104 protein-coding genes and 4 tRNA genes (2 of these 108 cut by a window edge) are annotated in these 112,670 nt (G+C 58.5%); 54 read left to right on the top strand and 54 right to left on the bottom strand.

The genetic code is table 11. From position 1 onward, the window contains the following. Both ACR0MV_RS03050 and ACR0MV_RS03045 read right to left on the bottom strand, forming a co-directional pair. Positions 1–758, bottom strand: the 5' portion of a protein-coding gene (locus ACR0MV_RS03050; RefSeq protein WP_480700933.1) for a Hint domain-containing protein. 277 nt of this gene lie to the left of the window's left edge; only the first 758 of its 1,035 coding nucleotides appear in the window; it begins with the start codon at positions 756–758; the stop codon falls past the left edge of the window. A 145-nt stretch (positions 759–903) separates the two neighbouring features. After that, on the bottom strand, positions 904–1,602 hold the full coding sequence (locus ACR0MV_RS03045) for a corrinoid protein (RefSeq protein ID WP_480700932.1): 699 nt from the start codon (positions 1,600–1,602) through the stop codon (positions 904–906). A 290-nt stretch (positions 1,603–1,892) separates the two neighbouring features. Here ACR0MV_RS03045 and ACR0MV_RS03040 point away from each other — a divergent pair, with 290 nt between their 5' ends. Beyond that, positions 1,893–2,957, top strand: coding sequence for a PA0069 family radical SAM protein (locus ACR0MV_RS03040; protein ID WP_480700931.1), 1,065 nt, complete (start codon positions 1,893–1,895; stop codon positions 2,955–2,957). A gap of 53 nt (positions 2,958–3,010) precedes the next feature. On the opposite strand, the gene gltA is transcribed toward ACR0MV_RS03040, so the two are convergent. Continuing rightward, positions 3,011–4,306 carry a citrate synthase gene (gene gltA, locus ACR0MV_RS03035; protein ID WP_170424534.1) on the bottom strand — a complete coding sequence of 432 codons (1,296 nt, stop codon included), beginning with the start codon at positions 4,304–4,306 and terminating at the stop codon, positions 3,011–3,013. 121 nt (positions 4,307–4,427) lie between these two features. Beyond that, positions 4,428–5,828 (bottom strand): glutamate--tRNA ligase, encoded by a 1,401-nt coding sequence (gltX, locus tag ACR0MV_RS03030; RefSeq protein WP_170424536.1) that lies wholly within the window; start codon positions 5,826–5,828, stop codon positions 4,428–4,430. A 78-nt stretch (positions 5,829–5,906) separates the two neighbouring features. Here gltX and ACR0MV_RS03025 point away from each other — a divergent pair, with 78 nt between their 5' ends. Further along, complete coding sequence (locus ACR0MV_RS03025; RefSeq protein ID WP_480700930.1) at positions 5,907–7,952, top strand: ComEC/Rec2 family competence protein; 2,046 nt, start codon at positions 5,907–5,909, stop codon at positions 7,950–7,952. Here ACR0MV_RS03025 and lexA read toward each other — a convergent pair. The 6 genes from lexA to ACR0MV_RS02995 form a co-directional block, all read right to left on the bottom strand. Then, on the bottom strand, positions 7,946–8,644 hold the full coding sequence (lexA, locus tag ACR0MV_RS03020; protein ID WP_170424540.1) for a transcriptional repressor LexA: 699 nt from the start codon (positions 8,642–8,644) through the stop codon (positions 7,946–7,948). The genes ACR0MV_RS03025 and lexA overlap by 7 nt on opposite strands. A gap of 78 nt (positions 8,645–8,722) precedes the next feature. After that, positions 8,723–9,895: a molybdopterin molybdotransferase MoeA gene (locus ACR0MV_RS03015; protein WP_480700929.1), complete on the bottom strand. Its 1,173-nt coding sequence runs from the start codon at positions 9,893–9,895 to the stop codon at positions 8,723–8,725. Beyond that, the gene (gene moaC / locus ACR0MV_RS03010; protein ID WP_480700928.1) at positions 9,892–10,365 is read right to left on the bottom strand and encodes a cyclic pyranopterin monophosphate synthase MoaC; all 474 of its coding nucleotides are present in this window, start codon (positions 10,363–10,365) and stop codon (positions 9,892–9,894) included. The genes ACR0MV_RS03015 and moaC overlap by 4 nt, the downstream gene beginning before the upstream one ends. Continuing rightward, positions 10,365–11,177 carry an indole-3-glycerol phosphate synthase TrpC gene (gene trpC / locus ACR0MV_RS03005; RefSeq protein ID WP_170424546.1) on the bottom strand — a complete coding sequence of 271 codons (813 nt, stop codon included), beginning with the start codon at positions 11,175–11,177 and terminating at the stop codon, positions 10,365–10,367. The genes moaC and trpC overlap by 1 nt, the downstream gene beginning before the upstream one ends. Then, positions 11,174–12,193, bottom strand: coding sequence for an anthranilate phosphoribosyltransferase (gene trpD / locus ACR0MV_RS03000; RefSeq protein ID WP_480700927.1), 1,020 nt, complete (start codon positions 12,191–12,193; stop codon positions 11,174–11,176). The genes trpC and trpD overlap by 4 nt, the downstream gene beginning before the upstream one ends. After that, positions 12,190–12,771 carry an anthranilate synthase component II gene (locus ACR0MV_RS02995; RefSeq protein ID WP_170424550.1) on the bottom strand — a complete coding sequence of 194 codons (582 nt, stop codon included), beginning with the start codon at positions 12,769–12,771 and terminating at the stop codon, positions 12,190–12,192. The genes trpD and ACR0MV_RS02995 overlap by 4 nt, the downstream gene beginning before the upstream one ends. Before the next feature lie 48 nt (positions 12,772–12,819). On the opposite strand from ACR0MV_RS02995, the gene ACR0MV_RS02990 reads away from it, so the two are divergent. Together ACR0MV_RS02990 and ACR0MV_RS02985 are read left to right on the top strand one after the other, a co-directional pair. After that, positions 12,820–12,948: a hypothetical protein gene (locus tag ACR0MV_RS02990; RefSeq protein ID WP_480700926.1), complete on the top strand. Its 129-nt coding sequence runs from the start codon at positions 12,820–12,822 to the stop codon at positions 12,946–12,948. An 18-nt stretch (positions 12,949–12,966) separates the two neighbouring features. Beyond that, positions 12,967–14,541, top strand: coding sequence for a divergent polysaccharide deacetylase family protein (locus tag ACR0MV_RS02985; protein ID WP_480700925.1), 1,575 nt, complete (start codon positions 12,967–12,969; stop codon positions 14,539–14,541). Between the two features lie 45 nt (positions 14,542–14,586). Here the strand turns inward: ACR0MV_RS02985 and trpE are convergent, their stop codons facing one another. The 5 genes from trpE to fabI form a co-directional block, all read right to left on the bottom strand. Then, a complete protein-coding gene (trpE, locus tag ACR0MV_RS02980) occupies positions 14,587–16,098 on the bottom strand; it encodes an anthranilate synthase component I (RefSeq protein ID WP_480700924.1) in 1,512 nt (503 codons plus the stop codon). 12 nt (positions 16,099–16,110) lie between these two features. Then, positions 16,111–17,952, bottom strand: coding sequence for a peptidyl-prolyl cis-trans isomerase (locus ACR0MV_RS02975; RefSeq protein ID WP_480700923.1), 1,842 nt, complete (start codon positions 17,950–17,952; stop codon positions 16,111–16,113). Between the two features lie 83 nt (positions 17,953–18,035). Further along, complete coding sequence (locus ACR0MV_RS02970) at positions 18,036–19,211, bottom strand: aminotransferase (RefSeq protein WP_480700922.1); 1,176 nt, start codon at positions 19,209–19,211, stop codon at positions 18,036–18,038. 30 nt (positions 19,212–19,241) lie between these two features. Beyond that, positions 19,242–19,751, bottom strand: a complete 510-nt coding sequence (gpt, locus tag ACR0MV_RS02965) for a xanthine phosphoribosyltransferase (protein ID WP_170463506.1) — start codon at positions 19,749–19,751, stop codon at positions 19,242–19,244. A 5-nt stretch (positions 19,752–19,756) separates the two neighbouring features. Continuing rightward, positions 19,757–20,563, bottom strand: a complete 807-nt coding sequence (gene fabI / locus ACR0MV_RS02960) for an enoyl-ACP reductase FabI (RefSeq protein WP_170424562.1) — start codon at positions 20,561–20,563, stop codon at positions 19,757–19,759. Positions 20,564–20,698: 135 nt separating this feature from the next. Between fabI and pdxH the strand changes: the two genes are divergently transcribed. The 4 genes from pdxH to ACR0MV_RS02940 all read left to right on the top strand — a co-directional run bounded on the left by pdxH (position 20,699) and on the right by ACR0MV_RS02940 (position 22,548). Continuing rightward, positions 20,699–21,304, top strand: a complete 606-nt coding sequence (pdxH, locus tag ACR0MV_RS02955) for a pyridoxamine 5'-phosphate oxidase (protein WP_480700921.1) — start codon at positions 20,699–20,701, stop codon at positions 21,302–21,304. Positions 21,305–21,446: 142 nt separating this feature from the next. Continuing rightward, positions 21,447–21,953 (top strand): cold-shock protein, encoded by a 507-nt coding sequence (locus tag ACR0MV_RS02950; RefSeq protein WP_174823325.1) that lies wholly within the window; start codon positions 21,447–21,449, stop codon positions 21,951–21,953. 7 nt (positions 21,954–21,960) lie between these two features. After that, positions 21,961–22,428: a DUF192 domain-containing protein gene (locus ACR0MV_RS02945; RefSeq protein WP_170424568.1), complete on the top strand. Its 468-nt coding sequence runs from the start codon at positions 21,961–21,963 to the stop codon at positions 22,426–22,428. A 43-nt stretch (positions 22,429–22,471) separates the two neighbouring features. Then, positions 22,472–22,548, top strand: a tRNA-Pro gene (locus ACR0MV_RS02940). A 10-nt stretch (positions 22,549–22,558) separates the two neighbouring features. Here the strand turns inward: ACR0MV_RS02940 and ACR0MV_RS02935 are convergent. Beyond that, positions 22,559–22,993 (bottom strand): hypothetical protein, encoded by a 435-nt coding sequence (locus tag ACR0MV_RS02935; RefSeq protein WP_170424569.1) that lies wholly within the window; start codon positions 22,991–22,993, stop codon positions 22,559–22,561. A gap of 529 nt (positions 22,994–23,522) precedes the next feature. Here ACR0MV_RS02935 and ACR0MV_RS02930 point away from each other — a divergent pair. Both ACR0MV_RS02930 and ACR0MV_RS02925 read left to right on the top strand, forming a co-directional pair. Next, a complete protein-coding gene (locus ACR0MV_RS02930) occupies positions 23,523–27,143 on the top strand; it encodes a vitamin B12-dependent ribonucleotide reductase (RefSeq protein WP_480700920.1) in 3,621 nt (1,206 codons plus the stop codon). Positions 27,144–27,689: 546 nt separating this feature from the next. Continuing rightward, positions 27,690–27,935, top strand: coding sequence for an EF-hand domain-containing protein (locus ACR0MV_RS02925; protein WP_170424573.1), 246 nt, complete (start codon positions 27,690–27,692; stop codon positions 27,933–27,935). Positions 27,936–27,991: 56 nt separating this feature from the next. Here ACR0MV_RS02925 and ACR0MV_RS02920 read toward each other — a convergent pair whose 3' ends face one another. Continuing rightward, positions 27,992–29,536 (bottom strand): trimethylamine methyltransferase family protein, encoded by a 1,545-nt coding sequence (locus ACR0MV_RS02920; RefSeq protein WP_170424575.1) that lies wholly within the window; start codon positions 29,534–29,536, stop codon positions 27,992–27,994. 416 nt (positions 29,537–29,952) lie between these two features. Between ACR0MV_RS02920 and ACR0MV_RS02915 the strand changes: the two genes are divergently transcribed. Then, a complete protein-coding gene (locus ACR0MV_RS02915) occupies positions 29,953–30,471 on the top strand; it encodes an outer membrane protein (RefSeq protein WP_170424578.1) in 519 nt (172 codons plus the stop codon). A gap of 6 nt (positions 30,472–30,477) precedes the next feature. Here ACR0MV_RS02915 and ACR0MV_RS02910 read toward each other — a convergent pair whose 3' ends face one another. Both ACR0MV_RS02910 and ACR0MV_RS02905 read right to left on the bottom strand, forming a co-directional pair. Then, positions 30,478–31,665, bottom strand: coding sequence for a pyridoxal phosphate-dependent aminotransferase (locus ACR0MV_RS02910; RefSeq protein ID WP_170424584.1), 1,188 nt, complete (start codon positions 31,663–31,665; stop codon positions 30,478–30,480). A 57-nt stretch (positions 31,666–31,722) separates the two neighbouring features. Next, positions 31,723–32,067, bottom strand: coding sequence for an MmcQ/YjbR family DNA-binding protein (locus ACR0MV_RS02905; RefSeq protein WP_480700919.1), 345 nt, complete (start codon positions 32,065–32,067; stop codon positions 31,723–31,725). Between the two features lie 217 nt (positions 32,068–32,284). Here ACR0MV_RS02905 and cysS point away from each other — a divergent pair, with 217 nt between their 5' ends. Genes cysS through ACR0MV_RS02890 form a run of 3 tightly spaced genes read left to right on the top strand, consistent with a single transcriptional unit; the run spans position 32,285 to position 36,095 of the window. Then, the gene (gene cysS / locus ACR0MV_RS02900; RefSeq protein WP_170424589.1) at positions 32,285–33,682 is read left to right on the top strand and encodes a cysteine--tRNA ligase; all 1,398 of its coding nucleotides are present in this window, start codon (positions 32,285–32,287) and stop codon (positions 33,680–33,682) included. Continuing rightward, complete coding sequence (cimA, locus tag ACR0MV_RS02895; protein WP_170424591.1) at positions 33,682–35,316, top strand: citramalate synthase; 1,635 nt, start codon at positions 33,682–33,684, stop codon at positions 35,314–35,316. The genes cysS and cimA overlap by 1 nt, the downstream gene beginning before the upstream one ends. Further along, a complete protein-coding gene (locus ACR0MV_RS02890; RefSeq protein WP_480700918.1) occupies positions 35,313–36,095 on the top strand; it encodes a squalene/phytoene synthase family protein in 783 nt (260 codons plus the stop codon). Before cimA ends, ACR0MV_RS02890 begins: the two co-directional genes overlap by 4 nt. A gap of 5 nt (positions 36,096–36,100) precedes the next feature. Here the strand turns inward: ACR0MV_RS02890 and ACR0MV_RS02885 are convergent, their stop codons facing one another. Then, a complete protein-coding gene (locus tag ACR0MV_RS02885; protein ID WP_480700917.1) occupies positions 36,101–37,318 on the bottom strand; it encodes an MFS transporter in 1,218 nt (405 codons plus the stop codon). 99 nt (positions 37,319–37,417) lie between these two features. Here ACR0MV_RS02885 and ACR0MV_RS02880 point away from each other — a divergent pair, with 99 nt between their 5' ends. The 4 genes from ACR0MV_RS02880 to ACR0MV_RS02865 are packed head-to-tail and all read left to right on the top strand — an operon-like array spanning position 37,418 to position 39,511. Next, complete coding sequence (locus ACR0MV_RS02880) at positions 37,418–38,050, top strand: DNA-3-methyladenine glycosylase family protein (RefSeq protein WP_480700916.1); 633 nt, start codon at positions 37,418–37,420, stop codon at positions 38,048–38,050. Further along, a complete protein-coding gene (locus ACR0MV_RS02875) occupies positions 38,047–38,712 on the top strand; it encodes an alpha/beta hydrolase (RefSeq protein ID WP_480700915.1) in 666 nt (221 codons plus the stop codon). The genes ACR0MV_RS02880 and ACR0MV_RS02875 overlap by 4 nt, the downstream gene beginning before the upstream one ends. 2 nt (positions 38,713–38,714) lie before the next feature. Continuing rightward, positions 38,715–39,218, top strand: a complete 504-nt coding sequence (locus tag ACR0MV_RS02870; RefSeq protein ID WP_480700914.1) for an N-acetyltransferase family protein — start codon at positions 38,715–38,717, stop codon at positions 39,216–39,218. After that, positions 39,212–39,511: a putative quinol monooxygenase gene (locus tag ACR0MV_RS02865; protein ID WP_480700913.1), complete on the top strand. Its 300-nt coding sequence runs from the start codon at positions 39,212–39,214 to the stop codon at positions 39,509–39,511. The genes ACR0MV_RS02870 and ACR0MV_RS02865 overlap by 7 nt, the downstream gene beginning before the upstream one ends. A 7-nt stretch (positions 39,512–39,518) precedes the next feature. On the opposite strand, the gene ACR0MV_RS02860 is transcribed toward ACR0MV_RS02865, so the two are convergent. Together ACR0MV_RS02860 and ACR0MV_RS02855 are read right to left on the bottom strand one after the other, a co-directional pair. Next, positions 39,519–39,944, bottom strand: a complete 426-nt coding sequence (locus ACR0MV_RS02860) for a VOC family protein (protein WP_480700912.1) — start codon at positions 39,942–39,944, stop codon at positions 39,519–39,521. Between the two features lie 31 nt (positions 39,945–39,975). Next, positions 39,976–40,581 (bottom strand): rRNA large subunit pseudouridine synthase E, encoded by a 606-nt coding sequence (locus ACR0MV_RS02855; RefSeq protein ID WP_480700911.1) that lies wholly within the window; start codon positions 40,579–40,581, stop codon positions 39,976–39,978. A 212-nt stretch (positions 40,582–40,793) separates the two neighbouring features. On the opposite strand from ACR0MV_RS02855, the gene ACR0MV_RS02850 reads away from it, so the two are divergent. After that, positions 40,794–41,381, top strand: coding sequence for an HNH endonuclease (locus tag ACR0MV_RS02850; protein WP_170424606.1), 588 nt, complete (start codon positions 40,794–40,796; stop codon positions 41,379–41,381). Positions 41,382–41,384: 3 nt separating this feature from the next. Here the strand turns inward: ACR0MV_RS02850 and ACR0MV_RS02845 are convergent, their stop codons facing one another. After that, a complete protein-coding gene (locus ACR0MV_RS02845; protein ID WP_480700910.1) occupies positions 41,385–41,849 on the bottom strand; it encodes a disulfide bond formation protein B in 465 nt (154 codons plus the stop codon). Continuing rightward, complete coding sequence (locus tag ACR0MV_RS02840) at positions 41,846–42,424, bottom strand: YqaA family protein (protein ID WP_480700909.1); 579 nt, start codon at positions 42,422–42,424, stop codon at positions 41,846–41,848. Before ACR0MV_RS02840 ends, ACR0MV_RS02845 begins: the two co-directional genes overlap by 4 nt. Before the next feature lie 146 nt (positions 42,425–42,570). On the opposite strand from ACR0MV_RS02840, the gene ACR0MV_RS02835 reads away from it, so the two are divergent. Next, positions 42,571–42,656 (top strand) — tRNA-Leu (locus tag ACR0MV_RS02835). 136 nt (positions 42,657–42,792) lie between these two features. Here the strand turns inward: ACR0MV_RS02835 and ACR0MV_RS02830 are convergent. Further along, entirely contained in the window at positions 42,793–44,262 is a 1,470-nt protein-coding gene (locus ACR0MV_RS02830) for a BCCT family transporter (RefSeq protein ID WP_480700908.1), read from the bottom strand. 414 nt (positions 44,263–44,676) lie between these two features. Between ACR0MV_RS02830 and ACR0MV_RS02825 the strand changes: the two genes are divergently transcribed. The 3 genes from ACR0MV_RS02825 (at position 44,677) to ACR0MV_RS02815 (ending at position 48,786) form a co-directional block, all read left to right on the top strand. Continuing rightward, complete coding sequence (locus ACR0MV_RS02825; protein ID WP_170424614.1) at positions 44,677–45,645, top strand: TAXI family TRAP transporter solute-binding subunit; 969 nt, start codon at positions 44,677–44,679, stop codon at positions 45,643–45,645. A gap of 100 nt (positions 45,646–45,745) precedes the next feature. Beyond that, the gene (locus tag ACR0MV_RS02820) at positions 45,746–48,358 is read left to right on the top strand and encodes a TRAP transporter permease (protein ID WP_480700907.1); all 2,613 of its coding nucleotides are present in this window, start codon (positions 45,746–45,748) and stop codon (positions 48,356–48,358) included. Then, complete coding sequence (locus ACR0MV_RS02815; protein ID WP_170424618.1) at positions 48,355–48,786, top strand: universal stress protein; 432 nt, start codon at positions 48,355–48,357, stop codon at positions 48,784–48,786. The genes ACR0MV_RS02820 and ACR0MV_RS02815 overlap by 4 nt, the downstream gene beginning before the upstream one ends. A gap of 2 nt (positions 48,787–48,788) precedes the next feature. On the opposite strand, the gene ACR0MV_RS02810 is transcribed toward ACR0MV_RS02815, so the two are convergent. The 4 genes from ACR0MV_RS02810 to ACR0MV_RS02795 form a co-directional block, all read right to left on the bottom strand. After that, the gene (locus tag ACR0MV_RS02810) at positions 48,789–49,604 is read right to left on the bottom strand and encodes a sugar phosphate isomerase/epimerase family protein (protein ID WP_480700906.1); all 816 of its coding nucleotides are present in this window, start codon (positions 49,602–49,604) and stop codon (positions 48,789–48,791) included. A gap of 67 nt (positions 49,605–49,671) precedes the next feature. After that, complete coding sequence (locus tag ACR0MV_RS02805; protein WP_480700905.1) at positions 49,672–50,712, bottom strand: lipocalin-like domain-containing protein; 1,041 nt, start codon at positions 50,710–50,712, stop codon at positions 49,672–49,674. Further along, positions 50,702–53,116: an ABC transporter permease gene (locus ACR0MV_RS02800; RefSeq protein WP_480700904.1), complete on the bottom strand. Its 2,415-nt coding sequence runs from the start codon at positions 53,114–53,116 to the stop codon at positions 50,702–50,704. The genes ACR0MV_RS02805 and ACR0MV_RS02800 overlap by 11 nt, the downstream gene beginning before the upstream one ends. Then, a complete protein-coding gene (locus ACR0MV_RS02795; RefSeq protein WP_170463565.1) occupies positions 53,113–53,760 on the bottom strand; it encodes an ABC transporter ATP-binding protein in 648 nt (215 codons plus the stop codon). Before ACR0MV_RS02795 ends, ACR0MV_RS02800 begins: the two co-directional genes overlap by 4 nt. 170 nt (positions 53,761–53,930) lie before the next feature. Here ACR0MV_RS02795 and ACR0MV_RS02790 point away from each other — a divergent pair, with 170 nt between their 5' ends. Further along, positions 53,931–54,365, top strand: coding sequence for an ion channel (locus tag ACR0MV_RS02790; protein ID WP_170424628.1), 435 nt, complete (start codon positions 53,931–53,933; stop codon positions 54,363–54,365). Here the strand turns inward: ACR0MV_RS02790 and cls are convergent. The 3 genes from cls to ACR0MV_RS02775 form a co-directional block, all read right to left on the bottom strand. Continuing rightward, a complete protein-coding gene (cls, locus tag ACR0MV_RS02785; RefSeq protein WP_480700903.1) occupies positions 54,362–55,774 on the bottom strand; it encodes a cardiolipin synthase in 1,413 nt (470 codons plus the stop codon). The two genes, ACR0MV_RS02790 and cls, sit on opposite strands and share 4 nt — an antisense overlap. A gap of 25 nt (positions 55,775–55,799) precedes the next feature. Continuing rightward, complete coding sequence (locus tag ACR0MV_RS02780; protein ID WP_480700902.1) at positions 55,800–56,774, bottom strand: HAD family hydrolase; 975 nt, start codon at positions 56,772–56,774, stop codon at positions 55,800–55,802. Between the two features lie 73 nt (positions 56,775–56,847). Next, entirely contained in the window at positions 56,848–58,458 is a 1,611-nt protein-coding gene (locus ACR0MV_RS02775) for an arylsulfatase (protein WP_480700901.1), read from the bottom strand. Between the two features lie 199 nt (positions 58,459–58,657). Between ACR0MV_RS02775 and ACR0MV_RS02770 the strand changes: the two genes are divergently transcribed. After that, positions 58,658–59,338: a Crp/Fnr family transcriptional regulator gene (locus ACR0MV_RS02770; RefSeq protein WP_170424635.1), complete on the top strand. Its 681-nt coding sequence runs from the start codon at positions 58,658–58,660 to the stop codon at positions 59,336–59,338. A 2-nt stretch (positions 59,339–59,340) separates the two neighbouring features. On the opposite strand, the gene ACR0MV_RS02765 is transcribed toward ACR0MV_RS02770, so the two are convergent. The 8 genes from ACR0MV_RS02765 to ACR0MV_RS02730 all read right to left on the bottom strand — a co-directional run bounded on the left by ACR0MV_RS02765 (position 59,341) and on the right by ACR0MV_RS02730 (position 67,776). Next, positions 59,341–60,564 (bottom strand): hypothetical protein, encoded by a 1,224-nt coding sequence (locus ACR0MV_RS02765; protein ID WP_480700900.1) that lies wholly within the window; start codon positions 60,562–60,564, stop codon positions 59,341–59,343. Beyond that, positions 60,561–61,982: a VWA domain-containing protein gene (locus ACR0MV_RS02760; RefSeq protein ID WP_480700899.1), complete on the bottom strand. Its 1,422-nt coding sequence runs from the start codon at positions 61,980–61,982 to the stop codon at positions 60,561–60,563. The genes ACR0MV_RS02765 and ACR0MV_RS02760 overlap by 4 nt, the downstream gene beginning before the upstream one ends. A gap of 80 nt (positions 61,983–62,062) precedes the next feature. Then, positions 62,063–63,046 (bottom strand): vWA domain-containing protein, encoded by a 984-nt coding sequence (locus ACR0MV_RS02755; RefSeq protein ID WP_480700898.1) that lies wholly within the window; start codon positions 63,044–63,046, stop codon positions 62,063–62,065. Continuing rightward, the gene (locus ACR0MV_RS02750; RefSeq protein ID WP_480700897.1) at positions 63,046–63,519 is read right to left on the bottom strand and encodes a DUF4381 domain-containing protein; all 474 of its coding nucleotides are present in this window, start codon (positions 63,517–63,519) and stop codon (positions 63,046–63,048) included. The genes ACR0MV_RS02755 and ACR0MV_RS02750 overlap by 1 nt, the downstream gene beginning before the upstream one ends. Further along, a complete protein-coding gene (locus tag ACR0MV_RS02745; RefSeq protein WP_480700896.1) occupies positions 63,516–64,463 on the bottom strand; it encodes a DUF58 domain-containing protein in 948 nt (315 codons plus the stop codon). Before ACR0MV_RS02745 ends, ACR0MV_RS02750 begins: the two co-directional genes overlap by 4 nt. Positions 64,464–64,480: 17 nt before the next feature. Beyond that, a complete protein-coding gene (locus tag ACR0MV_RS02740) occupies positions 64,481–65,458 on the bottom strand; it encodes an AAA family ATPase (RefSeq protein ID WP_480700895.1) in 978 nt (325 codons plus the stop codon). Between the two features lie 116 nt (positions 65,459–65,574). After that, complete coding sequence (locus ACR0MV_RS02735) at positions 65,575–66,687, bottom strand: acetoin utilization protein AcuC (RefSeq protein ID WP_480700894.1); 1,113 nt, start codon at positions 66,685–66,687, stop codon at positions 65,575–65,577. Positions 66,688–66,690: 3 nt separating this feature from the next. Continuing rightward, entirely contained in the window at positions 66,691–67,776 is a 1,086-nt protein-coding gene (locus ACR0MV_RS02730; protein ID WP_480700893.1) for an AI-2E family transporter, read from the bottom strand. A gap of 179 nt (positions 67,777–67,955) precedes the next feature. On the opposite strand from ACR0MV_RS02730, the gene ACR0MV_RS02725 reads away from it, so the two are divergent. From ACR0MV_RS02725 to ACR0MV_RS02715, 3 genes are all read left to right on the top strand, one after another. Continuing rightward, complete coding sequence (locus ACR0MV_RS02725; RefSeq protein WP_480700892.1) at positions 67,956–68,822, top strand: YihY/virulence factor BrkB family protein; 867 nt, start codon at positions 67,956–67,958, stop codon at positions 68,820–68,822. Next, entirely contained in the window at positions 68,819–70,720 is a 1,902-nt protein-coding gene (locus ACR0MV_RS02720; RefSeq protein ID WP_480700891.1) for a cytochrome c3 family protein, read from the top strand. The genes ACR0MV_RS02725 and ACR0MV_RS02720 overlap by 4 nt, the downstream gene beginning before the upstream one ends. Positions 70,721–70,817: 97 nt before the next feature. Further along, positions 70,818–71,006, top strand: coding sequence for a hypothetical protein (locus tag ACR0MV_RS02715; protein WP_170424658.1), 189 nt, complete (start codon positions 70,818–70,820; stop codon positions 71,004–71,006). A gap of 1 nt (position 71,007) precedes the next feature. Here the strand turns inward: ACR0MV_RS02715 and ACR0MV_RS02710 are convergent, their stop codons facing one another. Beyond that, positions 71,008–71,724 (bottom strand): RlmE family RNA methyltransferase, encoded by a 717-nt coding sequence (locus ACR0MV_RS02710; RefSeq protein WP_170424660.1) that lies wholly within the window; start codon positions 71,722–71,724, stop codon positions 71,008–71,010. Next, the gene (locus tag ACR0MV_RS02705) at positions 71,724–72,836 is read right to left on the bottom strand and encodes a Ppx/GppA phosphatase family protein (protein WP_170424662.1); all 1,113 of its coding nucleotides are present in this window, start codon (positions 72,834–72,836) and stop codon (positions 71,724–71,726) included. Before ACR0MV_RS02705 ends, ACR0MV_RS02710 begins: the two co-directional genes overlap by 1 nt. 241 nt (positions 72,837–73,077) lie before the next feature. Between ACR0MV_RS02705 and ACR0MV_RS02700 the strand changes: the two genes are divergently transcribed. The 5 genes from ACR0MV_RS02700 (at position 73,078) to ACR0MV_RS02680 (ending at position 76,496) form a co-directional block, all read left to right on the top strand. After that, the gene (locus ACR0MV_RS02700; protein ID WP_170424664.1) at positions 73,078–73,374 is read left to right on the top strand and encodes a virulence factor; all 297 of its coding nucleotides are present in this window, start codon (positions 73,078–73,080) and stop codon (positions 73,372–73,374) included. Between the two features lie 26 nt (positions 73,375–73,400). After that, a complete protein-coding gene (locus ACR0MV_RS02695; RefSeq protein ID WP_170424666.1) occupies positions 73,401–74,327 on the top strand; it encodes a methylenetetrahydrofolate reductase in 927 nt (308 codons plus the stop codon). Between the two features lie 9 nt (positions 74,328–74,336). Beyond that, positions 74,337–75,398, top strand: coding sequence for a methyltetrahydrofolate cobalamin methyltransferase (locus ACR0MV_RS02690; protein ID WP_475202989.1), 1,062 nt, complete (start codon positions 74,337–74,339; stop codon positions 75,396–75,398). Positions 75,399–75,528: 130 nt separating this feature from the next. Then, positions 75,529–76,356 (top strand): polyphosphate kinase 2 family protein, encoded by an 828-nt coding sequence (locus tag ACR0MV_RS02685; protein ID WP_480700890.1) that lies wholly within the window; start codon positions 75,529–75,531, stop codon positions 76,354–76,356. Positions 76,357–76,422: 66 nt separating this feature from the next. Beyond that, a tRNA-Gly gene (locus tag ACR0MV_RS02680) sits at positions 76,423–76,496 on the top strand. 30 nt (positions 76,497–76,526) lie between these two features. Here ACR0MV_RS02680 and ACR0MV_RS02675 read toward each other — a convergent pair. Both ACR0MV_RS02675 and ACR0MV_RS02670 read right to left on the bottom strand, forming a co-directional pair. Continuing rightward, a complete protein-coding gene (locus ACR0MV_RS02675; protein ID WP_480700889.1) occupies positions 76,527–77,384 on the bottom strand; it encodes a class I SAM-dependent methyltransferase in 858 nt (285 codons plus the stop codon). Positions 77,385–77,408: 24 nt separating this feature from the next. Further along, positions 77,409–79,451, bottom strand: coding sequence for an ASKHA domain-containing protein (locus ACR0MV_RS02670; RefSeq protein ID WP_480700888.1), 2,043 nt, complete (start codon positions 79,449–79,451; stop codon positions 77,409–77,411). Positions 79,452–79,667: 216 nt separating this feature from the next. Between ACR0MV_RS02670 and guaB the strand changes: the two genes are divergently transcribed. From guaB to ACR0MV_RS02655, 3 genes are all read left to right on the top strand, one after another. Beyond that, positions 79,668–81,116, top strand: a complete 1,449-nt coding sequence (gene guaB / locus ACR0MV_RS02665) for an IMP dehydrogenase (RefSeq protein WP_480700887.1) — start codon at positions 79,668–79,670, stop codon at positions 81,114–81,116. An 87-nt stretch (positions 81,117–81,203) separates the two neighbouring features. Beyond that, positions 81,204–82,361, top strand: coding sequence for an RsmB/NOP family class I SAM-dependent RNA methyltransferase (locus ACR0MV_RS02660; protein ID WP_480700886.1), 1,158 nt, complete (start codon positions 81,204–81,206; stop codon positions 82,359–82,361). Positions 82,362–82,465: 104 nt separating this feature from the next. Then, the gene (locus ACR0MV_RS02655; protein WP_480700885.1) at positions 82,466–84,757 is read left to right on the top strand and encodes an ATP-binding protein; all 2,292 of its coding nucleotides are present in this window, start codon (positions 82,466–82,468) and stop codon (positions 84,755–84,757) included. Here ACR0MV_RS02655 and ACR0MV_RS02650 read toward each other — a convergent pair. Further along, a complete protein-coding gene (locus ACR0MV_RS02650) occupies positions 84,754–85,347 on the bottom strand; it encodes a sulfotransferase family 2 domain-containing protein (RefSeq protein ID WP_480700884.1) in 594 nt (197 codons plus the stop codon). The two genes, ACR0MV_RS02655 and ACR0MV_RS02650, sit on opposite strands and share 4 nt — an antisense overlap. 192 nt (positions 85,348–85,539) lie before the next feature. Between ACR0MV_RS02650 and recA the strand changes: the two genes are divergently transcribed. From recA to ACR0MV_RS02630, 4 genes are all read left to right on the top strand, one after another. Continuing rightward, entirely contained in the window at positions 85,540–86,607 is a 1,068-nt protein-coding gene (recA, locus tag ACR0MV_RS02645; protein ID WP_170424687.1) for a recombinase RecA, read from the top strand. A 138-nt stretch (positions 86,608–86,745) separates the two neighbouring features. After that, positions 86,746–89,439, top strand: coding sequence for an alanine--tRNA ligase (alaS, locus tag ACR0MV_RS02640; protein ID WP_480700883.1), 2,694 nt, complete (start codon positions 86,746–86,748; stop codon positions 89,437–89,439). Between the two features lies 1 nt (position 89,440). Further along, positions 89,441–89,728 (top strand): DUF1330 domain-containing protein, encoded by a 288-nt coding sequence (locus ACR0MV_RS02635; protein ID WP_480700882.1) that lies wholly within the window; start codon positions 89,441–89,443, stop codon positions 89,726–89,728. 367 nt (positions 89,729–90,095) lie between these two features. Beyond that, the gene (locus ACR0MV_RS02630) at positions 90,096–90,719 is read left to right on the top strand and encodes a transglutaminase-like cysteine peptidase (protein ID WP_170424696.1); all 624 of its coding nucleotides are present in this window, start codon (positions 90,096–90,098) and stop codon (positions 90,717–90,719) included. A gap of 149 nt (positions 90,720–90,868) precedes the next feature. On the opposite strand, the gene ACR0MV_RS02625 is transcribed toward ACR0MV_RS02630, so the two are convergent. The 6 genes from ACR0MV_RS02625 to ACR0MV_RS02600 all read right to left on the bottom strand — a co-directional run bounded on the left by ACR0MV_RS02625 (position 90,869) and on the right by ACR0MV_RS02600 (position 96,718). Beyond that, complete coding sequence (locus ACR0MV_RS02625) at positions 90,869–91,807, bottom strand: hypothetical protein (RefSeq protein WP_480700881.1); 939 nt, start codon at positions 91,805–91,807, stop codon at positions 90,869–90,871. Between the two features lie 274 nt (positions 91,808–92,081). Continuing rightward, positions 92,082–93,899 (bottom strand): translational GTPase TypA, encoded by a 1,818-nt coding sequence (gene typA / locus ACR0MV_RS02620; RefSeq protein ID WP_480700880.1) that lies wholly within the window; start codon positions 93,897–93,899, stop codon positions 92,082–92,084. Between the two features lie 76 nt (positions 93,900–93,975). After that, complete coding sequence (locus tag ACR0MV_RS02615) at positions 93,976–94,311, bottom strand: DMT family transporter (protein ID WP_170424705.1); 336 nt, start codon at positions 94,309–94,311, stop codon at positions 93,976–93,978. A gap of 354 nt (positions 94,312–94,665) precedes the next feature. After that, positions 94,666–95,823 carry an HD domain-containing protein gene (locus ACR0MV_RS02610; RefSeq protein WP_170424708.1) on the bottom strand — a complete coding sequence of 386 codons (1,158 nt, stop codon included), beginning with the start codon at positions 95,821–95,823 and terminating at the stop codon, positions 94,666–94,668. Further along, the gene (locus ACR0MV_RS02605) at positions 95,820–96,065 is read right to left on the bottom strand and encodes a hypothetical protein (protein ID WP_170424711.1); all 246 of its coding nucleotides are present in this window, start codon (positions 96,063–96,065) and stop codon (positions 95,820–95,822) included. The genes ACR0MV_RS02610 and ACR0MV_RS02605 overlap by 4 nt, the downstream gene beginning before the upstream one ends. After that, the gene (locus ACR0MV_RS02600; protein ID WP_170424714.1) at positions 96,065–96,718 is read right to left on the bottom strand and encodes an alpha/beta hydrolase; all 654 of its coding nucleotides are present in this window, start codon (positions 96,716–96,718) and stop codon (positions 96,065–96,067) included. The genes ACR0MV_RS02605 and ACR0MV_RS02600 overlap by 1 nt, the downstream gene beginning before the upstream one ends. 177 nt (positions 96,719–96,895) lie before the next feature. On the opposite strand from ACR0MV_RS02600, the gene iscR reads away from it, so the two are divergent. The 9 genes from iscR (at position 96,896) to ACR0MV_RS02555 (ending at position 104,518) form a co-directional block, all read left to right on the top strand. Beyond that, positions 96,896–97,354: a Fe-S cluster assembly transcriptional regulator IscR gene (gene iscR, locus ACR0MV_RS02595; RefSeq protein ID WP_480700879.1), complete on the top strand. Its 459-nt coding sequence runs from the start codon at positions 96,896–96,898 to the stop codon at positions 97,352–97,354. Positions 97,355–97,405: 51 nt separating this feature from the next. Next, on the top strand, positions 97,406–98,449 hold the full coding sequence (locus ACR0MV_RS02590) for a cysteine desulfurase family protein (protein ID WP_480700878.1): 1,044 nt from the start codon (positions 97,406–97,408) through the stop codon (positions 98,447–98,449). A gap of 18 nt (positions 98,450–98,467) precedes the next feature. Next, entirely contained in the window at positions 98,468–99,988 is a 1,521-nt protein-coding gene (sufB, locus tag ACR0MV_RS02585; RefSeq protein WP_480700877.1) for a Fe-S cluster assembly protein SufB, read from the top strand. A 71-nt stretch (positions 99,989–100,059) separates the two neighbouring features. Continuing rightward, a complete protein-coding gene (gene sufC / locus ACR0MV_RS02580; RefSeq protein WP_170424726.1) occupies positions 100,060–100,815 on the top strand; it encodes a Fe-S cluster assembly ATPase SufC in 756 nt (251 codons plus the stop codon). Then, entirely contained in the window at positions 100,815–102,095 is a 1,281-nt protein-coding gene (gene sufD / locus ACR0MV_RS02575) for a Fe-S cluster assembly protein SufD (RefSeq protein WP_170463633.1), read from the top strand. Before sufC ends, sufD begins: the two co-directional genes overlap by 1 nt. Further along, positions 102,095–102,580 (top strand): YIP1 family protein, encoded by a 486-nt coding sequence (locus ACR0MV_RS02570; protein WP_170463635.1) that lies wholly within the window; start codon positions 102,095–102,097, stop codon positions 102,578–102,580. The genes sufD and ACR0MV_RS02570 overlap by 1 nt, the downstream gene beginning before the upstream one ends. Continuing rightward, complete coding sequence (locus ACR0MV_RS02565; protein ID WP_170463637.1) at positions 102,577–103,143, top strand: YIP1 family protein; 567 nt, start codon at positions 102,577–102,579, stop codon at positions 103,141–103,143. The genes ACR0MV_RS02570 and ACR0MV_RS02565 overlap by 4 nt, the downstream gene beginning before the upstream one ends. 11 nt (positions 103,144–103,154) lie before the next feature. Then, positions 103,155–104,375: a cysteine desulfurase gene (locus ACR0MV_RS02560; protein WP_475203064.1), complete on the top strand. Its 1,221-nt coding sequence runs from the start codon at positions 103,155–103,157 to the stop codon at positions 104,373–104,375. A gap of 66 nt (positions 104,376–104,441) precedes the next feature. Continuing rightward, positions 104,442–104,518 (top strand) — tRNA-Arg (locus ACR0MV_RS02555). A 154-nt stretch (positions 104,519–104,672) separates the two neighbouring features. Here ACR0MV_RS02555 and ACR0MV_RS02550 read toward each other — a convergent pair. The 3 genes from ACR0MV_RS02550 to ACR0MV_RS02540 form a co-directional block, all read right to left on the bottom strand. Then, positions 104,673–104,849 (bottom strand): hypothetical protein, encoded by a 177-nt coding sequence (locus ACR0MV_RS02550; protein ID WP_480700876.1) that lies wholly within the window; start codon positions 104,847–104,849, stop codon positions 104,673–104,675. 554 nt (positions 104,850–105,403) lie between these two features. After that, positions 105,404–107,473, bottom strand: coding sequence for an oxidoreductase (locus ACR0MV_RS02545; protein ID WP_480700875.1), 2,070 nt, complete (start codon positions 107,471–107,473; stop codon positions 105,404–105,406). Between the two features lie 60 nt (positions 107,474–107,533). After that, positions 107,534–108,886, bottom strand: coding sequence for an aminotransferase class III-fold pyridoxal phosphate-dependent enzyme (locus ACR0MV_RS02540; protein ID WP_480700874.1), 1,353 nt, complete (start codon positions 108,884–108,886; stop codon positions 107,534–107,536). A 153-nt stretch (positions 108,887–109,039) separates the two neighbouring features. Between ACR0MV_RS02540 and ACR0MV_RS02535 the strand changes: the two genes are divergently transcribed. The 5 genes from ACR0MV_RS02535 to ACR0MV_RS02515 form a co-directional block, all read left to right on the top strand. Further along, complete coding sequence (locus ACR0MV_RS02535; protein ID WP_480700873.1) at positions 109,040–109,867, top strand: helix-turn-helix transcriptional regulator; 828 nt, start codon at positions 109,040–109,042, stop codon at positions 109,865–109,867. Between the two features lie 255 nt (positions 109,868–110,122). Continuing rightward, the gene (locus ACR0MV_RS02530) at positions 110,123–111,403 is read left to right on the top strand and encodes a flavin-containing monooxygenase (protein ID WP_480700872.1); all 1,281 of its coding nucleotides are present in this window, start codon (positions 110,123–110,125) and stop codon (positions 111,401–111,403) included. Between the two features lie 17 nt (positions 111,404–111,420). Beyond that, entirely contained in the window at positions 111,421–111,837 is a 417-nt protein-coding gene (locus ACR0MV_RS02525) for a RidA family protein (protein ID WP_170424752.1), read from the top strand. Positions 111,838–111,924: 87 nt separating this feature from the next. Further along, on the top strand, positions 111,925–112,599 hold the full coding sequence (locus ACR0MV_RS02520; RefSeq protein ID WP_170424755.1) for a DUF1028 domain-containing protein: 675 nt from the start codon (positions 111,925–111,927) through the stop codon (positions 112,597–112,599). A gap of 15 nt (positions 112,600–112,614) precedes the next feature. Next, positions 112,615–112,670 carry the 5' end (the start) of an aldehyde dehydrogenase gene (locus tag ACR0MV_RS02515; protein WP_170424758.1) on the top strand. 1,441 nt of this gene lie beyond the right edge of the window, so only the first 56 of its 1,497 coding nucleotides appear in the window; the start codon lies at positions 112,615–112,617; its stop codon lies beyond the right edge, outside the window.

The raw sequence follows: 112,670 nt of genomic DNA, 5'->3' as shown, positions 1-112,670 counted from the left end.
GCCGGAGCAAGCGCTTCGGGGTGGCCGGTATGCAGCTCGACCCGCCAATCGCTGATCAGCATTCTGTGCTGTTGCGAGACGATAAGATCACGGTCATTACCGAGCGCGCCCTTTTTGATCAGGACCGGGGCAAACGCTCCGGTTGCGTTAACCGTACGTTGTCCGACCCAACGCAGCGTTTGCATCCCGCGATCCAGTGTTCGGATTTTATCGCCTGCGCGGAGATCTTGCACGGCAATGGGGCCTTTGGCCGTTTCAATCAGAGTTCCGGTTGTGAAGCAGGTAACAAGATCCCAAGTCTCACGGTCCGCCGTGAGGCCGGAAAAAGAATTACCTTGGACACTGTTAAAGGTGATGGATTGAATTGGTCCAGCTTCCAGTGCCGTTTGATCGGCGTTGTCGGAAAACTCGGGCATCAGATACGTGTTGCCGTCTATGTCCTGAGCCACGACCGCCGAAATGTTGGCCGTCGTCCCGTCGATGTAAGTGATTGTCGCGTTGTAGATGGAGGTGCCATCAAACGTCTGTGCGGGGCCGCCGTTGATCGAAAACTGTTCTGTTGGTGAGCCATCCATGTCGTAGACGCCGCCAAATACTTGGACGGGGCTCCATGTGACAGCATCGGCCAGAAGGGCGTCACCGGTCCCGCCGAAAGTTAGTCCGACAAGCGCCGAAGCATTTTCGGCAACGTTGTTGCCTTCAGTGGTGTCAATATCTGGAAGAACGCCAAGTGAAATGGCCGTAAAGGTGGTTGGCACGGGAACCTCGAAACTTGTTTAACATCGTGTAGTAAGAACACTATTGAAAATTTGTAAAGGCTGTTGTCTCCAACGGTCATTGGCTCTCAGGAAAGTGAAAGGGCCGTCCAACATGGACGGCCCACCCGGAAAGTATATAGGGGCGTCACACAGCCAATTGGTTGTGCTTGCGCGAGACAAACTCTTTGGCAGTTTCCACAGCAACCGCAGCGTCGCGGCAATATGCGTCGGCGCCGATGGCTTTGCCGAATTCCTCGTTCAGGGGCGCACCGCCTACGAGCACGATATAGTCTTCGCGCAGGCCCTGTTCGACCAGCGTGTCGATGACCACTTTCATGTAGGGCATCGTTGTGGTCAGCAGGGCGGACATGCCCAGAATGTCAGGCTGTTCGGTTTCCAGCGCTTCCAGATAGTTTTCGACCGGGTTGTTGATGCCGATGTCCACAACCTCGAAGCCGGCGCCTTCCATCATCATCGATACAAGGTTCTTGCCGATGTCGTGGATGTCGCCCTTCACCGTACCGATCACCATCTTGCCCACGCGCGGCGCGCCGGTTTCGGCCAGCAGCGGCTTGAGGATTGCCATACCGCCCTTCATCGCGTTTGCGGCCAGTAGAACTTCGGGAACAAACAGGATGCCGTCTCGGAAGTCGTGGCCCACGATGGTCATGCCACCGACCAGAGCCTTGGTCAGGATGTCATAGGGGGTCCATCCGCGTTCCAGCAGGATGTTCACACCTTCTTCGATCTCTTCTTTCAGGCCGTCATAAAGATCGTCGAACATCTGTTCGACAAGTTCGTCGTCATTCAGTTCGGACAGGACGATGTCTTCTTCATCGGACATGGGGTATTTCCCTGTGCTGAGCGGACCGTTGGCCCGTGGTGGCATTTTTTCCGTTTTGGCCATTTCGTCGCAGTTAGACTGTGACGATTGCGACCTCGGCGGCTCCGGGACCGACCTATACGTCAAATTGTTTGCGATCACGATGGAATTTTCTGCAACAACATCCTGCAATCCGTTCACATCCGGGCAAAAACCTCGGGCAGATGTCGGGGGCGGGGTAGCTAGTTTTGCTTGTTGCAAGCGCGTTCCGTGTATAAGACTAAAATGGTGAGAACGTAACGGGAACAAATATGCCTGCGCACGAGATTAAGGCCCGCGGTGTGGCCAGTAATGAAACAGGTAGATTCGAACGGTTAGCGACGGTCGCCTGCGACGACGGGTGGGCACCTGACGAAGAGCTGCCTCCGCTCAGAACTGAAGTGCGCGAAGAGGTTGCCCGCAGCGTGATCACCTATAACCGTTCGCCCGACTTGCCGTTTGATCGCTCGATCAATCCGTATCGTGGCTGCGAACATGGGTGTGTTTACTGCTTCGCTCGTCCCAGCCATGCCTATCTGGGGCTTTCGCCGGGATTGGATTTCGAAACCCGGCTGATTGCCCGGCCGAACGCGGCAGAGGTTTTGCGGAAGGAATTGTCAGCCCCGCGATACAAAGTGGCGACGCTTGCGATGGGGACCAATACCGATCCCTATCAGCCGGTCGAGAAACGCCTTGCGATTACTCGGGCGTGCTTGCAGGTTCTTCAAGCGTTTCAACACCCTGTTGCAATCGTAACCAAAGGAACCCTGGTCGAAAGAGACTTGGACATTCTGGCCCCGATGGCGCAGCTGGGTCTTGTGCGGGTGGGTATTTCGTTGACGACGCTGGACCCGGATCTATCACGGCGTATGGAGCCGCGAGCGCCTTCACCCGCACGCCGGTTGGCGGCGATCAGGCGGTTGACCGAAGCGGGCGTGCCGGTCCGTGTTATGACTTCGCCCCTCATCCCGGGGCTTACCGATCACGAGTTGGAAAACCTTCTGGAAGCTGGTCGTGAGGCCGGGGCCGATGCTGCCAGTTGGATCATGCTGCGCTTACCGCGAGAGGTTTCTGACCTTTGGCAGGCGTGGCTGGTCGAACATGAACCCGCACGGGCCGAAATAGTCATGTCCAAGCTGCGGGAAATGCACGGCGGTCGGGACTACGACCCGCGCTGGGGTCACCGTATGCGCGGGGAAGGAGAATACGCAGAACTGGTGGCCAAACGGTTCAGGCTTGCGGTGAAACGTCTGGGGTTGATGACAAAAACAGCGCCTCTGCGCAGCGACCTGTTTGCCAAACCCGCGCAGGCGGGTGACCAGTTGAGCCTGTTTTGAAACGAAAAACACCCCGGCGCGAGGCCGAGGCGTTTTCAGGGATTTACCGGTGATCAGCGGTTTTCGATATCCACGTAGTCGCGCATGGTTTCGCCCAGATAAAGCTGACGCGGGCGGCCAATCTTGTTCTGAGGATCCGCAATCATCTCTTTCCACTGGCTGACCCAGCCGACGGTGCGCGACAGCGCAAAGATCGGAGTGAACATCGAGGTCGGGAAGCCCATCGCCTCGAGGATGATGCCCGAATAGAAGTCGACGTTGGGGAACAACTTTTTCTCCGCGAAATACGGATCTTCCAGAGCCTGCTTTTCCAGCGCCTTGGCGACTTGCAGTTTCGGATTATCCTCGATGCCCAGCAGATCCAGCACTTCGTCCGCCGACTGCTTCATGACTTTCGCGCGCGGGTCAAAGTTCTTGTAGACACGGTGACCAAAGCCCATCAGGCGGAACGGGTCATTCTTGTCCTTGGCACGTTCGATGAATTCGGGGATGCGATCTACCGAACCGATCTCTTCCAGCATCTCCAGGCACGCTTGGTTTGCGCCGCCGTGGGCAGGACCCCACAAACAGGCGATACCGGCTGCGATACAGGCGAACGGGTTCGCACCCGAAGACGACGCCAGACGCACGGTCGAGGTCGAGGCGTTCTGCTCGTGATCCGCGTGCAGGGTAAAGATGCGGTCCATTGCACGGCTGAGGATCGGGTTGACCTCATACTCTTCCGCCGGAACGCTGAAGCACATGCGCAGGAAGTTGGACGCATAGTCCAGATCATTACGGGGGTACACGAAAGGCTGACCGGTGTGGTACTTGAAGGCCCATGCGGCAATGGTCGGCATCTTGGCGATCAGGCGGTGCGAGGCAACCTCACGCTGATGCGGGTCCGAGATATCGGTCGAGTCGTGATAGAAGGCCGACATTGCGCCAACCACACCAACCATGATTGCCATCGGGTGCGCGTCCCGGCGGAAACCGCGATAGAAATACTGCATCTGCTCGTGCAGCATGGTGTGGCGGGTGATGGTGGTTTCGAACTGCTCAAGATCCTTGGCGACCGGCAGCTCTCCGTACAACAGCAGGTAGCACACTTCGAGGAAGTGCGATTTACTCGCCAGTTGATCGATCGGATAACCACGATGCAGCAGCTCACCTTTTTCGCCATCGATATAAGTGATGGTGCTGTCACAGCTTGCGGTCGACGTAAATCCGGGGTCGTAGGTGAACACGCCAGCATCACCGTACAGTTTGCGGATATCGATTACGTCAGGACCAGCGGTCGGAGAATGAACCGGCAACTCGTACGTTTCACCATGGACTGTCAGAGTGGCTGATTTATTGCTGTCGGTCATAGTGTCCCTTCCTCATTCTTGCGCATGTCGGATCGCTGTCCGACACTGCGGGCAACGGCTGCGCGCGGGCGCGCAGTCCGGGTGTTAGCGGAGCAGCGTTACCCAAATGTGAAGCTTGGGTTTATGTCGCTGCGTCAGAAAGCCGTGCCAGGGTTTCTTCCTGCCCCAGCACAAGCATCATGTCAAAAACCGAAGGCGTTACTGCCCGACCTGCCAACGCGGCCCGCAATGGACCGGCCAGTTTGCCGAACTTAACCCCTTTCGCTTCTGCAAACGAATTAAGGGTTTGCTCCAGTTCGTTTCGCGTCCAGCTAGCATTTTGCACGTGCGGCGTCAATTCTTTCAGTATACCATCGGATACTGACGCCAGCGCCTTCGCCGCCTTCTCGTCGGGTTCAATGGGGCGGGATGTCAGGACAAAGTGCGCCTTTTCAAGCAGTTCCGGGAATGTGCGTGCCCGATCCTTGAGGCAATACATCGCACGTTCCAGATCACTGGATTGTGTTTCCGTGAGGTCAGGCAAATTCGCCGCGGCCAAATAGGCCTCGATCTCTTGCCGCAGTGCAGCATCATCGGCAACCGCAATGTGCTGCCCGCACAGGTTTTCCAGCTTTTTCAAATCGAACCGGGCAGGGCTTTTGCCGATTCCATCCAGATCGAACCATTCCTTGGCTTGCGCGTCGGTAAAGAACTCATCGTCACCGTGGCTCCAGCCCAGGCGAGCCAGATAGTTGCGCATCCCGGCGGCAGGATAGCCCATTGCCTGATACTCTTGCGCACCCAATGCTCCGTGGCGTTTCGACAGTTTCTTGCCGTCCGGCCCGTGGATCAGAGGTATGTGTGCCCAGACCGGCACGTCCCAGCCCATCGCCTCATAGATCATCATCTGACGCGCGGCGTTGTTCAGGTGGTCGTCACCGCGGATCACGTGGGTCACGCCCATGTCGTGGTCATCCACAACAACCGCAAGCATATAGACCGGAGTGCCGTCTGAGCGCAGCAGAATCATGTCATCCAATTGGTCGTTTCGGATGGTCACATCACCCTGCACCTCGTCGCGGATCACAGTTGTACCGTCTTGCGGGGCCTTGATGCGGATCACGTAAGGCGCGTCTGGGTGCGTGGACGGATCTGCGTCGCGCCACGGGCTGCGGAACAAAGTCGATTTGCCCTCGGCGCGGGCTTGTTCGCGGAAGGCGGCGATTTCTTCCTGGGTTGAGAAACACTTATACGCTTTGCCTTCGGCCAACAGCTGACGCGCCACCTCTGCGTGTCGCTCGGCACCTTCGAATTGGCTGATCACGTCGCCATCGTGATCCAGACCCAGCCACTCCATCCCCTGCAGAATTGCAGCGGTGGCTTCGGGCGTGGAACGCTCGCGATCCGTGTCTTCGATCCGCAGCAGGAACTTACCCCCCCGACCACGGGCATACAGCCAGTTGAACAGCGCGGTGCGCGCGCCGCCGATATGCAGAAAACCGGTAGGAGACGGAGCGAAACGAGTGACGACCTGATCGGACATTGTTTGGATTAACCTTTTGGTAACCGTGTCGGGCATAGATTGGCGCCTGTCTAACGAGCCCGAAGGACGGGGGCAACCATGCGTGTTCTGGCACGGGTAGAGACCGCATTGCTGAACCAGACAGGGTATTTGTTTCAGTGGTCTCCGGTGTGTCTGGCGATTGGTATCGGTCTGTATTTCAGCCTCCGGTTTGAACCGGATTGGCTGATTTACGCAAGCCTTTCGGGTGCGGCGGCCATTTGCCTGGGGATGGCGCGCAAGCTGCCGACTGGCTGGGCTGCGTTGGCAACAGGGGGGGCGTTAATCGCGGCTGGGTTCATCCTGGCCGGCGCACGCGCCCATACGGTGGCAGAGCCGGTCCTGTCATGGCGCTATTACGGCCCGGTCGAGGGGCGGGTCGTGGCCATGGATCGCTCTGCGTCGGATGCGCTGCGGGTAACGCTGGATCGGGTGCGCATAGGGGATGTGCCCGAAGACCGGCGGCCGCAGCGCGTCCGGCTTTCCCTGCACGGTGGCGCAGGATCACTGTTCCCCGGTCAAAGGATCATGACAACGGCCCATCTGTCCCCACCACAAGGACCGGTCGAGCCCGGCGGTTTTGACTTCAGACGACATGCCTGGTTTCAACGGCTTGGCGCTGTGGGATACACACGCGTTCCTGTTTTGATAGCAGCACCCCCAAGACCCGAGGGTGTCAGGATCACTGCCTGGCGGATGGCCATTTCCACCCATGTCCAGACGATCCTGCCTGGCGAGGTCGGAGGGTTCGCCGCCGCAGTCACAACGGGCGATCGCAGTGGCATGGGGCAGGAAACACTGAAGTCATTACGTGCGTCGAACCTTGCGCATTTGCTGGCGATTTCGGGTTTGCATATGGGCTTGTTGACCGGGTTTGTATATCTGATGTGCCGGGTGTCGTTCTCGACGATACCGGTGTTGGCCCTGCGGTTTCCAATTCGTAAGCTGGCAGCAGTCTGCGCGATCATCGCGGGAACGATCTATCTATTGCTCTCCGGTGGAAACGTCGCAACAGAGCGTGCGTTTGTCATGGCCAGCGTGATGCTGGGTGCGATCCTGATCGACCGGCGCGCGATTTCCCTGCGGGCGGTCGCCGTCGCCGCGCTTATTGTTCTTGTGTTACGCCCCGAGTCTGTCCTGAGTCCCGGTTTCCAGATGTCATTTGCCGCCACAACCGCACTTGTGGCCGTTTTCGGAGCCTTACGAGATTTTGGGCCGATGCCTGGGCCTAACTGGTTGAAACCTGTTGCCGGGTTGCTGATGTCCTCGGCCATCGCAGGGCTGGCGACAGCACCGATCGGTGCCGCGCATTTCAACACGATGTCGCATTATGGTCTTTTGGCCAACATGCTATCCGTGCCCGTGATGGGCACGGTTGTGGTGCCATCCGCCGTGGTCGCTGCTCTCTTGGCCCCGTTTGGGCTTGAGGCATTGCCTCTGATGGCCATGGGACTGGGGTTAGAGTGGATCCTGACGATCTCGGAATGGGTGTCGGGGCTGGGCGGGGCGCAGGGCTATGTGGTCAGCCCGCCGCGTTACGTTTTACCGATGATCGCGCTTGGTGGGCTGTGGATGGCACTGTGGCAGGGTCGCGTGAAATGGGCCGGGATCATACCAGTTGCCGCCGCAATGCTGCTGTGGGGGAAGGGGCAGCGTCCCGATATCCTGATTGCGGATTCGGGCGGGCTTGTCGGGATCATGACGGATCAGGGGCGAGCTCTCAGCAAGAAAAAAGGGAGCGGCTTTGTCGCCACCGTTTGGTTGGAGAATGACGGCGACGGCGCGGGGCAGCCGCAGGCCGCCAACCGTTGGCCACAAGGAGCGGGCGGCGTTCAGCGCGTGGAGTGGCTGGGCAAAGAGGTGTTGCACATCACAGGAAAACGCGCCGCGCAGGGGATTAGCGATTGCAAGAACAATCAGATCGTCATCTCAGCGGTGGCGTTGGACCTGAATGGAGGCTGCGAAGTGTTTGACCCCAAGCGCCTGCTGAAAACGGGCAGCCTGGCACTGATAGATGGCAAGATCACAACGAGCGCCGAAGTAGCTGGGGACAGGCTCTGGTCCCCGCGTACCCGCGAGGACCGGACGTTCAAACCAGGTCAGTAACTGCGGATCAGGCCGACGAGCCGCCCCTGCACCTTGACCTTTTCTTCGGGCAGAACGCGGGTTTCATAGGCTGGGTTCGCGGCCTCAAGCGCGATGGCCTGACCGCGGCGGAAGAATCTTTTCAGCGTGGCTTCTTGATCCTCGACCAGTGCAACAACGATGTCACCATTATCCGCGACCGAGGTTTCGCGGATCACAACCACGTCGCCGTCATTGATCCCCGCATCAATCATCGAATCCCCACGCACCTCCAATGCGTAGTGTTCGCCCTTGCCCGACACCATTGTGCCCGGGACAGCGACGCGGTGGGAAACGTGGCTGATCGCCTCAATCGGTACACCGGCAGCAATGCGGCCCATCACGGGCAGCTCCATCGCGTCCACGGTCACGGGTTCAAAATTCGCAGGGCGGGGGCCAGAGGGCCGGTCGCCCTCAATCACGCGCGGCTTGAAGGCCGCAGTAGGCTCGCCACCCAGGCTTTCGGGCAGCTTTACGATTTCAATGGCGCGCGCACGGTGCGCGAGGCGCCGGATAAACCCGCGTTCTTCAAGCGCCGTGATCAATCTGTGGATGCCAGATTTTGAGCGCAAGTCCAGCGCGGCCTTCATTTCGTCGAAACTGGGCGGAACACCATCCGCCTGAACGCGTTTGTGGATGAATTCCAACAAATCCAACTGCTTCTTGGTCAGCATTGCTCACACCTCGTCGGTCATGCGTTTTCTTTTGTTCTACGCATGTTCACGTTTTGTGTCAACGGATTTGAGCGCACCTCAGATCGGCAGGTACTGAACCTCGTCTCCGCCAGGTCGGGCCGGATCGTGAGGTGGGCGGACCAGCAGGGCGTTCGCTTGCGCCAAAACGCTGAGCAGCGAACTGTCCTGATCAGAACAGGCGCGGATGCCGGTCTCGTCGCGGATCGCTCGCATGTAATGCTCACGTGGGCCATTCTTATCGAGTGGCTCAGTCAGGCGTGCGGTTTTGAACGGCGTCAGAACCTGTTCGACACCCAGCATTCGGCGCACCATTGGCAATAAGAAGAGATACCCGCAAACCATTGCACTCACAGGATTTCCTGGTAGTCCGACCATTGCCGCCTGACCAAGCCGACCCGCCATCAGAGGTTTCCCTGGGCGCATACGGATTTTGTAGAACGACTGTTCCATTCCCAGACCGGCCGAAACATCGGACACCAGATCGTAATCACCAACTGACGCGCCGCCGATGGTAACCACCAGATCGGCCCCTTCGGCCAATTCGAACGCGGTGCGCAGAGACGAGACGGTGTCTTGGGCGATTGGGAGGATGCGCACATGGGCACCGGCCTCTTCCAGCAACGCCTTTAGGCCAAAAGTATTCGACGCGATGATTTGGTCAGGTCCCGGAACCTCGCCGGGCATCACTAGCTCATCGCCGGTGGAAATCAGAGCGATCACGGGCTTCCGAGCAACAGGCACGGCGGCGATATTCATGGCGGCCATCAGGGCGACATCTTCCGCGCGCAAGCGGCGTGGGGCCGAGATTTTGGTTCCAACGGTGAAATCAACACCCGCCGGGCGGATATTGGTTTTGGGACCGGGCAGGTCAGAGATCGTGATCAGATCTCCGCGACGCTCAGTATCTTCTTGAATAACAACGAAATCAGCACCTTCGGGGATCGGTGCACCGGTGAAAATGCGCAAGGCCTGGCCGGGTCCGACAGAGCCCTGAAATCGCTTTCCGGCAGCCGACTCACCGATCACTTTGAACATCGCATGCAGCTCAACTTCGGTGGATTTCACGGCATAGCCGTCCATGGAAGAGGCTGCAAACGGCGGCTGGTCGCGCGTGGCCTCGACGTCCTGTGCCAGGACTCGCCCGGCGGCGTCGGAAAGCGGAACCGTCTCGCCGGGCAACGGCGAGACTAGATCAAACAGCAGCGCGCGGGCTTCTTCGACGGTTATCATGTCGCCTCGTAACGCCCTGACTTACCGCCATCTTTCAGAAGAACGCGAATGCCGCCAATCTCCATTGCTTTGTCCACTGCTTTGGTCATGTCATAGACCGTCAGCGCAGCTGTCGACACCGCGGTCAACGCTTCCATCTCGACGCCGGTCTGGCCGGACGTCTTGACCGTCGCCTGAACCTGAACGCCCGGCAAATCGGGGTCCAATGTCAGTTCGACCGAAACCTTTGTGACCGGAAGTGGGTGACACAGGGGGATCAGATCGGGTGTTTTCTTCGCCCCCATGATGCCCGCAAGACGCGCGACACCCAGAACATCGCCTTTTTTGGCGCGACCTTCGGAAATCAGGTCAAACGTGTCTTGCGCCATTTTGATATGACCAGCCGCGACGGCGACCCTATCGGTGACCTCTTTGTCCGAGACGTCAACCATATGGGCCTGTCCCTGAGCGTCGAAATGGGTCAGCGGCATCACATCACTCCGGGTATCAGCGGATTGGCCAGCAGGTGGCGGGTTGCGGTCGCCACGTCATCCTGACGCATCAGGCTTTCGCCAATCAGGAAACAACGCGCGCCGTAGCGGGCGATGTCGGCCAGGTCCTCGGGCGTACTCAGACCGCTTTCGCAGACGATTGTCCGGTCTGCGGGCACCAGCTTTGACAGGTGCCGGGTCGTATCAAGAGACGTCTCGAAGGTCTTGAGATTGCGGTTATTTATCCCGATCAGACTGCTTTTTAGCTCAGCGGCGCGCTCAAGTTCTTCCTGATCGTGAACCTCAATCAGAACGTCCATGCCCCAGTCAAAAGCGGTCTGTTCCAATTCCGCAGCCTGTTCGTCTTCGACCGAGGCCATGATGATCAGAATGCAATCGGCCCCCAAGGCACGCGCTTCGACCACCTGATACGGGTCGTACATAAAGTCTTTGCGCAACGCGGGCAGCGAGGTCGCCGCACGGGCGGCGGTCAGATACTCTTTGGCACCCTGAAAGCTGGGTGTGTCGGTCAACACAGACAGGCATGCAGCCCCGCCTTCTTCATAGGCTTGGGCCAGGGCAGGTGGATCGAAATCCGGGCGGATCAAGCCTTTGGACGGGCTGGCTTTCTTGACCTCGGCAATCAAGCCGTAACCCCGGCGCGCAGCGGTGCGCAGGGCGTCAGCAAATCCGCGGACCTCGGGGGCGCTGCGGGCTTCGCCCTCCAGTATCGCAAGCGGTTTCGCGGCCTTGTCGGCTTCGATTTCTTCCAGCTTGTAGGCTTTGATCTTGTCCAGAACCGTCTCGGTCATGCGGCCTCCTGCGTTATTCGGGCTAGTGCCGCGATTTTGTCTTTAGCTTTTCCGCTGTCGATACTGTCTTTTGCCTTGGCGACGCCGTCTTTCAGGTCATCGGCCGCATCCGCGACGACCAATGCCGCAGCAGAGTTCAACAGAACCGCATCGCGATAGGCCGACGGCGCGCCGTCCAACAACGCGCGGAAGGCGACGGCGTTTTCTTCGGGCGTTCCGCCCAGAATATCCTCGAACGGATGCACCGGCAGGCCTGCGTCTTCGGGGTGCAGTTCGACCTCTTTGACCACGCCATCTTCGAGGGAGGCGACCCAGCTGACGCCTGTGATGGTCAACTCGTCCGTCCCATCAGATCCGTGCACCAACCAGGCATGTTCGGCCCCCAAAAGCCCCAGCGTTTCTGCCATGGGCCGGATCAGGTCGCGGCTGAACGCGCCAGTTAACTGGCGCTTCACCCCGGCCGGGTTCGTGAGTGGGCCAAGGATGTTGAAAATCGTGCGCGTCCCAAGCTCTTGCCGACTGGGCATGACATGGGCAATCGCAGGATGGTGCATAGGTGCCATCATAAAGCCGATGCCAGCCTCTTGCAGAGCCTTTTCAACGGTTTGCGGGCCGACCATCACGTTGATGCCCATCTGTCCCAGAGCATCTGCGGCACCAGACTTCGAACTCAGATTTCGGTTCCCGTGCTTTGCAACGGTGACACCCGCACCTGCCACGACAAAGGCCGTCGCGGTCGAGATGTTCAACGTGCCTTTACCGTCGCCACCCGTACCGACGATGTCCATCGCCCCGGCTGGTGCCTTTACTGCATTGCACTTTGCGCGCATTACGGCGGCGGCCGCTGCGTATTCGTCAACGGTTTCGCCACGGGTGCGCATCGCCATCAGTAGCCCGCCGATCTGGCTGGGCGTTGCTTCACCGTCGAACAAAATGCCAAAGGCCTGTTCGGCCTCGGCGCGGGTCAGAGGCCGGTCGGCAGCGGCACCGATCAGCGGTTTCAGAGCGTCGCTCATGCGGGAACTTTCATCTCGGACAGGAAATTCTTGAGCAGGGCGTGGCCGTGCTCGGAAGCGATGGATTCAGGGTGGAACTGCACACCGTGGATGGGCAACTCTTTGTGCTGCAGGCCCATGATTGTGCCGTCCTCAAGCTCTGCCGTGATCTCAAGGCAGTCGGGCAGTGTGGCACGGTCAACGATCAGAGAGTGATAGCGCGTGGCTTCAAACGGGGACGGCAGCCCGGCAAACACGCCTTTTCCGGTGTGGTGCATGGTGCCCATCTTGCCATGAACGATTTCATGACAACGGACCACGTCGCCACCAAAGGCCTGACCGATCGTCTGATGCCCAAGGCACACGCCCATCAAAGGGGTTTTGGTCTCGGCGGCGGCTTCGGTCAGGGCGAGGCAAATCCCGGCTTGATCCGGATCGCAGGGGCCCGGGCTTAGCAGGATGCCAGCCGGGTTCATGGCCATCGCTTCCTGCACGTCTAAAGCGTCATTTCGCCGAATGACCATTTCGGCGCCAAGTTCGCCTAAATAGTGTACGAGGTTGTAAGTAAACGAGTCGTAGTTGTCGATCAGCAGCAGCATTTGGGCACTTGTCTCGGCTTCGGCATTTCAGACTGGCGATGCAGCCCTTTGCCACGGTATAATGTCGGGACATACATGCTCAGGCTTGCGGGGCAGCGTCAAGAGGACATCCTGTTCCCGGCGCAATCGCAGGCCAAAGGCGCGGTAAACGGCGTTGAGGCGATCGAAGCAGGATGAAGGCGAGAGGCAGTTAAGATGGGCGGATTTTTAGGCGGGATGATCGCGGGGGCGGTCGTTGTGGTGCTGCTTGGCGCAGTACTGTCCCTGAACACCCCTTTGACCCGAAAACCGGTTGTGACCGCTGAGGCGCCCGAGCCTGCTCCGGCTGAGGCGCCTGAGGTCAATACAGACGTGGCTGAAACCGTAGCGGATGCCGATCTGGTGACCGTTCCGCCGATTTCTCCGGACGTGAGCGGAGAGCAGACGGACACGCTGAGCGGCCTTGACGAGTTGGAAGCCGCGCCAGAGGCCCAGCCTCAGATCAACGAGTCTGTGACTCAGGTCGAAGGGGTCGATGTTCCCGAAACAACGGATGTTACAGTGTCGGCCGAGGCCCCGGTTGTGCCGCAAGCACCGGCCCCTATTCAGCCATCGCCCAGTTCCGACGGTGAACCAGTCGTTGCCGAGACCGCCCCGGAACCGCCTGCAGTGGCCGATGAGGAAGAAACCGTGGCCGAGGTTGAACCACAGCCAGCCCCCGAGGTTATTGAGGTTCTGCCAGAACCTCAAACTACTGAGGTTGTACCAGAGCCCGAAGTCGCTGAGCCCGAGACCGTCGAACCCGAGGTCGCCGAGACCGAGGTCACTCCTGAACCGCAGCCCGAGATTGCTGCAGTTCAGCCCGAGGAGCAACCGGGACCCGTGGCCGTTGAACCGCAAGAGTCCGAGGCTGAACCGCTTGCGGAAAACCCGATTGCGGTCGAAGGGGAAGAAGATCCGCAACTGCGGAAACTACCGCGTATCGCGGCCGTTCCGCAAATCGGTGGCGAAGAAACTGAAACCGCGGGCCTTACCGTGGGCACGCGCGTGGTTCCTCTAACCGAGCGCGATGATGCGCCAACGGCAGAGGCCGAGCAGACTGTTGTAATCCAATCTGGCAAACCCATAGACGCCTATGCGGCCAAGTTCGAAAATCCCGAATCCAAGCCGCTTATGTCCATCATCCTGATCGACGATGAAGGCGCGTTTGGGGCTGAGGCGCTCAAGGACTTCCCGTATCCGCTCAGCTTTGCGGTCAGCCCGTCTGATCCTGAGGCGGCAGAGAAAATGGCCCGTCATCGGGAGGCCGGGTTTGAAGTTCTGGCTCTTGCTGATCTGCCCAAAGCGGCCAGCGCGCAGGACGCCGAAGTATCAATGGCCGTTTGGCTGGAAACTCTGCCTGAAACCGTTGGCATCCTGGAAGGTGTCGACACGGGGATACAGGGCAACCGCAAACTGGCCGATCAGGTTGCTGCCATTGCCGGGGACACCGGTCGGGGTCTGATTACACAGGACAATGGTTTGAACACTGTCCAGAAATTGGCCGCGCGCAACGGAGTGCCTTCGGGTGTCATCTTCCGTGACATTGACGGCGCGCGTCAGGATCCCAAGATCATGCGGCGTTTTCTGGATCAGGCCGCGTTCCGTGCGGGTCAGCAAGGCACTGTGGTGATGCTGGGTCGTCTGCGCCCAGACACGATCTCAGCCCTGTTGCTGTGGGGTCTGGAAGACCGTGGCAGCCGAGTGGCGATGGCTCCGATTTCCGCGGTCATGATGAAAGAAGTTCAGTAACACCCACAAAGCAAAACGGCTGATCGTGTTGATCAGCCGTTTCTTTTAGGAATTGCCCGAACCGGTAAACCGCGCTGCATCCGCAGCAGCCCGCCGAATGGCGTTTGACTTGTGAACGGTTTCCATGAACTCGGCCTCGGGATCGCTGTCATAGACCACGCCGCCACCGGCTTGGATATAAAGTTTCTGGTCCTTCACGATGGCTGTCCGCAGGGCGATACACATATCCATATCACCGCCCGCGCTGAAATAGCCGACGCCACCGCCGTAGACACCGCGCTTTTCCGGCTCTAGCTCATCGATAATCTCCATCGCGCGCACTTTGGGTGCACCCGATACGGTGCCCGCGGGCATACCCGCAAAGAAGGCGTCCAGCGCGTCTTTGTCCTCGGCCAGTTCACCGACAACGTTCGAGACGATGTGCATGACGTGGCTGTAGCGCTCGATGATGAATTCTTCGGTCGGGCGAACGGTGCCGATCTTGGCTACGCGGCCCGTGTCGTTGCGGCCCAGATCCAGCAGCATCAGATGCTCTGCCAGTTCCTTTTTGTCGGCCAGCAGATCGACCTCATTCGCCTTGTCTTCTTCCGGCGTTGCGCCACGCGGACGGGTACCCGCGATGGGGCGGATCGTCACCTCATTCCCGAAGACGCGGACCAGAATCTCGGGGCTGGCCCCCACGACCTGAAAACCACCGAAGTTGAAATAGAACATGAAGGGCGACGGGTTGGTGCGCCGCAGCGAGCGGTACAGGGCAAAGGGCGGCAGGGGGAAGTCCTGCGTCCAGCGCTGCGCTGGAACGACCTGAAAGATGTCGCCAGCGCGGATGTATTCCTTGGCCTTTTCAACCGCTTCCATGTAGCCGGACTTGCTAAAGTTCGACACTGGCGCGGCCACCTCTGAGGCATCGCCCAGATCGCGGGTCTCGGCAGGCATGGCGCGTTCCAGGTCGCGCACAGCATCCATCACACGTTCTGCCGCTTGCGCATAGGCCGCCTTGGCCGATTGTCCTTCGCTGACCCATGCGGGGGACACGACTGTGACCTCACCTTTCACGCCGTCCAGCACCGCCACGACGGAGGGGCGCAGCATGACCGCGTCCGGCAGGCCCAACGGGTCGGGGTTCACATCGGGCAGGTATTCCACCAGACGCACCATGTCATAGCCCAGATAACCAAACAGGCCAGCAGCCGCTTGCGGCAGATCATCCGGCAGGTCGATCTTGCTTTCGGCCAGCAGCGCCCGGAGGTTGTCCATCGGGTTACCGTCCTGAGGCTCGAAAGCCTCGGGGTCGAAACGGGCCGAGCGGTTCAGGGCTGAGGTCTCACCATGGCAGCGCCAGATCAGGTCTGGTTTCATTCCGATGATCGAGTATCGGCCGCGCACCTCGCCGCCGGTGACCGATTCCAGCATGAAGGCATCTTTTTGCGTCCCCGTCAGCTTGAGCATCAGCGACACCGGAGTGTCCAGATCAGCTGCGAGGCGCGTATAGACAACCTGGTTCTCGCCGGCCTCGTAGGCGCGGGCGAAACTGTCGAATTCTGGGGTCAGTGCCATATGCGGTCTCGTTTAATAGCTCGCCTGAACGGCGTTCAGGGCCTGCTGATCAACCACGGGGCGGGCACGGACCTGCGCGTCGCGGACGAAGGCATCAAAGATGTTCTGGGCCAAAGCCTGATCCAACTGAACGGCGAGGGCGTCTTTGACCTGACGCAGTTCGTCGGTTTCGTCGGGCGGCAGAAGCTCTTCCAGACGCACGACAAACGCGGTGCCAGAGCCCGGAATGACGCGCAGATCGCCTTGCTCCATTTCAAATACCTGAGTCATGAAGTCGGCAGGCACATCCTCAAGAAACGCGGTGCGGGTCAGGGCGTTTTCGACGCGGAACGGCAATCCAGTGGCAGTGAAATCACCATCGGTTTGTACCTGTTCCAGCACGGCATTTGCCTGCTCTTCCAATGCTTTGTTGGTTTCCGCCTGCGTCCACGCAGCAACCACACGATCCCGCGCGGTTTCCAGAGGTTCGGGCCGGGGTTCCAGCACTTCGTTCAAGCGCAGGGCGAAGATCGAACCGTCCTCAAGGAACGCAACCTCGGGGAAGTCACCATCCTGAACGGCCTCGGCTGCGCTGCGGAACCCGTCATAGGCCGCGACGCCTTCGCCGTTTTGCGCGGTCCAGTCAATCTGGCCCAGTTCCATCTCGGTTTCCGAAACCAGCTCTTCCAGCGTCGCACCTCCGGCCAACAGGTCATTGATGTCCTCGGCCTGCGCCTCGATCAAGCGGCGGGCGCGGTCGGCGGCCAGTTCTTCACGCAGTTCGGGGGCCGCGTCTTCCAGCGAGGTATTGTTGGCCGCGAGCGATCCGTTGATGCGGAACAGCGCGGGGCCAAATGTCGAGGGCAACGGGCCAACGACGGTGTCCAGCTCCGCGGCAAAGACACCCTCGGCAGCTTCGCCCAGGTCTTCGCGGGTCACATCGCCGAGGTCGATGTCGCTTAGCTCAAGCTGACGATCGCGGACCAGTTGTTCGAATGTTGTGCCACCGACCTCAAGCTGGGCCATGGCGCTTTGGGCGGCTTCTTCGTCCGGGAAGGTTAGGCGTTCGACCAAACGACGCTCGGGCTGCTGATACTGAGCGGCGCGGTTGTCGTACAGACGCTGAACCGCGTCCTCGTCGATTTCGACCTGATCCAGCAGCATTTCCGGCGACAGGATGGCATAGGTGATCTTCTTGGTACGGGGCAGGGTGAACAGCTGGGTGTTTTCGTCATAGAACTCCTGCACCTGCGCGTCGGACGGTGCCCCGATGGGCGTGGTCAGAGCCTCAGGAGTCACGGTCGCGACGGTAAAGCTGCGCCGCGCGCCTACGTAGTCGGTCAGCACCTGGGTCAGGGTTTCCGGCATCCGAACGCCGCTGACTACCGCGTTTTGCACGATAGTACGGGATGTTTCCTTGCGCAGGTCCGATTCGAACTCGGAGTCGGACATGCCGATCTGATCCAGCTGGAACTGATAAGCCTCGCGGTCGAAGGTGCCGTTGACGCCCTGGAAGGCCGGGATCGCGACGATTTCCTTTTGCAGGTTTTCGTCACCGATCGAGATGCCCAGCTCGCCGACCTCATTGTCCAACGCGGCCAGAGCGGTCAGGCGAGACAGCGCTAAACGGTCCAGGCCGAACTCGACCGCCTGCGACATCTGCAAAGGCTGGCCAGTTTGCTGTTCAACCGCGCGGATTTCGCGCTGCAGTTCGCGCACATATTCGTCGACCGATACATCCTCGTTCCCGACCTGTGCGACCGTGCGAACAGTGCCGGTCAGGCTTGTTGCGCCGAACCCTGCGAGGCCAAGCATCAAAAGGCCCATGAGAATCCAGACAAAGGTCTTCGATAGGTTTTTCATGCCTGCGGCCATCGTGCCCTCTTTGTGCTTTGTCGGCAGGTATCTGCCCTGTCGGTTGCGGCCCTGAATACGACGCGTGCGGTCGGGGGGCAAGCTTAGAAGGACAGAGCGGCCAGCCGGTCGAACAATTGCTGTATTCCCGCGCGATCCAGATTGGCAAACGCGATGCGCACCTGACGTTTTCCGGCCGGGTCATCCTGTGGCATGAACATGGTGCCGGGCAAAAGCAGGACGCCCGCATCGGGCACCAGCCGCCGGGCTAGTTCATCAGACGGAATGTCGAAAGGATGTTCGAAATAAGCGAAATACGCGCCCAGCCCCAAAAGCCGCCAGCCCTTGTCCGTCAGGATGGGCAAAAGCTCGGTGATTGCGGCGCGGCGGTCGAGGATTTCGTCCCGCTCTCCGGCCAGCCACTGAGCCAGGTTTTGCATCCCCCACAACGCAGCGTGCTGACCGAGCTGGCCGGGGCATATGGCGACGGTATCCAGAAACTTCTCGATCTCGGACAAAAGGGACGGGTTCGTTGCGATCGCCCCGACACGGTGGCCGGTCAGTCTGTACGCCTTGGAAAAGGAATACAGGTGGATCAAGGTCTTATCCCAGTCGGGTTGAGAAAACAGATCATGCGGAGGACCGCTGCGGCTGTCGAAATCCCGATAGGTCTCATCTACGATCAGACGAATGCCGTGCTCCTGTGCCAGCTCAAAGAAGGCGCGGACAAGTGCGGCAGGGTATTCCACACCCCCGGGATTATTTGGGGTGACCAGAACAATGGCGCGGGTTTTGTCGGTGATCAGGAACCGGGCCATCGCCGGATCGGGCAGCAAAGTTTCATCGGTCTGCAAATCAACAGACCGCACCCCGGCCATATCCAGCCACATTTTGTGATTAAAGTACCACGGCGTCGGTACGATCACCTCATCGTCCTGATCGGTGATCGCGGTGATTGCCGCGGCAAATGCCTGATTGCAGCCCGAGGTGATCGCCACCTGTTCGCTGACAACTTGGGCGTCGTAGTGCAGCCCGATCTGACGGGCCAGCTCGGACCGCAGAACGGGGTTGCCCAGAACCGGCCCATATAAATGAGCGCTGTCTTCGCTCACTGCAAATCGGGCGATCTCTTCGCGCAGTGCCACAGGCGGCGGATCAACCGGAGCTGCCTGACTGACGTTGATCAGAGGTTGGTCGTCGGAAAAATCGACGCCCTCAAGCCAGCGCCGCGCCTCCATCACCGGAGGGGCGAAGGTGGCGGCGGTGCGTGTCCGTGTCATACGAAGTCTCTGATCTGAGGATTGGGCGCGTCAGTCCGTGCCGCGATAAGGCTCGACATATTGAAGGGCCATATCCCACGGGAAGAAGATCCAGGTGTCCTGGCTGACCTCGGTGATGAAGGTGTCCACCATAGGGCGGCCTTTTGGCTTGGCGTAAACCGTGGCGAAATGCGCCTTGGGGTAGAGATCGCGTACCAGTTCCAGCGTTTTGCCGCTGTCGACCAGATCGTCGATGATCAGTACACCTTCGCCGTCACCCATCAGGTCGGCATCCGGGGCCTTGAGAACCTCGGCTTCGCCCTGTTCCTGATGGTGATATGAACGCACGCTGATCGTGTCGACGGTGCGAATGTCCAACTCACGGCTGACGATCATCGCGGGGGCCATGCCGCCACGGGTGATGGCCACAACCGCGCGCCATGCGCCGTCATCTGGGCCTTGCCCGTCCAGACGCCACGCCAAAGCGCGGGAATCACGGTGAATCTGATCCCAGCTGATGTGAAACCCTTTTTCGTGGGGCAGACGATCTTTCGCGCTCATGATGCTTAGCCCTTTTCCACGTCGGGGGCGTCGACGGCTTTCATGCCGACGATATGATACCCCGAATCCACGTGCAGGTTTTCACCGGTCACGCCGCTGCTGAGATCAGACAACAGATACAGTGCCGATTTGCCGACATCGTCGATGGTCACGTTGCGACGCAGGGGCGAGTTATACTCGTTCCACTTCATAATGTACCGGAAGTCGCCGATTCCGCTGGCGGCCAGGGTCTTGATCGGACCCGCCGAGATCGAGTTCACGCGGATACCGTCCTTGCCCAGATCCTCAGCCAGATATTTGACGGACGCTTCAAGCGCGGCTTTGGCAACACCCATCACATTATAATGAGGCATCACCTGCTCGGCACCGTAATACGTGAGCGTAATTGCGCTGCCACCCTCGGACATCATCTTTTCGGCGCGCTGCATCACTGCCGTAAAGGAATAGACTGACACATCCATGGTCAGTTTAAAATTCGCGCGCGAGGTGTCGACATAGCGGCCCCGCAATTCGTTCTTGTCGGAAAAGCCGATGGCGTGGACGATAAAGTCCAGCTTGCCCCATTTCTCTTCCAGCGAGGTGAACAGAGCGTCAATAGACGCTTCGTCGCTGACGTCGCATGGCAGCACAATTTCGCTGCCCAATTGCGCGGCCAACGGATCCACGCGTTTCTTAAGTGCGTCCCCTTGGTAGGAAAATGCCAGCTCTGCTCCGGATTCGGACAAGGCGCGGGCTATTCCCCATGCGATTGATTTATCATTGGCCAGTCCCATGATGAGGCCGCGTTTGCCGGCCATCAACTGATTTGCCATGTTCGGTTCTCCGCCTGTCTTCGCGTCATGTTGGGATGGTTTATGCCATTGGGTGCGCTGCTTCAAGGCCGCGCGCTCTTGCCCGTGGCAGGTTCTCGCCCTAGGGTATCGGTAATTGGTTTCCAGGGGATGGGAATGAGCGAACGAGACGGCATTTTTGCCGGCGCCGATCCGTTTGTCATAGCGGAGCGGTGGCTGGCCGAGGCCCAAGACAAAGAACCGAATGATCCGAACGCGATTGCTCTGGCAACCGTTGACCCGGACGGCATGCCGAATGTGCGTATGGTTCTGTTGAAAGAAATCGAACCAGCAGCGTTTGTGTTCTACACCAACTATGAAAGCGCCAAGGCGGCCGAGTTGGACAGCGCCGGGAAGGCTGCTTTCGTGATGCACTGGAAATCTCTGCGGCGGCAAATCCGGGTTCGTGGTACAATCACCAAAGAAAGTGGGCCGCAGGCGGATGAGTACTATGCCTCACGCTCGCTCAAAAGCCGACTGGGGGCCTGGGCGTCCAAGCAGTCTCAGCCTCTCAGCAGTCGGGCGGCCCTGATGGCCGAAGTGGCCAAGGTGACGGCCAAGCTTGGACCGAATCCGCCGCGTCCTCCGTTTTGGGGGGGATACCGACTAGTGCCAACTGAAATTGAATTTTGGGCCGATGGGGCCTTTCGGTTGCATGATAGGTTCCGTTGGCAGCGGGATAACGAGGGTTCCGACTGGCAGATACAGAGGTTGAATCCATGACATTCGCGTATCGTGAAATGCAAGCGACCGAAATGAAAAGATTTTTTCAGCTTGAATTTGCGTGTCATTCCCATACACATCGGACCCTTAACGAAATGGTAATTTTCGCGATGGGAACACCGTGCCAGAAGACCTGAACAATATGTACCGCGTCCGTGGACACGTGAAATGGTTCGACCCTGCAAAGGGATACGGATTTGTTGTGTCTGACGAAGGCGGTCCTGATATTTTGTTGCATGTCAACGTGTTGCGCAATTTCGGCCAAAGCTCGGTCGCGGATGGCGCAGGCATTGAGATCATGACTCATCGCACAGACCGCGGCGTCCAGGCGGTCGAAGTCATCAGTGTCGATCCCCCAGCGCGCACCGATACCATGATGCTGGCCGACTTCGCCGAACTCGACCCGGTCGAGATTGCGGCGGCCCCGCTGGAGGCCGCGCGGGTCAAGTGGTTCGACAAAGGCAAGGGCTTTGGCTTTGCCAATGTGTTCGGCCGTGGCGAAGACGTATTCTTGCACATCGAGGTTCTGCGCCGCTCGGGCCTGTCTGATTTACAGCCGGGCGAGGCGTTGGCGATGCGGGTCATCGACGGCAAGCGTGGACGTATGGCAGCGCAGGTTCTGGCCTGGGAAGCTGCCTTGGATGACTGAGTGATTGATGTCTAAGCTTTTCCCGGGTCTTGTTGCATCTTTGTTGCTTTGGTCCGGAATGGCTTGGGCGGCTTGCCAGCAAGACCGGATCGACATCAAAAACGACTCGGCCCAGATCCGTTTCAACATCGAATTGGCGATCACGCCGCAGGAACGCTCTCGGGGCCTGATGTTCCGTGAGTCGCTTCCGAACCGTTCAGGCATGTTGTTCGTGTTCGATCCACCGCAACCTGTGGTGTTTTGGATGAAGAACACGCTGATTCCCCTCGACATCATTTTCCTGGATCGGGCAGGGGTGGTCACACGCGTGCACCAAGGGGCGATTCCCGGCGATCTGACCCCGATCGAAGGCGGCGATTCCGTGTTTGCAGTGCTGGAAATCAACGCCGGTTTGGCTGCGCGCTATGCGATCCAACCCGGAACCGTTATGCGGCACGAAATTTTTTCCTCTGGCCCGGCAATTTGGTCCTGTTAGGGCTTTTCAAATCAGATCGGCATCGTTAGGTAGGCGCACGGTCCGGGGCGTGGCGCAGTCTGGTAGCGCACCTGTTTTGGGTACAGGGGGTCGTAGGTTCGAATCCTGCCGCCCCGACCACTTCTCTCACTTACGTTGGTGAACCACCCATCGCTTGGTAAAGCGCGCCAAGCGCCTTATCCAGCGTTTCGCTTTCTACTGGTACCTGGACGGCTGGACCCGTACGGCGCGGCACGTTGAAAAACAGGTCTGCATCCACGCGATAACCCTGCGCGTTTTTTGTAGACGTCAGTCGCATCACGCTTTTGGGCAGATCCTGCGGATAGCCGTCATAATTTAGAATCAGGAAGGCCGTAGTGTCCGGCGGCAGGAGCTCTGAGCATTCAAATATTCGATTCCCCTTATTTTTAAACTGTTCGCCGGGGCCGCCGCAGCTGATTTCGAAGGTTTCGAACAGTTTTTTTGGGTAGATTTCGAATTGCGCGCTTCGCGTCGGAGGGGGCACATCTTGTGGTGTGCACGCCACGATCAGGGCAAATACCGGTAGTAAACGTAAGATTACCATATGTCCTGTTCCCCTCAATCCACCACGGCTGAACCTTTACGTCGCGTTTGATCTGAAAATAGCCGCGTCGTGATTCTTATCCACCGCATTCACCTTAACCGTAGTTTACCAAATGCCGATAACTGTGCCGGGAAAAACAGTTAATTCGGTTGAAGGTTGCCCGCGAGGCGGGTGGCTAGCAGGGGATGAACCTGTGGAGGAATCGGAGCATTGCCGTTCGCTAGGCAACTCCGAAAACGGGTCAACACAAAAGATATCAAAAATGGCTTAAAAATGACGTTGACGATCTATGGGTGGATACGCCAAGTTGTATGGGCCGGAAGGGTGGCCACTAAATCTGGTAGCAAAACCAGAGCAGGGCACAGGGCGAGGGTCGGAAAGCACATCATACTCACGTGCACCGTTGAGTCGGTTTTGCGCTGCAGAACGCAGTGACCGGCTGTTTGCGCCCGATTTTACGGCATGGCGATCGGTTCGTATCCCCGGACCAGACGTCCTTGGACAAGTGAATTGAATATAGGCGGCGGACATGAAGATTGACAGGAAGTTTACGAAACCGGGGCAGGATGCTTACGCAGAGCTGGATTTTGTCTCGGCAACGTCCGAAATCCGAAACCCGGATGGAACCATCGTTTTCCGACTGGACAATATTGAAGTCCCTTCAAGCTGGAGCCAGGTGGCCAGCGACGTCATTGCGCAGAAGTATTTCCGCAAAGCAGGCGTGCCCTCCAAGCTGAAGAAAGTAAAAGAAAAAGACGTTCCTGAATTCCTGTGGCGCTCGGTCCCTGCCGATGGCGCAGAATTCGATGGTGAGACGTCTTCGAAGCAGGTTTTCGATCGTCTGGCAGGTGCCTGGGCGTATTGGGGCTGGAAAGGCGGCTATTTCTCGACCGAGGAAGACGCGCGCGCTTACTTTGACGAGATGCGCTATATGCTGGCGACCCAGCGCGCCGCACCGAACAGCCCGCAGTGGTTTAACACCGGTCTGCATTGGGCATACGGAATCGATGGCCCGGCGCAGGGGCACCACTATGTCGACTATAAAACCGGCAAGCTGACCAAGTCGAAATCCGCTTACGAACATCCACAGCCGCACGCATGCTTCATCCAGTCCGTCGATGATGATCTGGTGAACGAAGGCGGCATTATGGATCTGTGGGTGCGCGAGGCGCGCCTGTTCAAATACGGCTCGGGTACCGGGACCAACTTCAGCCATCTGCGTGCAGAAGGCGAAGCGCTGTCGGGTGGCGGCAAGTCCTCGGGCCTCATGGGCTTTCTCAAGATCGGCGACCGCGCCGCTGGCGCGATCAAATCAGGCGGGACAACCCGTCGAGCAGCAAAGATGGTGATCGTCGATGCAGATCACCCGGACATCGAGCAGTTTATCGAATGGAAGGTGATCGAAGAGCAGAAGGTGGCCTCGATCGTTGCCGGATCGAAGATGCACGAGAAGATGCTGAACGGCATTTTCGAGGCCATCCGCTCTTGGGACGGCGCGCAGGACGACGCATATGACCCCAACAAGAACGACAGCCTGAAGAAAGCAGTTCGTGAAGCCAAGAAGGTCGCAATCCCAGAGACTTACATCAAACGCGTGCTGGACTATGCGCGGCAGGGCCACGACAGCATCGAGTTCCCGACATACGACACAGACTGGGATTCGGAAGCCTATAGCTCGGTCTCGGGCCAGAACTCGAACAACTCGATCCGCGTAACCAATGCATTCCTGACCGCCGTCGAAAAAGACGCGGATTGGGAGTTGATCAACCGCACGGATGGCAAGGTGGCCAAGACGGTCAAGGCGCGCGATCTGTGGGAAAAGGTCGGTCACGCTGCCTGGGCCTGCGCCGATCCGGGCATCCAGTTCCACGACACCGTCAATGAATGGCACACATGCCCCGAAGATGGCGAGATTCGCGGCTCGAACCCTTGCTCTGAATACATGTTCCTCGATGACACCGCCTGTAACCTGGCGTCGATGAACCTGCTGACCTTCCTCAAGGATGGTGAGTTCCAGGCGGCGGATTACATGCACGCTTCGCGTCTTTGGACCCTGACGTTGGAAATTTCGGTGACGATGGCGCAGTTCCCGTCGAAGGAAATCGCCCAACTGTCCTATGATTTCCGTACTTTGGGTCTGGGTTATGCGAATATCGGCGGGCTTCTGATGAACATGGGCTACAGCTATGACTCGGATGAGGGTCGAGCGATCTGTGGTGCGCTGACTGCGATCATGACCGGTGTGGCTTATGCAACCTCGGCTGAGATTGCCGGTGAGCTTGGTCCGTTTGAAGGCTATGAGCGCAACGCGGACCACATGCTGCGCGTCATCCGTAACCACCGCCGCGCGTCACAAGGTGTGACCGAAGGTTATGAGAAACTGGCTGTGAAGCCGGTGCCGTTGGATCATGGCAATTGCCCGGATAAGCGTCTGGTCGATCTGGCCATGTCGGCTTGGGATGAGGCACTGAGCCTCGGTGAGAAAAACGGCTACCGCAACGCGCAGGCCACTGTGATTGCGCCCACCGGCACCATCGGTCTGGTGATGGACTGTGATACCACCGGGATCGAGCCGGACTTTGCGCTGGTCAAGTTCAAGAAGCTTGCGGGAGGCGGCTACTTCAAGATCATCAACCGTTCGGTGCCGTCGGCGCTGGAAAAGCTGGGCTATTCCTCTTCTCAGATCGAAGAGATCGTGGGTTATGCGGTTGGTCACGGCACCATCGGCAACGCGCCGGGGATCAATCACACTTCGCTGACCGGCCATGGCTTTGGTCCCAATGAACTAGCCAAAGTGGATGCCGCGCTGGAAAGCGCGTTCGACATCCGGTTTGTCTTTAACCAATGGACGCTGGGCGAGGATTTCTGCACCGGAGTGTTGGGCATCCCGGCGACCAAGCTGAATGACCCGACCTTCGACCTGCTGCGCCATCTGGGTTTTACCAAGGCAGATATCGACGCCGCAAACGACCACGTCTGCGGAACCATGACGCTGGAAGGCGCGCCGCATCTGAAGGAAGAGCACTATTCGATCTTCGACTGCGCTAACCCGTGCGGCAAGAAAGGCAAGCGTTTCCTTGGGGTTGATAGCCACATCACTATGATGGCTGCAGCGCAGAGCTTCATCTCGGGCGCGATCTCGAAAACGATCAACATGCCGAATGACGCGACCATCGAGGATTGTCAGAAAGCCTATGAACTCAGCTGGTCGCTGGGTGTGAAGGCCAACGCGCTCTATCGCGACGGTTCGAAACTGTCGCAACCCCTGGCCGCGGCGCTGGTCGAAGATGACGATGAAGCGGCGGAAGTGCTGGAAAGCGGATCGACGCAGGAAAAAGCCGTCGTTCTGGCCGAGAAGGTGATCGAGAAGGTTGTGGTCAAGGAAATGATCCGCAGCCATCGCGAGAAACTGCCGCATCGCCGCAAAGGCTATACCCAGAAGGCAATCGTGGGCGGCCACAAGGTCTATCTGCGCACCGGTGAGTTCGAAGACGGTAAACTGGGCGAAATCTTCATCGACATGCACAAGGAAGGCGCTGGCTTCCGGGCGATGATGAATAACTTTGCCATCGCGGTCTCGGTTGGTCTGCAATACGGTGTGCCGCTGGAAGAGTTCGTCGATGCCTTTACGTTCACCAAGTTCGAACCGGCGGGGATGGTGCAGGGCAACGACTCGATCAAGAATGCGACGTCGATCCTGGATTACATCTTCCGCGAACTGGCCGTGTCCTATCTGGACCGCACCGATCTGGCCCATGTGAAACCCGAAGGCGCGACCTTTGATGATCTGGGCCGGGGCGAGGAAGAGGGCGTCTCGAACGTTTCGGAAATCAGTGACAGCGCGGCGTCCAAGTCTCTGGAAGTACTGAAACAAATCAGTTCGACCGGCTACCTGCGCAAGCGTCTGCCGCAAGACCTGGTCGTGTTTAACGGCGGTCAGGCCGAAGTGAACGGCATGGCGGAACCCGCTGCGCAGTTCGAGGCACCGGTCGCAGAAACTGCGGTAGCAACCAGCATGGATGCCCGCACCAAAGCCAAGATGCAGGGCTACGAGGGCGACCCCTGCGGTGAATGCGGAAACTACACTCTAGTACGGAACGGAACCTGCATGAAATGCAACACCTGCGGGGCAACCAGCGGGTGTAGCTAAGGCAAACGCCCCGCCAGGCGGGGTGTAGGGATCAGGATCTCCCCCCGGATTTCCGATCCCGACGAACACGGAGCAAGGCGCCAAGACTTACCTAGGTCGGCTTGCTCCACTCGGTCGACATGCCCGTGTCGATCGGGAACAGGGTGGGGCGGAATATTAGCTCCCTCCCACTCTTTCACGGGGCGGGTGCGCTCGTCCCATGCGCAGTCCAGGCCGCAGGCAAAAAAACACCGGGCGGTCAACGAAATGAGCCTGGAAGGCGAAACTGACAGGGGGCTTCGGCCCCCTTTCTTTTTTTCAAGCTTTGAGCGGCGGTTTGGGCATAGTTCTGCCGGATCGCACATCTACCGTCGGGCGAGTCCCGCCGACGCGGGATGGGGGAATTTTGCCGAGCGACTCGCCGCAGACGCGACTCGGCTAAACACGCGGAGATTGGCGTGAAATCGTCTGTTACCCTCAATGCGAGTGACAGTGTGCGGGATGCGGTGTTTTTGGTTCCTGTCCGGACGCAAAACACACACTGAAAATCACTCAGGAGGCATCACAATGAAACCGCAAAACTTGGCAATCCTTTCCGCATTCGCACTCAGCCTGCCAGCGCTGGCGACGGCCCAGTCCTCGGCGGATACCAATGGCGACGGAGTTCTGACCATAGAAGAGGTACAGGCCGTTCTGCCCGAGGTCGACGCAGACGGTTTCTCGGCGATGGACGCCAATGGCGACGGGTCGCTGGACGCAGATGAAATTGCCGTCGCGCAGGAAGCAGGTTTGCTGCCGCCCAGCAACGGCTGATCCCGCGAAGGCATCGGCGGCCCGCTACCCCACGCGGGCCGCTTATTTTCAATGGGTTACGCCGGTAAGTAAATGTTAAATTTACTGCGTAGCTCAGCATCCAAAAGCGGATCGAACCGGGCCGCAGACGGGGTGGCCAGAATCTCTTCTTTCCGTTTGACTGCCTTTTCGATCAGGTTCGGCTTGCCGAGTTCTACCCACTCTTTTGGCGAGGACCGGTCCCCGAAGGTTGGATAGACATAATCAGCCTGCATCCGGCTGAGCGTTGCGTCCGTACCAAGATAGTGACCGGGTCCACCCAGACACACCTCAGCCATCTGATCCAGCGCGAGAGTTTCGTCCGTCACCTCGATCCCCCGTACACAGCGCTGCGCCTGACCGATCAGATCATCGCTGAGGATCAGGCTTTCGTGACAGAACCCGAGCAGCGAGGCATGCATCCCGGCCGCCTCATACACCATGTTCAGGCCGGAGAGGCCCGCCATGACGTTTGAGCACATTTGCTCCCATCCGGCCTGCATATCGGGCAGTTTCGCGTCCGAGGCGCCAGCAGCGGCACCGCCGGGCAAGTCGTAGAACTGGTGCATCTGGGCGCAACCTGCGGTCAGCAGCGCTTGCTCTCCCGAACCAATGGACATCGCGCCCGTGCGCAGGTCCAGACCGAATGGCCAAGTGCCAAAAATCGCTGGAGCACCGGGGCTTACGGCGTTTACATAAACCAGGCCGGCCAGACATTCGGCAGTCGCTTGCGTGATCGCGCCAGCGACTGTCGAGGGTGCCGTGGCCCCGGCCATGCCGGCGGACAGAAGCAATACCGGCATCCCGGCCTTGATGCACTCTTCCATCACTTCGCAGCTTTCGGTCGCGAATTTCATCGGCGGAACCACAAAGCAGTTCGAGTTGGACATGAAAGGCCGTTCCCGCCACTTGTCCTCTCCGCCCGCGATCATGTGCAGCATCTCAATTGCCGGTGCCACATGGCTGGGCTCGGTAAATGATGTTCCGATGTGTTTGAACGTGCCGCATGTCGTCGCGTAGACGGTGTTCAGGTCCATCTCGAGGTTGTCCGCGATGTCGCGGCACACCATGGGGCGCTGGACAAAGTGAATGTTTTCAAGCTGTTCGCAGATACGCGACGCGTCATGCAGGTCCTGAAGGGTCGAGTCGCGGTACTCTTGCCCATGCACGTCGACCATGCTGACAGCGGCCCCGGCGGTGCCATAGTGGACGCGCTTGCCAGACAGCTCCAGATCGTTTTTTCCGTCACGGCTGTAGAGGGTGATAGAGCGATTGGCCTTGGCGATGGTGTCTTCGACCAAAGCGCGGGGAAAGCGGATGCGTCCATCGTCGCCCAGTGTGCAGCCTGCTGCCACGAGATAGTCGATACCGCTTTGCGGTGCGTCTGCCAGACCGATGGTTTCCAGCGCGGTCAGGGCGGCCTCGTGAATACGTTCGATCTGAGCCTGCGTGAGAACCTTCAGCGTTCCGCCTTCCATACCGGGGCGGATAGGGCGCAGATGTTCCGGCAGAGCCGTGGCACGGGCAGCACGACGCGCGGCACGGCCGCCGCTACGCGATGAATTTCGGGTTTGGTCATTCATAGTTTAAAGTCCGGTCGAATAAGTACGTTCAGGGTGAGTGTACTCAGACCGCAACTGGCCGCCCCCGCGCGGCACGCCCACGATCCGCACCAATGGTACGGCTGATCAGGCGAATCTTCCAAACGTCACTTTGCATGCGGGTCCTCAACTGGTGAGGCGCACTCTTCCAATACCACGGCATACAATCTGTCCTGTTTGCGACCTGACAGTCCAAAAGCGAAGTGTTGTGCCCTGGGCGCATCAGTTCTTGCCGCTAGGTAAAGTTTTTTCCCGAATGCCGGAAAATCTGTTATGCTTCTATCACTTATTTAAGAGTGCGCCGTGATCGCAATGGAATTTTAACGATTGCAAGCCAGTTATTGTGTGACGACCCCCGATCCCGATCGGGCTAGCTGCAAGCAATTTTGGAGAGGTTGATGAAAGCCCTAAAGGCCCTCGTGACAACCTGCCTGGCAATTGGCGCTGCTCCGGCTATGGCTGAGGATTGGACCGGTGCATTCGCAGGGTTCAGCTTTGGCTACGCAGATGTCGATGGCCCGAATGGCTCGGGCGGTGACGACACAACCTTTGGCCCTCATGTCGGATATGACTACGACTTCGGCAACTTTGTTCTGGGCGGTGAGCTGGAGTACAACCGGCTCTCGCTGGATCTGGGGCAGGGTGAAGGCAGCGTCGACAGTCTGACCCGTCTGAAACTGCGGGGCGGCTACGATTTCGGACCGGCGCTTGGCTATGTGGTCGTAGGTGCGGCACGACTGGATGCGTCACCTGAAAGTGACACGGCCGCCGTTTATGGTATCGGGCTTGCTTATCCGATCGGCGACAGTTTTGTCATCAGCGGTGAGGCGCTGCGCCAAAACTTTGATGACGTCACACGCAGCCAAGGCGGCGTTGACACCAACGTGTTCAACCTGCGCACGACCTTCCGGTTCTAAACGCTGTTACTCGGCAGCTGCGCTTTCGGCCAAACTTGTCGCGAAATCGCAAATAGTTTTCAGCGCCGTGGCAAAGCGTTCATCCTCGATCGTCATCGCAACACGGATATGGCCTGCGGCGGCTTTGCCAAAGCTCTCGCCCGGCATCACCGCAATCTCGTGCGTGTCCAGCAGCGCGTTGGCAAAGGCTTCACCGCTGAGCCCGGTCGCACGGATGTCCAGCATCAGGTACATCGCGCCCTGAGCAGGCACCAAACCGATCGTGTTTTGCGCAGAGAGAATCTCGACCGCCAACGCGCGGCGTCGGCGGAAGGGGGCCGCGATCTCTTCTTCGAAATCAGTGCCAGCGTTCAGGGCAAAGCTGGCGGCGTCCTGGATAAATCCGGGCACCCCATACGTGGTATGCGTCGCGAGGTTGATCAGATGTGCAATCACCTCTTCCGGTCCAACGACCCAACCACAGCGCGATCCGGTCATGGCGTGCGACTTGGACATCGAACCAACGACAAGCGTGCGATCAGCCATTTCGGGCAGCGTGCGCGGTGAGATATGTTCTCCGTCCCAGACCTGCGTGTCATAGACCTCATCCGAGATCAGCCAGAGGTCCCGCTTGCGGCAAACCTCGGCGATTCCTTCCAGAGTTTGAAGGGAATAGACCACGCCGGTTGGGTTGTTCGGGGTGTTGATCAACAGAGACACGGCACCGTCCGCTGCTGCGTCGATGTCTTCGGCCCGGGGTTGAAACGCATCCGCGGCCGACGTCTGAATCGCCCGAGCCGTTGCACCCGCACCGCGAATGGTGCCGGGGTAGGTGGCGTAATAAGGATCAAGGTACAGGCCAACATCGCCCGGATCGCAAACAGCCACATGCGCGGCGAACAGCGCAGACTGACCACCCGGAGTGATCAGCACATTGTTGCGGCTGGTGGGAACTCCGGTCCGGGCCTGAACGCGCGCTGCCACGGTGTCGCGCAGAAGATCGTTGCCCGGAACAACAGCGTAGCCTGTGTTGCCTTGCCGTGCCGAAAGATCCATAGCTTCGAGGATGGTTTGATCCGTGCGAATGTCATGCTCGCCAATCGTCAACTCGGTGACTGGATGCCCTTCGCTGATCATACGGCGCGCGCGGTAGAATACATCCCACCCATCGCTGCCGCCCCCGGTCAGTTGAGTAATACGCTGCGACAGTTTCATGGCCCGCTCCGCTCGTGTCTTTCGGCCGACAGGGCCAGAGCCGTCGGAAAAAGTCAATCAGTCTCGGAGCGGTAACGTGGCTTGTAGTTTTTTGGTCAGCGAGGCCCGCACCAAATCATACGACGCGGTCAGCCGGTGGCGCATCTCATCCTCGTCACAATCAAAGGGCAGGCGAATCCAGCTGTGGTGAAAATAGGGGGCTTTGACGCCAACACCGGCATCGATCAGCATCTGGGCGGTCTCGATATCCGCGGTTTTGACCGACACGCCATCATTCGCCGTACCGATACAGGCAAACATCTTGCCTCCGACCTTCCAGGCATCATGACCGCCACCCCAGGGATCCGACAGGTCGGCGCCCGGAAAGGTGCGGCAGATCGAATTGACCAATTCTCGGCTCATGGGCGCTAGGGTGCGCCGTGCGGCATTGAAACTCAAGCCTTGGCTCAATCGGCCCTGCGTGCTATGCGAGACGTCATGAACCGTATGACCTGCATCATTATCTGCTGCATTTCCTGCTGATTTATCAAGCGGGCCGGTTTCTTTCGTTTTCATCTCTGAGACAAGTTGCTAAGCCCGCGCCAACGCGAAAAGCTTTGCCGTTCTTAGGAGCTGACCGATGACGACGATCAAACTGCACAACACCCGGACGCGGACGAAAGAGGATTTCGTTCCGATCGATCCTGAAAACGTGCGGATGTATGTCTGTGGCCCCACGGTTTATGACCGCGCCCACCTCGGTAACGCGCGTCCCGTTGTCGTGTTCGATGTCCTCTATCGGTTGCTGCGACATGTCTATGGCGCGGATCATGTGACCTATGTGCGAAACTTCACCGACGTGGATGACAAGATCAACGCGACTGCTCTGGCGCGACAGAAAGCGGGTGCCGCGGGCACGTTGGAACAGCTGGTACAGGAACGCTCGGATGAGACAATCGGCTGGTATCTGCATGACATGGGCGCTTTGGGCGCGCTTGAGCCTAACGAGATGCCGCGTGCGACGCAGTATATCGACCAGATGATCGCCATGATCGAGGACTTGATCGCCAAAGGCCACGCCTATGCAGCCGAGGGGCATGTTCTGTTCGCTGTGGACAGTTGGAAAAACAAATACGGCGCGCTGTCCGGTCGTTCGGTCGATGACATGATCGCCGGGGCACGGGTCGAGGTGGCGCCATACAAGAAGAACCCGATGGATTTTGTACTTTGGAAACCGTCGACCGATGAGTTGCCGGGGTGGGACAGCCCTTGGGGCCGGGGCCGCCCGGGCTGGCACATCGAATGCTCTGCCATGAGCTATGAGTTGCTGGGCGCTAGCTTTGACATCCATGGCGGTGGCAATGACCTGATGTTCCCGCACCATGAGAACGAGATCGCCCAGAGCTGCTGCGCGCATCCCGAAGGGGGCTTCGCGCGGTACTGGCTGCACAATGAGATGCTGCAGGTCGAGGGCAAGAAAATGTCCAAATCGCTGGGCAATTTCTTTACCGTGCATGACCTGCTGGAACAGGGTGTGCCAGGCGAGGTGATCCGGTTTGTTTTCCTGCAGACCCATTATCGCAAGCCGATGGACTGGACCGAGAAAAAGGCCCGCGAGGCAGAAGCGACGCTGCGCAAGTGGCGGGCGCTGACAGCGGGCATCGAGCCCTCTGCCAGCGCGGCCCCTGCGGTTGTTGCGGCTCTGGGGGATGACCTTAACACGGCAGGGGCCTTGACCGAGCTTCACCGCCTGGCGGCAGAGGGCGATGCGGCAGGGCTGTTGGCCAGTGCGAATGTTCTTGGTCTTTTGTCTGCGGAAATGGGCGCTTGGGCGGACACGGATTCTGTTGATCTGACGTCCCATGCGGACCGTCTGGCCGATGCCCGCGCGGTCGCTATGCAGAGCAAGGATTTCTCGGAAGTTGATCGACTGAAGGCCGCCTATCTTGCGGCCGGTCTGGAAGTTCGCATGAGCAAGGACGGCGTCGAGTTGGTGCCCGGCACCGGGTTCGATGCGGCCAAGTTGGAGGGGGTGTGATGACCAAGACCCGCCTGTATCTCTACGACACCACTCTGCGCGACGGACAGCAGACGCAGGGGGTGCAGTTTTCGACGGCCGAGAAAGTGCAGATTGCGCAGGCTCTGGATGAGTTGGGTGTCGACTACATCGAAGGTGGCTGGCCCGGGGCAAACCCGACGGACAGTGCGTTCTTCGATGCGGCACCAAAGACTTCGGCCAGCCTGACGGCCTTTGGGATGACCAAACGGTCCGGTCGTTCAGCCGAGAATGACGACGTGCTGGCCGCCGTGATGAACGCGGGCACGCAGGCGGTTTGTCTTGTCGGTAAATCGCATGACTATCACGTGACCCACGCGCTTGGGATCTCGTTGGAAGAGAATGTTGAGAACGTGCGGGCCTCGGTCGCGCATATCGTGGCGCAGGGGCGCGAGGCGCTGTTTGATGCCGAGCATTTCTTTGACGGCTATAAGGACAATCCGGCCTATGCGCTGGACGTTTGCCGCGCCGCATTGGAGGCTGGTGCCCGCTGGGTTGTGCTGTGTGACACCAATGGTGGCGCGCTGCCCGCTGAGGTGTCGCGGATCGTCTCCGAGGTGATCGCAGCGGGTTTGCCGGGCGATCGGCTGGGTATCCATACCCATAACGACACCGAAAACGCGGTGGCTTGCTCGCTGGCGGCGGTCGACGCGGGCGCGCGACAGATTCAGGGGACATTGAATGGGTTGGGAGAGCGTTGTGGAAACGCGAACCTGACCGCTTTGATCCCGACACTGGTTCTGAAAGAACCCTATGCTTCGACCTTTGACATTGGCGTCAACGCACAGGCTCTGGCGAGCCTCACACGTGTCAGCCGGATGCTGGACGACATCCTGAACCGGGTGCCCAGCAAACAGTCGGCCTATGTCGGCGCGTCGGCCTTTGCACATAAGGCCGGGCTGCATGCCAGTGCGATCCTCAAGGACCCTACGACTTATGAACATGTAGACCCGGCATCGGTCGGCAACGCACGGGTCATTCCGATGTCGAACCAGGCGGGGCAATCGAACCTGCGTAAACGGTTGACCGAGGCCGGGTTGGCCGTCGAAGCCGGCGATCCCGCCCTTGGCCGAATCCTCGAGCGGATCAAGCTGCGTGAAGCGGATGGATATTCCTACGACACCGCTCAGGCCAGTTTTGAACTGCTGGCGCGGGACGAGTTGGGGCAACTGCCCGAGTTTTTTGAGGTAAAGCGCTACAAGGTCACCGTCGAGCGGCGCAAGAACAAGTACAACAAGATGGTCAGCCTGTCCGAGGCGGTCGTCGTGGTGAAGGTCGATGGTGAGAAAAAGCTGTCGGTCAGCGAGTCGCTGGATGGCGATGGCAGTGACCGGGGGCCGGTGAACGCGCTGGCCAAGGCGCTGGCCAAGGATCTGGGGCAATATTCACGGATACTGGACGACATGCACCTTGTGGACTTCAAGGTGCGCATTACTCAAGGCGGTACCGAGGCCGTGACCCGTGTCATCATCGACAGCGAGGACGGGCAGGGGCGGCGTTGGTCGACCGTGGGCGTCAGCGCGAACATAGTCGATGCCTCGTTCGAGGCGCTTCTGGACGCAATCCACTGGAAGCTGGTGCGCGATTGCGGCCCTCAGGCCGTGGTGGCCGAGTGAGCGGCCCGTTTGATGACGACGTAAAGGCCTGTGCCGCGCTGTTGCACCGGTCCGATCCCGACCGGTTTATGGCGGCGATGGCGGCACCGGTTTCAGTGCGGTCGGTTCTGTTTCCCATCTATGCACTCAATATCGAAATTGCGCGCGCACCTTGGGTCACGCAAGAGCCGATGATCGCTGAAATGCGCCTGCAATGGTGGCGCGACGCGCTGCAAGAGATTGCCGAGGGGCCGACTGTCCGACGGCACGAGGTTGTGACCCCATTGTCGCGCGTGTTGTCACCGCATCTTGCGGCGATGATGGATGAATATGTGGCCGTAAGGCGTTGGGACATCTACCGCGACCCGTTCGAAGATCAGGATCACTTTGACGCCTATATCAACCACAGCGCAGGGACACTGATGGTGGTTTCAGCGCAGGCTTTGGGAACGGCAGACGAAGATGTCCTGCGTGATTTTGGTTATGGGGTTGGTGTCGCCAATTGGCTGCGTGCAATCCCAGACCTTGAGGCGCGCGGGCGTATTCCGTTGCTGGATGGTACGCCCGAGGGCGTGCGGCAGCTGGCCCAAAACGCCTTGGATCGGTTGAACCGGGCCCGGTCGAACCGTATTGCGGTCTCGCCCCAGGCAAGTCCGGCGTTGCATGCGGGGTGGCAGGCCGGAGTGATCCTGAAACAGGCCGTGGCGCGCCCGGATCGAGTGGCGGCTGGGGCGCTTGGCTGTGGCGAGATGCGCCGCAGGCTGTCTTTGATGGCTCAGGTTGTGACGGGGCGCTGGTGACCGTGTCAGGCCGTGCGGGGGCGCATCGTCAGCCACAGCAACGCGCCACCTGCAAGGGTTAGCAGCGGCACCATCGCGACGTTCACCGCAGTCCAGCCATCGACCGGCGAGCCGCCTGAGCAGTTCATCAACCCGCCCGAAGCCAGCGACGCGAAGGTTACGCCGCCGAATACCAAAAGGTCGTTCAAGCCCTGCATCCGACCCCGCTCGCTCACGTCATGGCTGTCGGCCAGCATCGTGGTTGCTCCGATAAAGCCAAAGTTCCACCCGATCCCTAGAAGGATCAGCGCGACAAAGAAGTTGCCCAGTTCGACACCTTGCAAGGCGACGACCCCTGCGGCAGCTAGTATGGCCAGCCCTAGGGCCACGATTTTCTCTACGCCGAAACGTGCGATCAGCTGTCCGGTGAAAAAGCTGGGGATGTACATGGCCAGAACGTGGCTGGTGACCACATCTGCAGCGTCATTGGCGCTGAAACCGCAGCCTACAACCGCCAGAGGGGTCGAGGTCATCACGAGGTTCATCAGCGCATAGGATACCATCGCGCAGATGATGGCGACAGCGATGCGCGGGGTCTTCAGCATCTCAAGGCGCGACCGGCCTTTGGGTGCATCTTCTGCAGGTTTAGGCGGCGTGGGAATATCGAGAAAGAAGAATAGGACCGAACCGATGACGTTTACGGCGATGACGGCCAGATAAGTGCCCAGGAATGGGATCACATAGGCGGTCGAGGTCATCTTGACGATCTGAGGACCGATAATGGCTGCCGCCAGTCCGCCTGCCATGACATAGGAAATCGCCTTTGGCCGGAACGCGTCTGACGCTGTATCGGCGGCGGCGAAACGATAGAACCCGTGCGCGCTCATGTAGATGCCGGTCAACAGACTGCCCAGCAGAAACACCGGGAACGACCCCAAGAATAGTCCGTAGGCCCCAACTACACCGCCGCAAGCGCCGGCGGTGGCTCCGACCAGAAACCCGGCCCGGCGACCCCAGCGCTGCATGATGGCTGAAATCGGGGTTGCCGCCAGCATTGATCCCAGAACGATCAGCGAGATGGGTAGCGTCGCAAGACAGGCATTCGTGGCGAAGGACTGACCGGCCAGCCCTCCGACGATGAAGATCATCGGCATCTGCGCCCCAAGCACGGCTTGGGCGGCCACCAGAACAGTGACGTTTCGTTTGGCCTGGCGGTCGTCCGGGGTGGCGGTGATCATTGTCATGGGGACATGCGTATCGGCGAAAACGATTGTGCACAAGCGGGTTGCATCTGCGGCAAAGCGGCCTAACGTGCCGGTGCGTATTCTGGCCCCGGAGGGCACATGTCCGTTGGACGGATCATCGAAACACCCGACTGCGTTGCGGAAGGGGCCGCATGGTTGGCTGAAACTTGTCCGCGCATGGCTAATGCGATGGATCTGACCGGGCCATTGCCACTGCGCCGCCGCCCGGATGGGTTTGCGCAACTGCTCAGTGCGATTGTCAGTCAGCAGGTGAGTGTGGCGTCGGCCAACGCGATCTGGAAAAGGTTGCAAGAGGCCAAGCTGACCGGCCCGCGCAAAATCATGTGGGCGACTGACGACGATTTGCGCGCAGTCGGGCTGAGCCGGCAGAAGATCCGCTATGCCCGCGCCTTGGCCGAAGCGCGCATTGATTACAAGGCGTTGCGCGTCGCTTCTAATGAAGATGTTGTTGCCATCCTGACCGAGGTGCCGGGTATTGGCGTCTGGACGGCTGAGATCTACGCGATGTTTTCACTGGGCCGTGCAGACGTGATCGCGCCCGGTGATTTGGCCCTGCAAGAGGCCGCGCGCATCCTCTACGACCTGCCGGAACGGCCGACCGACAAACAACTGCGTCAAATGGCTGAGGATTGGTCACCTTGGCGGTCGGTTGCGGCGCGAGTGCTGTGGGCCTATTACCGGGTTGCAAAAGAACGAGAAGGGATCAGATGACACGGGTATTGAATGCGCTCAGAAAAGAGCCGGTTTCGGGCGACACACGCTCGGTCGTGGTGTTCGTGCACGGCTATGGGGCCAATGGTGCCGATTTGCTGGGGCTGGCCGATCCGCTGGGCGAGCATTTGCCGGACACACTGTTTGTCGCGCCGGACGCGCCCGAGCAGATCCCCGGAATGCCGAACGGGTTTCAGTGGTTCCCGATCCCATGGATCGATGGATCGTCCGAGGAAGAGGCGCGCCGCGGCATGGAAATGGCGGTCGAGGATTTCAACGCATTTCTTGATGCGCTGATGGTCGATGAGGATGTGCTGCCCGAACAGGTTGTTCTTTTCGGTTTCAGTCAGGGTACAATGATGAGCCTGCATGTTGCTCCGCGCCGCGAGGACCCGATTGCGGGGATCGTTGCCTTCTCGGGCCGCCTGTTGGAACCAGACCTGCTGCCGGATGAAACCGTAAGCCGGATGCCAGTTCTTCTGGTGCATGGTGACATGGACGACGTGGTGCCGCCGCAGTCACTGCCCGCAGCGGCAGAAGCCTTGCAGGCCGCCAAGTTTCAGGAAGTCTATGCCCATGTCATGAAGGGCACCGGCCATGGTATTGCCCCGGACGGCCTGAGCGTCGCGCTCGCTTTCATGCGCGACAAGTTGAGCCTGTAACGATGATCGCGGTCCGCCCCATGATGCCAGAGGATGTGGCAGTCGCCTGCCAGATCCTCAACGATATCATAGCGATCGGCGGGACAACCGCGTTTGAAACTCCGTTCTCTGAGGCGTTGTTTGCTCAGGTCTATCTGAGCGGAGCAGACAAGATTTGTTGCCACGTCGCCCTGGACGATCAGGGCGAGGTGGCCGGTTTTCAATGGCTGGGCACCCATGACGACCTGCCCGAGGACTGCGCCGATATTGCTACGTTCACGCGACGTGCGCCGTTGTTGAAGGGGGCAGGGCGCGCTTTGTTTGCAGAGACTGCGACTCGTGCGGCAGCCCTTGGGTTTGCTGCGATCAATGCCACCATTCGGGCCGATAATCGGATGGGGCTGAGCTACTATGACAAGATGGGTTTTCGCGATTACTCGGTCGCGTACGGCGTCGCCTTGCGCGACGGGACACCCGTCGACAGAATTTCCAAACGGTTCGAGTTGAAAAAGGGCAGGTCATGCTGATTGTCACAGGAACAGTCGAAGTGTCGCCGGATGGCGTAGAAAAAGCTGTGGCAGCGGCGAAGCGCATGGTTGCGGAAACTTTGAAAGAGCCCGGCTGTCTGATCTATGAGTTCAGCCAGATCCTCGGACACGCAAACCGGTTCCGCGTGTATGATGAGTGGCAGGACCAAACCGCGCTTGAGGCACATTTCATCACCCCGCATATGGCCGAGTTTCAGGCTGTTTTGGGTGAAGTCGGCGTCACCTCCAGCGAGATTTACCGCGTTGTGGGCGGTGAGAAGCTGCCGCTGTGATAGGACGTCAGTCCCACAAGTGGCCTTCGGCGAACTCGACCGAATTTCCAGAGGGGTCTCGGATATACAGTGATCGCGCGCCATTTGGCCAATCGAACTCGGCCTCGACAGGTACGTTCCATTCAAGCAGGTGTTTGCGCATCTCTTCGATCTGATTTCTCGACAGGGTCATACAAACGTGCCCCGGTCCGCGCGCGCCATGCGGCGGAACCGGCAGGTCCGGGTTCCCCGGCGGCTGTTCTGTTTCGTCGGCATTGAAGAGCAACAACACTGCTGCTCCAACCCGATAAAACACATGCCGGTTTGCGACGCGCTGGATTCGCTCAAGGGCGAGGATGTCCCCATAGAACTTCTCGGCCGCGTCCAGATCATCCACATAAAGCGCGGCTTCCAGGATGCCCTCGGGCGGCGGTATGGTCCGGGTGACCTTCATGCCTTAACCCTATCACAATCCGGCGTTTTCGTCACCTGCGCGGGCGGCGATCCCGTTTGCGTTGCGGCGCGGAATTGAGTGCGGGTGCGGGCAAGCTGTCCCATTGGCCGGGTTCCAGCCCGTCCAGTGTCCAATCGCCGATGCGCGCTCGGATCAGACGCAGGGTTGGATGGCCGACAGCTGCAGTCATGCGCCGAACCTGCCGATTGCGGCCTTCGCGCAGCGTAAGCTCAATCCAGCAATCAGGCACCGTCTGCCGTACTCGGATCGGAGGGTTACGCGGCCACAGCCCCTCGGGTTCGTCGATCAAGCGGGCCTTGGCTGGACGCGTCACCCCATCCTTCAGCTCGACCCCGTCGCGCAATGCTTTGAGAGAGGCTGCGTCGGGCAGGCCTTCGACCTGAACCCAATAGGTTTTCGCCATCTTGTGCTTGGGGTCAGAGATCTGTGCCTGAAGCTTCCCGTTGTCGGTCAACAGCATCAGTCCTTCGCTGTCGCGATCCAACCGCCCGGCGGGATACACACCGGGCAGGTCAATGAAATCCGACAAAGTGCTGCGCGGCGAATCCGCGTTTGCGCGGTCGGTGAACTGCGGCAGCACGTCGAAGGGTTTGTTGAATCGAATGAACCAGCTCATGACCTCGCCATAGCCCGCGGGCCACACTGGTGCAACCTGTGGATAACTGTCACGTGCCTGTTACGGATTCGGCTTACCCAGTCTGCGACATATTGTGGAAACTCAGGGCTTGTCAGAGTTTTAACACGATATATAGTTATCTTAAGGCCGGGGCGGGTGTTCCCCGCTCTGATGTCAAAAACGGGCAGAGCAGAGCGAGGAGCGATTCTGATATGGATGGAGACTTCAGGACCGAATTTGTCAGGGAACCCGGTGCGCTAAAGCATCATCCGGCATTGGTTTTGAACGCCGATTATCGCCCCTTGTCTTATTACCCACTGTCCCTGTGGCCCTGGCAAGAAGCGATCAAGGCGGCCTGGTTGGATAGGGTGGACATTGTGGCTGAGTACGACGAGGTCGTCCGAAGCCCGAGTACCGAGATCCGAATACCGTCGGTCGTTGTTCTCAAAGACTATGTAAAACCCAGAAAGCGCGTGGCCTTCACGCGCTTTAATTTATTTCTGAGGGACGAATTCCGCTGTCAGTACTGCGGAAGCCGTGGAGATCTGACCTTTGACCACGTGGTTCCCCGTGCCGCGGGTGGCGTGACCAGTTGGCAGAATGTGGTTGCGGCTTGCAGCCCCTGCAACCTCAAGAAAGGTTCTAAATCGCTGCGTCAGGCGGGGATGACCCTGCGCAAGCCTCCGCGTCAGCCCGATGCCGAGGCGTTGCGGAATATCGGCCGCAAGTTCCCGCCGAACCACCTGCACGACAGCTGGATCGACTTTCTTTACTGGGATGCGGAACTGGACGAGCTTTAATCTCTATTTGGCGCGGAATGCGGCCAGCCAGACCAGAACCAGACCAGCCGAGATGAGGGCGTTCCACCCGGCCATGGAAAGGCCGAACATCTCCCAAGGGATCTCGTCGCAGCGGACCAGTGGCGCGGACATAATCTGATCCATCAGTTCTTGTGTCGAAAGACCACCGATATCGCCCGACGTGCAACTGCTGGGGCCTTCCCACCATTTCTGCTCGACCCCAGCGTGGAACACGCCAATCCCGGCTGTGACCATGGCTGCCATTGCGCCCAAAAGGGGCAGGGGGCGAATCCCAGGGAAGGCAAAAGCCAGCACGCCAATCACGACTGCCGCGCCGTGTGGATAGCGTTGCCAGATGCACATTTTGCACGGGGCCATGCCACCCAGATGCTGGAAGCCCCAAGCCCCCAGCAATAGTGCAGCCGAGCCACCGGCAGCGATCAGGATCAGGAATCTCTTCCGTGTCATAGGTACCTCACCGCCAAGAACCCGCCGAACAGCAGGATGACAAACAGAGTAAACATAAGACCCAGACGCTTTTCGATGAAGACGCGAATGGGCTCGCCAAAGCCCCAAAGCAGGCCTGCGACGATAAAGAACCGAAGCGCGCGCGCCAGAATCGACGTGGCGATGAACGTGCCCAAGGGCATGCCCGTCCAGCCTGACATGATGGTGACAACCTTGTACGGGAAAGGCGTGACTCCAGCGCCCAGCACTGCCCAAAAGCCAAAATCGTTGAACTTGGTGTTGAACTGCTCCATGGCTTCCGCTTTGCCCATGGATTCAAGGATGGGCTGGCCGATGCTCTCATAGAAGAACGCACCGATGGCGTATCCCAGCAGTCCACCCAGAACCGAAGCGACCAGTGCAACCGATGCAATCAACCACGCGCGCGAGGGGCGTGCAATGATCATGGGAATCATCAGAACATCTGGGGGGATCGGAAAGAACGAGCTTTCGATGAATGCCACGATGGCCAAAGCCCAAAGGGCATGCGGGTGTTCGGCCAGACGAATGGTCCAGTCATAGAGTGATCGCAACATCCGGTGCTAAAATCCCAGTCTCGTGTTGAGCCAGCCAAACCATGTGGCTGACAGGCCGTCAACAGGACGGAGGTAAAACAAACTGAATATCGGTTGTTTTTTGCCTCTGGACCTTCCTGAACTTGGACGCTAATCCAGTGTTCGTGGCCCAAGTGGCGGAATGGTAGACGCAGGGGATTCAAAATCCCCCGCCTTCACGGGCGTGAGAGTTCGAGTCTCTCCTTGGGCACCACATCGCATCTATCGACTAGTGTGATCGGCAGTTTCAGTGTGGTGCGGTCACGGATCAGGTCGCATGGCAAGCCAGACCAAAAAGCCGATATAGGCGAAAACGCTGAGGTTGAGCGCGGTGTCAATGAATTGGCCGCTCATGTTCTACCCTCCCGCCTGAGGCTCTTGAACAAGCAGATCACCAGGATCGGTACGATAAAGACGAAGGCGATCGCTGACAGTGCGATGATGGACCTGACCAATGATATGTCACCGACCAAAATCATCGCCAGACCCAATGCCCCAAGGATGATGCCCCAGATCGTTCTAAGCCTGGGCGAAGGGTTGTCATCCCCGTCAGCGCCTATCATTGCAAGGGTGAAGCCTGCGCTGACGACGCTGGTGACCACGAACAGGAACGCCGCCACGATAGTTGCGGTTCGCGTTATCGGATCCAGCGGAAATCGTTCAAGCAGGGCAAATGTGGTGGCGTCCAGGTTTTCAGCGTTGACGGCGGACAATGCTCCGTCCTGCCGCAGCGCATCGAAAAAGCCCAGACCTCCGAACACGCCGAACCACAGGATGGAAAACAGGGTAGGCGTGACGACGACTCCGATCAGGAATTCGCGGATCGTGCGCCCGCGTGAAATCCGGGCGATGAAGATGCCGACAAAGGGTGACCAGGCCAACCACCAGATCATGTAATTCAGCGTCCAGCCCTGAAACCAGCCGACCAGAATGTCGTCAAAAAACTCGGCTGTCGAAAATCCTGCAGGCAGGACGCCGAACAGGTAACGTCCAAATCCGGTGACGATGCCGTCCATCAAGTAGGACGTTGGGCCTAGCACCAAAAGATAGACCATCATCCCAACTGCGATCAGCATCGCGGCATTCGAGAGCCGGGCCATCCCGTCGCTCAGGTCGCGTCGCAGGGGGATGATGAATGCGATGCACAGCAAAACGAAGACAGGCAGGGTCAGAACGCTAGGGGAGTCGACGCCGATCAGCCCTGCCAATCCGGTCTGGATCTGAAAGACGCCCATTGCCAAAGACCCTGCCAGCCCGACGGCGATGGCCACGATCGAGAGCAGGTCGAAAAGCCAGCCCATTGCTCTGGTCCAGCGGGCCTCGCCCAATGCGTCCAGAACCGGGGCGCTTAGCAATAAGGTGCGGCCGCGGCGATAGGCGAAATAGGCGATGACCAGACCGACAATTCCGTAGATGGCCCAAGCGTGGAAACCCCAGTTCAGATAGGTCACGAACATGGCCTGGCTGGCTGCCCTGGCGTCTGGGCTGTATTGGCGGAGAACTTCGTAATGGGTCAGGGGTTCCGCCGCCCCGTAAAACAGCAGCCCGACGCCCATTCCAGCGGCAAACAGCATTGCGATCCATGCAGGGGTCGAGAATTCGGGCTCTGCGGTGTCGGGGCCAAGGCGAATGTCTCCGAACCGCGACAGGGCAAGGTATAGGGACACAAACAACAGCGCGCTAACCTCGAGCATGATGAACCAGCCACGACTGCTGAACTGTGTCGCCACGGCCGCGGCCGCGATACGGCCCAGCCCGTGTGGGTCGGCGATACCCCAGGCCGCGATGGCCGCGCTGATCGCCAGGGCGATCACAAGCATCGGGCTGGGAGATTTTCCGTCCACGGTCCAGAGCCCTTTCGTTCGGTCCTTTGAAGCACTTGGTCGTGGCACTGAGCCTAGATTGTGACTTTTAAAGTTTCAAAGTGTTTATGCGTGGTTAGCGAACGTGAACCGGCTCGGTCCAAGCCTGTCGCACCGATTGGTGCCAAAACCCGTGTTTAAAGGGGGGAAAGTTTCGGAAACGTCTTCACATCTGCCGATCCGCGCTGTCTGGCCCGGTGCGGGGGTTGACAAGCGGAGTGTCTGAATGAAACGTCAAATATGTTGGGAGACTTTTGATTTTCAGATGCTTGACCCGTTGCAAGACGGGCGCGCTTGCCGTACCGGCAAGGTCCCTGGACGGGGGCCGCTGATCGGTTTCTCATCCACAATAAGAATTGGGAGTTCTCAAAAATGAAAAACAGCAGCAAGCTTAGCCTGGGCGCGGTCGTAACTGCCGCACTTATGGCTCCGGCCGCTTATGCAGAAGAATTCATCACCATCGGTACCGGCGGCGTGACCGGCGTTTACTATCCGACTGGTGGCGCGATCTGCCGTCTGGTGAACAAAGGCCGCAAAGAGCACGGCGTGCGTTGCTCGGTCGAGTCGACCGGTGGTTCGGTCTACAACATCAACACCATTCGCGAAGGCGAGCTGGAGTTCGGTGTTGCGCAGTCCGACTGGCAGTACCACGCCTATAACGGCAGCTCGAAATTTGAAGAGGCTGGCCCCTTCGAAAACCTGCGCGCCGTTTTCTCGGTACATCCTGAGCCGTTCACCGTTGTTGCGCGTGCCGACTCCGGCATCACCAACTTCGAAGACCTGAAGGGCAAGCGCGTCAATATCGGCAACCCCGGTTCCGGTCAGCGCGGCACCATGGAGGTTCTGCTGGGCGAAATGGGTTGGTCCACCGATGATTTCGAACTGGCGACCGAGCTGAAGGCGGCTGAACAGTCGGCGGCTTTGTGCGACAACCAGATCGACGCAATGGTCTACACCGTTGGTCACCCGTCGGGTTCGATCCAGGAAGCCACCACCGCATGTGACTCGGTTCTGGTGAACGTCAGCGGCGAAGCCGTAGACAAGCTAGTCAACGACAACTCGTTCTACCGCACCGCAACCATCCCCGGTGGCATGTATCGCGGTTCGGATGGCGACACCTCGACCTTTGGTGTTGGCGCGACCTTCGTGACTTCGGCAGACGTGTCGGAAGATGCGGTTTATGCAGTTGTCAGCTCGGTCTTCGAGAACTTCGATGACTTCAAAAAGCTGCACCCGGCATTTGCCAACCTCAAGCCCGAAGAAATGATTGCAGACGGCCTGTCGGCTCCGCTGCATCCGGGCGCCGAGAAGTACTACAAAGAAAAAGGCTGGATTCAGTAAGCCAGACCTGACGCAGGGTGCCTACGGGCGCCCTGCAACCCAAGCCCGAATAAATCGGGTGGATTAGAAGGCCGAAAAGGCCGCGACGGGGAGACATTTCATGAGTTCCGACACACAATCCAATCGTCCGCTATCCGAAGAAGAACTACAGGACCTTGTAGCCTCGTCCGATGCGGGTGGACGCAATCCGGTCGGCAATGTCGGAGTATTTCTGGCCGTCGTCGCCGCAATCTGGTCGATTTTTCAGGTCGTGTTGGCCTCACCCCTTGCGAATTACGTGCTGCCCGGCAGCATCGTGAACAACGCGCGACAGTTCCATCTGGCCTTTGCGATGTTCTTGGCCTTTGCGGCCTATCCGGCGTTGAAGTCAAGCCCACGCGATCACATCCCGATTCAGGATTGGATCATGGGCCTTCTGGGCGCGTTTGTCGCGCTGTACGGCTATTTCTTCTACCAAAAGATCGTCGATGCGGGTGGTCTTGCGGATGACACAGACAAATGGGTCGCATTGCTTGGCCTGCTATTGCTGTTCGAGGCCGCGCGGCGCGCGCTTGGCCCGGCAATGGCGATCATTGCGACGATCTTCCTGGCTTATGTTTTCTTCGGCTCATCCGATTGGGTGCCCGAGGTGATCCGCTGGAAAGGCGCGAGCCTGAAAAAGGCGATGAGCCATATGTGGATCACGTCCGAGGGCGTGTTTGGTATCGCGCTTGGCGTATCCACGAAATTCGTGTTCCTGTTCGTGCTGTTCGGAGCCTTGCTCGATAAGGCCGGAGCAGGGAACTACTTTATCAAAATGGCATTTGGCGCACTGGGCCACCTGCGCGGTGGTCCGGCCAAAGCGGCCGTTGTGGGCTCGGCGGCGACCGGCCTGATCTCGGGCTCGTCCATCGCCAACGTTGTCACCACCGGCACATTCACCATCCCGCTGATGAAGCGCGTTGGGTTCAGCAGTGAGCAGGCGGGATCGGTTGAGGTTGCCAGTTCGGTGAACGGCCAGATCATGCCCCCCGTTATGGGTGCTGCTGCCTTCCTGATGGTGGAATATGTGGGCATCTCCTATGTCGAGGTGATCACCCACGCCTTCCTGCCGGCGGCGATCTCTTACATCGCGCTGGTCTACATCGTGCACCTTGAGGCGGTTAAGCGGAACATGCCCACGCTGGGCGACCGCGACGTGCATCTGGCACGGACCGTTGTGGGGATGCTGTCCTTCTTCCTGGTTTTTGCTGGCCTCTGTTACGGCTCGCAATTCCCGGTCGAAGCAGTGACCAATTGGGTGCCGTCCATGGCCGGTCTGATCCTCAGCCTGATCGTCTGCGCTGTTTACGTGGTGCTGCTGAAGCTGGCCGCAACCGTGCCGGACCTTGAGCCGGACGATCCAAACGCGAAAGAGGTGCAACTGCCCGTCATCGCGGAGATCTATAAAGCCGGTCTACACTATCTGCTGCCGATCATCGTGCTGGTCTACTTCCTGATGATCGAACAGAAATCGCCCGGCCTGTCCGCCTTCTGGGCGACGGCACTGTTGTTCGTGATCCTGCTGACGCAGAAACCGCTCAAGGCGATCTTCCGCGGGCAAAGCAACGTCTACAACACCTTCATCGATGGCGTTGCCGACCTGTGGCAGGGCCTGATTGACGGCGCGCGCAACATGATCGGGATCGCTCTGGCCACGGCCACGGCCGGCGTGATCGTGGGCACCGTGACCCTGACCGGTGTGGGGCAGGTAATGGCCGATCTGGTCGAGTTCCTGTCGGGCGGCAATCTGATCCTGATGCTGGTGATGGTCGGCCTGCTCAGCTTGATCCTTGGCATGGGCCTGCCGACCACCGCGAATTACATCGTGGTCAGCTCGCTGATGGCGGGTGTGGTTGTCGAACTGGGCGCGCAGAGCGGGTTGATCGTGCCGCTGATCGCGGTGCACCTGTTCGTGTTCTATTTCGGGATCATGGCGGACGTGACTCCGCCGGTTGGGCTCGCCAGTTTTGCAGCGGCCGCTGTATCGGGTGGCGATGCGATCAAGACGGGCTTTACGGCGTTCTTCTACTCGCTGCGCACCGTTGCCTTGCCGTTCGTGTTCATCTTCAACACCGACCTGCTGCTGATCGATGTAACCTGGATCGAGGGGATAACAGTGGCGATATTTGCCACCATTGCCATCCTGGTCTTTACCGCAGGTACAATGGGTTACTTCCTGACCCATAGCCGTATCTACGAAAGCGTCGCGCTGATCTTTGTGGCCTTTGCCCTGTTCAGGCCGGATTTCTTCATGGACCGGATTTCTCCACCCTTCACCTCGGTCGAGCCGTCTGCCTTTGTCGAGACGATAGGGCAAACACCACCGGGCACCGAAGTGCGGATGGTGATCAGCGGGCCGGACTTCGACACGCTGGAAATGACGGACACCACAGTCGTCGTGCCTGTTGGCAGCGAAGAAGGTGGCCAAGCGCGCGTTGATGCGATGGGTCTGTTGCTGATCGAAGAAGACGGGTTGGTCAAACTTGAAGAACCGATGTTTGGATCCCCGGTTGCCGACGATCTGGACATCTTTGACTACTATGGGGATGAGGCCGTGCGCCTGACCTCGGTCAGCCTGCCGTCCAGCCAGCCGCCGAAGCAGCTGATCTACATTCCGGCAATGCTGTTGCTGGGTCTGATCGCTTTCCTGCAACGCAGCCGTGCCGCCAGAAAAGAAGAGGTGCCCGCATGACAAACGCTGTTCTTTGTGCTGTCGACATCAGCAATGGTGATCTTGATTCACCGGTTCTGAAAAAGGCGGCTGCGCTGGCAGATCAAGAGAACGCACAGCTGGATGTGGTGACCGTCCTGCCGGATTTCGGAGAAAGCTGGGTGTCCGGCTTTTTCGAAAGCGATTTCCACGACAAGGCGATGGAAGAGGCGCATTCTAAGCTGGCCGAGATGTGTGTCGCAACCGTCGGGGCCGAGCGGAACCAAAAGATCCGACATGTGGTCGCAACGGGCACTGCCTATCAGGAAATCCTAAAAACCGCAGAAAGCGCAGGCAGCGATCTGATTGTGATCGGGGCGCACAAACCGGACTTCAAGGATTACTTGCTGGGCCCGAATGCCGCGCGTGTGGTGCGGCATTCGAACGTCTCGGTCTACGTGGTGCGCTGAGGTTACTCGGCCAGGCCAAGGGCGCACAGGTGCTCAAAGCCCGGCAAAACGTCTTTGCTGTCACGCAATTCCAGCACCAGCCGTGCTTGGGGCGCACAGTCAACCAGCGCCTCAAAAACCGGCTGCCAATTGACGCTGCCCTGACCGGGGCGCCAATGGCGGTCGGCATAGCCGTCTGCGTCCTGCAGGTGCACATGGGCAAGTTTATCGGCAGCGGCCCGAACGTAGTAGTCGACCGGCGGCGCGCCGTTTGAGCCATGCGCATAGTGCGCATGTCCGGTGTCCAGCGAAACGCGCACATATTTCGAACCGAAGCTTTCGGCTAAATCGACGCGATAGGTCGGGTCAATGTCTTCGATGTTTTCGATCACCAACTCGACACCGTGCGTCTGGGCGCGCTCGACAATCGGGTTCATGGTTTCATGCACCCGTAACATTTGGTTTTGCCGAGCGTTGAGGGTCATGTTCAGGTTGTTGTGGTCCCATGTGGTGTAAGGGGAATGCACAACCATTTGCGTCGCCCCCAAGCGCGTTGCGACGTCCAACCCCTGGTTAATTCGTTTCTGGATAACAGCGCGGATTTCTGGGTCACGGCAATCTAAGGGCAGGTCATAAAACGGCCCGTGGATGCCAAGTCGCCCGGTATATCCCGTGAGGGCGGATTTCGCCATTTCTATCAGAGGGTCAGCCGCGTCTCCGAGATTATCAGGGAGCAGAAAATCCTGAATCTCCAGGTCGCGCTGCCCGTCGATCAACCAGTCCCGATGCGCTGCCAGATCAGCAACCATCAGCGCCGCGCCTACTTTCAGTTTGGTCATGAAATCTTTGCCCTTTCTTGGTCGCCGCCTTGATAGAGCCGGCGTGTGACAGAAGGGCGACAGGGGATCAGTAACCGGTCATTTCAAGGTATCCCCGGCCTGAATGGCTGCCGCTGATCTGGACCGGGCCTTCCCAGTACTCGAATCGAGTGGCCATCCACGCGTCGGGCACCAGCGCCGAGACTTCGACGTCCAGATTGCGGTAGGGCAGAGTGACGCGCCACGTTATGGGGACGTCGCGGCCAGCGACCGGGGCAGTGGCAAGGGGTTCGAAAGCGACCGAGCCGTCAGGGATTGCAGTTGTTGTGCCATCGGCAGCGATCCACGTGGCTGCCGTGAAGTCTCCGCGGTCTCCGCGCAGACGAAAGGCCATCATCTTGTCACCCTCATCAAAGCTGAGCGAAAACCAATCCCACCCGCTTTGATCCGCGGCCAAAGGCTGCGAGGACCATTCGCGATCCAACCAGCCTTGCCCGGTGACCTCGACTTCGCCATCTGGAAGACGCAGAACGCCTTCGACCTGATAGAACGGCTGGGAATAGTAATAGCTGGCCTGACCATCTGCGGATTTAACCGAGTAGCCATCCTGACCGTGAAACACCAGCGGCCCCTGGGCGTCGAGCTTGAGGTCATAGCCAAAATCAGCGCCATTCGCCGACAGGATGACGTTGTTCGGGTCCGGGCCGCGCATATGCCATTCATCAATCCATGCTTCAAAAGGCGCAGCCGTTACCCCGGCCTGACCGATCCCACCACGCGAGAGACGTTCTGCAAAATAGTGCTTGTCCGGCGTGGTTACAGCCGCGTGCCCCATCCAGATCTGGGGGCTTTGCCAACCGCCTGTCTCCTCTGGCTTCAACGCCGACCGAAATAACGTCCACTGAATGCCATAATCGCGCCCGTCCTCGCCCTTGAGGTTTGCGGTCAGGTACCACCACTCGATCCGATAGGCTGGATGGGGGCCGTGATCCTGAGGGAACTGAAACTGATAGCCGGCCTGCGGCACCGCGAACCCTTCGGCAGAGCCGCCAAGACCGGCGTAACCTTGAGCGCGGGCAAATCCGGGCAGGGCGAGCACGAGGATGAGAAACCAGACCTTAACGTTCATTGGCGAAAACCCTCAATAAATCCGCTGGCGGCAGGCGCAGCAGGCGGGCGGCGGGCAGGGCGGCTGCGACGGCAGCGGCCAGCAGGGTCAGACCGAAAAGATAGATCCAATCAGCCGGGAACAGGAACATGGGCAGGCGCCAGCCAAAGGCCTCAACATTGATGACGGCCAGCAGGGTCCAGGCCAACGCCAGACCCAGCGGCAATGCCAAAACCGCGGTCATCGCGGCCAGCAAAACACTGCGCAACAGCTCAAGCCGGGCTAGTTCGGCACGCGTAAGCCCCAGCGCCCAGACAGGCGCAATTTGCGGCAAGCGTTGGGTCCACAAGGTAAGCAGACTGGTCAGGATGGCAAACCCTGCAACACCCAGCGTCAGGATATTCAGGGCCGAGGTTACCACAAATGTCTTTTCAAATACGGCCATCGACTGTGCCTTTAGCGCCGCCTGTTGGATGACGGCGCGCGGCGGCAGGTCGAATTGCTCACGCAGCCTCTGCGTCTTTTCGGTCGCGCGATCCGGGTCCATACGAATACCAAACCGCCGCGTTTCAGCGCCCGGAGCGATCGCATCCAGTTGCGGCATCGACACGATGGCTTGGCCTGTCGGGTTGCCATAGTCGGAATAGACCCCGGCGATGGGCAATGTGACGGACTGGGTCAGCGCCAGGGTATCGCCGGGCCAAAGGTTCTCGCGACGCGCGAGCTGTTCGTTGATCAACACGGCAGATCCGTCAAGGACTTGATCCCAAACGCCGTCCACCGAGGCGATCAGAGGCCATTTCTCGCGATAGGTCTCGTCGTCGATAATGCCATAGAGGAACAGCGGTCCTGATGAATGCGCCAGCTCGACATTGCGGATCGGAAGAACTGCATTCACCTGCGGGGCCAACCATTCTGCGATCCGCAGCCCTTGCTGGTCATCGTTTGCGGTCACATAGACTTCGGACGTCAGGCGTTGGTCCAGCCAACCTGTAAAGGTCAACCGAAAGCTGGAAACCATTGTGCCTACACCGATATTCGCGGCCAGAGCCAGCAGCAAGGCCATCAAGGCCAGCGACAGTCCGGGCAATTGCGCGCGCATGTCTGACCAGACCCATTGCGCAACGGGCCCCTTTGCGACGCGTTGCATCAGGATCAGTACACGCGACAACAGATAGGGCAGCACCAGCGCGGCCCCGACCAGCAGCCCACCGACCATGATGAAACCTGCAACCAATCCTCCTATCAGCAGCAGGGCCAGTACTCCGCCCGCAATAGCAGCTAAGCCTGCAAGTGCGACAAGCCAGTTGCCCGAGGCCGCGCTGCGCCAGGCCTGCAGCCCCGCTCCGCTGAGGATTGGCATCCGGGACAGGCGATACAAGGCATGCCCACTGGCCAGAAAGGTGCCGCCCAAGGCCATGGCTAGCCCGGCCAATGCCCATTGCGGTTGCAGGGTAATCTGACCGCTCACCGGCGCGCCGTAGAGCCCGCGCAGCGTTGCCGCGACATCCGGCAGCAGCGCGCCTGCCAGAAAGAAGCCCAGCACCAGACCCAATACCCCGCCGATGATAGCAAGGATCGAAAGTTCGGCCATGATCAGCCAGACCAGTCGCCGCATCGAGACCCCCAGCGCGCGCAAGGTACGGATCATCCCCCGTCGTTGGGCAAAGGCCAGCCCGACTGTGCCATGCACGATGAAGAGGCCGACCGCGAATGAGAGTAAGCCAAAGGCGGATAGGTTGAGGTGGAAACTGTCTGTCAACTGGGCTGTATCCAGCTGTGATGCTGCGGCGACGCGCTGTAAGCCCGGTGCGATCTCGGACAGCGGAGGAACAGAGCCCGGTTGTCCAGGTAAAATGATCAGGCGCGAGATCTCTCCGGGCCGGTCCAGCAGAACCTCTGCTACGCCAATATCGGTGAGGATCAGGTCGGGCGGTAAGGAATTGCTAATCAGGACTGGCGGTAAGCCCGGTTGGGTGGACAGCAGGGGCTGCACTTCCGGAGTGGTCAGCAATCGGCCCGGCGCGGTCAGCAGATCGGCAGGGTCCGGGGGCGTCTCGCTTTGTTCAACCTCGGCGACCGCGGGCAGCGCGGGATAGGCGACAAAGTCGACACCCAAAAGTCGTAGGGTACGCCCATTGACCCGCAAGGGACCTTCCAACACCGCCGCGACCTGCCAGCCCGCCCGCCGCAACGCGACGTATTGCGACAGGGGGATTGCGCCACTTGCGTTGTGCAACTCGTCATATTGGCCCAGAGCCAACTGATCGGCGGCGCGCTCGTAGCTGGCGCGCGCCTCTGCGTTGATGGCCTGCACCGCCGACCAAAGCCCGGTCGCCAAAGCAAGGCCAATCAACAGCGTCGCCAGTTGCAGCCGATGCGCCCGCCAATGCGACGCCAGCGCCTGAATGACGGCCAGTGTCATGCGATGTGCCCACCCGACAGGTGCACGCGGCGATCAAGACGCCCCGCAATCTCGGCAGAGTGCGTGACCAACAGCAAAGCGGCGCCAGTGTCCGCGACCAAAGACAGCATCAGGTCCAGCACCGTTGCACTGGCGGTTTCATCCAGGTTCCCTGTTGGCTCATCCGCCAACAGCAGTTTCGGTCGGGCGGCCATGGCGCGACCGATGGCGACGCGTTGCTGCTGACCACCCGAGAGATTCTCGGGGTAGCGTTGCAGCAAGTCGGACAGACCCAGCCGCTGGGCCAGATGCGCGCTCCATTCGGGGTCGTGGCATCCCGCAAGCCGGGCATGAAAGGACAGGTTCTGATCTACGGTCAAAGACGGGATCAGGTTGAACTGCTGAAACACCAAGGATAGCGCGCTTCGGCGCAATGCCGCGCGCCCCGGATCATCCAATTGCGACAGGGCTGTGCCATCCAGAGTGATTTCTCCGCCATCCACGGTGTCGAGGGCCGCCGCCAGGTTCAGCAGAGTGCTTTTGCCGCTGCCACTTTCGCCGGTCAGGGCCAGCGTCTGCCCACGATCCAATGTCAACGACACGTCGCGCAATACCGGGCGTCCGCCGGGATAGGATTTCTGAACCCTGTCAAATGTCAGAAGCATGTTGGTCCCCATTTTCAGTAGGATTTGCAACAGTTTCGCCGACTGTCCAGTGGTGACAATGGATCGGTTCCTTTCGCCGCACTCTGCCCGGATCGGGGCGGGTTGTGTCACAGGCCTGCGCGGGTCATTGTGGCACTGTTTGTGGTCATTAGAAATCAGGATGAAAAAACATGACCTTGTCGCAGCAAATCCTTTGGGGCAGCTTGTTTCTGGGGCTGTGCTTTCTGGTCGAGATCATCCTGCTGACCCTGTGCACCGTCATGATAAACAAGCTGATCGAACGATGGGAGAACAAGGGCGTCATCTTGGCGACAGCGGGTCCGATTGCGACCGCGCTGGCCTTCATCGTTCTGACCCACACCATTCAGGTCTGGATCTGGGCGATCGTCTGGGTCATGTACGACGTTCTGCCGGATTGGAACACGGCGCTGTATTTCTCATTGGTGTCGTTCACAACGCTCGGCTACGGCGACATCGTACTGGGCGAGGATTTGCGGATATTCGGCACCTTCGCGGCGGTCACGGGTCTGTTGGCGTTTGGTTTGTCTACCGCCTACATGGTCGCCCTGATGACCCGCGTGTTTCAGGAACGGTTCATGTCCTAAAGGATCGGCGCGAACAGCCGCGCTAGCGGTGCACCGAGGCGGATATGGACCGGTTGCTGCGCAAGCGTGCGTGATAACTCATAGCTGTTTGCAAAATCGTCCTCCAGCATCGCGGCAAGGGCGGCCGCGGCCTGCGCATCAAAGAACAGCGCCATAGCCTCGAAATTCAAACGAAAAGATCGATTGTCCAGGTTGGTAGTCCCGACAGCCGCCAGTGCGTCATCAACCAGGAATACTTTCTGGTGCAAGAAGCCGTCAGTATAGCGCAAGACCTGCGCGCCGCAGGCTCGGATTTCATCGAAATAGGCAAAGGCAGCCAACCAGGGCAAGCGGTGGTCGATAGTATCTGGCACAAGGATACGCACATCAACGCCGCGCATGGCGGCATGTTTCAGGGCCGTCATAATGTCGATATCAGGCACGAAGTAGGGCGATGCGATCCAGATTCTGTGCTGCGCCTCGGTGATGGCGGCAAAGAACATCATCGCCCCGGTTTCGGTCTCGTCCCCCGGTCCGGTCGCCACCAGCAAAGCGTTCATGTCCTGATCGGATACCGTACCGGCCCAGTCCAACTGGTCGATCAGATCTTCTTCATGTGCCCAGTGCCAATCCTCGATGAAAATGAGCTGCAATTGCCGAACGATATGGCCGGTCATCTTGATATGTGTGTCGCGCCAGCGCCCGAAATGCGGGTCTTGGCCCAGATACTCGACCCCCACATTATGCCCACCGATAAAGCCCGTCTCACCGTCGATGATGACCGTCTTGCGGTGATTTCGGTAATTCAGCTGAAACCGGAATTTCGGCCCGCGCTGCTCGCTGGGGTCCACGACCGCGATACCGGCGTCACGCATTTCCTCGATATATTCGGTGGTCAGGGCATAGCTGCCTACTGCGTCCATCATGAACCGGACGCTGACACCACGTTTGGCTGCTGCGATCAGTTTGTCTTTAAGCTGCTGACCCAGCGCATCGTCCCGCACGATGTAGAACTGAATGAGAACGTAAACCTGTGCCGCGTCGATGGCCTCGAAAATCGCGTCGAATGTGGCCTGCCCATCGACCAGCAACTCGGCCCCGTTCCCGCGCGAGACGGGCATGTGTGCCAGTGCCTCGAAGGGGCGCGGGTTGATCAGCATCTTATCTGCGTTCGGTTTCGAGTAGTCAGCGAAGGTTTTGATCCCTTCGACCACGCGCTGGCTTTCCTTCCGAGCGATCCGATAGCCGCGGAACCGGTGGTGCCCCAGAAACAGATATAGCGGCACGCCGAACACCGGAGCAGCGATCAGAAAGACCACCCAACCGACCGCACCCTGAGGGGTTCGCGCGGTTTGGGCCGCGCGAACCGCGAAGACAATTGCCGTGGCATAAAGCGCAAAGACGGATACGGAAACAAGCAATGTCCACATGGGGTTATCGGACTCCGAAGACGGTTCAGTTCGCCCCAGTGTAGATGCGTGACCAGTCTTGCGCCATATCTACGATCACCCACCCCATTTCGGGACCTTTGTCCAGACCATCGACCAACTTGCCAATCGGGCTTTCGCGGTCATAGGCCCATTCACGCTCGGCATCTGTATGATGCACCAGAACGCCCAACCGCGGTCCGTCGCCCGCCGTGGTCCACTCCATCATCGCAAAATCACCGTCCGAGTTGCCACCCGCCAAGATCGGGCGCCTGCCGATGGTGCGTTCGATATTAATCGGTTTGCCCTCTTTGTCGTCCACAAAGGCGATATCAGGGGTTTTGGTGATGACCGGAGTGCCGTCAGCGCTGTCATAGGCAGTACCGGTGTATGTGCCCAGAACCTGTTCGGGTGGGATGCCATAGGCCTCTTCGGCGAAAACGCGCATGAAGTGCAGTCCGCCGCCAGAAACAATGTATGTCTTGAAGCCTTCGTCGCGCAGATAACGCAGCAGCTCGACCATCGGTTGATAGGTCATCTGATCATAGGGCATATCGGTTTCGGGGTGGCGGGCGGTCTCCAGCCAGTCGGCGACTGCGTCCTGAAATTCGTCCACCGAAACGCCCGAGTGCGAAGCATTTACAACCTCAATCAGGGCATCATGGCCGCCTTGCAGCACGGTGTTCAGGTCCCCGTCAGCTGCGGCCTGCAATGTCGGAGAGGTCAGGATCGATGGATCGTCTGCGGCCAATTCAGCCAGCCGGTCCATGGCAAAAAACAGTTGGAAATACACGGGTTGTTCGGCCCAGAGCGTGCCATCATTGTCGAAAACGGCGATCCGTTCGGCAGGCGTCACGTATTCAGGCCGTTCTGGGTCGGTGACGGCCGCGACAAAGTCGATGATCCGGTCTTTGTTGTCGGTGTCGTTCCAACTGGGCAGCGGGTCGGCAAGCAGGGATAGCGGGGCGCAGGCAAGCACAGCGGTGAGAAGTAGATGTCGCATTGGAAGCTCATTCACATTCAAGAAAAAAAGGGCCGCCAAAGAAGTGGCGGCCCGGTTTGGATTTACACGCGACTTAGTTGTTTGTCGGTGTTTCCAGTTTCTGCATCACCTGATCCAGGTTGAAGCTTGCCGCTTTCTGGCGCGGTGGGAATTCCTCGAAGGTTGCGAGGAAGCTACCTACGTATTGCTGGGCCGGAACCAGGAAATACGCGCGATCCAGCAGCCAGTCATAGTAGGTGTTGGACGTGCGATAGGCGCGCTCATACGGGTCGCGACGCAGGTTCACGATCAGCGGGATGCGCAGCTCGGTCCAGGGTTCGATCCATGCGCGCAGCGTCGCCCAGGCTTTCTGCTCAAGGAAGATCAGCTTCCAGTCGTCATAGCGCAGCGCTGTCAGGTCGCCGTCATCCGAGAAATAGAAGATCTCAGAGCGCGGGCTTTCTGTGGTTTCGCCGGTCAACAGGGGCAGGATGTTGTAGCCATCCAGATGCACCTTGTAATCGCGGCCCATACCTGACGAGCTATAGCCAGCTTTCAGCTTTTCCTTGATGTCGGGATCGCCAGCAACCGCCAGATAGGTCGGCAGCCAGTCCATGTGGTGCACGATCTCGTTGGTGACCGATCCGGCTTCGATCTGACCGGGCCAGCGAACCATCGACGGAACGCGCCAGCCGCCTTCCCAGTTGGTGTTCTTTTCACCCCAGAACGGCGTTGCCGCGGCATCCGGCCATGTGTTCATGTGCGGGCCGTTATCGGTCGAGTAGTGAACGATGGTATTATCGGCAATGCCCAGTTCGTCCAACAGATCAAGCAGTTGTCCGACATGCATGTCGTGCTCGATCATGCCGGCGGTGTACTCGTCCGCAACGCCACCAAAGATCTCGTTGGCCTGTTGGCGCATTTCATCTTTGACGTGGGTGCGGAAGTGCATGCGCGTACCGTTCCACCAGACATAGAAGGGCTGACCCTGTTCATGTGCGCGTTTGATGAAGTCGATTGCAGCAGCAACGGTTTCATCGTCCACCGTTTCCATGCGCTTACGAGTCAGCGGGCCGGTGTCTTCGATTGTGCCGTCCGCCTTGGACTTGATCACACCGCGCGGGCCATAGGCCTCGCGGAAGGTGCGGCCATCAGCCAGAACCATGTCGCCGGGATAGTCTTCGTTTTCCGGCTCTTCTTCCGCATTCAGGTGATACAAGTTCCCGAAAAACTCATCAAATCCGTGGTTTGTCGGCAGGTGCTCATCCTTGTCGCCAAGGTGGTTCTTGCCAAACTGACCGGTCACGTAACCGTGGTCTTTCAGCAGGCCTGCGATGGTCGGATCTTCGACCTGCATCCCCAGATCGGCACCGGGTAAGCCAACTTTCGACAGACCCGTGCGGAATACCGACTGACCCATGATGTACGAAGACCGGCCGGCGGTGCAGGACTGCTCGCCATAATAGTCGGTGAAGATCATGCCCTCTTTCGCAACGCGGTCGATGTTCGGCGTCTGATAGCCCATCAGGCCCATTGTGTAGGCCGAGATGTTCGACTGACCGATATCATCACCCCAGATAACCAGGATGTTGGGCTTTTGATCCTGTGCCCATGCGGGCAGGGCCAGTGCAACAGCGACCGAAGCTACAGCGAATTTGCGTATCGTGCTGCGCCAACTTTCTGTAATCGAACGAGGTGGTGACATAGTTTGCTCCTGAACTGACCGGGTCTTAATGACCCGTTGAAGTAAAAGTAATTGAAGGCGATCATTATCTTTTGAGATCGGCCAACAAGGTATTGATTCCCGGCAGGAAAAATTCGCATTACGTCGAGAATCGAATAGCCTTACCTTAGGCTATGACAATGTCTCGAAACCTATCATATGATGAGATTGAAGAATACTAATGTTTGATAATCCGCATGATCGAAAGCGATTGTTGGGCTCTGGCTGGTTTGGTGCGCGCGGGGCGCGGTTTCAGACGGACCTGTTGGCCTGCGGGATAGGAAAAACCTTCAAGGCCGACGAAGCGCTCTACCTGTATGGTGATTTGGCCAATGGCGTTTATGCGGTTCTGGAAGGCGCGGTTCAGATCACGGCCCCCGCTGATGATGGTCAGGAATTCGTTGTGCACAGGCAAGGCGGTGGGTTCTGGATCGGTGATCTGGCCCTGTTTGCCGAAGCAAGCAGGCTGGTGAGCGTTGTTGCCACCCAAACCACGCGAACGCTGTTTTTCCCATCGTCGCGGTTGGACAGGCTGGTCGACGACAATCCCGACTACATCCGTGATTTTTACGCATTGTCGCATGAAAACATGCAAACCGCTTTGCGTATCATGGCCAATCTTGCCGTGACGGGAACAGAAAAGCGTCTTGTTCTGCGCCTGTTGCACTTGGACGAGGGGACCGCGAAATCCGATGGGTGGATCGTGATATCCCAGGATGAGCTAGCCGCAATGGTGGCCGTGTCCCAACCGACATTGCATCGCAATTTGCATCGTCTCGTGGATTTGGGACTGATCGAGCTTGGATACGGACGTGTGCGCTTGAAGGACCGAAGGCAGTTGATTGCCTCGTGTCAGTGCTGAGTTCAAGGGTTGAGCGGCGGTAGCGGGTTCACTGGCGTTTGCGCGGATTGCTTCAGTGACGCAAGCGCTGATAACGCCGCGGCCCAATCCTCGGTCTTTGCGTCGGGGTGCGCCGAGTATCTGGCGGCTCCAATCTGGGCGAGGTGCTGGTCCAAACTGGTGATCTGGCCAGCCACGCCGCTGCGGGACTTCCACATCTCCAAAGCTGCGTAAGCCGCTGCGATATCATGATCTTGCAATGCTCTCTTCAGTTCACCCAACGCATAGTCGGGCGAAGCTAGGAACGCTTCCCGCCGAAGCTGGCGCCACCGGTTGACACGCGGGCGCAGGAAACGGATGGCAAGCCATATGAACAGTGCGCAAGCCACTAACCATACAGCGAACCTAATAATGGTTTCCGCGTCCGGCGGTTGCCATTTCGGTCGAGCCAGTGTCAGGTCGACTGGGGCAATGTCGATGGTTTCGACCTGATCGCTGTCCAGATTGTACCAGCGGATCGAGATAGGCGACAGCTGGGTCTGGCCGCCGTCTTGCGCCAGGTAAACGACCTCATCCACCCGCTGCCCGGATAGAACGCCCCGGTCCTCATTTTCGGTAAAGCGTGGTTCTTTGGGATAGGCTCGCAGCAGAGGGTCCGGGGTGTCCGGGATCAATTCGGGCACCAAAAAAGGTGTTGTTCCAGAGATCTTGGCAGTTAGGCGGCGTGTGATAGATCCACCATTCTCCATATTTGTATCCCCGTCGATCTGCTGATCGACCGTAAGTCCGGTTGCGATGATAAGCGGATCCAGATCGCGTGCGCCCTCTGGAACCACTGCGTTCAGGGTCAAGTTCGGCAAGGGCACGCTGACCTGAACAGGCGCATTCGTTTCAGGGTCGGCAAAGGTAACCACGACGTCTTGCGCACCAAAGGCAACTTTTCCGGCGCGTAGAGGATAGAGGCGATAACTACGCTGAACGCCAGACCAGCTTTCACCTTCGACGGTCTCACTCACTGGTCCCGAGGCACGTTCCGGCAGGCGAACCAACAGGTTCTCTTGCTCAAGCGACGGGAATATCGGAGGCGAGGGCATGAAGGTTGGCACTAGCACCTTGATGCGCAAAATTGCGGGCTGGCCCACGATGACGGGATCCGTGGGTGTCTCGGCGGTGACCTGTGGCTGGACTCTGGTCTGGGCGAACAGTTGAATTGGGATCAACAACATGAGAAGGGCGAGGTATCTCATTGCTGCTGCTCCTGATTTTCCAACAGGAACCGGTTGCGCAGAAAGTCCTGCATGTCGGTATCAATTGTGCTGATCCATTGGTCGGCGGACATGGCCTGTGATCCGTCCGTCGGGGCCTGAATGGTCGTCTGTTCCCCACGCCCGGCGTCGTTGTCAAAGACCGTGTCATCGGCCCCGATACCTGCTTCTTCGCCGGTATCAGACTGTTCTCGCGTGGTTTCAACATAGTCGAGGATCGCTTTCGAGACCTCGAGGTTATGCTGCGCTTCTGGCCAATCCGGCCGGCGTTCCAAGGCGGTCTCAAAGGACGCAATGGCCGGACGATACTCGCGGTTACGTATGCGCGCCATGCCTTCGGAAAATGCGGCTTCGGGCGTGTCCAACTCGGCAAAGATCGCGGCAGCTTCGGGATATTGCCCGGCCTTTAGCCGCGCATACCCTTCCTGATAGGGGTCTTGAAACAACTCCGCCGCTTCAGCATAGCGTTTCTGGTTCATTGCGATCTGGCCCTGCTGGTCCGGCGTCAGGAACCAATCCCGCCAGCCTTCGGCATAAACAGGGCCTGACGGGGACCCAAAGCAAAAGGCCAGCAGTATCAGCCGGATCACCCAACCTCTGCGAAACCAAAGCAATGACAGAAAGGCGGCTGGCCAGGCCAGCAGCCATCCTTTGTCCTGCCAGTCCAGGCGGTCATCATCATCCAGGGCGGCTGTGTAAGCTGATTGAATTTGACGCTGTAAGCGATTGATATCCCAATCATCGCTTGTGAACGGAACCACTGTCGCCCCTTTCAAACCATCGAGCTGCGTGACGTTTTGACCATTGGGCAGCATGGTCAGAAAGAAAACCGGCACAGTTGCGTTCTCAAACCCTGCCAATTGCGAGGGGTCGAGGTCGTCTAAAACGAACAGGACAGCGCCGGGCGTTTCGCTATCGTTCAGGATCGTCTCGGCTAGCGTCAGCGCATTCGCGGCCGCGTCCCCCTGTTTTGGCATGACCGCAGGGGTGAGGCCTTCCAGCAGCGGGCGCAGGATGTTGGCGTCTTCGGTCAAGGGTGCGACGCGATGCGGGGTACCGGCATATGCGATCAAGGCAGTCCGGGCCCCCACACGCGCGTTGATCAGATCGGTGACTTTAAACTTGGCGCGATCCAGGCGGGACGGGGCCAAGTCGGACTCTTCCATGCTGTCGGTCACCTTCAGAGCGATCACCAATGGGGCAGTGTCGGCGACCAGCGGATTGGGTGCCCGCGACCAAGTTGGCCCTGCGGCAGCCAGTGAGACCAGAACAGCCGCGATCATGGCAACATCAATCGGATAGAGGCGTTTCGCGTTGTCAGCCCCCAACTCAAGCGCAGCAGCGAGGTGCGGTGCAATGCCGGCCATCGTCTGAGTACGGGCTTGTGACTTGGGACGCATCAGCCACCACAGTGCCGCAATCGGTATGAGGAGAAGGAGCCATCCCGCTCGAATAAAATGGAAATCTACCAAAGCGCCAATCATGCCGCACCTCTGCGTCGTTGGGCGACGTGTTGGACAGCCAATGTCATCAGCATCAATAGTACGGCCAGTCCAAGTGGATAGTGCGCAAGGCTTTCACGTGGTCGGTAGCTTTGCGTTTCCACAATTCTCGGGTTGAGCTCATCAATGCGGGCATATGTTTCGGCCAGCGCTTCTTGATCATTGGCAAAGAAATACGCTCCACCTGTTCTGTCCGCGATGTCCTTCAGCGCATCCAGATCGACGCGATCCTCGCCCGACGCGTCTGGGTCGCCAACGCCGACCGTATAGATGACAACGCCTTTTTCCGCCGCGATAGCTGCGGCATTGACCGGAGTCATGCGGCTTGAGGTGTCAGCGCCGTCACTCAGGACGATCATCAAACGTTGGTCAACCTCGCTGGATTCAAAGGTGCGGATACCCAGTCCGATAGCATCCCCAAGGGCTGTGTTCGGACCGGCCATACCGACTTGAGCTTGGTCCAGGAAGCCATTCAAACTATTGAGGTCTTCGGTAAACGGGGCCTGCACAAAGGCGCGGGTGCCAAAGATGATCAGCGCCATCCGATCGCCTTGTCGCTCCGCAATGAACTGGCGCAATACATCCTTGACCGCAGCGAGACGTTGGGTCAGCGTGCCGTCTAACGCGGTGAAATCCCTCTGGTCCATTGAACCGGAGATATCCAGGGCCAGAACCACGTCTCGGGCAGACTTTTCAATCACGATCGGTTCTCCCAGCTTTTCGGGCCGGGCCATCGCGATGATAAGAAGGCACCAGATCACAATGACGGTCACAGTCTGGAAGGTTGCACGGCGTGGGATGACGGACCCTGATCGGGGCTCGACGCCAGCGGCCTTTGCTACATGACGGAAGAAAGGAATACGGATCGAGCCGCTTTTCTCGCGGTGAGGCGGGGTAAGCCAGTACACCAAAGCAGGAAGCGGAAGCAGGACGAACACCCAAGGCGCGGCAAAGGAAAACATCACGTATTCCTTTCGCGTTTGTGGGATGTGATCCATTGCTGCGCCAGTTTCGTCAATTCGGGATTGTCGGGAATGGTCGTGTAAGGCGCTGCCGTAAGAGTGCGAGCATCCGTAACAGAAAAATGAGTTTGGTCAGAGGTTTGCGTCAGAAAGCTGATCCACTCGTCTCCATGCAGGCCCGCAACCTGACTGCGTGGAAAGGCAACAAGCGCCGCACGACGCAGGATCTCGGCGATCTTTGCGGGATTGTCTTTCGCAGCCGCCAGTTCAATCAACGCCTCGCGCCGATAGGCGTTCATCCGTCGATGGCGTAGATATGCATGAACACCAAATGCGATCAGCCCAGCAACAAGAATGCCAAGGACGACCCATCCCCAAGTCTGCGGCACCATGGAAACCGGGTCCGGTGGCGGAGCGGGTTCGAGCATGTCCAGCAGGTCAACAAGTGATTTGCCTTCGACGTCAACACTCATCTGCGGCCTCCGGTATGGCCAAACAGCCTGAGCAACTGGTCGAGGGTTGGTTCCGCCGTCGTCAAAGGCACGATGGGAAAGCCATAGCGGCGCGACCAAGTTTGCAACTGAGCCAGCCGATCTTCCATCGCTTGACGGATGCGGTCCGACAAACCCGTGTCCGCGCTGTCCAGTTCAATCTGGTTATCTCCGTCCGACACAGTCAGCCTGAGGTTGGGAACCAATTCACGAGAGCTTGGGTCTGAAATGTTGAATAAAATCAAATTATTTGAAGCGGCAAGTTCACGTATGAGAACCTCGGAGCTGTCATCCAATCCGTCGAAATCCGAAAAGACGCAGATCAGTGTGTTGGTATGCGCAATGCGGGCGGCCTGTTTCAGCACGGCGTTCAAAGTCACGGTCGCTTCGGATCGCTGCGAGGCGCGCAAACTGCAGTTCAGCGCGCCCACGGATGCCAGAAAACGCGTCAGCGCGGCCGGGCGTCGTTGCGGGCGATGTTCGGCCAGATCGGTGTCGCCAAAGACGAGCCCTCCGACCCGGTCGCCTTGGCCCAGCACTCTGTGGGCGGAAATCGCCGCAGCCTCGGCCGCGATCACAGACTTCATGTAAACTTGCGTGCCAAAGAACATCGAAACACGCTGGTCGACCAGCAAAAGGGCCGGGCGGTCGCGTTCTTCGGTATAGACCCTAACGTGGGGCTTTCCTGTGCGGGCCGTGACTTTCCAATCGATGGTGCGGATGTCGTCGCCGGGCAGATAGTTGCGCAGCTCTTCAAAGTTCAAACCGCGCCCACGCAAACGCGATGCGTGCCGTCCGTTCAGGATGGAACGGGCGGGTTGGCGTGGTAAAAGGCTGATCGCACGCGACTTTGGTCCCAACCTTAGAAGGTGGTTCGCATCCACATATATGCGCGGGTCGTCGGGATATGCGGCGGTCTGGGACACGCGGCGTTCCTTAGCTATCAGGGCAGCGCAACAAGCTGCAGGATTTCCGAGATCACATCATCTGCCGATTTCCCGCTGCCTTGCGCCTCGAAGCTCAGGGTGATGCGATGGCGGAACACGTCATGGGCGATGGCGCGAACATCAGCAGGGTCTACATAGTCACGCTGGTTCATCCACGCATGGGCGCGTCCGCATTTGTCCAGCGCCAGAGAGGCACGTGGGCTAGCGCCGATGTCGATCCAACTGGCCAGTTCCTCGCTCAGCGCGCCCGGGGTTCGCGTCGCTTGCACCAGATCGGCCATGTAGCGGTCCATTGCATCGGAAACGTGGATCTGCCCGATCTCGGCGCGTGCAGCAAACACGGCGTCCTGAGGGATCGTCGGCGGCGTATCCTTGGACCCGCCTTGGCCCGCCGCAACCTCTTCTCCGCGCACCAGGCGGATCACTTCAACTTCGTCTTCGACTGGAGGGTAAGTGATCTGGACATGCATCAGGAACCGGTCCATCTGAGCCTCGGGCAAAGGGTAGGTACCCTCCTGTTCAATCGGGTTCTGCGTTGCCATCACGATGAACAAAGGTTCCATTTTATGTGTTGTGCCTGAAACGGTTACCTGCCGTTCTTCCATCGCCTCAAGCAGCGCCGCCTGAACCTTGGCGGGTGCGCGGTTGATCTCGTCAGCGAGGACGATATTGGCAAAGATCGGACCAGGCTCGAACCGGAAGGTTCCGCCATCGTCGGTCTGTTGAAAAACCTCGGTGCCGGTGACGTCCGAGGGCAAAAGATCGGGCGTGAACTGGATGCGGCTGAAACTGGCATCCAGATTGCGGGCCATCGCCTTGACCGCGCGGGTTTTGGCCAGGCCGGGCAACCCTTCAATCAGTAGATTGCCGTTGGCCAACATCCCGATCAACAAGCGGTCGATGACGTCTGTTTGGCCGATGATGGATTGCCCCATGCGGGCCTTGAGATCATTTATCTGATTAAGTGCATTCATTTGGCGGGTCCAATCGGCGTCCACATTCGACGTTAGCAGTGTGGTTGTTCAGAAAAAGGCTGAGAGCAGAAAATCTGTCGTGGCGCCCGTATGTTAGCAGTGTTCGTTCGGACGATCTACCGCGAAATCCGCGCGGCCAATCGGCACAAGTCCTGTCTTAATTCCTCTCGGACTGGGCCGTGGTTAGGAGCGTCCCGCAATGTGTCCAACCAGTGCGCCGGAGGGTTGCGGCCTGCCGACCGGTTCCAGGTCAACGCGCGCAGAATGGCTTGGGTGTCTATGTCGAGCCTGTCGGGAATGTCGAACCCGTTCAGGGTGGCCCATACTCCGGTCCACAACCGCCCAACGGACCAAGGATTATAGCCGCCGCCGCCCAGAACCAGAAATCGCGGCGCAAGTTCCTTGAGCGCGGCGACCGCGTTCCAGTGCGAAGAGTTGGATAAGGTCAGCCGCGACAGAGGATCTTCGGCCACCGCGTCAGCGCCGCATTGCAGGACAATAGCCTGTGGCGAAAAGGCTTGGGCCGCGGGCAAAATCAACTGGTCGAGGATGGCCGCAAACTCATCGTCATTCAGATTTCTGGCCACTGGCAAATTGAACGCAGCACCGTCAGCCTCATCCTCAAGACGTCCGGTAAATGGCCAGCGTCGGGTTTCATGGACCGAGACCATACGAACCTTGTCCGAGCCGTGGAACGCGACCTCGACCCCGTCGCAGTGATGCGCGTCGATATCCACATAGACGATCCGGTCCAAACCCATCTGCAGCAGGGTCATGATCGCAAGAACCGGATCGTTCAGATAGCAAAACCCATTGGCGCGGTCGGGCAGGCCGTGATGCGTGCCGCCCGCAGGGTTGTAGACGATACCGCCGTCACGGATCAGCTCAGCGCCCAGCATCGACCCTCCGGCTGCGGTAGCGGGGCGGCGGTACATCTCGGGGAAGACGGGGTTGGACAAGGTGCCCAGCGCATAGGTTGAGCGGACATCGTCAGAAACGGACTGCTCAGTCTCGGCCGCTTGCAGCGCGTCGATGTACTCGGGCCTATGAAACCGGTGTAGAGCGCTTGGTTTCGCGCAAGGGCTGACACGATAGTTGCCCGCATCCAACCAGCCCAGCGCACGGCTCAGGTCAATTACGGTGGAAACACGCGGAATGGCCAAAGGGTGTTTTGAGCCATAGGTGGAATGGCGATAGATTTCTGACCCTATGAAAATGGGGCTGTTCACAGGCTAGTGGGCCCGCGCCGGTGGCGTGTCATCGCCTAGGCGACCGTCAAGCGACATCAGGATCGCCACCGGGCGCAGCGCGGGTATGTGGCTGAAGATGATCAGAATGCAGACGGTCAGGGGCACGCTGAGGAACGCTCCGATCAGTCCCCAGACGGTGGTCCAAAAGGTCAGCGCCAAGATCACCAGAAACGTGGACATGTTCAGCGATCGCCCCAACATGGCAGGGTCCAGAAAGTTGCCGATCATAAACTGGATCGTGCCGCAACCAAGAACGATGATCAGGAACGGTCCGATCGTTTCGAACTGCACCAAAGCAATCATTGCCGGGAAGATCACGGCGATGATCGACCCGATCGACGGGATGAAGTTCAGCGCAAAGGTCAGCACTGCCCATGTCTCTGCATATTCCAGTCCAAGCACCTTGAAGACGGTATAGCTGATGCCTGCCGTGACAAGGCTGATGAAGGTTTTGACGCCGACATAGCGCTGCAGGCTATAGGTGATAGCGTCCAGAATGGCTGTGAACTCGGCCCCGGTTTCAGGACTGCCTGCGGCCAGCCGGATCTTTTTTCGAAAGGCCAAACGCTCGGCCATCAGGAAGGCGACGTACAGGCTGATCAGAAAGAACTGGTTCAGCAAGGATGTCGCACTGCTCAGCAATAAACGGGCCACATAGGACATGTCGATGCTGACCAGGTTGTCGCGGATGAAAGTCGTGACATCATTCCCAACCAGCCCTGTAATGCGATGCACGGCACCGTCGAACTGGCTCTCATAGGTGCTGATAGAGCGGGCGAACTGCGTGGCCTGACTGCCAAGGATGTACATGATCACGAACAAACCGGCCAATACGACCGTGACAGCGGCGACATTGGCCAGCCAGATGGGAACGCGCGTCAGGGCAATCACGCGATCACTGAGGGCGATGATCAGAACGTTGATCAACAGCGCCATCGTCAGCGGGATCAAAAAGGCCGACCCGGCATAGAGGCCCAGCACGATCAGCGTGGCCACGATGGTCGTGTCGCGTACGACCGACAGTTTCAACCGTGGGCCGCTCGTGTTCTGATCAGGTTCCAAAGTCATCGTTCAGCCCGCCTGTGATGCCGCGTGGCACGTTATACCGATTGGTGGTCGGTCTGAAAGTCGATCCTGCATAGCCGGGCGGGATTTTGCAATGCGAGCAAATGTTTGGCCGGGATAATTTACGTCGCAACCGGGATTTGCCGTTTCAGTGGAATAGCCCCACGGGTTAGGCTTTGCCAATGAGCGCACAAGTGATTCCCTCTTTAAGCCGGCCCATCAGGGCGCTGTGGCTTGCCATAGTTCGGTTCAGCAACAAAAACGGCTTTGTCATGAGCAGCCACGTCGCCATGTCGCTGATGCTGGCCTTGTTTCCCTTTGTGCTGTTTACCGTGGCTTTGGCCGGGTCATTGTCGCAAGGCTATGTGACCGACGAATTGATTGAGTTGGTGTTCGGAGCCTGGCCCAAAGACGTGGCGGGCCCGATCGTTTCCGAACTGCGAGCGGTTTTGCAGGAGTCGGGCTCTGGCGTCATTACCTTGGGTGGTCTTCTTGCGATCTTTTTTGCCTCGAATGGGGTGATGGCGGTACGTGCCGCGATGAACCAGGCCTATCACGACCGGGACGTCTGGCCGTTCTGGAAAACCCGGCTGCTATGTCTGGGGCTTGTGATAGTAGGCGGTGTCGCCATTCTGGGCATCGCCGCGGTCGAGGTTGTCTTGCCTGTCTACACGCAGTTGGTCAGCGAAAAGACGGATGTGGACCTGTCGGACTGGTTGTCGGTCGAACGTTTGCGCTGGACCTTCACCGTCGCGGTTCCGGCAGGCACCGTTCTTTTGGCACATCTGATCCTTCCAACGCGGCGGCATAAGATCATGCAAATTCTTCCCGGAGTCATTCTGACACTGGCCCTGTGGGCCGCAGGCGGGTGGGGGTTCTCGATCTACATCGCCCAGTTTGCAACTTACAGCGCCACATATGCGGGTCTGGCAGGTGTGATGGCGGCGTTGATCTTTCTGTATCTGTGCGCGGCCATTCTGATCTTTGGCGCCGAATACAACGGCGCTTTGATGGATCTGGAGAACGATCATGGTCAGGGGGCGGCATGAAGGCTTTGGTTCTGGCATTCGGGCTGCTACTGCCCGCAGCTGCTTTGGGTCAGTCAGCGACCTACGTCGGGTCCGATCAGTGTGTCGAGTGCCACAAGGACGAGGCCGCTGAATGGTCCTCATCCCACCATGCGCTGGCCTGGACCGAGGTTGGGAAAGGGGCCGTTGTCGCGGATTTTGACGGCACACGGTTCGAACATGACGGCATGTGGGTGGAGTTCTCGGACAAGGACGGAACCGCAAGCGCAGAAGTCACTGAAAAGGATGGGTTCACCAGCGTATATGGTGTGCATTCCGTGGTCGGTATCGAGCCGCTGCAACAGTACCTGTTTGAGACTGAACCGGGTCGGTTGCAAAGCTTTGACGTGGTCTGGGACACCGAAAACAAAGAGTGGTTCCATCTTTACCCCGATCAGGATTTGCCGCCAGATGACGGGTTGCACTGGACCGGGCCATACAAGAACTGGAACGCGCGATGTGCCGAATGCCACGCCACGGGGTTTGAAAAGAAGTACAATGCGGAAACCCGAACCTACAGTTCGACCCAGTCCGAAATCGGTGTCGGGTGCGAGGCCTGCCACGGCCCCGGCTCGGCGCATATCGACTGGGTCGGGGGGCAGAGCCTGCCCGAGGGCTTTGGAAATAGCGGTTTCCTGATTGATTGGGGGCGGGGCCAGACCGAGGTTGAGATCCAGCAATGCGCTGGCTGCCATTCCCGGCGCGAGGCTCATGGAGACGGCAACCCGCTGCCGGGTACCCCGTTTCACGACGCGTATAACCTGGCAGTGCTGCGTCCGGGGCTCTATCACCCTGACGGGCAGATTTTGGACGAGGTCTACGTGTATGGCTCGTTCCTGCAATCCAAGATGTATGATCGCGGAGTAGGGTGCATGGATTGCCACAATCCGCACAGCGCATCCCTTAAGGCCGATGGAAACGGGGTGTGCACGCAATGCCACTCTCCGGCTGCCAACCCGCGGTTCCCGACGCTGAGTGCGAAAGAGTACGACTCGCCCGCGCATCATCACCACCCTGATAGCAGTGAAGGTGCGCAGTGCAAATCCTGCCATATGATCGAGCGTGTCTACATGGGGGTGGACGGCCGTCGCGACCACAGTTTCCGCATCCCGCGTCCCGACATGGGGCTTGGACAGGATGCCTGTACGGATTGCCATCAGGATCAGGACCAGGATTGGGCTGCGCAGCAGATCGAAGGCTGGTTCCCGGACAGCACGCACAGAGAACCGCATTTCGGATCGATCTTTCAGGCCGCCACGCTGGGCCTTGCCGAAGGACCTGAGGACCTTCTGGGGATTGCGACTGACCCGGATCAACCCGGTATCATCCGCGCAACGGCGGCTTATCTCTTGCAGCCCTTTGGCTCCGCAGATGTGGCAGCTCGGACTGCCGCGTTGTTGACGGACGAAGACCCGCTAGTGCGCGCCAATGCAGCGCCCTTGCAGCGTCAGGCCAGCTTGCCCGATCAAGTCCAGCGTCTTGAGCCTTTGTTGTCGGACCCATTGCGAAACGTCCGTATCTCTGCCGCGAAAGAGTTCCTGAACATTCCGCCTCAAGCGTTATCGCGCCCGCAGCAGCAAGCCTCTGGGCAGGCTATGTCCGAGTGGCAGTCGGCGATTTCGAACCGTCTGGATTTCCCGGAAACCCATCTTGTTCTGGGGGGCATGGCCCTGACATTCCGCAACGCCAGAGCCGCCGAACAAGCGTTCCAAGAGGTCGTGACACTTGATCCGCAAAGGGCCGAGGCCTGGCCCATGCTGGTCCAGTTGGCGCAGATCAATCGCGGGCCTCAGGCAGCGCGCGAGATGCTGCAACAGGGGCTGGAGATCATTCCCGAAGACCCGAACCTTCTGCAATTGCAGGACCAGATGGGCCGCTGAAACGGCAAGGCTTGGCCCGGTTTCGGCCACGTTCCCGGCAAAATTCGCAATTACCAGTGACACTGAGGCAAGAACTGCCCCAGCGTAAAGGTGAGTGATGTTTCTGAAACCGGTCCACACGTCCCAACTGAAACGACCATTGGCCGTGTCTCAGCGGGTCGAAGAGTTACGCGCCCGACCGCCGCAATACATCAACCACGGCGAAGCGCTCTTGTTACAGGGCATTGCGGTTGCGTCGCTGCGCGAACAAGTGCTGACCGAAGATCGAATTTCGCTGGACGACTGATTTAGCCGCGGAACCCGGTTGCGACCACAAATTTCTCGGAACTGTCCGAGCGCGACGCGGGTGGTTTCACATTCGCAACCTTGTCGAATTTCTGTTTCAACAGCTTCTGCAGATCGCCTTCGGCACCGCCCGCCAGCACCTTGGCCACGAAAGTGCCGCCTTCGTCCAGTACGTCAAACGCGAAATAGGCCGCCGTTTCGCACAGGGCCATAATGCGCAGGTGGTCGGTTTGTTTGTGCCCAGATGAGGCCGCAGCCATATCGGACATCACCACATCTGCCTTGCCACCCAGCCAGTCTTTGACCTTCACGTCGGCGTCGTCTTCCATGAAGTCCAGCACATGGGCCTCGGCACCGGCGACGGGTTCAACCTCTTGCAGGTCCACACCCAGAACCGTGCCGATCCGCTTGCCGGACTTTTCGCCCAACGCATTGACGCGTTTCACGGCCACTTGCAACCAGCCGCCCGGGGCGCAGCCCAGATCGACCACGCGCGCACCGGGGACGAGAAAGCGGAATTTATCGTCCAATTCCAGAATCTTATAGGCCGCGCGCCCACGATAGCCTTCGGCCTGCGCGCGTTTCACATACGGGTCGTTCAGCTGCCGCTCGAGCCAACGGGTCGAGCTGAGCTTGCGCCCGCGTGCCGTCTTAACCTTGACCTTCAGGTCGCGCTGCCCGCGGCCCGAGGTGTTTTTGCCACTTGGTGTTTTCGCCATCAGAACGGTCCGTCTTCCAATACACCGTCCGCGCTCATCTGCGCATAAAGCAGGCCTTCGCGCAGCCCTCGATCCGCCACGGAAAGGCGGTCGGTGGGCCAGCATCTTAACAGCGCCTGCAAAATGGCCGAGCCGGACATGATCAGGGCCTGCCGGTCATCGCCGATACGCGGATCCCGGCGCCGACCCTGAGGGCCGAGTTCTAGATACCCACGTATCACTTTGTCAATCTGATCGCTGGTCATGCGCAAACCGTCCACCTTTGTGCGGTCATAGCGCTTGAGGCCCAGGTGCGAAGCGGCGACAGTCGTGACCGTGCCGCTGGTGCCGACGATCTGGAACCCCTCGCGGGCCTGTTCATCTTTATAGGGCGCAAAATCGGCCAGATTTTCCTCGAAAAACCAGCTCATTAGGGCAAACCGGGCCGAGTCATCCTCGACATCATGAAACTGGTCGCGCAGCGTGGCCACACCCAAAGGAACGCTGATCCAGTCAACGACTTTGGCCGCAGGAAAGGGGCTTTCGCTGGTGTGAAACCCGTTATGCAAGCGCATGATCGCCGCTGGCCGGTCGCGGCGCGGCACGGATGAGATGTCAATCCACACCAGTTCGGTCGAACCGCCTCCGATATCGACGACCAGTAACTGCTCGGTCTTGGTCGACACCAGCGGGGCGCAAGAGATTACGGCCAGACGCGCTTCTTCCTCGGGTTGGATAATCTCAAGCGTCAGGCCGGTTTCGCGTTTGACCTGCCGTATGAAGTCGCGGGCGTTTTTCGCGCGGCGGCACGCCTCGGTCGCGACTAGACGCATGCGCCGAACCTTGTTGCGTTTTAGCTTTTGCTGACAGATGCGCAGAGCCTGAATGGTGCGCGCCATCGAAGACCGAGACAACCGTCCGGTCCGTTCCAGTCCCGCACCCAATTGTACGGACTTGGAAAAGCTGTCTACCACATGGAACCCGCTGCCTTTGGGCTGGGCTATCAACATGCGGCAACTATTTGTTCCCAAATCCAGCGCCGCATACAACGCATCTGGATCGGGTCTTGCTGGCGCGGGGCTTTCGACCGCCTTCGGGAACGCGCCCGCACCTTTGGGACGCTTGGGCGCCATATTAAACGCCCTCCGAACTTCGAGTTACCCCGACCATAGGTCGCGGAAATGCGTCGTGCAAGACGCTCATTAAAGTGATGAGAATTTTGATATGAGTCTTTGAAGAAGACTCCGTTACAAGCCCGGTATCCCATCGTGGGCAAAAAGGTCGCTGGAAATGCGCCGTGTGTCGAAATTCGACCGACTTGCCCCCACATAGAAGTTTAGAACCGATCCATCTGGTTAGGAGGAATCAAACGCAATGCCTGACGTCACCATCGTATACTGGCGCGACATTCCCGCCCAAGTCATCGTCGGCAAAGGCCGTCGTGGCGCAAAGCGGCAGTTGGAGGAACGGTTCGAACAAGCCATCGACCGCGCGGCCATGAAGGTGAACGCCAAGGACAGCGATGCCTATCTGGCCGAATGGCGCAAGGCCGAGCCTTTTGCGGTTGAGGGCGAGCCCTCTGAAATCGCCGAGGCAGAAGCCGTGCGTCTGGAAACGGAATACGATCAGGACCGCATCAAAGCGCTGATCGCCAATGACGGTTGGGCATGAGCCCGAGACAGCTATGGGAGGCCGCAATGGCTTTGCTGAACTTCAAGAAACGTGATGCGGTCGAAAACGGCCCTGTGAACCCGACCGTCGAAGCCTTTTTGCAGGGCTATTCGATCGAGGTTATGCCGCGCACCGCCGAGAAGGTTGAAGACTTCCGCGCGCTGCTGCCCGAAGGCACACGCGTTTACATTGCCCATATCGAAGGCACGCCTATCGAGGACATGGTCAAAACCGCCAAGCGCATCGCTGCCGAAGGTTATCCGGTGATGCCGCACTTCCCGGCGCGGATCATCAAGGACGCAGCGACGCTGGAAAACTGGATTTCGATGTACCAGGGTGAAGCGGGCGTTGATCAGGCGCTGCTGCTGGCTGGTGGCGTTGCCAAACCGCATGGCGACTTTGACAGCTCGATGCAGTTGCTGGAATCCGGTTTGTTTGACAAGGCTGGCTTCAAGCGTCTGCACGTCGCGGGCCACCCCGAAGGCAACAAGGATATCGACCCGGACGGCTCGACCAAGAACGTGGACGAGGCGCTGCGTTGGAAACAGAAATTCTCTGAGAGTACCGATGCTGAGATGGCGTTGGCGACCCAGTTTGCATTCGACGCCAAGCCCATCATCGAGTGGGCCGACAGCCTGAAAGAGGCTGGTATCGACATCCCGGTCCATATCGGTATCGCGGGTCCCGCGAAACTGCAGACGCTGATCAAGTTCGCCATCGCGTGCGGCGTTGGTCCGTCGCTGAAGGTTCTGCAGAAGCGCGCAATGGACGTCTCCAAGCTGCTGCTGCCTTATGAGCCGACCGATGTGATCACCGAATTGGCCAACCACAAGGCGGCCAACCCGGATTTCAACATCACCAACGTACACTTCTTCCCGCTTGGCGGCATCAAGACCAACGCCAACTGGGCGATCAACAACGGCGGCGCCTCGGCAAAGCCTGCAAATTCTTAAGGAACGGACATGACCCGTACAGTCGTAGAATCAAAAACAAAAACTGCCGTTCTGGGCTTTGACGAGCCGTTCTGTGTAATTGGTGAGCGGATCAACCCGACAGGTCGCAAGAAATTGGCGGCCGAGCTGGAAGCGGGCGATTTCTCGACCGTCGAGAAAGACGCGCTGGCGCAGGTTCTGGCGGGGGCAACCGTTCTGGATATCAACGCGGGCGTTGTCTACAACTCGAACCCCAACCCCAACGAGACCGAACCGCCGCTGATGCGCAAAATTGTCGAGCTGGTGCAGGGTCTGGTCGACGTGCCGCTGTGCATCGACTCGTCGGTTCCCGGCGCTCTTGAGGCCGGTCTTGAGGCGGCTGAGGGTCGTCCGCTGCTGAACTCGGTCACTGGCGAAGAAGAACGTCTGGAACTGGTTCTGCCGCTGGTCAAGAAGTACAACGTACCAGTTGTGGCGATCTCGAACGACGATACCGGGATCTCGGAAGACCCCGATGTCCGCTTTGACGTCGCCAAGAAGATTGTTGAGCGCGCAGCTGATCACGGCATCCCAGCGCATGACATCGTCGTTGACCCGCTGGTCATGCCCATCGGTGCGATGGCGACCGCTGGCCAGCAGGTGTTCGCCCTGGTCCGTCGTCTGCGTGAAGAACTGGGCGTTAACACGACTTGCGGTGCGTCCAACATCTCGTTTGGCCTGCCGAACCGTCATGGCATCAACAACGCCTTCCTGCCGATGGCCATGGGCGCCGGTATGACGTCGGCGATCATGAACCCGGTTGCTTTGCCGATCACGCAGAAGAAGATCGCCGAGAAGAAAGAGGCCGTTGCAGCCGCCGGCATCATCCTGCCCGAAGGCATGGATGACGAGGCGTTCGTGCAGATGTTCGGTCTGGGTTCGACCAAGCCGCGCGCTGGCAAGGAAATGGAAGCGATCCGCGCTGCCAACCTGCTGACCAACAACGACCCGCATGGCGGCGAGTGGATCCGGTTCAACAAATCCCCCGAAGAGGCCGGAGCTGCTGGTGCAGCGGGTGGCCGTCGCGGCGGTGGACGTCGTCGTCGCGCCTGATCGACCTACAGGGTTTAAAGACAAGGCCGGGCAAGTATGCCCGGCCTTTTTCATATTGATGCGGATCAACGCCAGCCTTTGATCACCCTGTGATACTGTTGAAACATCGCACCAACGGTCAGGAGAGCATATGGGCAAGCATTATCCCCCACGGCTGGGAGACGCAGACCTTACCAAGCGTCTGAGCAAGAAAGACTATTTTGAGCGTTTGGTTGAATTGCAGGCGAAATTGGCTCTGATCCAGCAGGCTTATCTGTTTCACGGCGTCAAAGGTGTTCTGGTCTTTGAAGGCTGGGATGCGGCAGGAAAGGGCGGGACAATCCGCCGGATCAGCCAGGCACTGGACCCGCGCAGCTTCAAAGTTTGGCCGATCGGGGCCCCGCGCAACTACTATCTGAACCGGCACTACCTGCTACGCTTTTGGGAGCGATTGCCGCCAGAGGGTGCGATCTCGGCTTTTGACCGCAGTTGGTACGGGCGCGTCCTGGTCGAACGGCTTGAAAACCTGACGCCTGAGGAACGCTGGCGCGCCGCATACCGCGAGATCAACGATTTCGAACGGATGGTGGTGGATGACGGCACCCGGATTGTCAAACTGTTCTTCCACATCTCGCCCGAAGAACAGATGGCCCGGTTCACTGAACGGCTGCACAACCCGCTCAAACGGTGGAAGCTGACCTATGAGGATTTTCGCAACCGCGAAAAATGGGATGAGACCGAGGTGGCCATTGATGAAATGCTGGCCCGCACCTCTACCGAGGTCGCACCTTGGCATGTGATCCCTGCCAACAACAAAAAATACGCTCGGATCAAAGCGATGGAGATCATTGTGGACACGTTCTCCAAGGCGATCGACCTGAACCCGCAGCATCTGGACATACGTACGCTAGAGGCCGCGCGCGAAGTGATGACGGTCGACCGGGATCTGATCGACAGCTTGCGTGCACGAACGGAATAGGGTGCGAGCGCCGCGGATCAGAGCTTGAAGTCTGCGGCGGCGAAATGCTATCGGTTTCAGGCACGGGCGGGTATGGTGAAAAGGTATCACACGAGCTTCCCAAGCTCTTGTTACGGGTTCGATTCCCGTTACCCGCTCCAGCCTTTTTCAGACATTGGTGGATTGCTTGTCTATTCGGCTTTACGCGCCTGAAACAGGTTGATTTCGGCCGGGATGTGAACTGCATCTTCGGTCGCAAAGGGGCGAAACGCCTCGGCCACTTTTTGCTGAATTGCCGTGACATCTTCGGGCGTGCCATCGAAGTGGTTGATCACGCGGGCCGCGGGGCCAACCCGCGTGCACAAGCCAGCGCAGTCCAGCAATGAGCCTTTGAACTGCAGCATCAGGGCGACGACTTCGGCGCGGACATCCTGAAGCCCTGCTTGTTCAAGAAGTCCAGCCACCCTGTCCCGGTCATGAAACGCAAGAGGGCCGGGGGCGTTGCGGTCCACATTGGGGGGATTGCCAAGCCGTTCGGTGGCAGCCACATGTGGTAGCTTGAACCACGGGTTGGGACGCAGAGGGCCCCACGCGGCAAACGTCATCTGGCCGCCCGGCTTCAACGCGCGCGCCATGTTGGCAAAGGCGGCAACCGTGTCTTCGAAAAACATGACGCCAAAGCGCGAGATCATCGCGTCCCGATCGCCTTCGTTGAACGGGTGGGACTGGGCGTCGGCGTATTGGAAGGCGATGTTTTGCAGCCCAGCTTCGGACGCACGGACCGAGGCGCGATCCAGAAACGGTTGCGAGACATCTGCGGCCAGAACATGGCCTTCTGCGCCAACAGCCTGTGCCGCAGCAATCGAACTGGCTCCGGTACCACTACCGACGTCCAGCACACGCATGCCGGGCTGCAACCCGGCGCGGTCCAGTACCAGCTCCAGAACAGGGGACATAAGCTGATCCAGCTGGTCCTCGTACGTCAACCATTTCGCGCCGGACGCGGACTTGCCCCAGTATTCGGCCTGTTCTTCGTTTGCGATCTGCATATGGTCCCCCGGTGTTGCGGGAGACTATGACCGCCTGCGCCGCCTGCGGCCAGTGCTTTCTTCGGACCCGCCGGTGTTGAAGGATGGCGAGGGCAGGGTGACCACCTGCGCCAGTTCCGGGAACGGATCGGTCTTGTGCGGGATCGCGTTTGCGGCGACGAAGTGGTCCTGGAATTTGGGCTCGATAGCGGTTTCGACCTTGGTGATCTCGCGCACCACGCGCTCAATCTCGGACCGGGCTGCGATATTGCACAGAGCGATCCGTGCGCCGGTGCCTGCGGCATTGCCCGCGCTGGTAACCTTGTCCAGCGGCGCGTCCGGGATCATGCCCAACACCATCGCGTGCTTGGTCGAGATATGCGCGCCGAACGCCCCGGCCAGAACGACGCGGTCGACTGTGTCTACCTCCATCTCATCCATCAGCAAACGCGCACCGGCATAGAGCGCGGATTTGGCCAGCTGAATGGCGCGGATGTCGCCTTGGGTGACCGTGATGCGGGGGCCGCCTTCGGCGCTGGCATCGTGGATCAGATAGGCGTGGGTGCGGCCTTCGGGGACACAGCGGGGGGTGCCGGTCTGTGCGGCGGACCCGATCAGGCCGCCTTCGTCCAGCAGCCCTGCGATGCGCATTTCGGCGACCGCCTCGATGATGCCTGAACCGCATATGCCCGTGATGCCGGTCGTTGCGACGTCCTGATCAAAGCCTTCCTCATCGGACCATTTCTCGGACCCGATCACGCGGAATCGAGGTTCCTTGGTAACGGGATCAATCTCGATACGCTCGATGGCGCCGGGTGCCGCACGCTGACCGGAACTGATCTGAGCACCTTCAAAGGCTGGCCCGGTGGGCGAAGAACAGGCCAGAACGCGGCTGGTGTTGCCCAGCAGGATTTCGGCGTTTGTACCCACGTCTACGATCAGAACGAGGTCCTCGGATTTACCGGGCTCCTCGGACAAGGCCACAGCGGCACAGTCCGCGCCGACATGGCCTGCGATGCACGGCAGGATATAGACCTGCGCGCGGGGGTTCATGTTGGTCAGATCCATCTCACGTGCGGGTAAGGACATACTTTCCGACGTCGCCAACGCGAAAGGGGCTTGCCCCAGCTCGACCGGGTCGAGTCCCAGCAGCAGGTGGTGCATGACCGGGTTACACACAAAGACCGTTTCCACGATCAACGCGGCGTCGATTCCGGCTTCGTCCGCGATCGAGGTCGTCAGGTCGTTGATCGCTTCGCGCACGGCCTTGGTCATTTCCTGATCGCCGCCGGGGTTCATCATCGAGTATGACACGCGGCTCATAAGGTCTTCGCCGAAGCGGATCTGCGGGTTCATCAGACCCGAGGACGCCTTGACCTCACCGGTTTCCAGATCGGTCAGGTGGGCCGCGATCGTGGTCGAGCCGAGGTCGATGGCCAGCCCGTAAAGCCCGCTTTCGTGCAGGCCGGGCCAGATTTCGACGACCTTCGCCACTTCGTCCTTGTGGCCCTTGTGGACGGCGACGGTGACCTCCCACTTGCCCTTGCGCAGAACGGGCTGCAGTTTTGACATCAGGGACAAGTCTGCGGTGACAGCGTCAATCTTCCACTGTTCACGCAGGGCACGTTCCAGCCGCTCCAGATCGCCGGTGGGAGAGTGCATGTCGGGCTCTTCCACGACCACGAAATACAACCGTGTCGCCGGGTCCATGGTGATCGCGCGCGCAGCGGCGGCTTTGCGGACGACCTGGCGGTGCACCTGGCTTTCGGGCGGCACGTCGATCACGATGTCGCCCTGAACGGTGGCCTGACAGCCCAGACGACGGCCGGGTTTCAGACCGCGCTTGTCGTCATAACGCTGCTCGACGGCGTTCCATTCGCTCAGCGCGTCCTCGGATACGGTCACGCCATGCTTGGGGAACTCACCATAGCTGGGCGTGATCTGGCATTTCGAACAAATGCCACGGCCGCCACAGACCGAATCCAGATCGACGCCCAACTGCCGTGCAGCGGTCAGAACCGGAGTGCCCACGGGGAAGTGCCCGCGTTTGCCCGACGGGGTAAAGACGACAAGGGGGTCGGTGGTCATGTTTGGCCTGCCTTTTGTATTCGCGCGTATGCCGGGCAAGATATGGGTTTACGCGCAAAGGGAAAGCCATTCAGCGGCACGTTTTGCACGTCTTGCGTCGTTTTTTGCAGCGGTATCGGGCCGCAGGGGGAAACTAGTTTGGGTCAGGGGCTTTTCCTTACCTCAAATCCATGCAATAGGGTCACCGCCAAACGGGCTTTTGCATGGGGTTAGCAGATGCAGATTCGTGAGGCACTTACCTTTGACGACGTACTCTTGGTTCCGGGCGCATCTACGGTGCTGCCTGCAACGGCGGATACGACAACGCGCGTGACGCGCGAGATCACCATGAACATCCCGCTGCTGAGCTCGGCCATGGACACGGTGACCGAAGCGCGCATGGCTATCGCAATGGCGCAGGCGGGTGGCATCGGGGTTATTCACAAGAACCTGACGGTCGAAGAACAGGCGCGCGAAGTGCGTCGGGTCAAGCGGTTTGAATCCGGGATCGTGTACAACCCCGTCACCCTGCGTGCGGATCAGACGCTGGCGGATGCTCAGGCGCTGGTTCAGCGGTATAACTTCACCGGTTTCCCGGTTGTCGACGATGAAGGCCGTGTCGTTGGCATCGTAACCAACCGCGACATGCGCTTTGCCACTTCGGACGATACCCCGATCAAGGCGATGATGACCGCCGACAACCTGGCGATGTTGCAGGAACCTGCCGATCTGGAAGAAGCCAAGAGCCTTATGCGCGCCCGCCGCATCGAGAAGCTGCTGGTGGTCGATGGCGCGGGTAAGCTGACCGGCCTGCTGACTCTGAAAGATACAGAACAAGCGGTGCTGAACCCGACCGCTTGCAAGGACCGGCTGGGCCGTTTGCGGGTGGCTGCGGCGACCTCGGTTGGCGATGCCGGTTTTGAGCGGTCCGAACAGTTGGTGGATTCGGGTGTCGACATTATTGTGGTCGACACAGCTCACGGCCACTCGCAGGGCGTTCTTGATGCGGTGAAACGTGTGAAAACCCTATCGAACGAGGTTCAGATCATCGCAGGAAACGTTGCCACGGGCGAGGCCACCAAAGCACTGATTGATGCGGGCGCGGACGCAATCAAGGTCGGTATTGGGCCGGGTTCAATCTGCACCACGCGGATGGTTGCAGGCGTTGGTGTGCCTCAGCTGACGGCGATCATGGACTGCGCGTCGGCTGCCGGAGATGTTCCGGTCATTGCGGACGGCGGTATCAAGTTCTCAGGCGATTTCGCGAAGGCTATCGCGGCCGGTGCGTCCTGCGCTATGGTCGGCTCGATGATCGCTGGCACGGATGAAAGCCCGGGTGAGGTAATCCTGTATCAGGGTCGCTCGTTCAAATCCTATCGCGGCATGGGCAGCCTTGGCGCGATGGCGCGCGGTTCGGCCGATCGCTATTTCCAGAAAGACGCGGCGAACGACAAGCTGGTGCCTGAAGGGATCGAGGGGCAGGTGCCGTACAAGGGTTCCGCCAGTGCGGTTGTTCACCAACTGGTTGGCGGTCTGCGCGCGGCGATGGGCTATACCGGTTGCGCGACCGTGGAAGAGATGCGCAAAAACTGCAACTTCGTCAAAATCACCGGCGCGGGCCTGAAGGAAAGCCATGTGCATGACGTGCAGATCACCCGCGAAAGCCCGAACTATCGGGTGATGTAAGTCAACTGAGTTTGCAACGCGGCGCCCCAACGCGGGCGCCGTTTTGCGTTTTGGCCCACCAAGGGCGCCACGAAATCGGAAATCCCCATGACCCCAGCAGCGCGTGTTCAGGCTTCGATTGAAATTCTCGACGATATTCTCGCCGGTGCACAGGTCGAGAAAGCCTTAACAGGTTGGGCGCGGCGCAGCCGGTTTGCAGGATCGAAAGACCGCGCGGCGGTGCGAGACCATGTGTTTCAGGCATTGCGCTGCAAACGCTCATTTGCGGCCCTGGGTGGCTCGGACACGGGACGTGGGCTGATGATAGGGGCACTGCGTGCTGGCGGTGAAGCCCCCGAAGCGCTGTTCACCGGCGAACGGCATGCGCCAGAACCATTGGTCGAGGCTGACGCGACGCGCGCCTTCCAGTCGGATGCGGAACGCTATGACATCCCCGAATGGCTTTGGCCGCGCTTTCAAGCGTCGCTGGGCGATCAGGCCGAGGCAGCAGCGCAAGTGCTGCAAAGCCGCGCGCCGGTTCATCTGCGCGCCAACCTTGCCAAAACCGACCGGGCCGGCGCAATTGCATCGCTCGCCGTCGAGGGGATCAAAGCGCAGCCGCATCCAGCGTGCGACACCGCGCTTGAAGTTACCGAAGGTGCGCGAAAGATCGCTCAAAGCCGTGCCTACAACGATGGGTTGGTCGAGCTGCAGGACGCGGCCAGTCAGGCCGTTGTCGAGGCGCTTGAGTTGCGACCGGGGTTGAGGGTGCTGGACTATTGTGCCGGTGGAGGGGGCAAGTCTCTTGCGCTCGCCGCGCATAAGGGCGTTAAGGTCTACGCGCATGATGTGAACATCGGACGTATGCGCGACCTACCGGCCCGGGCGGAACGGGCAGGGGTGCGTGTGACCTGTCTTGCCCCAGAGGAAGTCTCCAAACAGGCGCCGTTTGATATTGTGCTGACGGATGCCCCGTGCTCGGGCAGTGGGTCGTGGCGTCGTGCACCTGCGGGGAAGTGGGCACTGACTGAAGAGGGGTTGGGCGCGCTGAACGACCTGCAATCTGAGATCATAGGCAAAGCGGCGCAGTTGGTTGGGCCGGGTGGCGTTTTGGCCTATGCAACCTGCTCAATGCTCGAATGCGAAAATGGTGCCATCGTCGACAAGTTCAGGCAAGACAACCCGGATTGGACCGAGACGTTTCGAAAAACGTGGCTTGTGACACACGGTGCTGATGGCTTCTTTTCGGTGCACTTGACGCGGTAGTGCATCAGTGAAAAACAACTCAAGGTGGAATTCTCCGCGCTCTTTAAGAGGGCGTTAACCTTATTTGGGCTGAGTGTGACTACGCCTTTCAACTTGAGTTGTTTATGTCAGAAACTGCTGAGATTTATTCCGAACCCAGTTTTCGAAAAACTCCCGCCCTTTCACGTCTTGCCCCGCTGATAGTTCTGGGTTCCTTGCTGATCTTGACCCCATTTGCGGGGCTTTTGCCCAGAGTATGGAACACGGGATTTGTGGTTGCCGGTATCTCATTGCTGGTCGCAGGTCTGTTGGTGGTTATGCGCGGGCAATTTGCCGATTGGTCCGCCCGAACGTCGGCAGATGTGATGGCCTTGTTCGCAGAGCAAGATCTGTTTCCTACGGTGGTCGCAACCGGCAATGGCGTCATCCTGACGGCGAATTCTCGAGCTCGTGCGCAGATACATGCCTTTCCCGGCGCGCGTCTTGAGCAGTGCTTGAAGTCCGTGTTTGCGAACCCCGCGCCCATCCTGCTGCGGCTGCAATCTGCCGCTGAAATTCACGGTAAGACCCGCGAAGACATTGTAACTGTGGGAACGACAGTCCCGATCTCGGTATTCAGCGTCGGGCACAATGTGTTTTGTTGGCGCTTCCATCTGGACGAGAAGGGGCAGTGGGACAGTGCCGCAATACCGGTGCTGACAGAAGGCCGGAACGGAACAGTTCTGCGTGTCAACGGCGTCGCTGAAACGGTGCTGGGGTGCAGGCCGAACAATCTTGGTCAGGTTTTCCCAGATAGTGTCCCGTCACCCGGAGACATCGCATTGGCAGAGACCGCCGCTGGGCAGGTGCCGATGACCATCTCAGAGCTTTCAAACTCGGGCACCGTACGTGATCTGCTTTTACTGCCGCTGAACTCTGCCGGGACACAAAGCAGCGATGCACGTTTTGCCGATTTGCCCGTACCCGTGATGTGTCTGACGCCTGAGGGCGAGATTTTGGACGCCAACCGCATGGCCACCAACTTGATCGGAGAGATTGAACCCGGCCAAACGAGCGTCTCAAATATCATGCACGGCCTAGGATACCCGATTCAAGACTGGTTGGCTCGTGTGGCCAACCAGGATGACGCCCCAAGTTCGGAATTTCTGCGTCTGAGCCGTCAGGACAAAGAGATGTTCGTTCAGGTCACGCTGAACCGTGTCGTGAACAAAGGGCGGGTCTGCCTGATTGCGGTGCTAAACGATGCAACCGAGCTCAAGACGCTTGAGGCGCAGTTTGTGCAGGGGCAAAAAATGCAGGCTGTTGGTCAGCTTGCTGGTGGCGTGGCGCATGATTTCAACAACCTGCTGACTGCGATTTCGGGGCATTGTGACCTTTTGCTGTTGCGGCATGATCAGAACGATCCGAATTACGGCGACCTTGTCCAGATAAACCAAAACGCAAACCGGGCGGCGGCTCTGGTCAGCCAACTGTTGGCGTTCTCGCGGAAACAGACCCTGCAACCCGAGGTACTGGACCTGCGTGACACGATCTCGGATCTCATTCATCTGTTGAACCGGCTGGTTGGTGAAAAGGTCCGGCTGACACTCAGCCATGACCCGGTGCTCAAGCCCGTGCGCGCCGACAAGCGGCAGTTGGAGCAGGTCTTCATGAACCTTGTCGTGAACGCACGGGATGCGATGCCCGAAGGCGGCGAAGTACGGATTGAGACTGAAGTGGTTTCGTTGAGCGAACCCCTCAGACGTGATCGCGCGACTGTGCCACCAGGCGAATTCGTGACCGTTAAGGTGATCGACAGCGGCACCGGAATCCCGGCGGACAAGCTGCAAAAAGTGTTCGAGCCGTTTTATACTACCAAGCGCACCGGTGAAGGCACGGGGCTCGGTTTGTCCACTGTCTATGGTATCGTCAAACAGACCGGCGGCTTCATCTTTGTTGATAGCATTCAGGGCAAAGGGACCGAGTTCACAGTCTATTTGCCGGTCTCGGTTGCGCCCAGGGCAGCGGACGAAGATACCGCCGCGTTGCCCGAAAGCCCAAGTGTCCGGCAAGGGGAGGGCGTCGTTCTCCTGGTAGAAGATGAAGCCCCGGTTCGCGCCTTTGCAACGCGGGCATTGCGTTTAAAAGGCTATACAGTGCTAGAGGCGGGATCCGCCGAAGAGGCACTGCATCTGCTTGAAGACGGATCGTTGAATGTAGATGCTTTCGTCACGGATGTGGTTATGCCGGGTATGGACGGACCGACCTGGGTGCGCAAGGCGATGGAGACGCGTCCGGATGTCCGGGTGATCTTTATGTCCGGATACACCGAAGGGGCGTTCGGGGATTCGGGTCCAGAGATTGCCAATTCTACCTTCTTGCCTAAGCCATTTTCCCTGACCCAACTGACCGAGACGGTGTTTCAGCAGCTCAACTAAAGCGCGGCGTCGTGGCAGGCAAACTCGGCGGCGTGTTGGGCGCGGAACTTCGCTTCGGTTTCTGGATGCAAATCTAACGCGCGCACCGGCGAGACATTTTCCCGCTCCAATGTGATCTCGATGTTCAATCGGTCCTGAAGGAAATTCAGGATATTGTCCTGGTTCTCGTATTTGAAAACGTGTTTGGCACCGAACCCGTTGTTTCTTGTTCTGAAGAACTGGCTCTGACTGCCAACATCCGCGAATTCGGGGCGCGGGGTCTGCGTATAGGCCTGAACGAAGTCATCAAAACTCATGTCCCGGGTTGAATGCGGATGACCGATGCGATCATCCCGGCTGCGGTATTTGTACCAGCTGCCCAGCCAGTCAATCGGTTCCCGCACGACTGCCATGATCTCCATTTCGGTGTCGTACATTTTACGAAAAATGTTCTGAAAAAACCTGTCATAGCGGCGCACCGGAGCATGTTTCAACTCGGGCGGGCCCGTCACGACAAAGTCGGCACGATGGCTCAGGGCAGTGTGATAAGCGGTGCTACCTGTTTTGGGAACAGCCAGAAACGCAAGTCGTTCCTTATAGAAAACAAGCATTTAATTGCCCTTTGTCGAGGAATTTTCCAAGCGCAGATTGGCGTAAACGACTCTTTAACACAATTGCCCAACAGTAAGTTCTGTAAGTTTTAGTTGAAATGTTCTCTTTTTGGTCCCATAAGGAACAAGAGGCGAACAAAGCAGCGATTGCCGCCCGATCAAGGGTGTGACAAAAGAGAAGGCGACAGGACAATGGCGGATCTTCTGACAATGAGCGACAAGAAAAACGCAGACAAGCAAAAGGCGCTCGACAGCGCGCTGGCTCAAATCGAACGGCAGTTCGGCAAGGGCTCGATCATGAAGCTGGGCGAAGACGCCAAGCAGGACATCGATGCCAGCTCGACCGGGTCTTTGGGCCTGGACATTGCGCTGGGGATCGGCGGTCTGCCGATGGGCCGGATTGTTGAAATCTATGGCCCGGAAAGCTCGGGTAAAACGACGCTGACGCTGCACTGCATTGCAGAACAGCAAAAGCGCGGCGGGGTTTGCGCCTTTGTGGACGCGGAACACGCGCTGGACCCGCAATATGCCCGCAAGCTGGGAGTGGATCTGGACGAGTTGCTGATCTCGCAGCCCGACACAGGTGAACAAGCGCTTGAGATCACCGATACGCTGGTACGGTCCGGCGCTGTGAACATGGTTGTCGTCGACTCGGTTGCGGCGCTGACACCAAAATCCGAGCTTGAAGGCGACATGGGCGATAGCAATGTGGGTGTTCAGGCCCGCTTGATGAGCCAGGCAATGCGCAAGCTGACCGGCTCGATCAGCCGCTCGAACTGCATGGTGATCTTCATCAACCAGATTCGGATGAAGATCGGCGTGATGTTTGGCAGCCCGGAAACCACCACCGGTGGTAACGCGCTGAAGTTCTACAGCTCGGTTCGTCTTGACATTCGCCGCATCGGCGCGATCAAGGATCGCGATGAGGTCGTCGGCAACCAGACCCGCGTCAAAGTGGTCAAGAACAAGGTGGCGCCGCCGTTCAAACAGGTGGAATTCGACATCATGTATGGCGAAGGCATCAGCAAAATGGGTGAGCTTCTGGATCTGGGCGTCAAAGCCGGTGTGGTCGAAAAGTCTGGCTCGTGGTTCAGCTATGGCGATGAGCGTATCGGGCAGGGGCGTGAGAACGCGAAACAATACCTGCGCGACAACAGCCGTATCGCGCTGGACATTGAAGACAAGATTCGAGCAGCACACGGTCTGGATTTCGATATGCCGCCGGGTGCCGCTGAAGAGGATGACATCCTCGAGGCGTAATGGCTTAGTAAGAAAACAAGAACAGGGCGGCCCATCTGGCCGCCTTGTTTCGTTCCGCGCACCCTAGGCTGTGGACTATCCTTGGGGACAGGGATAAACCCGTTTCGGAACAAATTGATTGCGCGCCGAGAGAGCCTTATGCCCACGCTGAACGATATCCGCTCAACTTTTCTGAATTATTTTGCCAAACAGGGTCATGAAGTGGTCGCGTCCAGCCCGCTGGTCCCGCGCAATGACCCAACTTTGATGTTTGTCAACTCGGGCATGGTTCAGTTCAAGAACCTGTTCACCGGTGTTGAAACCCGCGACTATCAGCGCGCCACAACCGCGCAGAAATGTGTGCGGGCCGGTGGCAAGCACAATGACCTCGACAACGTGGGCTACACCGCGCGCCACCATACGTTTTTTGAGATGCTGGGCAACTTCTCGTTTGGGGACTACTTCAAGCATGATGCGATCCCGTTCGCGTGGGAACTCATCACCAAGGAATTCGGCATCGACAAGAACCGCCTGCTGACAACGGTGTACCACACCGATGACGAGGCGTTCGAAATCTGGAAACAGGTCGGCGTACCCGAAGACCGGATCATCCGCATCGCGACCAGCGACAATTTCTGGCAGATGGGCCCAACCGGCCCCTGTGGTCCGTGCACAGAGATTTTTTATGACCACGGCGATCACATCTGGGGTGGCCCTCCGGGTTCGGCCGAGGAAGACGGTGATCGGTTCATCGAGATCTGGAACATCGTTTTCATGCAGAATGAGCAGTTCGAAGACGGCTCGATGGTGGAACTCGACATGCAGTCGATCGACACCGGCATGGGGCTGGAGCGTATCGGCGCTCTGCTGCAAGGCAGCCATGACAACTATGACACCGATCTGTTCAAAACGCTGATCGAGGCATCTGCTGAAGCGACCGGCGTTGATCCGTATGGTGACCAGAATGTGCACCACCGGGTGATCGCGGACCACCTGCGTTCGACCTCGTTCCTGATTGCAGATGGGGTCATGCCCAGCAACGACGGGCGCGGTTATGTCCTGCGCCGGATCATGCGTCGCGCCATGCGGCATGCGCATCTGTTGGGCGCGAAAGACCCGGTCATGCACCAGCTGGTGCCGACTCTGGTGCAGTTGATGGGCGCGCAATATACCGAGCTTGGTCAGGCGCAGCCGTTGATCGAAGAAACGCTGCTGCTGGAAGAAACCCGGTTCAAACAGACGCTCGACCGCGGACTGAAGCTGCTGGACGACGAAGTGGCTGGCCTGCCTGAAGGCGCGGCCTTGCCCGGCGATGCGGCGTTCAAACTGTATGACACATACGGATTCCCGCTGGACCTGACGCAGGACGCCCTGCGCGAAAAGGGCCGGACCGTGGACACGGATGGGTTCGACGCCGCGATGGCAGAACAAAAAGCCAAGGCCCGCGCGGCCTGGGCCGGATCAGGCGAGGCCGCCGATCAGGCGGTTTGGTTCGACGTTCTGGATTGCGCCGGAGCGACCGACTTCCTAGGCTACGACACCGAAAAGGCCGAAGGCCAAATCGCGGCTTTGGTCGTGGACGGTGCTTTGGTCGACACGATCGAAAAGGGCGGTACCGGCTGGGTCATCGTCAACCAGACGCCGTTTTATGGTGAGGCCGGTGGTCAGGTCGGTGACACCGGTGAAATCCGTCGTCTTGAAGAACGCGATGACATGGCGCGCGTGGAAGACACGAAGAAATTCGCGGACGGCAAGGTTTACGCCCATAAGGTGACCGTGGATCATGGCACGTTGTCAAAGGGAGATGCGGTTGAGCTTGAGGTTGATCACACTCGCCGTACCGCCATTCGTGCCAATCACTCGGCAACTCACTTGCTGCACGAAGCTCTGCGCGAGACGCTGGGGGATCATGTTGCACAGCGCGGGTCGCTGAACGCGGCGGATCGGTTGCGGTTCGATTTCAGCCATTCCAAGGCATTGAGCCGTGAGGAAATCCAGAAGGTCGAGCGGGACGTCAATGACTTCATCCGCCAGAACTCGACCGTTGAAACACGGATCATGACGCCGGACGATGCACGCGAACTGGGTGCGCAGGCGTTATTTGGCGAGAAGTATGGCGACGAAGTCCGCGTTGTTTCGATGGGCAAGGCTCCGACGGGCAAGGGTCAGGACGGTGAAACCTGGTCGATTGAACTTTGCGGTGGCACACATGTGCGCCAAACTGGCGACATCGGCACCTTTGTTGTCCTGGGCGACAGCGCCAGCAGCGCTGGTGTGCGCCGGATCGAAGCGTTGACCGGTGATGACGCCCTGCGCCACTTGTCGCAGCAGGATCAACGGCTGGGGCAGATTGCGTCAGAGCTCAAGGCACAACCGGATGATGTTGTGACCCGGGTTAAGGCGTTGATGAGTGAGCGAAAAGCGCTTCAGAATGAAGTAGATCAATTGCGCCGTGATTTGGCGATGGCAAGCCAACAACGCTCGGCAGACTCAGTTGGCAGTGCTTTCGACTTCGAACACGAAGGGTTAAAAGTAGAGATCAAATTCTTCAAAAATCTTCCGTCTAAACAGCTTCGGGAAGTCGTTGACCGATTGAAGCGAGAGCATGCAGCTGATGCTTTTATTGTCGTCGGAAGTGAAGGGAAGAAAACAGGGATTGCAGCGGGGGTGAAGGACGAGTTTACCAACAAGGTTTCCGCGGTAGATCTTGTAAAACCGATTGTGCTTGCATGGGGTGGTAAAGGTGGCGGAGGTCGACCTGATTTAGCACAAGGTGGAGCAGCCATTGATCTCTCTGATTCCAATGGCGCAGAGATTGAACGATTTGTTATCAATGCGGTTTCTGGAGGATAAGATGCCTGCACTTTGGATTGCACATGTATCCGTGACTGACGCAGATGCCTATGCGAAGTACGCGGAACTCGCCGGGCCCGCGATCGCAAAGCATGGCGGAACGTTCATCGCCCGCGCTGCGCGGTATGTACAGCTTGAAGGGAAAGAGCGGCCGCGAAACGTGGTTGCTCGATTCCCGTCGGTCGAGGCGGCGGTCGAATGCTACAATTCTCCCGAATACCAGCAGGCCCTGGACCATGCCCGTGGCGCGAGTGAGCGCGAACTTGTAGTTGTCGAGATCACCGAATAACGCCACGATGGGGCTGACAAGCACAGAATCCGCCCATCGTATCGCTTGATGGGCGGATTTCAGCCGAACATATCACGATTTGAAAATGTGGTATTGTGGCAACTTTGAACGTTGTCTGAATCTTTTTGATTCCAGAGCCTTAACTGAATTCCGTGTGGGCCTTGAAGTGGTTTCCCGCCCAGATTGTGGCGGCATGCCCGCAATTCTTGCGCGAAATGGTCATATTGAGTGACGAATTTCCGCCCTTTTTCCCCTTCAGCGTCGCCTCAGATTGTACAAGCGCTACCGTTTACCGTTAGTTGGTTCTAATCGAATACGGTCCCGCTTGTCGCCAAACGACTGAGTAGACAGGGATCGAGGTACAGGCATGAAATCGTTGGATATCGGACTCGGGGCCGCTCTCGGGCGGATGGTTACATATTCAGGTCGGGCAGTGGGGATTGCTGCTTTGGTGTGCGGGGCGGTGTTTGCCGGGTCCGCAGTTGAGGCGAGCGAAGGCAAATTCATTCGCACCGTTGCGTCGTCGCCTCCGCCGTCGGGCGCCCGCCAACTGTGTCGCCAATACGCTTGGGCCTGTTCAAGCAAAGCTTCGGCGCGCATGACGTCGCAGCAAGAAATGAAAATCATTCAACGCATCAACCGTCAGGTCAACGCGACGACCCGCGCGGTGACCGATCAGGCGCAATACCGTACCAGCGAGCGGTGGGCTCTGCCGACCTCGCGTGGTGGCGATTGCGAAGACTTTGCGTTGTTGAAGAAACGCGATCTTATCCGGGCTGGCGTTGATCCAAGCAAATTGCTGATCGCCACAGTGCTGGATACGAAACGCAACGCACATGCTGTTTTGGTCTATCGCTCTGCTTCCGGGGATCTGGTGCTGGATAATCTGACCGATCGGATCAAGCCCTGGTCAGCGACGCGCTACCTATTCCTTCGGATGCAGGACCCGCGGAAGCCCAGCAGTTGGGTCGGTGTTTACGGCCGCAGTTAAGGCTCCGTCTTTCTTCTAAAATAGCCATCAGGGGCGACCACTTGGTCGCCCCTTTGTATTTTTGGCCATAGCAATAGTGCTGCCCTGAACTTTTCTCGCACCGCAGCCTAAAGGGATTGGCTGCGCAGGCTGCGCTGCATGTCAGTTCGTTACAGCGTGCCGCCGCTTCCGTCGCTGCCGCCACCGGCTGATCCGCCGCCGCCGCTGCCATCGCTTCCGCCGCCGCCGTCACCGCCGCCGCTGCCATCGCTGCCGCCGCCGCCGTCACCGCCGCCGCTGCCATCGCTTCCGCCACCGCCGCCGCCGTCATTGTCGCCGCCGTTGCCGCTGCCGCTGTCAGAGTTGCCTCCGCCATTGCTGCCGCCGTTGCCGTCGCCGCTGTTGGAGTTGCCGCCGTCGTTGCTACCGCCGTTTCCGTCACCGCTGTTGGAGTTGCCGCCGCCATTGCTGCCGCCATTCCCGTCGCCGCTGTCAGAGTTGCCGCCGTCGTTGCTGCCGCCGCTGCCGCTGCCGCTATTGTTGTCTGCGCCACCGTTGCTGCCGCCGCTGCCATTGCTGCCACCGCCGTTGCTGCCGCCTGTGCCGCCACCGGATCCACCGCTGCCGCCGCCGGTGTTACCACCGCCACCGCCGCCGCCAGATCCGCCGTCGTCGCCTCCGGACCCGCCGTTACCGCCGTCGCCGCCGTCACGAGTTTCGCCGCCGCGGGTGGTGGTTGCGCCCGCTCCGCCCGAGCTACCGTTGCCGCTGTCCGACGCACTTGCAGTGCTTGCTGCGCCACGATTTTCATTATCGTCGTTGCGCGTATCGTTCCGAACAGTTGCGGTTGGGATGTCAGTCAAAACCGCCGCGAACAGTGGGCAGGCCTGAGAGGTGCGGGCCAGAATATCCTCAAAATCAGCGCGACGCTGGATGTACCGCAGCATCCGTTTATCGACCACTTTGCAACCACAAAGCGTTTCGGTGGATACGGATTGACGGGCTGTTTTGACGTTACAGGTTTCTGCTGCATATGCCGCGCCAGTTGCCATGAATGGGAATGTCGCGGATACAAATACAAACGAATATAAACGGGACCTTACGCGCATAGCGCTACTCCTTTAAACTCATTACTTACACCTAAGAACTAAGTAATTGTGCCACAAAATAGACAAAAATACATCCGTATCCTGCCTCATTTTTCTTTGGGCTGTCACTACCCGAGACAAAGAAACGCGCAACCTATTGGCGAAACTGTATGAAAAACAACAAAAAAGCCCGTTCGAGCAGCGGGCTGTTTTGAAGTCAAAATAGTCAAAATGGAAGCAAAAATGCCACATCAGGCCCATTGTTCCGCTTGCGGAAACAGTGAGCCTGAGATGCTTAAGCCGACTTTGCCATCCGTTTCCGCTCGTGCGGATCAAGGTAGCGTTTGCGCAGGCGAATGGCGTTTGGTGTAACCTCAACCAATTCGTCATCGTCGATGTATGCAATCGCTTCTTCCAACGAGAACTGAATATGCGGAGTGAGGCGCACGGCGTCATCCGAACCGCTGGCGCGTACGTTTGTCAGCTTTTTGCCTTTAAGCGGGTTCACTTCCAGATCGTTGTCGCGCGAATGCTCACCGATCACCATGCCCTGATACACGTCGGTTTGCGGGGCGACGAACATCCGACCACGCTCTTCCAGGTTCCAAAGGGCATAGGCCACGGCCTGGCCGTTCTCCATCGAGATCAGAACCCCGGCACGACGACCCGGGATGGGACCTTTATGGGCCGCCCAGCCGTGGAACACGCGGTTCAGAACGCCGGTGCCACGGGTGTCGGTCAGAAACTCACCGTGATAGCCGATCAAACCCCGAGACGGGACGTGAGCGATGATGCGGGTCTTGCCTGCACCTGCGGGGCGCATTTCAGCCAGTTCGCCTTTGCGCGCGCCGGTGATCTTTTCGATTACAGCGCCCGAGTATTCATCGTCGACGTCGATTGTGACTTCTTCGATGGGTTCCATCCGCTGGCCGTTTTCTTCGCGGAACAGAACCTGCGGGCGCGAGATGCTGAGCTCGAACCCTTCGCGGCGCATGTTCTCGATCAGAACGCCCATCTGGAGTTCACCGCGACCGGCAACCTCAAAGGCTTCGCCGCCTGGGGTGTCGGTAATGCGGATTGCAACGTTCGATTCGGCCTCTTTCATCAGGCGATCGCGGATGACGCGCGACTGGACCTTCTTCCCGTCACGACCGGCCAGCGGCGAGTCGTTGATACCGAAGGTCACGGTGATGGTCGGCGGATCGATGGGCTGAGCGGGCAGGGCCTCCTCAACCTGAGGGGAAACAAGCGAATCTGCCACAGTCGCTTTGCTCATGCCCGCGATGGTGACGATGTCGCCAGCTTCGGCAACATCGATAGGCTGTTGGGCGAGGCCACGGAACGCCAGGATTTTCGACGCGCGGAAGTTTTCGATCAGCGTGCCGTCGCGGGACAGGGCCTTGAGGCTGTCACCTGCCTTCAGCGTGCCGCTTTCCACACGACCGGTCAGGATGCGGCCGATGAACGGATCGCTGCCCAGCGTAGTTGCCAGCATACGGAAGGGTTCATCTTTCTTGTCCGCCTGTTTCGGCGCGGGGACGTGGTCGACGATCAGGTCGAATAGGGCGGTCAGGTCCTTGCGGGGGCCGTCCAGTTCCATGTCTGCCCAACCGGAACGTCCCGAGGCGTACATGGCTGGGAAATCCAGTTGCTCATCATCAGCGCCAAGGTTGGCGAACAGGTCAAAGCATTCGTCCAGCGCGCGGTCAGGCTCGGCATCGGGTTTGTCGACCTTGTTCAGAACCACGATCGGGCGCAGGCCCAGCGCAAGCGCTTTCGAAGTCACGAACTTGGTCTGCGGCATCGGGCCTTCGGCTGCGTCAACCAGCAGGACAACGCCGTCAACCATCGAGAGGATACGCTCGACCTCACCACCGAAGTCGGCGTGGCCGGGGGTGTCGACGATGTTGATCCGCGTACCTTTCCACTCAACACTGGTGGCTTTGGCCAGGATGGTGATCCCGCGCTCGCGCTCCAGATCGTTGCTGTCCATGGCGCGCTCGGCCACGGCTTGATTTTCCCGGAACGCGCCGGATTGTTTGAGCAGCTCATCCACCAGGGTCGTTTTACCGTGGTCCACGTGAGCGATGATTGCGATATTGCGCAGGTCCATGAGAGGTCAGCCTTTGAACGGGAAGTTGCCGCGCGCATAGCGCGGTTTGACCAAATAGGCCAGCCCTAACCGGCGGTCAGTGGCCCGCAGTCTTGGAAAACAGGTGAATGATCAGGATTCCGGTCAAAATCATTGCCAAACCGATCACCGCAGGCCAGTCCAGTCGCTGACCGAACACTATGAACCCGATGATGGCGATCAGCACAATCCCGAGACCCGACCAGATGGCATAGACAATGCCGACAGGCATGTATTTCAGGGTCAGCCCCAACAGGTAGAAGGCGACGCCATAGCCCAAAACGACCAGCACCGATGGCCAGAACCGGCTAAACTGCTGACTGGCCTGCAACGCCGTCGTGCCAATCGTTTCGGCGATCACCGCCAGCAAGAGGATCAAATAAGCTTTGGGCACAGGATGTCTCAGTCTGGGTTTCCTGCGCCCGGTTGAGCACGAAATCTTACTGGGCGGCAAGTGAATTTTTGTGGCCCGCCAACGAATTTCAAACGCAAGTACCCAGATGGAAACGAGCCTTCGCTGGTCAGGATAACCGTACTGTTTCAAAAGAAAAAAGCTTGGTATCCATATCGTGTTTCGAGTGATTTCTTTGCGAGTATTTTTTGTGACCAGATTTGCATTATCCGTTATTGCGGCTTCGGCTTTGATCGTAACGTTTGGTTGGCTGGCAGGCGAAGCGCCTGCTGACAATAATGCAACCAAGAGGGGGCAACATCCGGTCACCCAACCGGGTTGAGCGCTTAGAAGCGATCAGCCCGGTGCTTTTTCCGTAAAAAAGGCGCTCAATTGCGGGCGCAACCATGCCCAAAGGTCCGGTGCGCCGCGCTGAACCGGTGTGCCCACACGTTGTTCGATCTGGGCAAAGGTCACGTCGAAATCCACCCATGATCCGCCGCCCGTTTCCAGATTGCCAATTGGCGTTTGAAACCGGTCTATGGCCTTTGCAAAACGCGCATCTGCAGAGTCGGCGGCCTCGAACTCTTGCCAGAGCGACATGAATGCCTGCTGCGGAGCGTCGGGCAGCAGTCCGAACAACCTCTCGGCAGCGGCTTGTTCTTCGGCCTCTTGTGCGGCGTGGTCGACTTGACCGTGGATGGGGTGATCACCGGCATCGATCTCGACGATGTCGTGTAGCAAAAGCATGTGCAGCACGCGATCCATGGAAACGCCGGGTTGGGCATATTCCGCCAACACCCAGGCAAACAGCATAATGTGCCACGAGTGTTCGGCTGAGTTCTCAAACCGCTCACCGGACAACAGGCGCGAGGCGCGGTAGACGGATTTCAGTTGATCCGCTTCGGTCAAAAACGCCAGTCGTTCCGAGAACGTCGTCTCGGGCACGGGTTGACTGTGTAGCAGAGCGGTTGCCAGAGCGTGGGCTTCGGGGAGCTCCTGCGCCAGATAAGCGGCGCGCCCGTCTCGTAGATTGTCCCGGGCGACCTCTACGTGCTCTGGATTCGGAGCCGGAGCGCACAAAACCTGAAACAGCGGCTGGCAACGGTCCAGATACTTGGCGAATTTAGCGTCCGGAGTTTTGTCAGCCTCGAACTCCTCCCACAGGGCCTGAAAGGCAGTGGCCTGATCATTGGGAAGCAGGCCGAACAGTTCGTCCGCGGCTGCGCGTTCCGCACGTTCGACAGCCGCCCAGTCGGTCTGCAGATGGATGGGGTGATCGCCGACAACGATTTCGACCAGATCATGCAGAAGCAGCATTTGAATGACCCGGTTGATGTCGACATCATCAGCTGCCAGCGGCTGCATCACTAAAGCCCACAGAGCAAGGTGCCAGCTGTGTTCGGCAGAGTTCTCGGGCCGCGACTGGTCAAGTAGGGCGTTGGCGCGATCGACTGACTTCAGCCTGTCCGCGCGTTTCAGGAATTCAAGTTGCGCGGACAGTCTTTCGGTCATTTCTTTTCAATCGCTTTCACTTGGGATCGGTGCTTGGTCAGCGTGTCTATGACGAATTTGCGGGCCTTGCGTTCTGCGAGGCGTACACGAATTTCGGTCAGGAATGCCTCTTCCAAGGTCTGAGAGGACGCGCCCAACAGCTCGCCCACCTCGACAAAGAAACGGTCGTTGCCCGTTTCATCCATAACTTTCATCGTGTCCTCGGCCAGCTTGGCGGCGAGGGTGCTGATGGTGTCTGACATTAGCGCGTGTTCTCGGTCAGTCGACGCTTAACATAGTCGCTGACATCGGTGATCAGCGTGTCCATGTGGCGATCCTGGAAGAAGTGATCGGCACCTTCGACCTCGTTATGAGTGATGGTGATGCCCTTTTGCTCATGCAGTTTGTTCACCAACGCGGTGGTGTCTGCGGGCGGGGCGACGCGGTCGGCCGAGCCGTTGATGATCAGGCCCGAAGACGGGCAGGGCGCCAGAAACGAGAAGTCGTACATATTGGCAGGCGGCGACACGCTGATGAAGCCCGTGATCTCGGGGCGGCGCATCAAAAGCTGCATGCCGATCCAGGCCCCGAACGAGAAGCCGGCGACCCAGCAGTGCTTCGAGTTGTTGTTCATCGACTGCAGGTAGTCCAGCGCCGAGGCGGCATCGCTCAGCTCGCCCACGCCCTGGTCGTATTCGCCCTGGCTGCGGCCAACACCGCGGAAGTTAAAGCGCAACACGGTGAAGCCCATGTTGTAGAACGCATAATGCAGGTTATAGACGACCTTGTTGTTCATGGTCCCGCCGAATTGTGGGTGCGGGTGCAACACGATGGCGATCGGTGCGTCTTTTTCCTTTTGCGGGTGGTAGCGGCCTTCCAGGCGGCCTTCGGGTCCGGGAAAAATCACCTCGGGCATGTGTGCTTTGGTCCTGTCTTTTTCTTCCGGGTGCTACGATATACTTGACGATTATCGTAAGGCACCTTAGAACGGTTCTAATTGTGATGCTTTGCGCAAGGCGCTGCCTGTCGGAGATACGCACTGGCGGCGGCGGCGTCAATGTTTTCGCGTATAACCTGCCATAAGGGAAAGACAATGAAGCTTTCGACGAAGGGTCGTTACGCGATGGTCGCATTGGCTGACATTGCCTTGCAGCCCTCTGAAGGGTTGGTAACGCTAAGCGAGATCTCTGAACGTCAGGACATTTCACTCCCGTATCTCGAACAGCTTTTCGTCAAGCTGCGCCGGGCCGAGCTTGTGTCATCCGTGCGCGGTCCGGGCGGTGGGTATCGTCTGGCGCGCCCTGCGTCCGAGATTCGGGTGGTCGAGATTTTGGCTGCGGTGGATGAGACCGTGGATGCGCTGCAAAAAGGTGCGGGTGCGTCCGGGGCGTCTTCGGGAAGCCGGGCGCAATCGCTGACCAACCGTTTGTGGGAAAGCCTCAGCGCGCATGTCTATGTGTTTCTGCATCAGACGCGTTTGTCCGACGTGATCAAGAACGATCTGGCGCCGTGTCCGGCCGTGCCCAGCCTGTTTTCCGTCGTGGATGAGTGATCCGATGCTGCCAGTGATGTGCCCAATTTGCGTTCGGGAAAAGATGTATCCATGAATCGCGTTTATCTTGATCATAACGCAACCACTCCGCTGCGCCCCGAGGCGCGCGAGGCCATGGTGGCCGCGATGGAGATGTGCGGGAATCCCTCATCTGTTCATGCCGAGGGTCGGGCGGCCAAGTCGCTGGTTGAACGCGCCCGCGCCCAGATCGCAGCGGCTTTTGGGGCGGATGGGGCGGATATCGTTTTTACCTCCGGTTCGACCGAAGGGGCAGCCTTGACGTTGGCTGGGCGGAGTTTGCACGGATCGGCGGTGGAGCATGACGCGATCCGGTCGTGGATCGTCGAAGACCTTCCGACTGCGCCCAATGGTTTGGTCGAGGTGGCCAGTCCTGAGCATTCGACTCTGCAGTTGGCCAATTCGGAAACTGGGATCGTTCAGCCGCTGCCCCAGGGGCTTGCGGTCACCGACGCCACGCAGGCGTTTGGCAAATTGCCGGTGGCCTTCAACTGGATGGGCGCGCAGATGGCACTGATTTCAGCGCATAAACTGGGCGGCCCGAAAGGGATCGGTGCGGTTGTCATGAAACGTGGCACCGATCTGCCTGCGATGATCAAAGGTGGCGGGCAAGAGATGGGTCGCCGCTCGGGCACCGAAAATGTCATTGGAATCGCGGGGTTCGGGGCCGCAGCTGAAGCAACCGCGCGGGATTTGTCGAACGGTGTTTGGGAACAGGTTCGTGAATTTAGAAATATTCTAGAAAATGCCCTTGAGGCTGGTTCTAAATCTACTATTTTTGTCGGGAAAGGTCAGGACCGCCTGCCAAATACCGCGTGTTTCGCTACTCCGGGCTGGAAGGGTGAAACGCAGGTTATGCAGATGGATTTGGCAGGGTTCGCTGTTAGTGCGGGCTCGGCCTGTTCCAGCGGCAAGGTTCGGGCCAGCGCGGTGTTGACCGCAATGGGATTTGATGAGGTGACAGCAGCCAGCGCGATCCGCGTGTCGCTGGGGCCTTTGACCACAGAAGAAGAAGTGCTGCGTTTCGCCGAAACGTGGCTTGAAAAAGAAAAGAAGCATCGCGCGCGCGCCGCGTGATCTGACGGAGGGTGTCATATGGCCGCTTTGGACCAGACCAAGGTAAAAGAGGGTGTCGATCAGGAAACCGTAGATGCGGTACGCGAGGTCGGAACCTACAAATACGGCTGGGATACAGATATCGAGATGGAATACGCCCCCAAAGGCGTAAACCCGGATATCGTAAAGCTCATCTCGGAGAAGAACGAAGAGCCCGAGTGGATGACCGAATGGCGTTTGGCTGCGTTCGAGCGTTGGACCCAGATGGAAGAGCCCAAATGGGCCATGGTGCACTATCCGCCGATCGATTTTCAGGACCAGTATTATTATGCCCGTCCGAAATCGATGGAGGAAAAGCCCAAGTCGTTGGATGAGGTCGACCCCAAACTGTTGGCTACATACGAAAAGCTGGGCATCCCTCTGAAAGAACAGATGATTCTGGCCGGCGTAGAGGGCGCCGAAGACATGCCTGCCGAGGGTCGAAAAGTTGCGGTGGACGCGGTGTTTGACTCGGTCTCGGTCGGAACGACGTTCCAGGACGAACTCGCCAAGCACGGCGTGATCTTCTGCTCGATCTCCGAGGCAATCAAAGAGCATCCTGCGCTGGTGAAGAAGTATCTGGGTACTGTCGTTCCGGTCTCGGACAACTTCTACGCAACTCTGAACTCCGCCGTGTTCTCGGACGGGTCGTTTGTTTACATCCCACCGGGCGTCCGCTGCCCGATGGAGTTGAGCACCTATTTCCGTATCAACGCGGAAAACACCGGTCAGTTCGAACGGACCCTGATCATCGCCGATAAAGGCAGCTATGTCAGCTACTTGGAGGGCTGTACTGCACCTCAGCGTGATACAGCGCAGCTTCACGCGGCTGTGGTTGAGATCATCGTCGAAGAAGATGCCGAGGTTAAGTATTCGACCGTTCAGAACTGGTTCCCCGGTGACGAGAACGGCAAGGGCGGTATCTATAACTTTGTGACCAAACGCGCCGATTGCCGGGGTGACCGGTCCAAGGTGATGTGGACGCAGGTTGAAACCGGCTCGGCCGTGACCTGGAAGTATCCGTCCTGCATCCTGCGCGGCGACGAAAGCCAGGGTGAGTTCTACTCGATCGCGATTGCCAACAACTATCAGCAGGCCGACACCGGCACGAAGATGGTTCACCTGGGCAAAAACACCAAGTCGCGGATCGTGTCCAAGGGTATCAGTGCGGGTAAAGCTCAGAACACCTATCGTGGTCTGGTCTCGATGCACCCGAAGGCCAAGGACAGCCGGAATTATACGCAGTGCGACAGCTTGCTGATTGGCGACAAATGCGGGGCACATACGGTTCCGTACATCGAGGTCAGGAATAACTCTTCCCGAGTGGAGCACGAGGCGACGACGTCCAAGGTGGACGATGATCAGCTGTTCTACTGCCGTCAGCGTGGCATGGACGAGGAAGAGGCCGTGGCACTGGTCGTCAACGGGTTCTGCAAGGACGTCCTGCAGGCACTGCCGATGGAATTCGCCATGGAAGCGCAGCAACTGGTGGCAATCAGCCTCGAAGGATCCGTGGGTTAACCCCGACTTTCCCTGAATTCAGAACATACAGGGGGCCGAGTGCCCCCTTGCGATACGCTAAAGGACAAGAAATGCTGGAAATCAAAAACCTGCACGTGAAACTTGAGGAAGAAGAAAAGCAAATCCTCAAAGGTGTTGATCTGACGGTCGAGGCCGGAAAGGTTCACGCGATCATGGGGCCGAACGGCTCGGGTAAGTCGACACTCAGCTATGTGCTGTCGGGCCGCGACGGCTACGAAGTGACCGAAGGCACGGCCACTCTGGACGGCGAAGATCTGCTGGATATGGAACCGGAAGAGCGTGCTGCGGCGGGTGTTTTCCTGGCATTCCAATACCCGGTCGAAATCCCAGGCGTCGGCAACATGACGTTCCTGCGCACCGCAGTAAACGCGCAACGCAAGGCGCGTGGTGAAGAAGAGCTGTCGGCAGCTGACTTCCTGAAGCTGGTTCGTGCCAAGGCCAAATCGCTGAAGATTGACGCGGACATGCTTAAGCGTCCGGTGAACGTTGGATTCTCTGGCGGTGAGAAGAAGCGGAACGAAATCCTGCAGATGGCGATGCTTGAGCCAAAGATGTGCATCCTGGACGAAACGGACTCGGGTCTGGACGTCGATGCGATGAAGTTGGTGGCCGAGGGTGTGAACGCGCTGCGCGACGAAGGTCGTGGTTTCCTGGTAATCACCCACTATCAGCGTCTGCTTGATCACATCAAACCCGATGTCGTGCACATCATGGCAGACGGTCGGATCGTCAAAACCGGTGGTCCTGATCTGGCTCTGGAAGTTGAAAACAACGGTTACTCAGACATTCTGGCCGAGGTGAACTGATGGCGCTGCCCGAAGTTAAACAAACTGCGACCGAGGCGCGGCTGGCTACGCTGACCATGCCCGATGCAGGGTGCACGCGCGCCGCGCGCGAGGATGCACTGGCCCGAGTTCTTGAAATGGGTTTGCCCGGACGGCGCGATGAATACTGGAAGTACACGCGCCCGGACACGCTGATTTCGCCTGAAGCGCCGCGCGCTGCGCTTTTCCATTCGGACGAGCCGTTGCTGTTCGGGGACCTTGACCGTCTGAAAATCGTCTTTGTTGACGGCGTGTTCAGCGCCGAGGAATCGGACGATTTGCAACTGGAAGGCGTCAGTATCGAGCGTATCGAGGATATCTGCTGCAAAGATATTCACTGGGCCAAAGAGTTGTACGGCGTTCTTGAAGCGCGCGGGCAGTCTCCGGTTCAGCGACCATTGGCGGCGCTTAACACCGCCTTTGCAGCGGATGGTGTTGCTATTCATGTCACCGGCAAGCCGTCCAAGCCGATTAGCCTGATTTATCGTCACGCCTCCGAAACCTCTGACGCCATGCTGCACCACATCGTCCGTGTCGAAAGCGAGGCCGAGGTGACGATCCTTGAAAACGGGCCTGCGGCGTCGCGTTTTAACAAATGCATGGAGATCGACATCGCTGATGGCGGGACTTTGCATCACGTGCGCGCGCAGGGCAGGGATCATGAACGTCGTGCGGCAACACATATGTTTACCCGTCTGGGTCAGGAAGCTACCTATAAGTCGTTCACCTTGACGGTGAATGGTATTCTGACCCGGAACGAGCAAGTCGTTGAACTGACCGGCGATGATGCGGTTGCGCATGTGGCAGGCGCCTGTGTCGGCGATGGTGATTTCCACCACGATGACACGGTTTTCATCACCCACGACGCGGTGAACTGCGAAAGCCGACAGGTGTTCAAGAAGGTTCTGCGCAACGGTGCGACCGGCGTGTTCCAAGGCAAGATCCTGGTGAAAGAGGGTGCTCAGAAGACCGACGGTTACCAGATCAGCCAGTCCTTGCTGTTGGATGACGACAGCCAGTTCCTCGCCAAGCCGGAACTTGAGATCTATGCCGACGATGTCGCGTGTTCGCATGGCTCGACCTCGGGCGCGATTGACGAGACGGCGCTGTTCTACCTGCGCTCGCGCGGGGTTCCGGTGAAAGACGCCACCAATATGCTGACGCTGGCCTTTTTGGCCGAGGCCGTCGATGAGATCGAGGATGAGGCTCTGGCCGAAGCCATTGTCGAACGCCTCGAAGGCTGGTTGTCGCGGCATAGCTGATGCCGGTGACATCAGATATCGTGGCCACCTATCGGGGGCCGGGGCGGGTTGTGCGTCGGCTTCTTGATCTTGGCCCGCGCGAGGATAGGGCACTGGTGTTTGTTATGGCGTTCTGCGTTGTGGCATTCATCGCCCAATTGCCCAGCCTCGCCCGCCGTGCGCATATCGAAGGCCTTGAGCTTGATATGTTGATGGGCGGTGCCTTGATGGGCACCGTCTTTATTCTGCCGCTGTTTTTCTACCTGCTGGCTTTTGTGTCATATGGCGCGGCGCGGCTGGCTGGAGGTAAGGGCACATCTTACGGTGCACGGCTGGCGTTGTTTTGGGCGCTACTTTCCTCGACGCCGCTGGTTCTGTTAAATGGCCTTGTTGCAGGATTTATCGGCTCTGGTCCCGCGCTGACGATCGTGGGCGCTATCTGGTTCGCCGTGTTCCTGTGGTTCTGGGTGGCAGGTCTCAGCCAAGCGCAAAGGCAACAAGAATGAATTCCACAGGCATTGCTCAACTTGCCGTACTGACCCTGACTAACCCTGCGCAAGCTGCCCGCCAGCTTTTAGCGCTGCGACCGGGGCGTGAGGTTCTGTGGCTTGCCTTTGCTTTGGCCGTCGTTCTGAACGGCATAATCCAGCTGGGGATTGAACAAATGGTCCCGGTGCCCGAAGGGGAACCGGTTCTTCCGCCAGAGCCTGTCTTTTTGGGCCTGCTGCGCTCGGCGGGTACCATGATGCTGAGCGTCGCCGCGTTTCTATTTGTCGGCCGTTTTCTGGGTGGCCGCGCCTCGTTCGAAGACATTCTGACGCTCACAATCTGGCTTCAATACCTGCAGATCGCTGCGATGGTGATCACATTGGCGGTTACAATCGTTCTGCCGTTCCTGATGGTGATGTTTTTGTTGGCCACAGCCGTGATCAGCCTTTACGTCACGCTACATTTCCTGAATGAAGCGCATCAGTTTGGTTCGCTTGCAAAATCTTTTGGGGTCATCGTGTTATCTGCCTTGCTGGCAGTTCCACTTGTCCTCGCTCTTACGCCCGGCGGCCCGGTATAGGGAAAAAGACCATGTATGACGTGCAGAAAATTCGCTCTGACTTTCCGATCCTGTCACGGGAAGTGAACGGCAAGCCGCTGACCTATCTGGACAACGGCGCCTCGGCGCAGAAACCGCAGGTGGTTATCGACGCAGTCACGCGCGCCTACGCCGAAGAGTATTCGAACGTCCATCGCGGGCTGCACTACTTGTCCAACCTAGCGACCGAGAAGTATGAAGGCGTTCGCGGAACCATTGCCCGTTTCCTGGGGGCCGCGGATGAGGATGAGATCGTTCTGAACTCGGGCACGACCGAGGGGATCAACCTTGTTGCCTACGGCTGGGCGATGCCGCACCTGCAGGCCGGGGATGAGATCGTGCTGAGCGTGATGGAGCATCACGCCAACATCGTGCCCTGGCATTTCCTGCGCGAACGTCAGGGTGTTGTTTTGAAATGGGTCGATGTGGATGCGGACGGCGGACTGGACCCGCAAGCCGTGATCGATGCGATCGGTCCGAAAACAAAGCTGGTCGCCGTCACCCAGTGTTCAAACGTTCTGGGCACGGTGGTGGATGTCAAAGCAATCACCGAAGGGGCTCACGCAAAGGGCGTTCCGGTGCTGGTCGATGGCAGCCAGGGCGCGGTTCATATGCCGGTGAACGTGCAGGATATCGGGTGCGATTTCTACGCGATCACCGGGCACAAGCTTTACGGCCCGTCCGGCTCTGGCGCGATTTATATCAAGTCCGAACGTATGGCTGAAATGCGCCCCTTCATTGGCGGCGGCGACATGATCAAAGAGGTCAGCAAGGATCAGGTGATCTACAACGATCCGCCGATGAAGTTCGAGGCCGGCACGCCCGGTATCGTGCAGACCATCGGTCTGGGTGTTGCTCTGGATTACATGATGGATTTGGGGATGGAGAACATCGCCAAGCACGAGGCCGGTCTGCGCGATTACGCAATGCAGAAACTGACGGGTCTGAACTGGTTGCAGGTACAGGGCACACGTCCCGACAAGGCCGCGATCTTCAGCTTTACGCTGGACGGGGCAGGGCACGCGCATGACGTTTCAACCATTCTGGACAAGAAGGGCGTGGCCGTGCGCGCCGGTCACCACTGTGCCGGGCCGCTGATGGATTTCTACGGTGTCACGGCCACTTGCCGCGCCAGCTTTGGCCTCTACAACACGACGGACGAGGTCGACACGCTGATCGACGCGCTTGAACTGGCGCATGATCTGTTTGCATGAAACCTGACCGATCCGGGAAGATTTGCAGTTGCACCCGGATCGGAACAAGGTTAGCTAACGGCCAAGGCACCTGTAGCTCAGCTGGATAGAGCGCTGCCCTCCGAAGGCAGAGGCCAGAGGTTCGAATCCTCTCAGGTGCGCCACTTTTCGGCCCGTTAATCTAAAAATTTTATGGTTTCTGTTCGCTATTGAAGGCTGCTTTAGGTTTTTTGGTTCACGAACCGTCCAATGTCTGATCGATTGGATGTACTCACTTTGGTGACGCCGGAATTTTCACACGCGCGTCGACAAAAACTGCTATGCGAACACCATCAACAAGTAGCCGGACAATGCGACGATAATAGCAAACACGATCACAGGTGGTCGTTTCTCATCGTCCTTAAATTCGCGCTGAAATGCGCCGGCGTGGTAGGCCAAGTACAGCGCCACGGCCAGCAAGAAAAAAGCAATGGCGTTAAGGGTAACCAAAATCATCGTTACTGTCCTGAGTTCATAAGTTGTTAACTGCATTCGATATTCAAGTCATTAATTCTCGATTTGGGACTTGTCAAACATGGCAAACAATAATCATAGAGATTTGTTACTCATCGTATCCGTTTAGGCAAAATCCCAGCTTTCCGTGTTGAATTTGAGGGTCCAGATTGAAGGCTAGTCTAAAGAATACTCGTCTATAACTGACGAATTCGCTAATGCGCCTGAGGTCGCTGGCCGTTTCAAAACCACTCTCGGGTGTTTCTGCGTGCGTTTTGCGTATCGCCGCGATCGATGATGACTAAATTGAGGCTAGCTACCTAAGCCATTATTGCAAACGGCCACCTATTTCTTCGACATAGTGCCAAAAGCAGCGCCGCTGTCTACGAAAGCACCTGTAGTAACAGGAAAACAAACGCGGAAATTCCTTGTCGAGTTAGCCTGTGACTTAATCCGCATCATTTTGGCGGAGATCGATACTCCGCAGACGTAACGGGTGTCTAAGAGTACAGAGGCGGCATAGTTGATACTATACCGCCCCTAACACGCTTGTGACGTCAGTCTACCGCCAGCTCTGTGATTTCACGGCGGAAGGGCAGGGCGTCCCCTATATCTTTGCCATCCATCTCACGGGCATAGCGGTGACCGGCATAGGTTGCCCAGGCAATCGGTCCCGGGGCGTTGGCATCGCCGATCAGCTTGACAGACTTGATGCCAGCATCCAGCCATTCAGCCTCGCGCAATTTAAGGTCGTTGAAGACGGCGTTATTTTCCAGGCGTGACGCCACCATTACAACGGCATCCGCCTCAATATTCCAGGTTCGATCGGTGTAGACGCAGTTCGAGACCACGTGATCCGAGTGAATCTCGGTGATGCCTTGGTTCAGGACGATCTCGACGCCAGCCTCCACCAGACGTGGGTGAATAGCGATCTGCTCCAAAGTGTTGTTGGTCCAGTCACTGACATAGGCCGACGGAGTGACCAGCGTCACCTGTGCTCCGTTCTTGGCCAGAAGCTCGGCCAGAACGCCTCCCATGTAATAGTGGTCATCGTCATAGACAACAACGCGGCCGGACGGGATAGTGCCGTCCATTAGATCGTCCGGTGTGTAAACCTTGGCACCTTCGGCTATCGGCATTGGAACAACGTGCTGACGCGAAACCCCGTCATTCCGCCAGGTGGATCCGGTGGCGATGCAGACGTTTTCAAATCCGAACTCCAGAATGCTCTCGGCATCCAGCTTACTTTCGCGATAAATTTCTACGTTCGGACGTTGGCTGAGCTGATAGTCACGATAGTCCACGACACGACCCCAAGCCGACAGCCCCGGCAGAAGGCGCTCGCGGGTCACACGACCGCCGATTACATCGCGCGCCTCGGCCACGGCGACATCATATCCCCGGCGGCAAAGTGCCCAGGCCGCCTCAAGCCCTGCGGGACCAGAGCCTACGACCAGCACGTTTGAACTTTCGCCCTTGTCGTTCATCTTTTCTGGATGCCAGCCCTTGCGCCATTCTTCCATGAATGTCGGGTTCTGAGTGCAGCGGCTGATCGACATGGTCATGTCGCCGGTGATGCAGATGTTGCAGCCGATGCATTCGCGGATGTCTTCGATCCGACCTTCTTCGATCTTCTTGGGCAGAAATGGATCGGCAATCGACGGGCGCGCGCAGCCGATGAAATCCAACGTACCGGACTTGATCATCTTGGCCATTACATCGGGTGAGGTGAAACGTCCGACGCCAACGATGGGCTTGTCGGTCAATTCATGAATACCACGCACCAGTTGCTCCTGTGCGGCCTCTTCCTTGAACCGCGAAGGGCCTGAACAGTCCTCCCACGTGCCCTGCGCTAGGTCCCAAAGGTCGGGCAGGTCTTTGTTCATCTCGATGTAGTCACGAACCTCGGCGTTTGAGAAGCCCAGCTCCCCAATGGTTTCGTCCAGCGAAACCCGCAATGTAATTGCCATCGTGTCCCCTACGGCATCACGCATATCAGCAATAACTTCCTGACTGAACCGGGCACGGTTTTCCAGCGACCCGCCGTATTCGTCGCCACGCTGGTTAGTCGCGCGGCTGAGGAAGTGTTGGAAGATACCAAATCCATGCGCGCCATACAGGCAGATCAGGTCGAATCCCGCTTCCTTCGAGCGTTTTGCGGCATTCACGAACCAACGACGCAGGTCCTTGATGTCCTGCTTGTCCAATGCACGCGCCTGCACAGGATCGTTGGAAAAGGTGCGGATTGGCATAGCCGAAGGCGCCAGAGGCACCTCTTTTGTGTAAAGGTTAGGTCCATTAATGCCGGAATAGGCAAGCTGAATGCCGGCCAGCGCTCCATGCGTTTTCATCCGCTCGGACATCTTGCGCAATTGGGGAATGTCTTTGTCTTCCCACAGGCGGAGTTCGATAAAGGGCGTAATCTCAGACGTATGATGCATCTCGCACTGTTCGGTGAAGATGACGCCCCAGCCGCCTTCCGCCTTGATGCCTCGCATTTCGGCTGCCGCTGACGGGTCGCGATATCCACCTCCGTTGCAGTGAGGCACCTGATAGAACCGGTTCTTGGCCGTTAAGGGGCCGATCTTCATGGGTTCGAACAGAATGTTATAGCGTGGATCGCGCATAGCTGGCTCCTTGTGGCTGGCTGATATTTTTGATGGGGGTATGCGGCCCCGAATACGGAATTACAGACCCGCAGCGACTTCGGTGATGGCGTCGCGCAGGATGACTTCGATACGATCAATCATCGGTTCGTCCATGATCAGCGTCGGAGACAGGATCAGAACGTTACCGAGGGGGCGAGCGATGAGGCCGCGCTTCTGACAAGCGCGCGCGACTTTCAAGCCAACCTGCGCCTCGGCCGGATGGCTTTCCTTTGTGGCGCGATCCTTTACGAATTCGATCCCCATCATGAAGTGGCTTCCGCGAACTTCGCCGACCATTTCGATATCGGTCAGGCCACGCAGGTTGTTTTCAAACTGTTTCCCGGTTGTCTGCACACGCTGGGGAATGCCCTCGCGTTCCATGATTGCGATATTGGTCAGACCTGCCGCCGCGGCTGCTGGGTGGCCTGAATAGGTCATGCCATGCAGGAACATACCGTCAGGGCCTGAGATGACCTCGTGAATATCGTCGGATACGATCGTGGCAGACAGCGGCTGATAGCCCGAGGTCAAACCCTTGGCGGTCGTGATGATGTCTGGCACCATGCCAAACACGTCTTCTGAGGCAAAGAAATGCCCTAGGCGACCAAAAGCGGTGACGACCTCATCGGCGACATATTTTATTTCGTTGGCCTGGCAAACCTCCCATGCGCGCTTGTGATAGCCAGCTGGAGCGGTCACAACACCACCCGCGCCCTGGATCGGTTCTGCGATGAAGGCGCAGATATTCTCTGCGCCAATGCGCTCGATACTCTGTTTCTGATCGTCGATCAGGGCGTCGAGGAACTCGGCCTCGGTCATTTCACCGCCCTCGCGCCAGTAATGGGGTGAGCGCAGGTGATGCACCAGTTCGCTGGCCGCGTGCCAACCGTCGGAATAACCGGGCGTCGTCATCGCCATCGCAAGATGGGTCGAACCGTGATAGGCCCCGTGCCGAGACAGAACCATTTTCTTTTCCGGCTTCCCTTTGCGGATATTGTAGTGGTGTAGCATCCGAATGGCGCTGTCATTGGCGACGGAACCGGAATTGCCAAAATGCACGGCGTTCAAATGACCTGGCGCAAGCTGGGCAATCTTCTCAGCCAGTGCTGCCGCTGCCGGGTGGCTAAAGTTGTAGAAAGTTGAATAGTAATCCAGTGTTTTCAGCTGATTGGAGATTGCGTCGACCATTTCATCGTAGCCGTGGCCGATGTTTACGCACCAAAGGCCACCGATGCCGTCGATCAGTTCATTACCATCGCTGTCGTAAACATATGCGCCTTTTGCGCGCGAGATCACGGTACGCGCGCCTTGCTGCTTAAGTGCGTTCAGATCAGCGAAGGACTGAATCAGGTGTTCGTCCTGCGTAAGAATGTCGAGTGTATCTTTGGCCATGATCAACCTCTTTGTTTTTCCGATGCAATATTGCGGATCTGGAAAGGCCTGAGGGGCCCATGATCGACTTGCCGATTGCATACCACCTATTTTGCTGCAGAATATTACTTTGATCGAATTGGGGGGTATATACCCCCATGGGGGTACTAAATTATGTCGTCGATTCCAGCACCACAGGCTCTGTCAGCGGCAATACTGGCGGTGGGAAAAGAAGGGTTCGGCGAAACGCTTTTCACGTGGCTGGACGCAACTTGTTCTTTCGACAATTTCGCAATAATCGCCTTTTTTTCGCATAGTAGCCCGCAGGTTCTAATGACTCATGCTCGCAACAGCCGCGTTTTCGAGCGAATTGATAGTCACTATGTCAAAGGCGCTTATATGTTGGATCCGTTTTATGGTCTGCATCAAAGCCGTGCGACGGACGGTCTTTACAGATTGACTGATGTTGCCCCAGATCAGTTTCAACGGAACGAATACTTCAAATCCTACTACACAAATACGACGCTGACGGATGAACTGGCCTTTTTCGCAGGTCTCAGTCCCGCAAGTTCTGTCACTGTGTGTCTTGGTAGGGACGCAACCACCGCTTCGCGTTTTTCCAGCAAGGATTTCAACGCGGCCAATAGTGTGGCGCCGGTTGTCAACGCGCTGGTGAGGAGGAACTGGTCAGACCTGAAGCCCCCGAACAAAAACAAATCAGAAGATACTGTTGAGCAACTTCGTCAGCGTTTGTTGGATGAAAGCGACATCAGATTAAGTCCACGACAGGCGCAGGTGGCGCTTTTGATCCTGCAGGGTCATTCGTCGATTTCCATTGGACTGACGCTGGGTATCAGCCCCCAGACCGTCAAGGTTCTGCGCAAGCAACTTTATCGCAAATGCAATATCTCCTCGCAGGGTGAATTATACCATCTGATCGCACCATATCTTTCGAACGGTGGTCAACCGGCTGGGAAACAAAGGCAATTTCCGGCGGGTTAGTCAAAGCCTAACTAAGAGTAAGTTAGACAGTAATTTCGCCTGTTCCCAACTTGTGAAACCTTAACCCAGAAACGTGCAAAACGTGCTGGAGTGGCACAAGAAACGACACGCCAAGGTTCCGCTCTGGTGTCTTTCGTTTTGAAAGTGCAAGGCCTTCGGTCCGTTGTGGTCTTTCGTCCGTCCGGGCAGCCCAAGATGCACGAAGACAACGACCTTTTCAGGTCAAATCGTGACGCAATTATAGGGAACCGACACATGTCCATTGAGAAAACGGATACGCTGGTTGTTGGCGGCGGGCAGGCGGGTATCGCGCTGAGCGAGCACCTTGGAAACAACGATGTGCCCCATATCATTTTGGAAAAGAACCGCACCGCCGAGGCGTGGCGCTCGGGGCGTTGGGATGCTTTGGTCGCAAACGGCCCGTGCTGGCATGATCGTTTTCCCAGCCTGCAGTTCAAAGGGGATAATCCGGATGCGTTTGTGCCCAAGGATCGTGTTGCCGAATACCTGGTCGAATATGCAGAAATGGTGAACGCACCAATCCGTGAGGGTGTTGAGGCGCTGAGAGCCGAGCGCTTGCCCGGCAAAGGTGGGTTCCGTGTTGAGACGAGCGCCGGTGAAATTCATGCCAAGCGCATCGTCGCTGCAACAGGCGCTTTCCAGCACCCGGTTATTCCGCCCATCGTGCCGGAAACGGCCGGCGTCGCGCAGCTCCATTCCTTTTACTACAAGAACCCCGAGCAATTGGCCGAAGGCGCAGTCATGGTTGTGGGCGCTGGTTCGTCTGGTGCACAGATTGCTGATGAATTGAACCGCGCCGGTCGCAAGGTCTTCCTGTCTGTTGGTCCGCATGACCGGCCACCGCGTCGTTACCGCACCCGCGACAACGTTTGGTGGTTGGGTGTTCTGGGTCTCTGGGACATGGCCGCGCAAAAGCCGGGAACTGAACATGTCACGATCTCGGTCAGCGGTGCACACGGCGGGCACACGATGGATTTCCGCCGTTTGGGGAATGAAGGTGTGACCCTTACCGGCATGACCAAGAGTTTCGAGAACGGCGTTCTCAGCTTTGCCGATGATCTCCAAAGCAATGTCGCAGCAGGTGATGCCAACTACCTTGAGATGCTGGATATGGCAGATGCCTATGTCGAACGCACTGGTATTGATTTGCCTGAAGAGCCTGAGGCGCGTGGCCAGTTTGCTGACCCTGACAGCCTAACCAATCCCCTGACATCGGTCGACTTGGCCAAGGAAGGCATCACGACAATCATCTGGGCGACAGGATTCCGTCAGGATTTCAGTTGGATCAAAGTAGACGCCTTTGATGCCAAGGGAGCGCCGATCCATCAACGTGGCGTCTCGGTTGAACCCGACATTTATTTTCTGGGCCTGCCGTGGCAATCGCGACGCGGTTCGACCTTTATTTGGGGCGTTTGGCACGATGCGAAATACATCGCGGATCAGATCGCAATTCAACGAGCATATGCCAAATATGACGGAGAAGCGGCCATCGTCGCATCCGCAGCAGCAGAATAAGCAGTCAGGAATTCGAAATGGCGCATACACGCATTCGCAAATTCAACACCAAAGAAACCTACCCCGAGCAAAATCTGGACAACGACCTGTGTCAGGCGGTTGTCACGCAGGGCGGTAAAACGGTTTACCTGCGCGGTCAGTGTCCGCAAAATCTGGATGATGCGGTGAATATCGACAGTCACGATCCGGTCGAGCAAACCCACAAGGTGATGCAGAACATCCGGCAGCTGATCGAAGAGGCGGGTGGATCGATGGAGCACCTGGTCAAGGTGGTCGTTTACATCACCGATGTCCGCCATCGCGAGGCCGTCTACCGCACGATGGGTGAGTACATCAAAGGTGTTCACCCTGTTTCGACAGGTCTGGTGGTTCAGGCGCTGGCGCGCCCTGAATGGCTGGTTGAAATCGACGGAACTGCCGTTATTCCCGATTGATCCACCTGATCAATCAAATTGCCCGGACCGTGCCACTTGTACTCCCCAAATAGGCGCGGTCCGGACTTTCTTTTTCAGGAGAGCCGAATGACTTTTTCATTGGTCGCCCGCTGCGCTGATACCGGCATGTTTGGTTTGGCGATTTCGTCATCGTCACCTGCCGTCGCCGCGCGCTGTTCCTTTGCCCGGGCAGGTGTTGGTGCGGTTGCGTCGCAGAATGTTACAGACCCCAGTCTCGGTCCGCTGACTCTGAATTTGATGGAGCAGGGCAAGACCGCGCCTCAGGCGATCGACGCCATGAAAGCGCTGGCAAAGTTCATCGAATATCGACAGGTTCTGGCGGTGGATGATCACGGTCGCACGGCGATCCATTCTGGCCCGAACAGCCTTGGTATCTGGACGCAGGCGCAGGCTGAGAATGTTGCCTCTGGCGGGAACCTTTTGGACAATGAAGGCATCCCTCACGCAATCGTCGACGGATTCCTGTCGTCCTCCGGGCATCTCGGAGACCGCTTGATCGCAGCAATGCGGGCTGGTTTAGCCGCCGGTGGCGAGGCAGGCCCGGTGCATTCGGCTGGTATGAAGATTGTTGACAAGGTCAGTTGGCCCGTCGCCGATCTTCGCTGCGACTGGACCGAAGATTGCCCCATCGAGGCTATCGCAACCGCCTGGGATATCTACAAACCGCAACTTGACGCCTACATCCAACGTGCGCTCGACCCGCGCGAAGCACCGTCTTACGGCGTTCCGGGCGACGAATAATCAGGGAGACACATAATGTTGGACAATACCCACGAGGATTGGAAAAGTCGCGCGGCAGGCCTGACGTTCCG

The sequence above is a fragment of the Ruegeria sp. BC3 genome, assembly GCF_056539265.1.
The sequence above is the reverse complement of the archived record's forward strand: the minus strand, read 5'-3'. Positions and strand labels throughout refer to the sequence as shown.

What these genes read in the sequence shown, in the direction of transcription:
- ACR0MV_RS03045 (WP_480700932.1), bottom strand. Translation starts at nt 1,602, where the DNA reads ATGTCCGATGAAGAAGACATCGTCCTGTCCGAACTGAATGACGACGAA.
- ACR0MV_RS03040 (WP_480700931.1), top strand. Translation starts at nt 1,893, where the DNA reads ATGCCTGCGCACGAGATTAAGGCCCGCGGTGTGGCCAGTAATGAAACA.
- gltA (WP_170424534.1), bottom strand. Translation starts at nt 4,306, where the DNA reads ATGACCGACAGCAATAAATCAGCCACTCTGACAGTCCATGGTGAAACG.
- gltX (WP_170424536.1), bottom strand. Translation starts at nt 5,828, where the DNA reads ATGTCCGATCAGGTCGTCACTCGTTTCGCTCCGTCTCCTACCGGTTTT.
- ACR0MV_RS03025 (WP_480700930.1), top strand. Translation starts at nt 5,907, where the DNA reads ATGCGTGTTCTGGCACGGGTAGAGACCGCATTGCTGAACCAGACAGGG.
- lexA (WP_170424540.1), bottom strand. Translation starts at nt 8,644, where the DNA reads ATGCTGACCAAGAAGCAGTTGGATTTGTTGGAATTCATCCACAAACGC.
- ACR0MV_RS03015 (WP_480700929.1), bottom strand. Translation starts at nt 9,895, where the DNA reads ATGATAACCGTCGAAGAAGCCCGCGCGCTGCTGTTTGATCTAGTCTCG.
- moaC (WP_480700928.1), bottom strand. Translation starts at nt 10,365, where the DNA reads ATGCCGCTGACCCATTTCGACGCTCAGGGACAGGCCCATATGGTTGAC.
- trpC (WP_170424546.1), bottom strand. Translation starts at nt 11,177, where the DNA reads ATGACCGAGACGGTTCTGGACAAGATCAAAGCCTACAAGCTGGAAGAA.
- trpD (WP_480700927.1), bottom strand. Translation starts at nt 12,193, where the DNA reads ATGAGCGACGCTCTGAAACCGCTGATCGGTGCCGCTGCCGACCGGCCT.
- ACR0MV_RS02995 (WP_170424550.1), bottom strand. Translation starts at nt 12,771, where the DNA reads ATGCTGCTGCTGATCGACAACTACGACTCGTTTACTTACAACCTCGTA.
- ACR0MV_RS02985 (WP_480700925.1), top strand. Translation starts at nt 12,967, where the DNA reads ATGGGCGGATTTTTAGGCGGGATGATCGCGGGGGCGGTCGTTGTGGTG.
- trpE (WP_480700924.1), bottom strand. Translation starts at nt 16,098, where the DNA reads ATGGCACTGACCCCAGAATTCGACAGTTTCGCCCGCGCCTACGAGGCC.
- ACR0MV_RS02975 (WP_480700923.1), bottom strand. Translation starts at nt 17,952, where the DNA reads ATGGCCGCAGGCATGAAAAACCTATCGAAGACCTTTGTCTGGATTCTC.
- ACR0MV_RS02970 (WP_480700922.1), bottom strand. Translation starts at nt 19,211, where the DNA reads ATGACACGGACACGCACCGCCGCCACCTTCGCCCCTCCGGTGATGGAG.
- gpt (WP_170463506.1), bottom strand. Translation starts at nt 19,751, where the DNA reads ATGAGCGCGAAAGATCGTCTGCCCCACGAAAAAGGGTTTCACATCAGC.
- fabI (WP_170424562.1), bottom strand. Translation starts at nt 20,563, where the DNA reads ATGGCAAATCAGTTGATGGCCGGCAAACGCGGCCTCATCATGGGACTG.
- pdxH (WP_480700921.1), top strand. Translation starts at nt 20,699, where the DNA reads ATGAGCGAACGAGACGGCATTTTTGCCGGCGCCGATCCGTTTGTCATA.
- ACR0MV_RS02950 (WP_174823325.1), top strand. Translation starts at nt 21,447, where the DNA reads ATGTACCGCGTCCGTGGACACGTGAAATGGTTCGACCCTGCAAAGGGA.
- ACR0MV_RS02945 (WP_170424568.1), top strand. Translation starts at nt 21,961, where the DNA reads ATGTCTAAGCTTTTCCCGGGTCTTGTTGCATCTTTGTTGCTTTGGTCC.
- ACR0MV_RS02935 (WP_170424569.1), bottom strand. Translation starts at nt 22,993, where the DNA reads ATGGTAATCTTACGTTTACTACCGGTATTTGCCCTGATCGTGGCGTGC.
- ACR0MV_RS02930 (WP_480700920.1), top strand. Translation starts at nt 23,523, where the DNA reads ATGAAGATTGACAGGAAGTTTACGAAACCGGGGCAGGATGCTTACGCA.
- ACR0MV_RS02925 (WP_170424573.1), top strand. Translation starts at nt 27,690, where the DNA reads ATGAAACCGCAAAACTTGGCAATCCTTTCCGCATTCGCACTCAGCCTG.
- ACR0MV_RS02920 (WP_170424575.1), bottom strand. Translation starts at nt 29,536, where the DNA reads ATGAATGACCAAACCCGAAATTCATCGCGTAGCGGCGGCCGTGCCGCG.
- ACR0MV_RS02915 (WP_170424578.1), top strand. Translation starts at nt 29,953, where the DNA reads ATGAAAGCCCTAAAGGCCCTCGTGACAACCTGCCTGGCAATTGGCGCT.
- ACR0MV_RS02910 (WP_170424584.1), bottom strand. Translation starts at nt 31,665, where the DNA reads ATGAAACTGTCGCAGCGTATTACTCAACTGACCGGGGGCGGCAGCGAT.
- ACR0MV_RS02905 (WP_480700919.1), bottom strand. Translation starts at nt 32,067, where the DNA reads ATGAGCCGAGAATTGGTCAATTCGATCTGCCGCACCTTTCCGGGCGCC.
- cysS (WP_170424589.1), top strand. Translation starts at nt 32,285, where the DNA reads ATGACGACGATCAAACTGCACAACACCCGGACGCGGACGAAAGAGGAT.
- cimA (WP_170424591.1), top strand. Translation starts at nt 33,682, where the DNA reads ATGACCAAGACCCGCCTGTATCTCTACGACACCACTCTGCGCGACGGA.
- ACR0MV_RS02885 (WP_480700917.1), bottom strand. Translation starts at nt 37,318, where the DNA reads ATGACAATGATCACCGCCACCCCGGACGACCGCCAGGCCAAACGAAAC.
- ACR0MV_RS02880 (WP_480700916.1), top strand. Translation starts at nt 37,418, where the DNA reads ATGTCCGTTGGACGGATCATCGAAACACCCGACTGCGTTGCGGAAGGG.
- ACR0MV_RS02875 (WP_480700915.1), top strand. Translation starts at nt 38,047, where the DNA reads ATGACACGGGTATTGAATGCGCTCAGAAAAGAGCCGGTTTCGGGCGAC.
- ACR0MV_RS02870 (WP_480700914.1), top strand. Translation starts at nt 38,715, where the DNA reads ATGATCGCGGTCCGCCCCATGATGCCAGAGGATGTGGCAGTCGCCTGC.
- ACR0MV_RS02865 (WP_480700913.1), top strand. Translation starts at nt 39,212, where the DNA reads ATGCTGATTGTCACAGGAACAGTCGAAGTGTCGCCGGATGGCGTAGAA.
- ACR0MV_RS02860 (WP_480700912.1), bottom strand. Translation starts at nt 39,944, where the DNA reads ATGAAGGTCACCCGGACCATACCGCCGCCCGAGGGCATCCTGGAAGCC.
- ACR0MV_RS02855 (WP_480700911.1), bottom strand. Translation starts at nt 40,581, where the DNA reads ATGAGCTGGTTCATTCGATTCAACAAACCCTTCGACGTGCTGCCGCAG.
- ACR0MV_RS02850 (WP_170424606.1), top strand. Translation starts at nt 40,794, where the DNA reads ATGGATGGAGACTTCAGGACCGAATTTGTCAGGGAACCCGGTGCGCTA.
- ACR0MV_RS02845 (WP_480700910.1), bottom strand. Translation starts at nt 41,849, where the DNA reads ATGACACGGAAGAGATTCCTGATCCTGATCGCTGCCGGTGGCTCGGCT.
- ACR0MV_RS02840 (WP_480700909.1), bottom strand. Translation starts at nt 42,424, where the DNA reads ATGTTGCGATCACTCTATGACTGGACCATTCGTCTGGCCGAACACCCG.
- ACR0MV_RS02830 (WP_480700908.1), bottom strand. Translation starts at nt 44,262, where the DNA reads ATGCTTGTGATCGCCCTGGCGATCAGCGCGGCCATCGCGGCCTGGGGT.
- ACR0MV_RS02825 (WP_170424614.1), top strand. Translation starts at nt 44,677, where the DNA reads ATGAAAAACAGCAGCAAGCTTAGCCTGGGCGCGGTCGTAACTGCCGCA.
- ACR0MV_RS02820 (WP_480700907.1), top strand. Translation starts at nt 45,746, where the DNA reads ATGAGTTCCGACACACAATCCAATCGTCCGCTATCCGAAGAAGAACTA.
- ACR0MV_RS02815 (WP_170424618.1), top strand. Translation starts at nt 48,355, where the DNA reads ATGACAAACGCTGTTCTTTGTGCTGTCGACATCAGCAATGGTGATCTT.
- ACR0MV_RS02810 (WP_480700906.1), bottom strand. Translation starts at nt 49,604, where the DNA reads ATGACCAAACTGAAAGTAGGCGCGGCGCTGATGGTTGCTGATCTGGCA.
- ACR0MV_RS02805 (WP_480700905.1), bottom strand. Translation starts at nt 50,712, where the DNA reads ATGAACGTTAAGGTCTGGTTTCTCATCCTCGTGCTCGCCCTGCCCGGA.
- ACR0MV_RS02800 (WP_480700904.1), bottom strand. Translation starts at nt 53,116, where the DNA reads ATGACACTGGCCGTCATTCAGGCGCTGGCGTCGCATTGGCGGGCGCAT.
- ACR0MV_RS02795 (WP_170463565.1), bottom strand. Translation starts at nt 53,760, where the DNA reads ATGCTTCTGACATTTGACAGGGTTCAGAAATCCTATCCCGGCGGACGC.
- ACR0MV_RS02790 (WP_170424628.1), top strand. Translation starts at nt 53,931, where the DNA reads ATGACCTTGTCGCAGCAAATCCTTTGGGGCAGCTTGTTTCTGGGGCTG.
- cls (WP_480700903.1), bottom strand. Translation starts at nt 55,774, where the DNA reads ATGTGGACATTGCTTGTTTCCGTATCCGTCTTTGCGCTTTATGCCACG.
- ACR0MV_RS02780 (WP_480700902.1), bottom strand. Translation starts at nt 56,774, where the DNA reads ATGCGACATCTACTTCTCACCGCTGTGCTTGCCTGCGCCCCGCTATCC.
- ACR0MV_RS02775 (WP_480700901.1), bottom strand. Translation starts at nt 58,458, where the DNA reads ATGTCACCACCTCGTTCGATTACAGAAAGTTGGCGCAGCACGATACGC.
- ACR0MV_RS02770 (WP_170424635.1), top strand. Translation starts at nt 58,658, where the DNA reads ATGTTTGATAATCCGCATGATCGAAAGCGATTGTTGGGCTCTGGCTGG.
- ACR0MV_RS02765 (WP_480700900.1), bottom strand. Translation starts at nt 60,564, where the DNA reads ATGAGATACCTCGCCCTTCTCATGTTGTTGATCCCAATTCAACTGTTC.
- ACR0MV_RS02760 (WP_480700899.1), bottom strand. Translation starts at nt 61,982, where the DNA reads ATGCGTCCCAAGTCACAAGCCCGTACTCAGACGATGGCCGGCATTGCA.
- ACR0MV_RS02755 (WP_480700898.1), bottom strand. Translation starts at nt 63,046, where the DNA reads ATGTTTTCCTTTGCCGCGCCTTGGGTGTTCGTCCTGCTTCCGCTTCCT.
- ACR0MV_RS02750 (WP_480700897.1), bottom strand. Translation starts at nt 63,519, where the DNA reads ATGAGTGTTGACGTCGAAGGCAAATCACTTGTTGACCTGCTGGACATG.
- ACR0MV_RS02740 (WP_480700895.1), bottom strand. Translation starts at nt 65,458, where the DNA reads ATGAATGCACTTAATCAGATAAATGATCTCAAGGCCCGCATGGGGCAA.
- ACR0MV_RS02730 (WP_480700893.1), bottom strand. Translation starts at nt 67,776, where the DNA reads ATGACTTTGGAACCTGATCAGAACACGAGCGGCCCACGGTTGAAACTG.
- ACR0MV_RS02725 (WP_480700892.1), top strand. Translation starts at nt 67,956, where the DNA reads ATGAGCGCACAAGTGATTCCCTCTTTAAGCCGGCCCATCAGGGCGCTG.
- ACR0MV_RS02720 (WP_480700891.1), top strand. Translation starts at nt 68,819, where the DNA reads ATGAAGGCTTTGGTTCTGGCATTCGGGCTGCTACTGCCCGCAGCTGCT.
- ACR0MV_RS02715 (WP_170424658.1), top strand. Translation starts at nt 70,818, where the DNA reads ATGTTTCTGAAACCGGTCCACACGTCCCAACTGAAACGACCATTGGCC.
- ACR0MV_RS02710 (WP_170424660.1), bottom strand. Translation starts at nt 71,724, where the DNA reads ATGGCGAAAACACCAAGTGGCAAAAACACCTCGGGCCGCGGGCAGCGC.
- ACR0MV_RS02705 (WP_170424662.1), bottom strand. Translation starts at nt 72,836, where the DNA reads ATGGCGCCCAAGCGTCCCAAAGGTGCGGGCGCGTTCCCGAAGGCGGTC.
- ACR0MV_RS02700 (WP_170424664.1), top strand. Translation starts at nt 73,078, where the DNA reads ATGCCTGACGTCACCATCGTATACTGGCGCGACATTCCCGCCCAAGTC.
- ACR0MV_RS02695 (WP_170424666.1), top strand. Translation starts at nt 73,401, where the DNA reads ATGGCTTTGCTGAACTTCAAGAAACGTGATGCGGTCGAAAACGGCCCT.
- ACR0MV_RS02690 (WP_475202989.1), top strand. Translation starts at nt 74,337, where the DNA reads ATGACCCGTACAGTCGTAGAATCAAAAACAAAAACTGCCGTTCTGGGC.
- ACR0MV_RS02685 (WP_480700890.1), top strand. Translation starts at nt 75,529, where the DNA reads ATGGGCAAGCATTATCCCCCACGGCTGGGAGACGCAGACCTTACCAAG.
- ACR0MV_RS02675 (WP_480700889.1), bottom strand. Translation starts at nt 77,384, where the DNA reads ATGCAGATCGCAAACGAAGAACAGGCCGAATACTGGGGCAAGTCCGCG.
- ACR0MV_RS02670 (WP_480700888.1), bottom strand. Translation starts at nt 79,451, where the DNA reads ATGACCACCGACCCCCTTGTCGTCTTTACCCCGTCGGGCAAACGCGGG.
- guaB (WP_480700887.1), top strand. Translation starts at nt 79,668, where the DNA reads ATGCAGATTCGTGAGGCACTTACCTTTGACGACGTACTCTTGGTTCCG.
- ACR0MV_RS02660 (WP_480700886.1), top strand. Translation starts at nt 81,204, where the DNA reads ATGACCCCAGCAGCGCGTGTTCAGGCTTCGATTGAAATTCTCGACGAT.
- ACR0MV_RS02655 (WP_480700885.1), top strand. Translation starts at nt 82,466, where the DNA reads ATGTCAGAAACTGCTGAGATTTATTCCGAACCCAGTTTTCGAAAAACT.
- ACR0MV_RS02650 (WP_480700884.1), bottom strand. Translation starts at nt 85,347, where the DNA reads ATGCTTGTTTTCTATAAGGAACGACTTGCGTTTCTGGCTGTTCCCAAA.
- recA (WP_170424687.1), top strand. Translation starts at nt 85,540, where the DNA reads ATGGCGGATCTTCTGACAATGAGCGACAAGAAAAACGCAGACAAGCAA.
- alaS (WP_480700883.1), top strand. Translation starts at nt 86,746, where the DNA reads ATGCCCACGCTGAACGATATCCGCTCAACTTTTCTGAATTATTTTGCC.
- ACR0MV_RS02635 (WP_480700882.1), top strand. Translation starts at nt 89,441, where the DNA reads ATGCCTGCACTTTGGATTGCACATGTATCCGTGACTGACGCAGATGCC.
- ACR0MV_RS02630 (WP_170424696.1), top strand. Translation starts at nt 90,096, where the DNA reads ATGAAATCGTTGGATATCGGACTCGGGGCCGCTCTCGGGCGGATGGTT.
- ACR0MV_RS02625 (WP_480700881.1), bottom strand. Translation starts at nt 91,807, where the DNA reads ATGCGCGTAAGGTCCCGTTTATATTCGTTTGTATTTGTATCCGCGACA.
- typA (WP_480700880.1), bottom strand. Translation starts at nt 93,899, where the DNA reads ATGGACCTGCGCAATATCGCAATCATCGCTCACGTGGACCACGGTAAA.
- ACR0MV_RS02610 (WP_170424708.1), bottom strand. Translation starts at nt 95,823, where the DNA reads ATGACCGAAAGACTGTCCGCGCAACTTGAATTCCTGAAACGCGCGGAC.
- ACR0MV_RS02605 (WP_170424711.1), bottom strand. Translation starts at nt 96,065, where the DNA reads ATGTCAGACACCATCAGCACCCTCGCCGCCAAGCTGGCCGAGGACACG.
- ACR0MV_RS02600 (WP_170424714.1), bottom strand. Translation starts at nt 96,718, where the DNA reads ATGCCCGAGGTGATTTTTCCCGGACCCGAAGGCCGCCTGGAAGGCCGC.
- iscR (WP_480700879.1), top strand. Translation starts at nt 96,896, where the DNA reads ATGAAGCTTTCGACGAAGGGTCGTTACGCGATGGTCGCATTGGCTGAC.
- ACR0MV_RS02590 (WP_480700878.1), top strand. Translation starts at nt 97,406, where the DNA reads ATGAATCGCGTTTATCTTGATCATAACGCAACCACTCCGCTGCGCCCC.
- sufB (WP_480700877.1), top strand. Translation starts at nt 98,468, where the DNA reads ATGGCCGCTTTGGACCAGACCAAGGTAAAAGAGGGTGTCGATCAGGAA.
- sufC (WP_170424726.1), top strand. Translation starts at nt 100,060, where the DNA reads ATGCTGGAAATCAAAAACCTGCACGTGAAACTTGAGGAAGAAGAAAAG.
- sufD (WP_170463633.1), top strand. Translation starts at nt 100,815, where the DNA reads ATGGCGCTGCCCGAAGTTAAACAAACTGCGACCGAGGCGCGGCTGGCT.
- ACR0MV_RS02570 (WP_170463635.1), top strand. Translation starts at nt 102,095, where the DNA reads ATGCCGGTGACATCAGATATCGTGGCCACCTATCGGGGGCCGGGGCGG.
- ACR0MV_RS02565 (WP_170463637.1), top strand. Translation starts at nt 102,577, where the DNA reads ATGAATTCCACAGGCATTGCTCAACTTGCCGTACTGACCCTGACTAAC.
- ACR0MV_RS02560 (WP_475203064.1), top strand. Translation starts at nt 103,155, where the DNA reads ATGTATGACGTGCAGAAAATTCGCTCTGACTTTCCGATCCTGTCACGG.
- ACR0MV_RS02550 (WP_480700876.1), bottom strand. Translation starts at nt 104,849, where the DNA reads ATGATTTTGGTTACCCTTAACGCCATTGCTTTTTTCTTGCTGGCCGTG.
- ACR0MV_RS02545 (WP_480700875.1), bottom strand. Translation starts at nt 107,473, where the DNA reads ATGCGCGATCCACGCTATAACATTCTGTTCGAACCCATGAAGATCGGC.
- ACR0MV_RS02540 (WP_480700874.1), bottom strand. Translation starts at nt 108,886, where the DNA reads ATGGCCAAAGATACACTCGACATTCTTACGCAGGACGAACACCTGATT.
- ACR0MV_RS02535 (WP_480700873.1), top strand. Translation starts at nt 109,040, where the DNA reads ATGTCGTCGATTCCAGCACCACAGGCTCTGTCAGCGGCAATACTGGCG.
- ACR0MV_RS02530 (WP_480700872.1), top strand. Translation starts at nt 110,123, where the DNA reads ATGTCCATTGAGAAAACGGATACGCTGGTTGTTGGCGGCGGGCAGGCG.
- ACR0MV_RS02525 (WP_170424752.1), top strand. Translation starts at nt 111,421, where the DNA reads ATGGCGCATACACGCATTCGCAAATTCAACACCAAAGAAACCTACCCC.
- ACR0MV_RS02520 (WP_170424755.1), top strand. Translation starts at nt 111,925, where the DNA reads ATGACTTTTTCATTGGTCGCCCGCTGCGCTGATACCGGCATGTTTGGT.